Source organism: Mycobacterium sp. NPDC048908, assembly GCF_043197955.1.
Taxonomy (GTDB): Bacteria; Actinomycetota; Actinomycetes; order Mycobacteriales; family Mycobacteriaceae; genus Mycobacterium.
Genome location: NZ_JBICUE010000018.1, coordinates 1 through 98,271, shown reverse-complemented (window position 1 = coordinate 98,271; position 98,271 = coordinate 1). Strand labels below are relative to the sequence as shown.

The 98,271-nt window shown below is 65.4% G+C and carries 90 protein-coding genes and 5 pseudogenes; 51 read left to right on the top strand and 44 right to left on the bottom strand.

The genetic code is table 11. The features are described 5' to 3' along the window. From ACGFK1_RS29315 to ACGFK1_RS29305, 3 genes are all read left to right on the top strand, one after another. Positions 1–243 (top strand): hypothetical protein (locus ACGFK1_RS29315; protein ID WP_393438025.1); only part of this gene is annotated, 243 nt, incomplete at its 5' end. 209 nt (positions 244–452) lie between these two features. Next, positions 453–659, top strand: a complete 207-nt coding sequence (locus ACGFK1_RS29310) for a hypothetical protein (protein ID WP_393438023.1) — start codon at positions 453–455, stop codon at positions 657–659. 70 nt (positions 660–729) lie between these two features. Then, positions 730–2,313 carry a gamma-glutamyltransferase family protein gene (locus tag ACGFK1_RS29305; protein WP_393438020.1) on the top strand — a complete coding sequence of 528 codons (1,584 nt, stop codon included), beginning with the start codon at positions 730–732 and terminating at the stop codon, positions 2,311–2,313. Between the two features lie 132 nt (positions 2,314–2,445). Here ACGFK1_RS29305 and ACGFK1_RS29300 read toward each other — a convergent pair whose 3' ends face one another. Further along, positions 2,446–3,852: a DUF4185 domain-containing protein gene (locus ACGFK1_RS29300; protein WP_393438017.1), complete on the bottom strand. Its 1,407-nt coding sequence runs from the start codon at positions 3,850–3,852 to the stop codon at positions 2,446–2,448. 284 nt (positions 3,853–4,136) lie between these two features. Here ACGFK1_RS29300 and ACGFK1_RS29295 point away from each other — a divergent pair, with 284 nt between their 5' ends. Both ACGFK1_RS29295 and ACGFK1_RS29290 read left to right on the top strand, forming a co-directional pair. Then, complete coding sequence (locus ACGFK1_RS29295; RefSeq protein WP_393438015.1) at positions 4,137–5,372, top strand: septum formation family protein; 1,236 nt, start codon at positions 4,137–4,139, stop codon at positions 5,370–5,372. 60 nt (positions 5,373–5,432) lie between these two features. Beyond that, positions 5,433–5,831: a hypothetical protein gene (locus tag ACGFK1_RS29290; RefSeq protein ID WP_393438012.1), complete on the top strand. Its 399-nt coding sequence runs from the start codon at positions 5,433–5,435 to the stop codon at positions 5,829–5,831. Positions 5,832–6,234: 403 nt separating this feature from the next. Here ACGFK1_RS29290 and ACGFK1_RS29285 read toward each other — a convergent pair whose 3' ends face one another. Then, positions 6,235–7,332 carry a hypothetical protein gene (locus ACGFK1_RS29285; RefSeq protein ID WP_393438009.1) on the bottom strand — a complete coding sequence of 366 codons (1,098 nt, stop codon included), beginning with the start codon at positions 7,330–7,332 and terminating at the stop codon, positions 6,235–6,237. A 433-nt stretch (positions 7,333–7,765) separates the two neighbouring features. Beyond that, a complete protein-coding gene (locus ACGFK1_RS29280) occupies positions 7,766–8,269 on the bottom strand; it encodes a DUF5994 family protein (RefSeq protein ID WP_393438006.1) in 504 nt (167 codons plus the stop codon). Between the two features lie 122 nt (positions 8,270–8,391). Here ACGFK1_RS29280 and ACGFK1_RS29275 point away from each other — a divergent pair, with 122 nt between their 5' ends. Further along, the gene (locus tag ACGFK1_RS29275; RefSeq protein WP_393438036.1) at positions 8,392–8,652 is read left to right on the top strand and encodes a hypothetical protein; all 261 of its coding nucleotides are present in this window, start codon (positions 8,392–8,394) and stop codon (positions 8,650–8,652) included. Between the two features lie 52 nt (positions 8,653–8,704). Then, the gene (locus ACGFK1_RS29270; protein ID WP_393438003.1) at positions 8,705–9,187 is read left to right on the top strand and encodes a DUF5994 family protein; all 483 of its coding nucleotides are present in this window, start codon (positions 8,705–8,707) and stop codon (positions 9,185–9,187) included. Here the strand turns inward: ACGFK1_RS29270 and ACGFK1_RS29265 are convergent. Next, the gene (locus ACGFK1_RS29265; protein WP_393438001.1) at positions 9,148–10,536 is read right to left on the bottom strand and encodes a flavin monoamine oxidase family protein; all 1,389 of its coding nucleotides are present in this window, start codon (positions 10,534–10,536) and stop codon (positions 9,148–9,150) included. The two genes, ACGFK1_RS29270 and ACGFK1_RS29265, sit on opposite strands and share 40 nt — an antisense overlap. A gap of 117 nt (positions 10,537–10,653) precedes the next feature. On the opposite strand from ACGFK1_RS29265, the gene ACGFK1_RS29260 reads away from it, so the two are divergent. From ACGFK1_RS29260 to ACGFK1_RS29240, 5 genes are all read left to right on the top strand, one after another. Then, the gene (locus tag ACGFK1_RS29260; protein ID WP_393437998.1) at positions 10,654–10,953 is read left to right on the top strand and encodes a type VII secretion target; all 300 of its coding nucleotides are present in this window, start codon (positions 10,654–10,656) and stop codon (positions 10,951–10,953) included. A gap of 2 nt (positions 10,954–10,955) precedes the next feature. Continuing rightward, positions 10,956–12,602, top strand: coding sequence for an alpha/beta hydrolase (locus ACGFK1_RS29255; protein WP_393437995.1), 1,647 nt, complete (start codon positions 10,956–10,958; stop codon positions 12,600–12,602). After that, complete coding sequence (locus tag ACGFK1_RS29250) at positions 12,599–13,126, top strand: LppA family lipoprotein (RefSeq protein WP_393437992.1); 528 nt, start codon at positions 12,599–12,601, stop codon at positions 13,124–13,126. The genes ACGFK1_RS29255 and ACGFK1_RS29250 overlap by 4 nt, the downstream gene beginning before the upstream one ends. Positions 13,127–13,709: 583 nt before the next feature. Continuing rightward, a complete protein-coding gene (locus ACGFK1_RS29245) occupies positions 13,710–14,264 on the top strand; it encodes a hypothetical protein (RefSeq protein WP_393437989.1) in 555 nt (184 codons plus the stop codon). A 58-nt stretch (positions 14,265–14,322) separates the two neighbouring features. Next, positions 14,323–15,777 (top strand): serine hydrolase domain-containing protein, encoded by a 1,455-nt coding sequence (locus tag ACGFK1_RS29240; RefSeq protein ID WP_393438031.1) that lies wholly within the window; start codon positions 14,323–14,325, stop codon positions 15,775–15,777. On the opposite strand, the gene ACGFK1_RS29235 is transcribed toward ACGFK1_RS29240, so the two are convergent. Together ACGFK1_RS29235 and ACGFK1_RS29230 are read right to left on the bottom strand one after the other, a co-directional pair. Beyond that, the gene (locus tag ACGFK1_RS29235; RefSeq protein ID WP_393437986.1) at positions 15,778–16,425 is read right to left on the bottom strand and encodes a M15 family metallopeptidase; all 648 of its coding nucleotides are present in this window, start codon (positions 16,423–16,425) and stop codon (positions 15,778–15,780) included. A 72-nt stretch (positions 16,426–16,497) separates the two neighbouring features. Next, on the bottom strand, positions 16,498–16,935 hold the full coding sequence (locus ACGFK1_RS29230; RefSeq protein ID WP_393437984.1) for a hypothetical protein: 438 nt from the start codon (positions 16,933–16,935) through the stop codon (positions 16,498–16,500). Between the two features lie 94 nt (positions 16,936–17,029). Here ACGFK1_RS29230 and ACGFK1_RS29225 point away from each other — a divergent pair, with 94 nt between their 5' ends. Next, positions 17,030–18,328: a glycosyltransferase gene (locus ACGFK1_RS29225; protein ID WP_393437981.1), complete on the top strand. Its 1,299-nt coding sequence runs from the start codon at positions 17,030–17,032 to the stop codon at positions 18,326–18,328. Here ACGFK1_RS29225 and ACGFK1_RS29220 read toward each other — a convergent pair. Continuing rightward, the gene (locus tag ACGFK1_RS29220) at positions 18,288–19,298 is read right to left on the bottom strand and encodes a B12-binding domain-containing protein (protein ID WP_393437977.1); all 1,011 of its coding nucleotides are present in this window, start codon (positions 19,296–19,298) and stop codon (positions 18,288–18,290) included. The two genes, ACGFK1_RS29225 and ACGFK1_RS29220, sit on opposite strands and share 41 nt — an antisense overlap. Then, complete coding sequence (locus ACGFK1_RS29215) at positions 19,286–20,557, bottom strand: PP2C family protein-serine/threonine phosphatase (RefSeq protein ID WP_393437974.1); 1,272 nt, start codon at positions 20,555–20,557, stop codon at positions 19,286–19,288. Before ACGFK1_RS29215 ends, ACGFK1_RS29220 begins: the two co-directional genes overlap by 13 nt. Before the next feature lie 218 nt (positions 20,558–20,775). Here ACGFK1_RS29215 and ACGFK1_RS29210 point away from each other — a divergent pair, with 218 nt between their 5' ends. The 6 genes from ACGFK1_RS29210 to ACGFK1_RS29185 all read left to right on the top strand — a co-directional run bounded on the left by ACGFK1_RS29210 (position 20,776) and on the right by ACGFK1_RS29185 (position 27,824). Beyond that, positions 20,776–21,675 (top strand): hypothetical protein, encoded by a 900-nt coding sequence (locus tag ACGFK1_RS29210; protein ID WP_393437971.1) that lies wholly within the window; start codon positions 20,776–20,778, stop codon positions 21,673–21,675. Next, complete coding sequence (locus ACGFK1_RS29205; protein ID WP_393437968.1) at positions 21,672–23,336, top strand: MFS transporter; 1,665 nt, start codon at positions 21,672–21,674, stop codon at positions 23,334–23,336. Before ACGFK1_RS29210 ends, ACGFK1_RS29205 begins: the two co-directional genes overlap by 4 nt. Beyond that, the gene (locus tag ACGFK1_RS29200; protein ID WP_393437965.1) at positions 23,281–23,754 is read left to right on the top strand and encodes an SOUL family heme-binding protein; all 474 of its coding nucleotides are present in this window, start codon (positions 23,281–23,283) and stop codon (positions 23,752–23,754) included. The genes ACGFK1_RS29205 and ACGFK1_RS29200 overlap by 56 nt, the downstream gene beginning before the upstream one ends. 30 nt (positions 23,755–23,784) lie before the next feature. Next, positions 23,785–25,185, top strand: a complete 1,401-nt coding sequence (locus ACGFK1_RS29195) for a wax ester/triacylglycerol synthase family O-acyltransferase (protein ID WP_393437962.1) — start codon at positions 23,785–23,787, stop codon at positions 25,183–25,185. Positions 25,186–25,263: 78 nt separating this feature from the next. Further along, positions 25,264–25,725, top strand: a complete 462-nt coding sequence (locus tag ACGFK1_RS29190) for a cyclic nucleotide-binding domain-containing protein (protein ID WP_393437959.1) — start codon at positions 25,264–25,266, stop codon at positions 25,723–25,725. Positions 25,726–25,832: 107 nt separating this feature from the next. Beyond that, a complete protein-coding gene (locus tag ACGFK1_RS29185) occupies positions 25,833–27,824 on the top strand; it encodes an MFS transporter (protein WP_393437956.1) in 1,992 nt (663 codons plus the stop codon). A gap of 80 nt (positions 27,825–27,904) precedes the next feature. Here the strand turns inward: ACGFK1_RS29185 and ACGFK1_RS29180 are convergent, their stop codons facing one another. Together ACGFK1_RS29180 and ACGFK1_RS29175 are read right to left on the bottom strand one after the other, a co-directional pair. After that, on the bottom strand, positions 27,905–29,281 hold the full coding sequence (locus ACGFK1_RS29180; protein ID WP_393437953.1) for an aspartate aminotransferase family protein: 1,377 nt from the start codon (positions 29,279–29,281) through the stop codon (positions 27,905–27,907). 15 nt (positions 29,282–29,296) lie between these two features. Continuing rightward, positions 29,297–30,787, bottom strand: coding sequence for a CoA-acylating methylmalonate-semialdehyde dehydrogenase (locus ACGFK1_RS29175; protein ID WP_393437951.1), 1,491 nt, complete (start codon positions 30,785–30,787; stop codon positions 29,297–29,299). A 79-nt stretch (positions 30,788–30,866) separates the two neighbouring features. On the opposite strand from ACGFK1_RS29175, the gene ACGFK1_RS29170 reads away from it, so the two are divergent. Next, on the top strand, positions 30,867–32,450 hold the full coding sequence (locus ACGFK1_RS29170; RefSeq protein ID WP_393437948.1) for a PucR family transcriptional regulator: 1,584 nt from the start codon (positions 30,867–30,869) through the stop codon (positions 32,448–32,450). Between the two features lie 91 nt (positions 32,451–32,541). Here the strand turns inward: ACGFK1_RS29170 and ACGFK1_RS29165 are convergent, their stop codons facing one another. Continuing rightward, positions 32,542–35,199, bottom strand: coding sequence for an ATP-binding protein (locus ACGFK1_RS29165; protein WP_393437945.1), 2,658 nt, complete (start codon positions 35,197–35,199; stop codon positions 32,542–32,544). A 166-nt stretch (positions 35,200–35,365) separates the two neighbouring features. Between ACGFK1_RS29165 and ACGFK1_RS29160 the strand changes: the two genes are divergently transcribed. Further along, positions 35,366–35,569, top strand: coding sequence for a DUF3072 domain-containing protein (locus tag ACGFK1_RS29160; RefSeq protein WP_393437943.1), 204 nt, complete (start codon positions 35,366–35,368; stop codon positions 35,567–35,569). Positions 35,570–35,571: 2 nt separating this feature from the next. Here ACGFK1_RS29160 and ACGFK1_RS29155 read toward each other — a convergent pair whose 3' ends face one another. From ACGFK1_RS29155 to ACGFK1_RS29145, 3 genes are all read right to left on the bottom strand, one after another. Next, positions 35,572–35,970, bottom strand: a complete 399-nt coding sequence (locus tag ACGFK1_RS29155; RefSeq protein ID WP_393437940.1) for a hypothetical protein — start codon at positions 35,968–35,970, stop codon at positions 35,572–35,574. 27 nt (positions 35,971–35,997) lie between these two features. Then, complete coding sequence (locus tag ACGFK1_RS29150) at positions 35,998–36,690, bottom strand: DUF4352 domain-containing protein (RefSeq protein ID WP_393437937.1); 693 nt, start codon at positions 36,688–36,690, stop codon at positions 35,998–36,000. 280 nt (positions 36,691–36,970) lie between these two features. After that, the gene (locus ACGFK1_RS29145) at positions 36,971–38,605 is read right to left on the bottom strand and encodes a hypothetical protein (RefSeq protein WP_393437934.1); all 1,635 of its coding nucleotides are present in this window, start codon (positions 38,603–38,605) and stop codon (positions 36,971–36,973) included. Positions 38,606–38,715: 110 nt separating this feature from the next. Between ACGFK1_RS29145 and ACGFK1_RS29140 the strand changes: the two genes are divergently transcribed. Further along, entirely contained in the window at positions 38,716–40,497 is a 1,782-nt protein-coding gene (locus ACGFK1_RS29140) for a hypothetical protein (protein WP_393437932.1), read from the top strand. Between the two features lie 75 nt (positions 40,498–40,572). Further along, positions 40,573–41,775, top strand: coding sequence for an FAD-dependent oxidoreductase (locus ACGFK1_RS29135; protein WP_393437929.1), 1,203 nt, complete (start codon positions 40,573–40,575; stop codon positions 41,773–41,775). A 3-nt stretch (positions 41,776–41,778) separates the two neighbouring features. On the opposite strand, the gene ACGFK1_RS29130 is transcribed toward ACGFK1_RS29135, so the two are convergent. Together ACGFK1_RS29130 and ACGFK1_RS29125 are read right to left on the bottom strand one after the other, a co-directional pair. Beyond that, a complete protein-coding gene (locus ACGFK1_RS29130; protein WP_393437926.1) occupies positions 41,779–42,240 on the bottom strand; it encodes an SRPBCC family protein in 462 nt (153 codons plus the stop codon). Between the two features lie 70 nt (positions 42,241–42,310). Further along, positions 42,311–42,463: a hypothetical protein gene (locus ACGFK1_RS29125; RefSeq protein WP_393437924.1), complete on the bottom strand. Its 153-nt coding sequence runs from the start codon at positions 42,461–42,463 to the stop codon at positions 42,311–42,313. A gap of 238 nt (positions 42,464–42,701) precedes the next feature. Between ACGFK1_RS29125 and ACGFK1_RS29120 the strand changes: the two genes are divergently transcribed. Next, positions 42,702–43,226 (top strand): excalibur calcium-binding domain-containing protein, encoded by a 525-nt coding sequence (locus tag ACGFK1_RS29120; RefSeq protein ID WP_393437921.1) that lies wholly within the window; start codon positions 42,702–42,704, stop codon positions 43,224–43,226. 156 nt (positions 43,227–43,382) lie between these two features. Beyond that, a complete protein-coding gene (locus tag ACGFK1_RS29115; RefSeq protein WP_393437918.1) occupies positions 43,383–43,712 on the top strand; it encodes a hypothetical protein in 330 nt (109 codons plus the stop codon). A 216-nt stretch (positions 43,713–43,928) separates the two neighbouring features. Here ACGFK1_RS29115 and ACGFK1_RS29110 read toward each other — a convergent pair whose 3' ends face one another. From ACGFK1_RS29110 to ACGFK1_RS29100, 3 genes are all read right to left on the bottom strand, one after another. Beyond that, positions 43,929–45,860: a serine/threonine-protein kinase gene (locus tag ACGFK1_RS29110; RefSeq protein WP_393437916.1), complete on the bottom strand. Its 1,932-nt coding sequence runs from the start codon at positions 45,858–45,860 to the stop codon at positions 43,929–43,931. 804 nt (positions 45,861–46,664) lie between these two features. Continuing rightward, positions 46,665–47,411, bottom strand: coding sequence for a Mut7-C RNAse domain-containing protein (locus tag ACGFK1_RS29105; protein WP_393438028.1), 747 nt, complete (start codon positions 47,409–47,411; stop codon positions 46,665–46,667). A gap of 28 nt (positions 47,412–47,439) precedes the next feature. Further along, entirely contained in the window at positions 47,440–48,060 is a 621-nt protein-coding gene (locus tag ACGFK1_RS29100; RefSeq protein ID WP_393437913.1) for an antibiotic biosynthesis monooxygenase, read from the bottom strand. Positions 48,061–48,668: 608 nt separating this feature from the next. On the opposite strand from ACGFK1_RS29100, the gene ACGFK1_RS29095 reads away from it, so the two are divergent. Next, positions 48,669–48,962 (top strand): ANTAR domain-containing protein, encoded by a 294-nt coding sequence (locus tag ACGFK1_RS29095; RefSeq protein WP_393437910.1) that lies wholly within the window; start codon positions 48,669–48,671, stop codon positions 48,960–48,962. A 148-nt stretch (positions 48,963–49,110) separates the two neighbouring features. On the opposite strand, the gene ACGFK1_RS29090 is transcribed toward ACGFK1_RS29095, so the two are convergent. The 5 genes from ACGFK1_RS29090 to ACGFK1_RS29070 form a co-directional block, all read right to left on the bottom strand. After that, entirely contained in the window at positions 49,111–51,375 is a 2,265-nt protein-coding gene (locus tag ACGFK1_RS29090; RefSeq protein WP_393437907.1) for a prolyl oligopeptidase family serine peptidase, read from the bottom strand. Between the two features lie 296 nt (positions 51,376–51,671). Beyond that, complete coding sequence (locus tag ACGFK1_RS29085; RefSeq protein WP_393437905.1) at positions 51,672–51,851, bottom strand: hypothetical protein; 180 nt, start codon at positions 51,849–51,851, stop codon at positions 51,672–51,674. 12 nt (positions 51,852–51,863) lie between these two features. Beyond that, a complete protein-coding gene (locus tag ACGFK1_RS29080; protein WP_393437902.1) occupies positions 51,864–52,799 on the bottom strand; it encodes a hypothetical protein in 936 nt (311 codons plus the stop codon). A 1,057-nt stretch (positions 52,800–53,856) separates the two neighbouring features. Beyond that, positions 53,857–54,627: an SDR family NAD(P)-dependent oxidoreductase gene (locus tag ACGFK1_RS29075; protein ID WP_393437899.1), complete on the bottom strand. Its 771-nt coding sequence runs from the start codon at positions 54,625–54,627 to the stop codon at positions 53,857–53,859. Positions 54,628–54,663: 36 nt separating this feature from the next. Beyond that, positions 54,664–58,026 (bottom strand): ATP-binding protein, encoded by a 3,363-nt coding sequence (locus ACGFK1_RS29070; RefSeq protein WP_393437896.1) that lies wholly within the window; start codon positions 58,024–58,026, stop codon positions 54,664–54,666. A 546-nt stretch (positions 58,027–58,572) separates the two neighbouring features. Between ACGFK1_RS29070 and ACGFK1_RS29065 the strand changes: the two genes are divergently transcribed. Next, on the top strand, positions 58,573–58,710 hold the full coding sequence (locus tag ACGFK1_RS29065; protein WP_393437894.1) for a hypothetical protein: 138 nt from the start codon (positions 58,573–58,575) through the stop codon (positions 58,708–58,710). 5 nt (positions 58,711–58,715) lie between these two features. On the opposite strand, the gene ACGFK1_RS29060 is transcribed toward ACGFK1_RS29065, so the two are convergent. From ACGFK1_RS29060 to ACGFK1_RS29045, 4 genes are all read right to left on the bottom strand, one after another. Then, on the bottom strand, positions 58,716–59,918 hold the full coding sequence (locus ACGFK1_RS29060; protein ID WP_393437891.1) for an NAD(P)/FAD-dependent oxidoreductase: 1,203 nt from the start codon (positions 59,916–59,918) through the stop codon (positions 58,716–58,718). Between the two features lie 4 nt (positions 59,919–59,922). Further along, the gene (locus ACGFK1_RS29055; RefSeq protein WP_393437888.1) at positions 59,923–60,111 is read right to left on the bottom strand and encodes a ferredoxin; all 189 of its coding nucleotides are present in this window, start codon (positions 60,109–60,111) and stop codon (positions 59,923–59,925) included. Next, positions 60,108–61,073, bottom strand: coding sequence for a metal-dependent hydrolase (locus ACGFK1_RS29050; RefSeq protein ID WP_393437885.1), 966 nt, complete (start codon positions 61,071–61,073; stop codon positions 60,108–60,110). The genes ACGFK1_RS29055 and ACGFK1_RS29050 overlap by 4 nt, the downstream gene beginning before the upstream one ends. A gap of 149 nt (positions 61,074–61,222) precedes the next feature. Then, positions 61,223–61,927: a DUF4194 domain-containing protein gene (locus ACGFK1_RS29045; protein WP_393437882.1), complete on the bottom strand. Its 705-nt coding sequence runs from the start codon at positions 61,925–61,927 to the stop codon at positions 61,223–61,225. Positions 61,928–62,193: 266 nt separating this feature from the next. Here ACGFK1_RS29045 and ACGFK1_RS29040 point away from each other — a divergent pair, with 266 nt between their 5' ends. After that, a complete protein-coding gene (locus ACGFK1_RS29040) occupies positions 62,194–62,778 on the top strand; it encodes a hypothetical protein (RefSeq protein WP_393437879.1) in 585 nt (194 codons plus the stop codon). Then, on the top strand, positions 62,762–63,154 hold the full coding sequence (locus tag ACGFK1_RS29035) for an RDD family protein (protein WP_393437877.1): 393 nt from the start codon (positions 62,762–62,764) through the stop codon (positions 63,152–63,154). Before ACGFK1_RS29040 ends, ACGFK1_RS29035 begins: the two co-directional genes overlap by 17 nt. 14 nt (positions 63,155–63,168) lie before the next feature. Here the strand turns inward: ACGFK1_RS29035 and ACGFK1_RS29030 are convergent, their stop codons facing one another. Continuing rightward, positions 63,169–63,651, bottom strand: a complete 483-nt coding sequence (locus ACGFK1_RS29030) for a hypothetical protein (RefSeq protein WP_393437874.1) — start codon at positions 63,649–63,651, stop codon at positions 63,169–63,171. A 116-nt stretch (positions 63,652–63,767) separates the two neighbouring features. Here ACGFK1_RS29030 and ACGFK1_RS29025 point away from each other — a divergent pair, with 116 nt between their 5' ends. After that, the gene (locus ACGFK1_RS29025; RefSeq protein WP_393437872.1) at positions 63,768–64,559 is read left to right on the top strand and encodes a DUF4239 domain-containing protein; all 792 of its coding nucleotides are present in this window, start codon (positions 63,768–63,770) and stop codon (positions 64,557–64,559) included. A gap of 14 nt (positions 64,560–64,573) precedes the next feature. Here the strand turns inward: ACGFK1_RS29025 and ACGFK1_RS29020 are convergent, their stop codons facing one another. Further along, positions 64,574–64,975 (bottom strand): ester cyclase, encoded by a 402-nt coding sequence (locus ACGFK1_RS29020; RefSeq protein ID WP_393437869.1) that lies wholly within the window; start codon positions 64,973–64,975, stop codon positions 64,574–64,576. 169 nt (positions 64,976–65,144) lie between these two features. Here ACGFK1_RS29020 and ACGFK1_RS29015 point away from each other — a divergent pair, with 169 nt between their 5' ends. Beyond that, on the top strand, positions 65,145–66,179 hold the full coding sequence (locus ACGFK1_RS29015) for a PQQ-dependent sugar dehydrogenase (protein WP_393437867.1): 1,035 nt from the start codon (positions 65,145–65,147) through the stop codon (positions 66,177–66,179). An 80-nt stretch (positions 66,180–66,259) separates the two neighbouring features. Here ACGFK1_RS29015 and ACGFK1_RS29010 read toward each other — a convergent pair whose 3' ends face one another. Genes ACGFK1_RS29010 through ACGFK1_RS28990 form a run of 5 tightly spaced genes read right to left on the bottom strand, consistent with a single transcriptional unit; the run spans position 66,260 to position 70,889 of the window. Next, positions 66,260–67,546, bottom strand: coding sequence for an amino acid ABC transporter substrate-binding protein (locus ACGFK1_RS29010; RefSeq protein WP_393437864.1), 1,287 nt, complete (start codon positions 67,544–67,546; stop codon positions 66,260–66,262). 2 nt (positions 67,547–67,548) lie between these two features. Beyond that, positions 67,549–68,292: an ABC transporter ATP-binding protein gene (locus tag ACGFK1_RS29005; RefSeq protein ID WP_393437861.1), complete on the bottom strand. Its 744-nt coding sequence runs from the start codon at positions 68,290–68,292 to the stop codon at positions 67,549–67,551. After that, on the bottom strand, positions 68,285–69,001 hold the full coding sequence (locus ACGFK1_RS29000; RefSeq protein ID WP_393437859.1) for an ABC transporter ATP-binding protein: 717 nt from the start codon (positions 68,999–69,001) through the stop codon (positions 68,285–68,287). The genes ACGFK1_RS29005 and ACGFK1_RS29000 overlap by 8 nt, the downstream gene beginning before the upstream one ends. Further along, entirely contained in the window at positions 68,998–70,017 is a 1,020-nt protein-coding gene (locus ACGFK1_RS28995) for a branched-chain amino acid ABC transporter permease (RefSeq protein WP_393437856.1), read from the bottom strand. Before ACGFK1_RS28995 ends, ACGFK1_RS29000 begins: the two co-directional genes overlap by 4 nt. After that, entirely contained in the window at positions 70,014–70,889 is an 876-nt protein-coding gene (locus ACGFK1_RS28990; RefSeq protein WP_393437853.1) for a branched-chain amino acid ABC transporter permease, read from the bottom strand. Before ACGFK1_RS28990 ends, ACGFK1_RS28995 begins: the two co-directional genes overlap by 4 nt. 211 nt (positions 70,890–71,100) lie before the next feature. On the opposite strand from ACGFK1_RS28990, the gene ACGFK1_RS28985 reads away from it, so the two are divergent. Continuing rightward, positions 71,101–72,072: a patatin-like phospholipase family protein gene (locus tag ACGFK1_RS28985; RefSeq protein ID WP_393437850.1), complete on the top strand. Its 972-nt coding sequence runs from the start codon at positions 71,101–71,103 to the stop codon at positions 72,070–72,072. A gap of 87 nt (positions 72,073–72,159) precedes the next feature. On the opposite strand, the gene ACGFK1_RS28980 is transcribed toward ACGFK1_RS28985, so the two are convergent. Then, positions 72,160–73,596: a DUF3375 domain-containing protein gene (locus ACGFK1_RS28980; protein WP_393437847.1), complete on the bottom strand. Its 1,437-nt coding sequence runs from the start codon at positions 73,594–73,596 to the stop codon at positions 72,160–72,162. A 363-nt stretch (positions 73,597–73,959) separates the two neighbouring features. Between ACGFK1_RS28980 and ACGFK1_RS28975 the strand changes: the two genes are divergently transcribed. The 7 genes from ACGFK1_RS28975 to ACGFK1_RS28945 all read left to right on the top strand — a co-directional run bounded on the left by ACGFK1_RS28975 (position 73,960) and on the right by ACGFK1_RS28945 (position 79,308). After that, a complete protein-coding gene (locus ACGFK1_RS28975; protein ID WP_393437845.1) occupies positions 73,960–75,111 on the top strand; it encodes a glycosyltransferase in 1,152 nt (383 codons plus the stop codon). Between the two features lie 32 nt (positions 75,112–75,143). Continuing rightward, positions 75,144–76,121, top strand: a complete 978-nt coding sequence (locus ACGFK1_RS28970) for a glycosyltransferase (protein WP_393437842.1) — start codon at positions 75,144–75,146, stop codon at positions 76,119–76,121. After that, complete coding sequence (locus ACGFK1_RS28965) at positions 76,118–77,623, top strand: glycoside hydrolase family 130 protein (RefSeq protein ID WP_393437839.1); 1,506 nt, start codon at positions 76,118–76,120, stop codon at positions 77,621–77,623. The genes ACGFK1_RS28970 and ACGFK1_RS28965 overlap by 4 nt, the downstream gene beginning before the upstream one ends. Beyond that, positions 77,620–78,423: a transglutaminase family protein gene (locus ACGFK1_RS28960; protein ID WP_393437836.1), complete on the top strand. Its 804-nt coding sequence runs from the start codon at positions 77,620–77,622 to the stop codon at positions 78,421–78,423. The genes ACGFK1_RS28965 and ACGFK1_RS28960 overlap by 4 nt, the downstream gene beginning before the upstream one ends. A 103-nt stretch (positions 78,424–78,526) precedes the next feature. Then, positions 78,527–78,685 carry a DUF6307 family protein gene (locus ACGFK1_RS28955; RefSeq protein ID WP_393437833.1) on the top strand — a complete coding sequence of 53 codons (159 nt, stop codon included), beginning with the start codon at positions 78,527–78,529 and terminating at the stop codon, positions 78,683–78,685. A 2-nt stretch (positions 78,686–78,687) separates the two neighbouring features. After that, the gene (locus ACGFK1_RS28950; protein WP_393437830.1) at positions 78,688–78,921 is read left to right on the top strand and encodes a hypothetical protein; all 234 of its coding nucleotides are present in this window, start codon (positions 78,688–78,690) and stop codon (positions 78,919–78,921) included. Between the two features lie 6 nt (positions 78,922–78,927). After that, the gene (locus ACGFK1_RS28945; RefSeq protein WP_393437827.1) at positions 78,928–79,308 is read left to right on the top strand and encodes a hypothetical protein; all 381 of its coding nucleotides are present in this window, start codon (positions 78,928–78,930) and stop codon (positions 79,306–79,308) included. Between the two features lie 13 nt (positions 79,309–79,321). Here ACGFK1_RS28945 and ACGFK1_RS28940 read toward each other — a convergent pair whose 3' ends face one another. Both ACGFK1_RS28940 and ACGFK1_RS28935 read right to left on the bottom strand, forming a co-directional pair. After that, positions 79,322–80,503: a N(5)-(carboxyethyl)ornithine synthase gene (locus ACGFK1_RS28940; RefSeq protein ID WP_393437824.1), complete on the bottom strand. Its 1,182-nt coding sequence runs from the start codon at positions 80,501–80,503 to the stop codon at positions 79,322–79,324. Then, the gene (locus ACGFK1_RS28935) at positions 80,487–80,624 is read right to left on the bottom strand and encodes a hypothetical protein (protein WP_393437821.1); all 138 of its coding nucleotides are present in this window, start codon (positions 80,622–80,624) and stop codon (positions 80,487–80,489) included. Before ACGFK1_RS28935 ends, ACGFK1_RS28940 begins: the two co-directional genes overlap by 17 nt. A 232-nt stretch (positions 80,625–80,856) precedes the next feature. Here ACGFK1_RS28935 and ACGFK1_RS28930 point away from each other — a divergent pair, with 232 nt between their 5' ends. Beyond that, positions 80,857–82,065 (top strand): fatty acid desaturase family protein, encoded by a 1,209-nt coding sequence (locus ACGFK1_RS28930; RefSeq protein WP_393437818.1) that lies wholly within the window; start codon positions 80,857–80,859, stop codon positions 82,063–82,065. A 195-nt stretch (positions 82,066–82,260) separates the two neighbouring features. Here the strand turns inward: ACGFK1_RS28930 and ACGFK1_RS28925 are convergent, their stop codons facing one another. Then, positions 82,261–82,494, bottom strand: a complete 234-nt coding sequence (locus ACGFK1_RS28925; protein ID WP_393437815.1) for a hypothetical protein — start codon at positions 82,492–82,494, stop codon at positions 82,261–82,263. 3 nt (positions 82,495–82,497) lie between these two features. Continuing rightward, the gene (locus ACGFK1_RS28920) at positions 82,498–82,689 is read right to left on the bottom strand and encodes a hypothetical protein (RefSeq protein WP_393437812.1); all 192 of its coding nucleotides are present in this window, start codon (positions 82,687–82,689) and stop codon (positions 82,498–82,500) included. Between the two features lie 157 nt (positions 82,690–82,846). Here ACGFK1_RS28920 and ACGFK1_RS28915 point away from each other — a divergent pair, with 157 nt between their 5' ends. The 4 genes and pseudogenes from ACGFK1_RS28915 to ACGFK1_RS28900 all read left to right on the top strand — a co-directional run. Continuing rightward, entirely contained in the window at positions 82,847–83,590 is a 744-nt protein-coding gene (locus tag ACGFK1_RS28915) for a TetR/AcrR family transcriptional regulator (protein ID WP_393437809.1), read from the top strand. 161 nt (positions 83,591–83,751) lie between these two features. Beyond that, positions 83,752–84,210: a DUF5994 family protein gene (locus ACGFK1_RS28910; protein WP_393437806.1), complete on the top strand. Its 459-nt coding sequence runs from the start codon at positions 83,752–83,754 to the stop codon at positions 84,208–84,210. Positions 84,211–84,265: 55 nt separating this feature from the next. Then, positions 84,266–84,469, top strand: coding sequence for a cold-shock protein (locus tag ACGFK1_RS28905; RefSeq protein WP_393437803.1), 204 nt, complete (start codon positions 84,266–84,268; stop codon positions 84,467–84,469). A 215-nt stretch (positions 84,470–84,684) separates the two neighbouring features. Then, a pseudogene (locus ACGFK1_RS28900) lies at positions 84,685–85,142 on the top strand (acyl-CoA desaturase); the annotation flags it as partial. 59 nt (positions 85,143–85,201) lie between these two features. Here the strand turns inward: ACGFK1_RS28900 and ACGFK1_RS28895 are convergent. The 3 genes and pseudogenes from ACGFK1_RS28895 to ACGFK1_RS28885 form a co-directional block, all read right to left on the bottom strand. Beyond that, positions 85,202–85,723, bottom strand: a pseudogene (locus ACGFK1_RS28895) (TenA family transcriptional regulator); the annotation flags it as partial. A 106-nt stretch (positions 85,724–85,829) separates the two neighbouring features. Further along, positions 85,830–85,943: pseudogene (locus tag ACGFK1_RS28890) on the bottom strand (DUF4194 domain-containing protein); the annotation flags it as partial. Between the two features lie 22 nt (positions 85,944–85,965). After that, complete coding sequence (locus ACGFK1_RS28885) at positions 85,966–87,408, bottom strand: DUF3375 domain-containing protein (protein ID WP_393437800.1); 1,443 nt, start codon at positions 87,406–87,408, stop codon at positions 85,966–85,968. A gap of 215 nt (positions 87,409–87,623) precedes the next feature. Here ACGFK1_RS28885 and ACGFK1_RS28880 point away from each other — a divergent pair, with 215 nt between their 5' ends. From ACGFK1_RS28880 to ACGFK1_RS28865, 4 genes and pseudogenes are all read left to right on the top strand, one after another. Then, complete coding sequence (locus tag ACGFK1_RS28880; protein WP_393438033.1) at positions 87,624–87,773, top strand: hypothetical protein; 150 nt, start codon at positions 87,624–87,626, stop codon at positions 87,771–87,773. A gap of 34 nt (positions 87,774–87,807) precedes the next feature. Next, positions 87,808–88,143, top strand: a pseudogene (locus ACGFK1_RS28875) (lipoprotein LpqH); the annotation flags it as partial. Positions 88,144–88,437: 294 nt separating this feature from the next. Then, positions 88,438–89,091: a DsbA family protein gene (locus ACGFK1_RS28870; protein WP_393437798.1), complete on the top strand. Its 654-nt coding sequence runs from the start codon at positions 88,438–88,440 to the stop codon at positions 89,089–89,091. A 128-nt stretch (positions 89,092–89,219) separates the two neighbouring features. Then, positions 89,220–91,418: an MDR family MFS transporter gene (locus tag ACGFK1_RS28865; RefSeq protein WP_393437795.1), complete on the top strand. Its 2,199-nt coding sequence runs from the start codon at positions 89,220–89,222 to the stop codon at positions 91,416–91,418. 239 nt (positions 91,419–91,657) lie between these two features. Here the strand turns inward: ACGFK1_RS28865 and ACGFK1_RS28860 are convergent. Continuing rightward, positions 91,658–92,646: pseudogene (locus ACGFK1_RS28860) on the bottom strand (DUF3375 family protein); the annotation flags it as partial. Between the two features lie 502 nt (positions 92,647–93,148). Here ACGFK1_RS28860 and ACGFK1_RS28855 point away from each other — a divergent pair. The 3 genes from ACGFK1_RS28855 (at position 93,149) to ACGFK1_RS28845 (ending at position 98,180) form a co-directional block, all read left to right on the top strand. Further along, positions 93,149–95,302, top strand: coding sequence for an McrB family protein (locus ACGFK1_RS28855; RefSeq protein ID WP_393437792.1), 2,154 nt, complete (start codon positions 93,149–93,151; stop codon positions 95,300–95,302). 2 nt (positions 95,303–95,304) lie between these two features. Continuing rightward, on the top strand, positions 95,305–97,614 hold the full coding sequence (locus ACGFK1_RS28850; RefSeq protein ID WP_393437789.1) for a DUF2357 domain-containing protein: 2,310 nt from the start codon (positions 95,305–95,307) through the stop codon (positions 97,612–97,614). Between the two features lie 170 nt (positions 97,615–97,784). Beyond that, positions 97,785–98,180, top strand: a complete 396-nt coding sequence (locus ACGFK1_RS28845; protein WP_393437786.1) for a hypothetical protein — start codon at positions 97,785–97,787, stop codon at positions 98,178–98,180. Positions 98,181–98,271 lie beyond the last annotated feature (91 nt).

The window sequence follows — 98,271 nt, the reverse complement described above, 5'->3', positions numbered from 1 at the left end:
CCCGCCAGCTCCGCCAACTCGGCGAACAACACCTCAAGACGATCACTGGTACTGCTCACCACCGACGGCGCCGCGGTTGAAGACATGACCCCATCTTCACCACCCCGTGAGACACCGACCCGATTCACCTCACCAACGACAAACAACCTGTGGATGAATTCGCGTCTAAGGGTAACTGGCGCTCGTTGCAAAGTGGTCGTTGTCGCTCCCGCCGACTTTGTCGCCGAGAGCCGGGCAATTTGAAAAGTGAGATCTACGCAACAGCGAAATCTCCCCGGCCTCAACGTCCGACGCAGCCCCTCCTAGCAGGAGTTATGCGTCCCATTTCCGGCTAGCTGGTATGGCAGTTTTGACGTTCACCGTGACGACATTGAGTTAACAACGGCGCAACATCGACGCGTCAGCCCTTCTGATCTGCTCGTCGTACTAATCCGCCGCATGAGGAGAAGAAAATGAAACTTCGTTACGTCACATCGTTGGCCATCGCCGCCTCTGCGGCCGCAATCGGCTTGGCTCCGCTCGCCTCCGCGGACGCCACCGTGCATCAGAACAAAGGCAACGCCGAAATCACTGCAACCCCAGGCGCTGCCGCGCACGAGGCCGCCCAGCAACAACAGCCGTTCGGTGGTGACGAAGGCGCGCTGATCTTCCATCACTGAGAAGCCGCACAGTGCATCAGGTCGGACGGCGTCTCGTCCGACCCTAAGCGCTTGGTAGCGTTAGGGATTGATGACCGTTCCATTCTCGTGGGAGCTGCCGTACGCCTGGCCGCGCAAACCACTGCTCGCGCATAACATCGTGGCGACGTCGCAACCACTGGCCGCGCAGGCCGGCCTTGCGATGATCGCCGACGGCGGCAACGCAGTCGACGCCATTGTGGCGACAGCTATCGCGTTGACGCTCGTGGAGCCGGTGTCCAACGGCATCGGGTCGGATGCCTTCGCAATCGTCTGGGACGGACACCAACTGCACGGGCTCAACGCGTCGGGCCGTTCACCGGCCGCATGGACACCGGAGTACTTCACCGACGGGCCCGTGCCCGCGACGGGCTGGAACTCAGTGACGGTGCCGGGGGCGGTCTCGGCATGGGCAGCGCTGCACGCGAAATTCGGCCGGCTGCCGTTTGCCCGCCTATTCGAGCCGACAATCGGATACGGCCGCAATGGTTTTCTCGTTTCGCCGACGGTCGCGTCTCAGTGGGCGGAGCAGGTGCCGCTGTTCGCCGGGCAGCCAGGTTTCGCCGAAGCTTTCATGCGTGACGGGCGGGCGCCGAAACCGGGCGAGCTGTTCAGGCTGCCCGAGCATGCCGCCACGTTGGAGAAGATCGCCGACACCGACGGCGAGGCCTTCTACCGCGGCGAACTAGCCGACAAGATGGAAGCCCACGCGACGGCGAACGGGGGCGCTCTGCGCACGTCCGACTTGGCTGCTCACCGTGCGGACTGGGTCGGGACCATCACTGGGGAGTACCGCGGCTACACGGTGCACGAGATACCGCCCAACGGCCAGGGTATTGTCGCGCTGATCGCGCTTGGCATCCTTGAGCATTTCGATATGGCTTCGCTGCCAGTCGATTCGGCAGAAAGTGTGCATTTGCAGATCGAGGCGGTAAAGCTTGCCTTCGCCGATGCGCTCGAATATGTGTCGGACGGTGACCATATGACCGTCACCGCAATGCAGTTGCTCGACAAGGGCTATCTCGAGCAGCGGGCCGCGCTGATCGACAGAGATCGAGCGAAACCCGTTGCGGCGGGCCAACCGAGCGGCGGAACGGTGTACCTCACTGCCGCGGACGCCAGCGGGATGATGGTGTCGATGATTCAATCGAACTACATGGGTTTCGGTTCGGGTGTGGTGGTGCCCGGCACCGGCATCTCGCTACAGAACCGCGGTACGGGCTTCGTGACGACGCAGGGGCATCCGAATCAGGTTGGGCCCCAGAAGCGTCCGTATCACACGATCATCCCCGGATTCGTGACCAAGGCTGGGGCGCCAGTGATGAGTTTCGGAGTGATGGGCGGCACTATGCAACCGCAGGGCCACACTCAGGTGATGGTGCGGATCGCCGACTACGAGCAAAACCCCCAAGCGGCCTGTGACGGCCCGCGGTTCCGGTGGGTCGGCGGGCTCCAGGTCAGCGTAGAGGGCGGGTTCCCGCCTGCCACGCTAGACGGGTTGCGTGAGCGCGGACACGAACTCGTCACCGTCGACGACTACAACCAGTTCGGAAGCTGTCAGGCGATCTGGCGGCTCGACGACGGCTACGTCGCTGCCAGCGACCCGCGACGTGACGGACAAGCCGTCGGTATCTGAATTCCGATCGCGATCGGCAACATGTGCTGGCATGTGTGGCACTGGTTGCTTCCTCGCGGTTGATTGCGGTCAAGGCGGCGTTCGGTGTCGCCTCGGGAGCGCTCTGGCTGGTCGTGATCGACCCCGATCTGACTACGGCAGAACGGTTTTCATCAACATCACGTTGTAGGCTGTCCACTCCGACAGATTGAAGTAGAGCTCCCGACCGGTCGACCACGGATGCAGGAACGGTGCATAGATCCCACCGGGGAATTGCATGGACGGAACGATCATCTGCTCCGGCCCCCACGGTCCTTGCGGCGCAGGTGCTGTCCTGAACACCACATCGTTCATGCCGTTGCAGTACATCATCAGGTACTGCCCGAGGTAGGTGTTGAATTGGGCCGACATCTCGCCGACCGGTCCGGGAACCACCGGTGTCGCGGCGGCCGGATTGCCTGGCACCCAGGCATTCTGGTCGGAGTTCCAGTACTCGTACTTGCCGACGTCCGCGATGGCGCTGGGGGCAACCCGTGCCACGTACGCCGACCCGCCACGGCCCGCAGGCGTTCCATATGAGTAGATGTACGGGTCGCCCGGCCCAGGCTTGAGGAACGCTCCCTGCTGGAAGTTCTCATTGCCTGCGACGTGCCGGGCGCCGGGAATCGCGTCCGGCCTCGGTGTCCGGACCGAGCCGGGGTAGACACCCCATCGCTCGCCGTTGTCCGGTGACACCGCGATCGCCGAGTAGTTGGTTGTCCACGCGCCGTTGGCATCCCAGCTCTTGATCGACATGTAATTGATGTACTGGTTTCCGCCGACCGAGATGCCGGCCGTTGGGATGATGCCGGTCTCGTCGGGTGCCCATTTGGTGCTGTTGATGATCTGCTTCGAGATGCCGCGCGCCCACAACGGAGAGTTCGCCACACTGATTGTGTTCGACAACGCGCCGTCCTGGCTTCGCATCAGCACGTTGTATCGCCATTGATGACCGGGTGCGCTGCAGTAACCCGAGGTGTCACCGAACGCCATCAGCACCTGATGAGAACCGTTGTCCCACATGATGCCCAAGTCGGTCCCGGAGACTGCGAAGCGCGACAGCGTGTTGTTCGGGCTTTCCGGTCCGGTGACCCAGCCGACGAGCGACGTCCCAGGGGGCGAGGGTGGCCCAGGGGGAGGCGCGGGCGCGGCTTCCGGAACCGGTTGCGCGGCAACGGGTGGGGCCGGTTCGGTGGCCGCGGAGGGAGGTTCGGGCGGCGGCGCGACGGCCGCCTGCTGCTGCACGCGCCCGGAGCGCTGACCCATGAGGTTCATCACCGCCGACGTGATCGGACCCACCTTGGGCAGCGGCGCGGCAGTGTTCGCGTAGGCGGGGCGGTGACCGCGGGGCGGGCCGCCGTTCGTGGGCAACGGTTGGGAAGGCGCCTCGACCTGAGGCTGGGCCGCCGCGGCGGCATCTGTGCACGGCTCGGCAGCCGCAGGCGACGTGACGCCGATCGCGGTGCAGAGCACAATCGCGGACGCCACCGATACTGAGGCGATTCGCGGACGCGGCGACATGACACACCTTTCAGGGGAGGCATGACGTCGCTTTGACGTCAGGAGTCGACTGCTGTGACAGTAGTGATCACTGGGGTCTAAGTGATCATCGATGCGCGAAAAGGTATCCATCCGTGACCGTGTCGCTATACATCGATGTAATTTCGCGATCGGTTAGCAACCCGCGGCGAAGTTGCTGACGTGACCGTCAAATGTAGTAATCTTCCTGGCCAACAGGCTGAGCGTTCGATAACAGATCTTTGCTTTGTCGTGCGGCAGGGCAGTGGGTGTGTTCCCATCATTGGATGTCTGTGAGGCAGCGCTGGCCTGACGAGGTGTCCACCGAGTTGGTGCCGGTGCGCCCCGCGCGGGAACCTGTTGACGAGTCGCGGGTGGACATTCCGCTGTGGGCGATCAAGTTGCTGCTCGTCGTGGTCGCCATCGGCGTCGTCGTCGTGTCGGTCGCCGTCGTGCTGCAGATGATGGACCGGTCGGCAACCAGGCCGGCGGCCGCGCACAGCGGAGATTGCCTGAGCTGGCCGCCCGGCGAGCCGAAACGCGCCGTGCGGGTCAACTGTTCCGACGAGCACCTGTTCGAAGTGGTCGAATCCCAAGCGCTGCCAACGGACTCCGGCGATTCCGCGGCCGAGACTCGGCAGCAGCAAGCCTGCGTTCAGGCGGTCGAACACAACCTGGGCTCACGCTACGACCCGCATGGACGATTCGTCGTCGGCGCGGTGCGAACCTCCGACGAGTTGATGTGTGGTCTGCAGTTGCCGAGTAACGGCGTCGCGTCGGTTCCGTTCAGCGGCAGGGTCATCGACCAGGATCAGTCCAGTGTCTGGCCGACCAGCACGTGTCTTGGGATCCGAGACGGTGATACGACGAATGTCGCCGTCGAGTGCGGCCTGCCCCACGCGCTGGAAATCACAGGCACCGTTGACCTTTCCCCGATCTTCGGCCAATTGGCGCCGTCGATCGCTGCCCAGGATCCGGTGGTGCGCGACGCCTGCATCGCGGCGACGTCGGCGTACCTGGGCCCTGTGCCGCTGGAGACCACCGGACTGTCGGTGCGCTATCAGCCCATCGACGCGACGGGATGGGCGGCCGGCAGCCGCAAGATCGCGTGCGGCATCGGTGTACCCAAAGCCGGCGGTGGCTGGGCGACGTTGGTGCGCAGCGCGAGAGACGGCGTCGTGATCGATGGGCGCCGCGGCGCGGCCGTGCCGGGTTCAGCCCCGGAAGCGCCGGCCCCCGCCAGCGAGGCGCCGCAGCCGCCGGCGGTCGTCGAAGTGCCGGTCCCGGTGGACCGCGAGGCCGACAATCCCACCGACGTCGCAGAGCCCGTGCCGCACATGCCCGCCGCGGAGACACCCACGCCGGTACCGCATCTTGACGGGGCCCAAGCCCCCGGGCCGATACCTCATATGGCAGGCCCGACGGCGCCTGGACCGGTGCCACATATGGCAGGACCCACGGCGCCCGGACCGGCGCCGGGATCGCCACCAGCAGAACGACTTCCGAGCACCGTATCCCCCTAGCTAGGAACTATGTCTACGGATCGGTCGGTGCCGGTGCTGGTGAGTTGCTAGCGTGCGGCAATGGTTGAGTATTTGGCGTATTCCACGTCGACGTCCGGCGGAAGTTGGTGGTCGTGGATTCCCTGGGCGGCCGTGTTCGTCGGCGTACCGATTCTCGGACCCATCGTGGTGCGTCAGATGCGGAAAGTTCGCGGGCCGGTGGTTGCCGGTACGGCAGAGGTCTTGTCGCTCAAACGGTTCGGCTCGGTGGCGGTCAACGGCCCGCAGCGGATCGTGTGCCGGCTTCGACTCAACGTGAATGTCCCCAGCCGCGGGCCGTATTCGGTGGTGATCTGGCGAAACATCCTGCCCTGGGAGCTCGGTGCATACCAGACGGGCCGCACTGTTGCGGTTGAGGTGAGCGAGACGAACCCGCGCAAGGTTCGGCTGGGCCGCACCCTGCGGTGGCCCGCCTCCTAGTGCCCCGTCACACTTCTCTCATGTTCCTCGATGAGCCAGCGAGCCACAGACCGGGACCGTGGACACTTCGCCCTTGCATGTCCACGGCTAGATCACCGAGGAGGCGGGCCAACCGGTGGTGATTATCACCGGTCATGACAGAAGCGTAGGTCGGCGCCCTGGAAGGCGGACCAGATCGACACGTCAGGTTTGATTTCGCCCTGCGCGGTTATATACCTTCCACCGGGCGAAAGGGACGGCGGTGGCTATCAATATTCCTGCTGAGAGCAGCGTATTAACGATCTGTCCGGCATGCGGATACCCGACGTGGGGCAAGGGGCTGTGCGCGCCGTGCGCTCCGACGGTCGCGGACACGATCGAGGTGGCTGCTGACGTGTCGGACTTCAACCCCGCCGCCTAGCGCCTACTTGTTGTACGCAGTGCTGCCCTCAACGGCATGCGTGGTGCTGACCAATTTGGCGTAGCAGTGGTCGCGGTCGAAACCGTTTCCCTTGCACCAGGCCAGAGCCTGGTCGGCCGTCGGGAATCCGGTGCCGACGATGGTCACCCAGAAGTCCGACTCCGAGAACGTCGACCAGTTCCCTGACCACAGCAGTCGGACGCCCGCGTAGCTTCCGCGCAATTGTTGGTGGTCGGCCAAGATCATGTCGTTGGTCCAGGTGCTTCCTTCGGCGACCATGCCGAGACGTTTGGAACTCAACTGCGGCACCCAACGATCCTCGAGGACACTGGCGACCACCGGTTGGTCGCTGGCGGCGATCGAGCGTAACTGGGCGCCACTGACGTCGGTGTTGGGGAGGGTCGCGACAGAGGGAGTCAAGGTCCGCGGGGCCGAACTGAACCTGGTTGACTCGACGATGTTGGCCAAAAGCGATGGGACCGTGGTCTTTCCGCCGATCTGTGTGTCGTAGGTAACAGCGCCCTGGACTTCGACGTACATGGTCACCACGTCCTTTTCGACGAAGTTCGCGACCATGCGCGAGTCGTGCGCAGTGATGAGGGTGTTCTGCTCATAGTCGTACGGGTCCGTCATCGGCTCGGGGCCCGTGGCAGCGCGGAACGCCGTCGCTCCGGTCACCGCGTCGAACTGCGTGATGACCCCGTATACGACGATCTTCCGGCCGGTCCACGAGTCGGGGTTCTTGGCCATCAGCGCGAAGTCGCGCGCAGTCATCGGTGAGTAGGTCGATCGGTCCAGGCGTTCGGCGTCCCTGGCGCGCGTTCGCTCCGCTTCTCGAGTCGCGGGTTCGCTCGCCGTCGTCGGGGTGACGCTGGCCGCAGCGCTTGCGGCTGCTGTTGGCGACGGCCCCGACGGCGACACCGAATCGGGTCTGTTGAGCTGCACACCGAGCAGTACCCCGACCGCCAACACCAGAACCGCGACGATTCCGGCGATAGAGGCGGCAAGCACAGGACTTCGCCTCTCGCGCTCTTGATCGTCATAGCCCGTGGGCCACGGGACGACTTCCGGCTGGTGTTCGGGATACTGCGGGTAAACCATGATGTTTCTTTCTGCTATCGGAGCGCGCCCTATCCGCCAAGCAACCCTTGGGTGGAGCCGCTACCGAACTCGGTCCCGAAGTGGAGACCGTGATTTGCGCTCAGTAGGTGTTGATCGACGCCAAGGCGATCTGCTAAGCCGATCCTCGCGATCGTCATCATGCGGAGTCACGCCATGGGCTTACGCCGACAAGCACGTTGCCAAGCATTGATGTATCTCCCTATCCGGTGACAATGTCACGCAGTCCAAGAGAAGGCCGTTCTGATCTTGAAGGTGGGCTTACCTGGTGAAATCCACAGGACGGCCTACTGCAACCCAAGCTATTTGGATCTGCACGGAAAGGAATCGGGTGTTTCCCTACGTTTGCTGGAACGCTGCGCGGCCCACGCGTGTGCCGTGGCGTTCCGGTCGGCAGCAGCGCTGGCGGTTCAGTTCACACCTCGGTGGCGGGGGCGGTGAATGAGCGTTGAGCGCGTGCAGCGTTGACGATGACACCAGCGCTACGGAACGCAGCGGTGTGCTGGTGTTCGTACAAGACGGGAAGGTCAGCGGCCTGCCGCAGCAACATGGTAGCCAGGGCGGTGCTTGTTCCAGACGGCACGACCAGCAGATCTGCGCTGGCCAGGTTGCCGGTGACGGTGATGACGCGCAGGTGCCGGCCGCCTTCTCCGGGCACCGCTGCGACACCGCGGCGATCGATCAGGTCCAGATTCGAAACACCTTGCAATGGCGACCAGTTGACGTTGATGTCGACGACTTTGCCCAGCGGCTCGCGCAACGCAACGGTCAGGTCGGACAGTTCACGCGCGATCGAGGCCGTGTGCGGCCACCATGCTCCGTCGAGGCCACTGCCAAGAATGGAGGCCAACGTATATCGGACCGGACTGCGCAGGCGTCGCCCATCAGTCGAATTGGTGTTTTCGTTCGTGCGCTCCAACGAGGTCTTCCTTCGTTTCGAGGCCGATCAGTTCGTTGATCGACTTACGAATCGGATCGCACAGCTGTCGGCTACGAAACGGTTCGCTGTGAGCCTACACTTACGACCCCCAGACTCGACCGGTGCCTCCGATCAACGCGAATTTTGTTCGGGCACAACGAGAATCTCGTTCCATGCGCGGGGCGCCGCTGATCGGCGTACGCTCGGGTGATCGGGACCGTCCAGGCCCCCAATTGCTAGGGGCCTATATGGCTGACAAATCTCCCCGACAATCGATGAGCAAGAAGTCCGGCAAGACGCTGAAAGAGAAGCGGGCGGACAAACGCGCGAAGGCCGAACGTTCCTCGTCGACTACCAGCCTCACCGGCAATCAAAAGCATTGATAGACAATGGCTTTCGCTGGCAAAGCCAGCATTGTCAGGACGGGATCGTCACATGACGCGGCACAATGGACCAGAGCACACACCGAGGCTGCGATTGAATCCCAGAGCCCCCGTTTCCGGGCATGTGGACGGGGCATGGTGGCCACGAACCGACGATCTCACCGCAGAACTGCCGGATCTGCTCGCGGTGCTGTCGGTGCGCCTCGGCGCGGTTGATCGTGTGCTGCACAACCTTTCCGAATGGGCGCAGATGCCGAAGCGGTTGACGACCGGCGGTAGGGCGGTCCGCCTCGACGGCTACCGGCGTCAACCCGCCAATACCCTTCAGGTGCTGGGGCTTGGTCGCGAGAAGATCCTTCTGCTGGTCGTGCCTCCGCACACCGATGCCGACATCGCCCACGAGGCGATGATGACCGCGGCGTCGCCCAACGACGCGACGTCGGTCAGCGACCTGCTCTCGATCGGCGGGCATGACGGCGATGCGCCCGCCGAATATCACCGCTCGACATTACGTCGGCGGGTGAGAAGGGCCTGACCTTCGCGGTACAGCACCTCGGCGGCCACGCGCTCGCCGGAGCGCACCGCCCCGTCGATGAATCCGTACATGACAGCGGAGGTTTCGGTGCCCGCCCAATGGATACGGCCGCACGGCGCGCGCAACGCGGGGCCGAATTCGGTGAGCACGCCGGGCGGCGTGTGGCTGATCATCCCGCCGCCGGAGTACCGTTCCACGCTCCAGTTCTGCTCGACGTAGTCGACCGGTGTCCGAGCCTTGTCGCCGAACCGCTCGGCGACCGCATCGAGCACCGCCTGCCTGCGGTCGCCGTCGGTCATCCTGGTCATCTGCCGCGCAACGGGTCCCTCAGTGATGACGGTCAGCACGCCCGGCCTTCCAGTGTCGGTGCAGGAATCGATGGTGAGGTTGGCCATCGAGCCCGGCGCGAACGATTGACCCGACAGGCCGTCGGCCCGCCAGAACGGCTCGTCATAGATCAAGGCAATCTTGAACACCGCCCCAAGCGGCATCCTTTGATGCAGGAACGACCGATCCATCGAAAGCATTGGCTCATAGACGATTTGGCCCGCGATCGCGATCGGGACTGTTACGACGGCACGGCGTGCGCGCACCACCATGTCGTCTGAGCGGACGGTCACTCCAGTGACATCCTGGGTGATGCTGCGCACCGGCTGCGACAGATGTATCGCGTCGCCGAGTTCGGCCGCGACTGCCCGGTGGATGGCACCCATCCCGCCGACCGGCCTGGCGTCTTCGGCCGCATCCTTGACGCCCAGCACGAAACTCGGCCCGCCGGCCGACGCCATTTGGTACAGCACGAACAGCAGCGAGATCTCAGACGCGGCCGATGTGTACAGACCGGCGACGGCGTAGTCGAGCAGTTGGTGCGCGGCCTTGGACAAGGTGTGCTTGTCGAGCCATGCGCCCCAAGTGAGCCGATCCCATTTGCGCGCCTTGGGCGCATCCCACGGTGCTTCGATGGGAATCGACTTGCACATCTGCGTCAGTTCGAGGAACACCGCGCCGATATTGGCCACTGCCAACGGGCTCATCGAAAACGGAATCGTCCCTTTGTAGCGGTACTTCTTACCGTCGACGAACATCATCGCGTCGCCATCGACGTACTGCTTATAGCTCGGCACGCCGAACTCGCTCATCAAGCGGTAGACGGCGTCCTGGCCCGGACCGATCCACGCGCCGCCGCGGTCGATCCACAAGCCGTCGTCTCGCATCTCGGTGAAGGTGCGACCGCCGACCCGGTCGCGCGCCTCCAACAGCGCCACCGAGGGCCCCGCTCGTTTCAGCCGCAGGGCGGCGGTCAACCCCGCGAACCCGGCTCCCACCACGCAATAATCCACGTCGGCCACAGGGCCTCCTCGCAATTGGCGGATCTGTCAATAAGCCGTGAATTGGTGTCATTGTCATCCCTGAAACTCAGTTATGCTGGCGGGTGGCGCAATTTGCTCGGTACATGAGGAGAGGTCGTGCCTGACGAGGTCAGGGTTACTCCCGAGGACTTGCACGTAACCGCTGCCACTGTCGACGTCCACGCCGATACCATGAAAGCCCGGCATTTCGAGGCCGACGGCCGGATGGAATCTGCGCAGCTTGGTTTGCCAGCGGGCTCTGCGGCGGCTTTGACCGGCGCGGTCGCCAAATGGCAGGCCGACACGACGGCGATATTCGGCCGGATGGTCGACCATTCGGACGGGCTACGCACCGGCGCGGCGGCCTACGTGCATACCGACCACGACGCGGCGAGCGACCTCGATCTCGGGCTGTAGCGGTGACGGTCTCCGTCGCCGACATCGACCGTTGGAACCCCGGTGACGTCCGCGAGGTCTTCCACGCCACTCGCAGTCGCGCCGAAGCCGCCCGGGAAGCGGCCAACGGCATCGCGGAACTCCCGGCGTTCGGGACATGGGGCGGTGATGCGTCCAGAGCCGCCAAAGAGTCGATCGGCCAGACACGCAAGGATTTGGACGCGCACGGTAACGAAGCGCTGGCGGTGGCCCGGGCCGCCGACCGAGCGGCCGATGACATCGAGGTGCTCAAAGCCAAACTGGCCAATCTCCGCAATCGGGCGCACCAGCTGCGAATGGAACTCGACGTGCCATCCAATTCGTTTGTCCCCGTTCCTGGTTCGACAATGACGGAAGCCGACGTTGCGGTGGCCGAAGCCGAGTTGGCGCCACAGCTCATCACGCTGCTGGCCGAAGCGGCCGCGATCGATGACGAGCTGGCGCAGGCCATCAACATGGCCACCGGCAAGACGCCGATCCCGCAGACGGGTCCGCCGGTGGGCTCCGATGGGTTGACGCCGACACAGCTCGCCAGCGACGCGAACGAAGCGCGGCTGGACCACGAGCGGGCCGCGACACAGGCGCAGGTCGACTCGTTGCAGCGCCAGATCGACGAGCTGGCCAGGCAGACCTACACCACCGGTGACCACAGTGCGGCGACGTTCGACCGGCTCAACGAACTCAAAGGCCAACTGGCAAGCACCAAAACCCATCTCGGCGAACTGTACGCGGCGCGTGACGCGCTGGGGAAAGCGCCGGAGACCTACTTGACGGCATTCGACCCGAGGACCGGTACCGGCAAGCAAGTGCTGGCGGCGGTCGCTGTCGGCAATCCCGATACCGCGCGCAACGTCTCGGTCACGGTGCCCGGCATCGGCTCGACGACAAAGGACACGCTGCCCGGCATGGTCTCCGAGGCGCAGAACCTTCGGCTCGAAGCGGAACGCCAGATGAGGAACGCCGGGATGCCCGGGTCGGCGGCGACGGTCGCATGGATGGGCTACGACCCGCCGCCCAACCCGCTGAACACGCTCAGCCCGCGCGACGCCTTGGCGACGATGGGCGACGGGCAGGCCCGAGCAGGCGCCGACAGCTTGTCGTCGTACCTCGAACAGGTCCGCGCCGACAACCCCGGCGGGCACATCACGCTGCTCGGCCACTCGTACGGCTCGCTGACGTCGTCGTTGGCCCTGCAGGAACTCAATGCCCAAGGGCTGCATCCCGTCAACGACGTCGTGTTCTACGGTTCACCGGGCCTCGAGCTGACCAGTCCCGACCAATTGGGTCTCGGCGCAGGGCATGCTTATGTGATGCGCGGTGTGGATGATCCGATCGCAAATGCCGTCGCGGAATTGGCGCCGCTGCACGGGTGGGGCGTCAACCCGTACGACGGGATGCTCCCGCAATTGTCGGCTCAGCCCGGCCTCGACCCCGGCGGGGTGATGCGCGAGGGCGTCCAGAGTCATGCCGACTATGCCCGGCTCGGCAGCGACAATCAGTTGCGGATGTCCGGCTACAACCTCGCTGCGGTGATGGCAGGATTGCCCAACAACGTGGCGATGGCGCCGCCGCCGCCGGTCCCCGTACCAGCACCGCAGCCGCCGCTGATACCGCGGGTTCCCGGGCGATGACGCGACGAAAGTTGGCTGCTGGCTTCATGATAGCGGCGCTGTGCGTCGCGGCGTGTGGGCAATCGACGAGTACGGGAGAGACCAGCGTGACGTCAGCGGACCCGGCACAGCTCGAGCAGAAGCTGCAATCCAAGCCGCCTCTGGAGGCCGCGCAGGCGGAATACCAAGCGGCGGTGCAGAACATGGCCACCAGCATCGCGGCGCTGACACCCGGTACGACGTGGCACATCGAACAGAACACGTGGGTGGGATGCGGCGGCGACTACGCGCAGACGAAGGCCAAGCAGGCGTACGTGATGGCGGTGTTCAGCGGGCCGGTTCCGGACGACGTGTGGCCGCAGGCGCTGCAGATCGTCAAAGACGGTGCCGCCCAAAAAGGTGCGACGCAGTTCGGCACGTTCAAGGACAATCCGGGCGATCGCGACATCTACATCGCCGGGCCCGACGGTATCGAATTCCGGCTGGGCACGCAGAAGGCCTCGACGCTCACGGCCAAGTCCGACTGCCGACTGAGCCAGCAGTAGCCGAGCCGAGCGGATGAACCGAATCCCGGGCCCGAATTCCGATCTTCTAAACCAATCGGGTTGACGGACAAGGTGATCGAGAGGCCGACAGCATGGCGAGCGTGGCGACTGGACAATAACTGCGGATGGACCTGCATGACGGCCAACAGGAACGCCGTGCCGATGCCGAACAGCAGTACACGCACGCCTGACCGAACGTAACGACCGCGCTGAGCCACCAATAGGCCAAGGCCCACAGCATCCCCTCCGGACTGTGTAAGCAGATCTACCGACGTAGCGCCCACCGGACGCCTACTTGGGCATGCTGTCGGGTATCCAACTTCATTGCACGGTGCCGGATGTGCGGAGGACACACCATGAGCGACTACGGGTTAGCGGGTTTGTGGGTGTTTCTGGCGCTGTCGCTCGTTGCAGCCCTGGCGGTCGCGGCCGCCAGCATGTGGCTGGCTCCCGGAACCGGTGAGCGAAGGGCACAACGGGGCGCTATCGCCGTTCTTGACATGCGTTGGCCTGGTTCACGGCGCGCTGTTGGGCTTCGTGATCGTGGTCGCGTGGGAGCAGGTTCTCGTCTGCGGAGGCCAACGTGTCCAACGAGGCATCCACGCTCATCACGATGTACCGCCAGACCGTCGGCATGCCGGTGCCCGAACAGACCCAGATGCGGGTATTGCTGCGCAAGTACACCGATGCGGTAGCGGGTCCCGAATGGCGGAACGCGATACGTGCCCGCACGGGAACCGAAACGGCGCGAGACGCGCTCAACGAGATGTACAAACTGCTCGGCAGTGAGCAGTCCAGTGTCACGTCGAGCCCGATCAGCCAGAAGTTTCTCGATCAGCTGACCACTCTGGCGTCGCAGCGCAATCAGCGGATCTTGGACGCCAGGCCGCGGATCCCCGGCTTGCTGTGGACCGGGCTGCTGTTTGGCGGCGTCGTGCTGCTGGCGCTCGGCGGCTTCATGCGCCTTCGAAACGTACGGGCGCACTTCGGCCTGCTGAGTGCTGTTGCCGTCCTGCTCGGCTTGTTGCTGTTCATCGTGTTCTGGCTGGATCATCCGTTCGGGAATCAGTTGGGTGTCACGTCCGAGCCGTTCGAGCAATCGCTGACGGTGTTCGATTCGGTGGACCGGGGAACATGACAGAATTCGACACGTGCTCGGTACGCCTGCTGCGCGCATCGCCATCGCTGCCGTAGTCATGTTCGTCGCGGCGTGCTCCAGTGGCACCGCCGCGCAGACCGCCGTGACCACCACCGCCAAGCCGGCCCCGACCACGCGGCCCCCGGTCGCTGCGCCCCCACCTGCGCCCGCCACCCCGAGGCCGGCGTTTGACTTCGCACCGGTGTCCAAGGTGATCAACGATGCGCTCGCCGCACACAAGCTGCCTGGCGCCGTGGTCCTGATCGGGCACGGCGGCACGGTCGTCTTCCAGCAGGCGTACGGCGATCGCAAACTCGCGGGCGAGCCGGGCCTCGACGGGTCACCCGCGCCCGCCGAGCCGATGACCGACGACACCATCTTCGACATGGCGTCGTTGACGAAGCCCCTTGCCACCGCCACCGCCGTCATGCAGCTCTACGAGCAGGGCAAGGTGGCGTTCGACGATCCAGTGCAGCAGTACCTGCCGGAATTCAATCCGGCGAACGACCCGCAGCGCGCCGAGGTGACCGTACGCATGCTGCTGACGCACACCTCCGGCGAGACGGGTGACGTCGACCTCAGGGATTCGTGGGGCCTCGACCACGCCAACAGGGCAGAGGGCCTTCACCGGGCTCTAAGCACGCCGCTGGAGTCGGGACCCGGCGCGGGTTTCCGCTACTCCGACATCAACTTCATCGTGCTCGGCGCGCTGGTCGAGAAGCTCACGGGCCAAACCGAAGACACCTACGTCCAGCAGCACATCTTCGGGCCGTTGGGCATGACACAGACACGATATCTTCCTGCCGCGAAAGCATGTGGACCGCACACCGTCAGAGGAGCGGCGATCGCGTGGACTTCCGCACCAACTGAAAGCGTTGCGTGTTCCGAAGGAACCTGGAACATCGACCTTCTCGAGCGCATCGCGCCGACCGCTCGCGATGAGGAGGGCCGCGCCGATCCAGCGGCCAACCCCGACCTCGACTACCTGCTGCGCGGCACGGTGCACGACACCACCGCGCGGCGCATGGGTGGGGTGGCCGGGCACGCCGGGCTGTTCTCGACGGCGCGGGATGTCGGGACCTATGCGCAGGCCCTGCTTGACCGGCTGGCTGGCCGCCCGAGCGAATTCCCGCTACAGCAAGCCACTTTGGCATTGATGACCACTCCTCAGCAGCCGGGGCATACGCCGCAGCAGATCGACGCGGCGAACCAAGCTGCTCGACACGCCGGCAAGAATCCGCGCTATCCCGCGATCAGCGGACAGAACCTTCGCGGCTTGGGCTGGGACATCGATACCGGGCTGTCGATGCCGCGGGGCCTGGTCTTCCCGGTCGGCAGCTTCGGCCACACCGGCTTCACCGGAACCACGATATGGATAGACCCTGGCTCCGATACCTATGTGGTGCTGCTGTCGAATTCGATTCAGGTGCGCGGCAGCCCGCCGATCCAGCGGGTCCGCGCAGACGTGGCGACCGCAGCGGCGAAGGTGTTACATCTCTACGGCAGCGGCTGATCATCTTTCGAAGTGCTGATAGTCGACGGGATTTCGCCAATCACCGCCCCAGCGCCAGCCGTGATCGGTGAACGCGCGCACGGCAGCATCGCCGGCATGCAGGATGCCCGGGTCGGTGCGGTTGCGGTCCAGGTACGGCGCGGCATTCTTGGGTTGAACCTCGCCCGACCCATCGATCTCGGGGTTCAGCAATGGGTTCAGATCGATGGCGCGTCCGGACGCGTGCAGTGACCAGCGGCCGGTACCGGGAATGTCGCGGCAGTTGAATGCGGAGGTGTTGTTGTCTTCCATCGACAGTTCGTCGTCGGCGCCAGGATAGTTGTCGACGGTGCGGATCTTCGTGATCGGATAGCGCAGGTCGAGGAGTCGCTCGAAGGCGGCGGTGACGTCCGCGACGACGTCTTCGTTGACGATCAGCGCGCCGCGGTGTGTCCGTCCGTCGAAGCCGAGGTAGTCGACCTCGACCCGGCGTAGTTGTGCCGGGTCGATTGGACAGCCTGGCCGCCAACTCGATCCGAGATCGGCAACGGTGACCGGCCCGACGGTCGGCGTCGGTGACGTCTCGACGGACGGCGGTGCGGGCGTCGCCACGGGAGGAGAAGGAGCGACGCCGCACTGCGCAGCGACAACGCTGACGACTGCCAGCATCGAAAAGACCGCTACGAGAGGCGGTTTCGTGCGAACTACCCGGATACGGCCAACTCTACGCGCGAGCTTCGGCTACGGCGCGGGAACGCTGCCGCAACCCACACCGGGGACGCATCCGCTCGCGCCGCCGGGACCCGCTGCGCCACCGGGTCCGCCGGGAATGGCACCGGCCGCGCCTTCCGGCCCCGCGACGCCGCCGGGCCCGCCAGGAATTGCACCGGCCGCGCCCTCGGGTCCGGCGACGCCCGCCGGTCCGCCGGGAATGGTGCCCGCCGCGCCTTGCGGCCCCGCGACCCCGCCGGGACCACCAGGAACTGCTCCGGCCACGCCAGGCGCACCGGGTGCGGGGGCCGGTCCGGCGCAACCCGCGCCGCTGACGTCATAGCATCCCGGCGGACCGCCGGCCGGAAAGTCGATGGGTGAGGCAAAGCCTGCGGGAGCCATGGCAATCGCGGCGGCCGCCGCACCGGTGAAAAGCACAGGAGACAGTTTCTTCAGATCGACCAGCATGTCGGCGGAGGTACCACTCGGCGGGCACTTCGAAACTTCAGTTTTTGCCAGGCGCTCGACGGGGCAATGACAGTAGGTAGTCGAAGGAGGACGCGTGGCACGGTACTTGATAGCTGCCAGCCCGATACCGGGCCACGTCATGCCGCTTCTGCTCGTGGGCCGTGACCTTCGTCGGCGCGGACATGACGTCACCGTGCTGACGGGCGCAGAGCATCGGGAGGCCATCCGAGACGCCGGACTGCGATCGGTTGCGCTGCCCGCGGCCGCACATCCCCTGCGCTCACCGGTGGTGGATCGCCCGTATCCCGAGCTGATCAAGCGTTGGCTCGGCGGGCGCGCGGAGATCATGTCGGTGTTCATCGAGCCACTGGCCGCCCAATATCAGGCTGCGCGAGACATCCTGCGCGCCGAGTGTTTCGACGCGGTGTTGTCCGATATCGCCTTCACCGGCGTGCTGCCGTTGTTGTTGACCGACGAGCCACGACCTCGGGTGCTCGCGTGTGGAGTCGGTCCGCTGACGCTATCGAGTGTGAGCACTCCGCCGTTCGGGACAGCGTGGCGGCCGAAGCCGGACAGGGGCTATCGCGCGATGACCTGGGTGGTGCACAACGGGCTGATGGCCGACATTCAGCGTGGGCTCGACGAGACGCTCTGCAACGTGGGCGTACGCCGTTGCCCCGTGTTCCTGACGGATTGGCCTGCCCTGGCCGACCGTCTGCTGCAGTTCACCATCCCGGCCTTGGAATACCACCGACGGGATCTGCCGGCCAACGTCAGCTTCACCGGCCCGGTGATCGGCGCGACGCCACCACGGATAGCCCCCACACACGCGTCACGAACCCGCGCCGTCGTCCACGTCACGCAGGGCACGTGGGACAACCAGAGCCTGGATGACCTGCTGGTGCCGACCCTCAACGGCCTCGCGGATCGCGACGACCTGCGGGTGGTGGCCACCACCGGGCGGCCCGGCGACCACGGACTGGGACAACCAATTCCGGACAACGCATACGTCACCGACTTCCTGCCCTACAGCGAGTTGTTGCCGACGGTCGACGTCATGGTGACCAACGGCGGATACGGCGGTGTTCACCATGCGCTGCTGCACGGAGTTCCGTTGGTCGTCGCGGGCGGAACGGCCGACAAGCCAGAGATGGCCGCGCGGGTCGCCCACGCAGGTGTGGGTGTCGATCTCGGGGCGGCGCGTCCCACCGCCGCCGCCGTCGCGGACGCCGTGCAGCACGTTCTGTCCACGCCGCGGTACCGCGAAGCAGCTCGCTGTCTGGGGCGAGAAATGCTGCAGCACAACGCGTTCGACAATATCGTCGCTGCGCTCGGCGACCTGGGGTGCTCGGCTAGTTCGCCGAGAAATGGCTCCGGACAAGATCGACGCTGAGCGGATAGTCGATCAGTGCCGCGGCGAGCACACGGCTCAGTTCCTCGACGGCGGACCGTGCGTCTACTCCGCGATTGGCGAGCAGTTCGGCCAGCCACCCAGCCGTCTCCGACACCGTCCGCGGATCACCGGTGAGCAATGCGCCCATCACGGCGTGCAGCATGTGCGGCACGGCGTCACGCGCCACGGCGCGCACGGCCTCGTTCGCCTCGGCACCGGCTGTGACCGCCCAACCCCGGCTCACCTGGTCGACGAGGCGCAGGTGGTCCACCTCCATCGCGGCCAATTCCTGGACGGCCGCCTCCGGCAGCGGCTCGACTGCCGACACCACGACCGGCAACGCGGCGGCGGCCTCGACAGCTTCCCTGGCGTCGCGCGCCCACGCGGTCGCGCCGAGCGCCTGAGCGCGTAGCCCGTCATCGCCGAACGCCGCACCGCCGACCACCGCGGGCACCCCGGCCGCCGTGCTGGCCTCGATGAACCGCCGGGTGGTCGGCAACGCGCCGAGCACCGAACAGCTCACGGCAACGGCGTCCGGGCCAATGTCCTGGATGTACTGGCTGAACCGAAGCGGCGACGTGGCGGGTCCGAGTGGGACGGTCTGCCAACCGTCGGCGCGCAGCGCGCAGTCGATGATCGCCGCGGGCAGCCAGTGCCACTCCCGCTCCGCGCAGGTGACGATGATCTGCCCGCGGGTGACAGGTGTCTCGGCGATCCGTCGCGCGACGAGTTCGGTTGCGGCGATCCCCATTGCCGTGGCCGCGTGTTCCTGCGCGACCGACCATTCACCGCGCTGCCACCGCTGGCCGATATTGCGCTGGGCGGCGGCCACCACGTCGATGAGGATGTCGAGCGGTTCGGTGCCGCTGCCCAGCAGATCATCGACCAACGCAACGATTTTCGACCTGTCACCGTCAGTCAGTGCTTGGTCGTAGCGCTGCAGCGCCGAGGCTTGGTCTAGTTCGAGCATGTGACGGCGAGCAGGGCCATGTCGTCGTGGGGACGGCCGTCGAGGTATTCCATGACGTCACGTTCCACCGCCTCGCACACGACTTCGGGTGAGGCACCGGCATATGCGGGCAGCAGCGAATGCAGTCTGTCCATTCCGTATTGGCCGGTGTCACCGCGTGCTTCGTCGACCCCGTCGGTGAACATCAGCATCGTGTCGCCGTGCTCCAGACGCAGCGACGCGGCGCCGTAGCGCATGTCGGCGACCAGCCCGACCGCCATCCCGTACACGGCTATCTGGTCGACACGACCGTCGGCGCGTATCACCAGTGGCGGGGGATGGCCGGCGGTGGCCAGGTCGACGTGAGTGTGCGTGCCGTCGGGCCGCAGCCGTGCGCACAGCACCGTGACGAACTGGGCTGAATTCGATTGGTGCAGAACGGTGTTGAGTGCACTGAGGACTGTGGGCGGATGTCGGTCGAAGTGCGCCGCGGTGCGGATGCTCTGGCGGGCCTGGCCGGTCACGGCGGCAGCTTCCACACCCTTTCCGCAGACGTCGCCCAGTGCGACCAGCCAGTCGTCGTCCTGACCGGTGACGTCGTAGAAGTCACCGCCGACGTCGAGATGTTCAGCGGCCGGACGGTAGCGCGCGGCCAGCCGCAATCCCGCGATCTCGGGAAGTGCGGGCGGCCGCAGATGCCGCTGCAAAACCGAGGCGACTCTGGCCGTCTCCTCATACATTCGCGCCGAATCCACCGCGGTCGAAGCACGCGCCGCGATGCGTTGCGCGAACGCGACGTCGCCGGGGCAGAAGCCGGCGTTGGCGCGGCGCAGCATCACCAGTGCGCCGAATGTCGTGCCGCGGGCGGTCAACCCGAAACCAAGGGCCTCGGCGGGTGCCAAGGCCGCGGCCGACCGGCGAAACGGCTCGATCGGCACCAGCCCGGACAGCTCCCTGCCCTGGATCTGCTCGGTCTGTCCGGTCTGCAGAATGCGGCTCAGCGGTAGTCCCTCGAGCCTGGCCCGCGCGACGACGACACCACTCGGTTCGGCGTCGCCCACCATCACCAATTCACCGGTGCGGCTGTCGGGCACCACCACCATCGCCCAGTCCGCAAGCGCCGGTTGGATCAAGTCGATCAGCTTGAGCGCCGTGCGGCGCAGATTGAGGGAACCGCCCAGCCCAACGGCGATCTGTTCGGCGAGTTGTTCGCGATCGTGCGCAGGCGGACGCGCCTCGACCTGCGGCGCAGCGGTCACGTGAACGGGCGACAACGACACAAAAACCGACCTTCTCCCCGTCAGGGGTCCGATTGAAATGGCGGGCAGCGACGGCCCGCGGACATCGGTACAAGAAGGCTGGCAACTCAACCTTGTTGGCCACCCTACCTAGTCGCCCTCGGCACGTACAGCGGCGAGGAAAAGATTTGCATCGATTGTGCATCAAATTGGTGTTGGTGGGGTAAACACCATCGCCCCATCTCAGAAGGAGTCACGCAATGAACCACACCCTCCCTGTTCGCACCTATTTGTTGGCCGGTGTCTCGGTTGTCGGTGCGGGAATACTCGCAGCCAGCCCCGTCACCTCGCCTGCACCGCTGCAGGCGCCGGTCGCCCCGGCCGCCCTCGTCGCCGCGCCGAACCCCGTCGTACCGCCTGCGCCGGTCGTTCCCGCCGCGCAGCCACCCGCGGAGATCGCCCCGGTGGCCGCGGCCGTTGCGCCCGTCGAGATCGCCCCGGTGACCGCAGTCGTTGCGCCCGTCGCCGTCGAGGCCCCCAATCCGGGCATCCAACTGAGCCTGCTGACGGGGACGCCGAACCTCGGCGCCGGCAACGTCGGCAACTTCAACACCGGCCTGAACAACCGCGGCACCGCGAACACCGGCGCGTCGAACGTCGGCAACTTCAACATCGGCGCCACCAACACCGGCAACTTCAATATCGGCGTGGCCAACGACGGTGACTTCAACATCGGCATCCGCAACCGCGGTGATTACAACGTCGGCGCGTTCAACAACGGGGTGCGAAACTTCGGCATCGCCAACTCCGGCACGCTCAACTTCGGTGTCGGCAACACCGGGACGGGCAACATCGGCTTCTTCAACACCGGCAACTACACCATCGGCGCATTCAACATCGGGCTGCGCTATGCGAACTCGCCGTCCGCACCCGCCACCGCCACCACCTCCACCACGAAGGAGGCGACCTCCACCACGAAGGAGGCGACCTCCACCACGAAGGAGGCGACGACGACGCAGCGAGTCAGCACAACGACCGGGAACAAGGCGGCTCCCAGCACCACCGCGGGTGATGACGAGAAACCCGCCGCCAAGAAGTCGAACGAGCGCGTGCAGAAGAAGCAGTCCACCGCCAAAACCACTGACACCAAAGACAAATGAGCGCACAACGCCGCGCGGCCACGCTGGTGGCGGGCTGCGCAGGCGTGGCGTTGGTGGTCGGGTCGATGGTCGCCTTCAACACCGCGCTCGGCGACATCGCCCGCGCCACCTCAGCATCCCAAACCCAGCTGACGTGGATCGTCGACGGGTACACCGTCGCGTTGGCGTGCCTGCTGCTCCCGGCGGGCGCGATCGGCGACCGCCACGGCAGGCGCTCGGCGTTGTTGGCCGGGCTCATTGTGTTCGCGGTCGCGTCGGTGGCGCCGGCCTTCAGCAACAGTCCGGACGCGATCGTCGCGTGGCGAATCGCCGCCGGGGCGGGCGCCGCCTTCGTCATGCCCGCCACGCTGGCACTGATGGCGCAGGCCTATCCGGACAGCCAGCGTGTCAGGATCGTCGGGCTCTGGGCTGGGGTGGCAGGCTGCGCGGGAGTGGCCGGCATGCTGGGTTCCGCTGTGCTACTGCAGTTCTCGGACTGGCGGGCCATCTGCTGGGCGCTCGGAGGTGCGGCGGTTGTCGTCGCGCTGGCGGCGTGCGCGGTGCCGGCATCGGTGGCCGCTGACGCCCCCAAGGTTGATTGGGCCGGTGCGGTGCTGATCGCGGCGGCGATCGCGGTAGTGGTGCTGGTGCTGCTCGACGCGCCGCGGCGCGGCTGGGATCACCCGCTGACCCTCGCGGGTCTGGCCGGCGCCGCCGGCCTTGGCTGGTTGTTCATCGTCGTCGAGCGCAGGCGGCCCGCGCCGCTGCTGGACCTCGCGGTGTTCGCCGACGCCCGATTCGCTGCCGCGGTGGTGACCATCGTCGTGCTGTTCGCCTCGACGTTCGGATTCTTCTATCTCGCAATGCAATACGCGCAGCTGATCCTGGGCTACTCCGCGTTGGCGGCGGCGTTCGCGTTCGCGCCGTTCGCGCTTCCGGTGGTGGTGCTCTCGGCGCTGTCGTTCCGGTTCGCGCCCAGGCTGGGTCTGCGCACCGTGCTGGGCGCCGGACTGGGTCTGATCGGGATCGGGTTCGGGTGCATGGTTGTGCTGCAACCAGATTCGCCGTACCTGCTGCTGGCGGTGACCGTACTGGTGATCGGGTCGGGCATCGGGCTGTGCACCGCGTCGGCCACGTCGGCGATCATGGCGGCGGTGCGCGACGAGCGGCAGGGGCTGGGCTCGGCGATCAACGATGTGGCCCGCGAGATCGGCGCGGCGATCGGCATCGCGATTGCGGGTTCGATACTGGCCGAACGCTACACCGACACCGTCACGCCACGGCTGCAACCGCTGCCGGAGATGCTGCGGGCTCCGATCAGCGGGTCCCCCGGACAGGCGTTGCAGATGGCGGACGCCATGAGTGTCAGCGGTGAGTGGATCCGCGAGGCCGCCGTCGACGCTTTCACCACGGCCACGCACGCGGCGGCGCTGGTCTTGGCCCTCATCGCAGGTGGCACTGCGGCATTGGTCGCGCTGCGGGCGCCTGGACTTCGAACGAAAGGTATCTACAGTGTTGAACACGATCGCGAAAACGCTTGTCCAGCTGGTCGAGTCGACCGGATCGGTGGTGGGCATCCGTACCGTCGAGGAGCCGCCACACCAGTGCGAGCAGCTGACGAAGCACGTGCAGATCCGGCATTACGGTCCGCGGGTAGCGGCGGAGACCATCGTCGGCAGTGACGAGATGTCGGCGCGCAACGAAGGCTTCCGCCGACTGGCCGGCTACATCTTCGGTCGCAACCACGGAGGTGACCGGATCGCGATGACCGCGCCGGTGGGGACCACGTCGGCGGAGCCCGGCTGGGTGATCCGGTTCTACATGCCCGCCGGACGCACCCGTGAGTCGCTGCCAAGGCCCGACGACGACCGCGTTCGGCTGGTCCCTGTGCCCGCGGAATCGGTTGCGGTGCTGCGCTTCACCGGCACCGCGACCCCGGATGCGCTGACAGCCCGCACCGCCGAACTGCGCCAGGCGTTGCGAGAGTACGGCTTCGAGACGGTGGGCCCGCCGGTGACGTGGCTCTACGACCCGCCGTGGACGATCCCCTGGCGCCGCCGCAACGAGGTTGCTCTCGGCATAACTCCGGTTCGGGTTTGACGGATCTGTCAATCCGGGTACGGAGGGTGGATGGAGCGGCTGAGTGGGCTCGACGCGAGCTTCCTGTACGTCGAATCCCGCAATGTGCCTCTGCACGTGTGCTCCGTGGTCGAACTCGACACCTCTACGATTCCGGGCGGCTACCACTTCGACCGATTCGTCGACGACCTGTCGGCACGGATCCTGGCGCTGCCGGAACTGCGGGTGAAGCTCGCCGACAGTCAGTTGAACTTGGACCATCCGGTGTGGGTCGAGGACGACGACTTCGACCTATCGCGCCACGTGCACCGGATCGGTTTGCCGTCGCCCGGCGGGCGCTCGGAGTTGGCCGAGGTGTGTGGCCACATCGCATCGGTGCCGCTGGATCGCGGCAAGCCGGTGTGGGAGATGTGGGTGATCGAGGGCGTCGCCGGCGCGGATCCAGAGCAGGGCGGTCCGCTGGCCCTGATGATCAAGGTGCATCACGCGGCGGTGGACGGCGTATCGGCGGCGAACCTGCTGAAGCAACTGTGCACGCTGGAACCTGACGCGCCGCCGCCGGAGCCCGTAGAGGGACCAGGCGGGGCGTCGCTGGTGGAACTCGCCGCCGGGGGGTTGGTGAGGTTCCTGACGCGGCCGCTGCAGATGGCCAGGGCGGTTCCCGTCGCGGTGTCGACGGTCGCCGACTCGGTCAACCGGGCATTCAGCGGTGCGGCGATGGCGGCGCCGTTCAGCGCGCCGAGGACCGTGTTCAACGCGGAAGTGACAGCTGACCGCTGTATTGCCTTGGCGCAGTTGAACTTTGACGACATCAACCGGGTGAAGACACGGTACGGAGTCAAAGTCAACGACGTCGTGCTGGCATTGTGCGCCGGTGCCCTCCGCGATTTCCTGAGCGATCGCGGCGAGCTGCCGAAGAAGCCGTTGGTGGCGGTGGTGCCGATGTCCGTGCACGACAAGTCGGATCGGCCCGGCCGCAACCATGTATCGGGCATGTTCTGCAACCTGCACACCGATATCGACGATCCGGGGGAGCGGCTGCAGGCCATCGCCGAAGCGAACAGCCGCGCCAAGGAGCACAGCTCGGCGATCGGCCCGACGCTGGTGCACGACGTGACGCAGGTGGTGGCGCGGGGAATGTTCAACCTGGTGCTGGGTGTGATGGCGCGGACACCGCTGCGCAGCGCGCCGATTCACAACATGGTGATCTCGAATGTCGCCGGGCCGCCGACGAAGCTGTATGGCATGGGCGCCGAGATCAAGGGGCTGTATCCGCTCGGCCCGATCTTTCACGGTTCGGGGTTGAACATCACGGTGATGTCGCTGGATGGCCAGCTCAATGTGGGGATCATCTCGTGCCCGAAGTTGGTGGACGACCTGTGGCCCCTGGCGGACCGATTCGAGGCTCAGCTGGACGACCTGCTGGGCTGCCGGTCGCAACCGCTGGTCTGAGTGTGCGTTTTGCCCTGCTGACAACGGCTCGTCGCTAGGCTCCTGTTGTCAGGGTCATCACAGGATCGGGGGATCGGCATGTACAGGCGCGAGACCAGTGAGGCCAGGCAAGCCCGTGAGCAACAACATGCCGAGGACGCCCGACGGCTGAAAGAGCTACCTGCTTTTTCGAAGTTCTCCGAGGAACACCTGAAGCGGATTGCCCGTGCCACCCATCGCACCTCGACGTCCGGGCCATGGCCGCTGATCCGTGAGCAAACGGTGTCGGACGCCTGTTACATCCTGCTCAGCGGGGAGGCAGGCGTGTACGTCGGCCAGGAGCGCATCGCCGTGGTGGGTCCCGGCGAGGTGATCGGCGAGTCGGCGCTGCGGCACGGAAAGCTGCGCAACGCGACGGTCACGACGACGGGGCGCGCCGAGGTGCTCCACATCGCCCGCGATGACCTGAGCCGGCTCCTCGACGAGATACCGGCGCTTCGCCAGATGATGGACGACACGGTTTCGCGTCACGTGCCGAAAGCGGCAACCGCCGAGGGCTGATCGGCAAACAGCGACCTTGGAAGTTGCTGTGAAGGAATAATTTTCGTCGCGACCGGGTTACCTACCCGCGTGCCTGCCTGCGTCTGTGACATCTCCGAGCCCATCTGATGCGCCAGGGACCCCTCGCCGGACGCTATCCGGCCGTGGCCGCCATGGTCACCCTCGCATTGATTCCCTATTTAGCTCTGTCGGCGGCGGTCGACCCGCTGGTGCCGATCATCTCTGAGCAACTCCACATGTCGGCCCAGGCGATGAGCCTGAGTTCGGGGCTTGGCAACGCGGCGTACGCGGTGGGCACGGTGCTCGCGGTGCAATTCGCCCAGCACCTGCCGCAGCGCAGAATGCTGTTGGCCTACGCCGTCGTGCTGGCGGTCGGCTCGGTGCTCGCCGCGGCCGCCCAGAACTCATCCATGTTCATCGGCGGCCACGTGCTGCAGGGCCTGGCGACCAGCATGCTGCTGATCGCGGCCGCGCCGCCGCTGACCATCGGCTTCCCCCGAGAAAAGCTGCGCAACACCGCGGTGATCATGAACATGTGCGTGTTCGGCGCCGTCGCGCTCGGCCCGTTCATCGGTGGTGTGCAGGCCGCAGCGAATGAATGGCGGCCGCTGTTCTGGATCGTGGCAGGCGTCGCGGTGCTGGCGTTGATCATGGCGGCGCTGACCTTCGAGGACGCACCGCCTGCCGATCTCGACGCGCCGCGCGATCTGAAAGCGATCGCATTGGCCGCGGTCGGCTGCACGGCCGCGTTCGTCGGCGCGGCGCAATTGACCACGCATGGATTCACCGACCTGGCGGCCAGCGTGCCGATGTTCGGCGGCCTGGCGCTGATCGTCGTGTTGATCGTGTACCAGTTCAGGGCCGCGCATCCGCTGCTGACGGTCCGCACCATGATGACGAGCGCGATTCCCGTCGCGGGGGTCGGTGTCGCGTTGTTCGCCGCGGCCGCGTCGGTGGCGGCCACCGCGTTGACGGCGAACGTGTTGATGCAGAACTTCAGCCCCGTTCAGGTCGGGCTGCTGTATCTGCCCGAGGTCGGCGGCGCGATCGTGATGGCGGTGGTGTTCGGCCACGTCATCACCCGGCGGGCCATGCATTACCTGCCGCTGGTCGGCATGGCGCTGCTGGCGGCCGGCATCGTGGTGTTCCGGTTCGCGCTGCCCAGCAACGTGCCGTTGGTGTTGATCGGCTCGCTGTTGACGGGTCTGGCGTTGGGCGCCACCGTCGCGCCCGCGTTGTTCGTGGCGGGATTCTCGCTGCAGTCGGCGAGCCTGCAGCGGGTGTTCGCGATCATCGAACTGCTGCGAGCGGTGGCGGCGTTCATGGTGGCGCCGATCCTCGCGCACGTCGCGGCCGCCGTGTCCGGCGATCTCAATGCGGGCACGGGCGTCACGCTGTGGATCGGTCTCGGCTTGGCGATCGGCGGCGCGCTGTTCGGGGTGGCGATCTATGCGCTTTCCGGGGCGCAGCCGCAGCACCCCGACCTGGACGAGTTCCTCGACGGCGACTCGCCCGCGTGGTATTCGCCGCCGTTGTTGGCGCGGTTGCGCGGTGTACCGGTCGCGGCGCCCGAACGCGCCGAGCGGGTGACGGTGCAGGCGCAGTGGCACGAGTCGCAGCCGGTGGTGTTCGGCTACGACGGAACACGCTTGGCGGACAACGCAATCCGCTACGCGGCGGGCCAACTCGAGCCGGGCCGTTGCGCGTTGGTCGTGTGCGTGTGGCAACCCGCGGACGTGGGTTTCACGCCGACGGACATGCAGCACTTCGACGCCGACCAAGCGGGCGAGGTGCGGCGGGCTGCCGAGCGGACCGCCGCGCACGGGGCGTCGTTGGCAGAGGCCGCAGGGTTCCACGCCACGAGCGTCGCGGTCGAGGCCGCGCCGACGTGGAAGGGCATCGTGCGGGCCGCGAACGAGCACGGCGCCAGCCTGATCGTGCTCGCCCCGCACCGCCGCAGCGGGTTGTTGGGCCTGGTGCAGGGCAGCGTCACGGGCGCGGTGATCGCGCACTCGGACATCCCGGTGATGGTGGTGCCGGAGAGCGCGGTCGCGTATGTCGCCGACCCAGCGCCGCAGCAAGCCGCCGCGCGGAGTTAGTTTTTTGCCGAAACTGTATTCCAGCAGGCCTCTTCTCGAACTTTGGCTGCTGGAATACCGTTTCGGCGGGGGAGAGGCGCCTAGAGGCGGCGGCCGGCTTCGTCGAGCACCACCCGCAGGGCTTCGTAGATGGCGTCGAATTCCCTTTGTCCGCTGATCAGCGGCGGCGCCACCTGCACGACTGGGTCGCCGCGGTTGTCGGCGCGGCAGTACAGCCCGGCGTCGAGCAGCGCGGTGGTGATCTGTGGCAGCAGCTTTCCGCACTCCTCGTTGGTGAAGGTCTCCTTGGTGGCCTGATCCTTGACCAGTTCGATGCCGTAGAAGAAGCCCTCACCGCGAACATCGCCGACGATCGGCAGGCTCAACAGTTGCTCGAGAGTCGCGCGGAACGCGGGCGCGGTCTCCTTGACGTGGTCGGTGATGCCCTCACGGTCGAAGATGTCGAGGTTGGCCAACGCCACCGCTGAGGACACCGGATGCCCGCCGAACGTGTAGCCGTGGGCGAACGTGGTCTTGCCGTCGTTGAACGGCTCGAACAGCCGGTCGGAAGCGATCATCGCGCCGATCGGCGAGTAGCCCGACGTCAAACCCTTTGCGCACGTGATCATGTCGGGCACATAGCCGAAGTCGTCGCAGGCGAACATCGACCCGATGCGGCCGTAGGCGCAGATGACTTCGTCGGAGACCAGCAGCACGTCGTACTCGTCGCAGATCTCGCGGACCCGTTCGAAGTATCCCGGTGGCGGCGGGATGGACCCGCCTGCGTTCTGCACGGGTTCGAGGAACACCGCGGCCACGGTGTCGGGGCCCTCGAACTCGATGGCCTCGGCGATGCGGTCCGCGCAGTATTGCCCAAACGCCTTGATGTCGTGGGCGTATGGCTCGGGCGCGCGGTAGAAGTTGGTGTTCGGCGCGCGGAACCCGCCGGGCGTCAGCGGCTCGAATTGTTGTTTGAACTGGGGCAGGCCGGTGATCGCCAGCGCGCCCTGCGGCGTGCCGTGGTAGGCGATGGACCGGGAAATCACCTTGTGCTTACCGGGTTTGCCGGTCAGCTTGAAGTAGTTCTTGGCCAGCTTCCATGCCGATTCAACGGCCTCGCCGCCGCCGGTGGTGAAGAACACCCGGTTCAGATCACCGGGCGCATAGCCGGCCACCCGCTCGGACAGTTCGATCGCGCTCGGTGTGCCGTAGGACCACAGCGGGAAGAACGCCAGTGTCTCGGCCTGTTTGGCCGCGGCCTCGGCGAGTTCCTTACGGCCGTGGCCGACCTGAACGACGAAAAGCCCCGACAGCCCGTCGAGGATCTTTCTGCCCTTGTCGTCCCAGACGTAGACGCCCTCACCGCGAGTGATGATCGGCGGCGTGATGCCTTCACCATGCTTGGCGAAGTGGCCCCACAGATGCCGATTGGCCTTCGCGGCAAGGTCGGTCGATTCGTGGATAGCGGTCTGTGTCATCGGATACCAATCTATCTATTTGTTCTGGGGGAAGCCGAGTTCGATGCCGCCGTGGCTGGGGTCGAGCCAGCGACTGGTGACGGCCTTCTGGCGGGTGAAGAACTGCACACCGTCCATGCCGTGGGCGTGGGTGTCGCCGAACAGCGAGGCCTTCCAGCCGCCGAAGCTGTAGTAGGCCATCGGCACCGGGATGGGCACGTTGACGCCGACCATGCCGACCTCGACCTCGTTCTGGAAACGTCGGGCCGCGCCGCCGTCGTTGGTGAAGATCGCGGTGCCGTTGCCGTACGGGTTGTCGTTGATCAGTTGCAGCGCTTCGTCGTAGGACTCGACGCGCACCACCGAGAGCACGGGGCCGAAGATCTCGTCGGTGTAGACGCTCATCTCGGGCTTGACGTGGTCGATCAGGGTGGGGCCGAGCCAGAATCCGTTGGCGCCCCCGTCCGCCTTCACATTGCGGCCGTCGACGACGATCTTGGCGCCGTCGGCCTCGCCTGCGTCGATGTAGGACGCCACCTTGTCGCGGTGGGCCTTGGTGACCAGCGGCCCCATGTCGGCATCTTTGGTGCCGTCGCCGGTCTTGAGGTCGGTGGCGCGCTGGGCGATCTTGGCCACCAGATCATCGGCGATCGGCCCGACCGCCACACACGCGGAAATCGCCATGCAGCGTTCGCCGGCCGAGCCGAAGCCGGCGTTGACCATGGCGTCGGCGGCCAGGTCCAGGTCGGCGTCGGGCAGGATCACCGCGTGGTTCTTGGCGCCGCCGAGGGCTTGCACGCGTTTACCGGCCGCGGTGCCGGTTTCATACACGTACCGGGCGATCGGCGTGGAGCCAACGAAGCTGACCGACTTGATCTTCTTGTTGGTCAAGAGTTCGTCGACGGCTGTCTTGTCGCCCTGCAGCACGTTGAACACCCCGGGCGGCAGTCCGGCGTCCTTCCACAACTGGGCCAGCCACAGTGAGGCGGACGGGTCTTTCTCCGACGGTTTGAGGACCACGGTGTTGCCTGCGGCGATCGCGATGGGGAAGAACCACATCGGGACCATGGCGGGGAAGTTGAACGGGCTGATGATGGCGACCGGGCCAAGCGGCTGGCGGATGGAGTAGACGTCGACCTTGGTGGACGCGTTCTCGGTGAAGCCGCCTTTGAGCAGATGCGGAATGCCGCAGGCGAATTCGACCACCTCCTGCCCGCGGGATACTTCACCCAACGCGTCGGAGACGACCTTGCCGTGCTCGGAGGTGATGATCTTGGCCAGTTCGTCTTTGCGGGCGTTGAGCAACTCGCGGAAGTTGAACAGGATCTGGGTACGTTTGGCCAGCGAGGTGTCGCGCCACGCGGGGAACGCCGCGGCGGCGGCGTCGATCACGGTTTGGGCGTCCTCGACGGTGGCCAGTGCGAGCTGACCGGTGACGTCACCGGTCGCGGGGTTGGTCACCGGCAGCGAGCCACCGCTGCCTGCGAACGCATCGTTGTTGAGCCAGTGGGAGATGGTGTTGTGCACGCTTCTAGCGTGCACCATCAACTTGTGAATGGCGCGAGCAGAGTGTCAACAAACGCCGCTCGGTGTTTACACTCTGTAAATGCCGCTGACGGTCGCCGAAGTCGTTGATTTGCCGGTCATCCAGGCCGGCCAGCCTGAGGTGCTGAGCACGTGTCGCTGGGACGACCAGATCCGTTGGGTGCACGTCAGCGATGTCGCGGACTTGTCGGCGCTGTTGCAGGGTGGCGAACTGGTGCTGACCACCGGCACCGCGCTGCGCAGATCCCCGGCGCGGTACTTGCGCCGCATTGCTGATGCGGGCGCGCTCGGGGTCATCGCGGAAGTCGAGACTCCTCTGCCGAAGACGGCGGCGGCAGCGGCGGCCAATGCCAACGTCGCGTTGGTGGTGCTGCACCGCGAGATCAAGTTCGTCGAGGTGACCGAGGCGGTGCACCGACGGATCGTGTCGGAGCAGTTCGACGCGGTCGCGTTCGATCGTCGAGTGCATGCGACATTCACCGACCTGAGCATGAAACGAGTGTCGACGCCAGGCATCGTGACCGCCGCAGCACGCATCCTCGACGAGCCGGTGGTGCTCGAAGACCTTGCGCACCAAGCACTTGCGGTAGCGCCTGGGCCGGAGACCACGGCCGCGTTGCTCGATGACTGGGAGTACCGGTCGCGGCGGGCGTCGGCTGAGCGCGACGGCTGGGCGATGAGTCCGGTCGGCCCGCGCGGCGAAGAGTGGGGCAGGTTGGTGGTGCCGCGGCCGCCCGCGGACGAATCGCGCGCGAAGATGGTGCTCGAGCGCGCCGCGGCGGCGCTCGCCCTGAACCGGATGATCGAGCGCGACCGGTCCGGGTTGCATCAGCAGGCGCAGAGCGGACTGATCGACGACGTGGTCCGCGGTCGGGTCACCGACGAACGCGAAATCTCCGCCAGGGCATACGCGTTGGGGCTGCGGCGGACGTCTCGGTATCACCCGGTGGTGGTGCGTACCGAAGATGCGTCGACCGGCTCCGACCCGGTCGCGGGCCAGCGCCGCAACGTCAGGCTGCTGGACGCGGTGGCGCATACCGTGAAGGCATCGGGCCACACCGGGCTGTTCACTATTCGCGGCGACGGCGAGATCGGCGCCGTGGTGGCGTTGAGCGCGAGCCGGGACAAGGCGTGGAATGCGGTGGGCTCCGGTGTAGCGCGTGAAGTGGCGCGGGTGGACGGCGGTACGCGTTCGGTGCTCGCGGTGGGGGAGCCGTCGGGGTCGATCGCGGACGCCATCGCGGGGATTGCCGACGCGGCGCACGTCGCGGAGGCGGCGTTGGCGATGGGCGGCGAGCCGCGGCCGTTTTACCGCACCTCCGATGTGCGGTTGCGCGGGCTCATCTCGCTGCTGCAAGACGACCCGCGGGTGCAGGCGTACGCCGAAACGGAACTCAAGGCGCTGCTGACAGCCGATAATGTCAGCAGCTCAACGGATTTCAGGGTGTTGCGGGAGTATCTGCGGTTGAGCGGAAACAAGGTCGCGCTGGCGACCCGGCTCGGGATCAGCAGGCCGGCGTTGTATAAGCGGCTGTCCGCCATCGAGGAGAAACTCGGCGTCGACCTCACCGATGCGGAATCGATGGCGTCGCTGCATGTGGCCATGCTGGTGCTGGAGGTGCGCCGAGGAGTGACACCGCCGTAGCAGTGTCGCGCTCTCCGCAACGCTGGCCGTGGTGCCGTTCCTCGGCCTGCTAGTCGGATTCTTGACCGGGGCAACCGAACCGCGCGGATGTTCAAGGACGCGGTAGAAGTGCGCGGGCCTGCTCGATCTGCTCGAACGCGTAAGCCGCCATGGCCGCGTCGGTCATGCGCTCGCCGGACTGGGCAAGTGACTCGTAGGCCTGCTCTCCGAGCGTGGCACGCAAATGCCGGATCGCGGTGGTGATCTCCGGATACGCCGTCTGAGTGAGCGGCGTTGCGGCGGATTTGCTGATGACCGCCGCTGGTTGTGCGTGTCCAAGCCGGTCCAGCAACGATGCGAGGACACCCAGCGGGCTGCGCATCAAGGAGAAGTTACCGGAGTCATAGCGGTTTCGGATGGCCACCGTGACGTAGTCGAACGCGTCGGCCGGATCGCCGTGAAGCGCCGCAAGCCTCGAAAGTGTCAATGCGAGCTGAGATTCCAGCAGTTGGTTGCCGCTGCTTTGCGCGATCTCGAGCCCGCGACGACCGACTTCATTCGCAGTCACTGGATCGGCGTCGCGATTGGCCATGGACCACGCCAGCCGCGCCATGGCCTGAATGGCGGGGTTGTCGACGGCATCTGCAGAAGTCAGCAAGCCGTCGGCGTTGGCGACGGCCTCGTCATGTAAGCCGGCCATGGTCAATGCGATTACCAGGCATGACTGCGTGAACGGCTGCGGGCCAGACTGCTGGGTCATGAGTTTGCGGCACCATTCGACATACCCATCGGGCTTGCCCCTCGACAGGTATGCTCCGCCGAGCCACGCTTCCAAGTCGTAGGGAACGGGATCGTAGCCTCCGGTGTCCATCGCCAACCGCCCCGATTCGGTGTAACCGAGCGCCTCGTCGGCAACGTAGCGGCCGGCCATCAGGTACAGCTGCGCCAATCGTCGGTGTTGGACGGCACGCGCGGGGCCGATGAGTTTTTCGGCCCACCGGATCGGTTCGTGCTGCTCGATCCAGAACCCCAAAAAGGTGGCGTAAACGGCGATGGCGGAGGCGGTGTCGAGGTCGTGCCGATCGGCCGACCAGCGGAACGCGACGCGCAGATTGGCCAACTCTTCGGTGAGCCACGAATACGCTTCACGCTGGCGCTGCCCGTTCCACATCGCCAGCACCGCCTGCGCGCGCTCGGCGAAGTAGCGTGCGTGCGCGGTGCGTGCTGCCGCCGCGGCGCCGGCGGAAGCCAGTTGCTCTTCGGCGAACTGACGGATTGTCTCCAACATCGAGAACCGGGTCTGACCCGAAGAATGGCCGGCCCCGAGCAGCGACTTCCGCACTAGCGCGTCGAGCAGGTCGAGAGCGGCGAAGTCGTCGTCGCAGCCTGTGACGGCGCACGCCCCAGCCAGGTCAAATCCGCCCGCGAATACTGAACATGTTGTGAGAACATGCTTTTCGGCCTCATCCAGCAGATCGTAGGACCACTGCACCGCGTGGCGCAGGGTTTGGTGGTGGCCCGCACCGCGCCGAGATCCCACCAGAAGCCGGAACCGGTGATCGAGGCGATCGCGCAACTCAGCCACCGTCATGGACTGCAACCGCGACGCTGCCAACTCGATCGCCAGTGGCAGTCCGTCCAGGCGCCGACAGATCTCAACCACATCGCTATCGGATCCACTCAACGCCAGGTTGGGCGCCACGGCTCGGGAACGCTCGACGAATAGCGTCGTGGCGCTCGACTCCGCTGATGGGCGGACCTCGAGGGCGCGGATGGGCCAGAGCTGCTCGTCGGCGACTCCCAGCCCCTGCCGGCTGGTGGCAAGGATTTTCACCGTCGGGCAACCTTCGAAGATCGCCTCGACCGTGCTGGCTGCTGCATCGAGCACGTGCTCGCAATTGTCGAAAACCAGCAGACGCAAGCGACCTTCCAAAGCCGCCGCCAGACTCTCGGTCAAACTCACAGACGGCTGTCTGTTCACGCCCATCGTTGCCGCAACCACTTCCGGGACGGCGATGGGATCGTTGATGGTTGCCAGCTCGATCAACCACACTCCGTCGGGGAACACGTGCATCACCCGGATCGCCAACTCCAGCGCCAGCCGTGTCTTACCAACGCCGCCAACCCCTGTCAGAGTGACCAACCGGTGCTCCTTGAGCACCGTCTCCAAGTCGGCCAACTCCGGTTCACGACCGATAAGGCGTGTTGCGGGCGGCCGGATGTTGCCGGGGGTCGGGTCGAGCGTCCGCAATGGCGGAAAATCGGTGTGCAGACCCGGAGCGCCGACCTGGAATATCTCGACAGGTTTCGCGATATCCCGCAATCGCTTGGGGCCTAGCGCAGTCAGCTCGACACCAGAAGCGGTCAGGCTTGCCGTCGCGCCGTCGACCAAGATCTGACCGCCGTGCCCAGCCGCCATCACCCTGGCGGTGCGGTTGAGAACGGTGCCGAAGTAGTCGTCTCCCCGCTGTTCTGCTTCTCCGGTGGCGATGCCCATGCGGACGGGAAGATCAAGCGCGCGTTGGGCGGCGATCGCGGCGCCGATGGCACGCAGTGGTGAGTGAAATACCGCGCACACGCCGTCGCCGGTGTAGTTGAACAGATCGCCGCCCTGCGCCTCGATCGCGTCACGCAGGGTTAGGTTGTGCGCTTGGAGAGCAGTGCGCATCGCTTCGGCGTCTGCCTCCCACCGCCTCGTCGACCCCTCGATATCGGTGAAGAGAAACGTCAGCACCCCTGTCGACGGGCGGCGCGCATCGTGAACAGACACGGCCCCACCCCCGATCTCCGCTGCCGTCATGTTAAGTCCCGAAAGAGCCGATCTGCCATGGTGTTTGACTGTGCAATCGGCACCCACAGGTGATGCACAGCCGACATCCAGGGTTTGGTGTCAGGATCAGGTTTCGAACAGACGTGCGATGGGAAATAGGACCCGTATGACTGATGACACACAGCTGCAGAATCCGGAGAAGGACACGTCGGAGTGGGTGACCGGCGACGAGCCGATGACCGGTCCGCAGCGCAGCTACTTGCAAACCCTCGCGCAGGAGGCGAGGCAAGAGGTGCCCGACGACATGACCAAAGCGGAGGCCTCAGAGGCCATCGACCGGTTGCAGAAGGAGACCGGCCGCGGCAGGTAAGGTCAGTGCGCCGCCGGGGGCGGTGGTGGCGGAGGAGGCGCATAGGGGCCCTGCGGGCCCGCGCCGTAGCCCTGGGCTCGAGCCGCCACCGCAAAGTCGAACGCGCAGGACGGGCACGTGAGAAGTCCCTTCTTGACGTTTCGACCGCAGGCAGGACAGGTCCGCTTGCCCTTATTCGTCACGAGCCAGATGACGCCCAAGATGACGTCGACGAGCGCCCACAGGAAAATGATCAGCCCGATACCGATCGCCGTACCGACTGCGGCGCCGGCTCGGCATGCGTCGGAGTACTCGCTCGTCGAGCAGTTGTCGGACGCCGAGTTGGTGCCGGCGACTATCCAGATGACGAATAAAACCTGCACGGCGAGGATGACCCAGGTGAGCGGGCGCCATGACGGCATTGTGAATCTCCTTTGTCAGGGATGTTGTCAGAGTTGAACTTTCGCGCCGCCCGAGAACATCGAGTCGTGGACCTCCAACTCGACCGGCTGCGTGCCAGGCGGCACGTCGAAGGCTGCTTTGACCTGAATTGAATTACCGGGGTTGATGTTGCTCATGATCGCGTCATCGTTCATCCACATGTCGGCCTCCGAGTTGGCCTCATACTCGCGGCCCGAGGCGTCGATCAGCTTTTGATTCGAGCCGAAGTACGACTGCGCCTTGTCGCCGATGTTCTGCACGGACAACGTCAGAATGATGAACTCGCCTTGGGGTTTCACGATCATGTACGGATTGCTCGGGTCACCTGCCTGCGCAGCACGGGTAATGCTCAGCACGCGGAACTCGAACTTCCCATCGCGCACAGGCGATCCCGCCGGCGCGGCCGTGGGAGTCACGGGGGATGCCGGTGCGGGCGCGGCGGCACGGCTCGTGGCGGCTCGGCTCGAACTCGACGATGAGCTCGACGAGCCCGAGGACTTGTCGTCGCTCCCTGCACACTTGCCGATTGCGAAGAGCAGTACGAGGATGCCGACGACAATCAACGCGACTCTTCCGCCGTTGGAGGGCTTCTTCGTCGCGACTGGCGCCTGAGGCGCCGCCCAGCCATGACCGTCCCAATACATCTGACGACCTGAGCCCGATGGATCGGGATACCACCCGGGTGGCGTTGGCGTAGTCACGATTCCTCCCCCTGTTAGAGATGCTTGCCGTGCGGCAGATTAGCCAAGCCCACCGACAAGCCGCAGCTGTTTCACTAAGGAACTATCCAGCAAATGGGACGCTATGCCCACTAGCCGGGGTTACTGGTGTTCCCCGCGCCAGATGCATTGATCGTCACGGCCTCACGTGTGCACCGCCATGCTGTGGACCATCTAGCGGCAGCTGGGTGCAAACATGTCAATCGTATGTTTACACGTCAAACGGTCGAAACCGTGTGCCGGACGAACCCCATAGCCGGTCCTACCTGGGTGGCCGCACAGCCGTTGTGGGCGGCTCGGTGTCATCGTCAGGTTTGCGCCGCAGGATGCGCAGCGTAGAGAACTCCTCCGTCGCAGGAGCGGACAGCACCGTCGTCGAATCCTCTTTCAGCCGAACGATTTTCGGTATCGCCGTGGTGGGCACGGGCTGGCCGAGCGTCGGCGCGGCGGTGGTCTGCGGCTCAGGCTCGGGCTCACGTGCTGGCGGCGGCGCAGCGGGCGTGCGGGTCTCGCGGCGGCGCACCAAGTAGGCCGCCAGCGGTCCGGTGAACAGCATGGCGATCAGCACTGCCAGGCTCAACAGGCAGACAGCGACGTCGAACGTGCTGGTGATCTGCTGGGCCAGATTGTTGCCGTAGATGGCGTCCGGCGATGGTTCGGCATACCGCGGCGCAAGCGCGACGCCGATGGCCAGGTTCGCGACCGTGAAGACGAACAGCACGCCGCTGAAGGCGGCGATGACGGTCGCGGTGGTCTCCCCGCGGCCGAGTCGGCCATGCAACCAGCGGGCGATGACCCCGGTGATCAGGTCGAAGACCGTCATCGCCACGGTGTCGTAGGCAGCGCGGGGTAGATCCAGCGACAGTGCGATCAGAAAGTCGACGATGCGGCACACGGCCGCGGCGAACGCCCAGAACGCGATCAGCGTCAGGCACTTCTGCGCGGCCGAGCGGTAGGCGCCCAGGGTGGGCGGTTTGATCAGGAAGACGGCGTAGAGCGTGGTCGGGGCGACGATCGCCGCGGCGGCCGCCCAGAACAGATAGCCCTCGTAGCCAACCGCGGCAGTCGAGGTGTTCTGGGCGATGCCGTGAAAGGCGTCGATGTCGCGGCCGACAGGAAGGACCCAGACCAGCATGCCGGCCAGCGCCGCGGAGGCGCCCAGTGCGGTGGTGGCCAGGCGGGCGGCCGCCGACCTCTCGAGTAGCCAGCGCGAGGCGACCACCAATGCGATCATCGCGACCGCGCCGTAGAGCAGCGTCGTGACGATGACCGCGACGTCGCGGCCGCCGAACTCGCCGTTGGTGACGAACAGGTAGCGCAGCCGCCAGTACAAGTTGAAGGCCACTGACAGCGTCGCGAGCGCAATCGACACCGCGCCCAGCACCCGCGCGGCGGCGTACCAACGGCGAAAGCCGTTGTCTTCGATGGTGGTACTGCTGACCGGCGGTTGCGCCGCGAGCAAGGCGCCGCCGAGGCCGAGGATCAGCCCGGGGCCGACGCCGGGCGGCGTCAAGCCGGTTCCGCCGTCGCGCACGGTCTGCAGCACGTGGAAGCCGACGAAGCCGATCGCAAGCACCAGGTAGGGAGCCGTGAGGACCAGGCGGATCAGGCCGGTGCGCCAGACATCGGCCTGGGGCGCCGCGAGCCGCAACGGTCCTTGGTGGGGGGCGAGTGCCGCGGCCAGCGCGAGCAGCGTGACGAAGATGACAAGGACGAAGAACAGGCCGTTGCTGCCGGGGACGCCGAGGCCGAAATCGAGGTTCCAGGGCAGCAGCAACGCGATGACCAGCAGGGCGACCGCGGCGCCGTCGCGGACGAGGTTGGTGCGGACCGGCACGTATCCCACGCGGGGCGACCGGCCGGCGGTGGCGGGCGCGTCGTAACGCTGGTCGCTCACGGGACGATTTCCTCTCTGGAGTGACGCGAGGGGTCGGCACTCAGGGTGCTGACTCTTGCTCTCTTATACAACCAATGCATCGGGTCGCCGGGCTGTGAAAGGGTGAATCGGTGGACGTAGCGGTCGGGGTGGCGGTCACCGGACGGGTGGCGCGCCTGGCGATGGTCGGCGCGGGCGGGCAGGTGCTCGACGAGTACGCGTTGGAGTTGCCGGACGCTGCGATGACCGATCTGGCCGAGACCATCGTCGGCACGTATCGCGCGGTGGCCGACTCCGGCAACGTGATGGCCGCGACGCGGTTGGTGCTGCCGGACGAGTCGCAGGCTGAGACGCTGCGCCAGACGGTCACGAGCGCGGGCGTGCAGAACGTCGAAGTGGTGTCGGAAGCCGAGGCGGCCGCGGCCCTGGCGCGCAGCGCGGGTGCGGACGCGGCGCTGTTGCTGGCCGACGACAACACGGTGTCGCTGACGGCGGTCGGCGAGGACGAGGAATCGACGTCGGTGTTGGCGTCGGCGCCGATCGGGGTGGCCGGCGCGGCGGTCGCGTGTGCGGTGGTGCTGCAGAAGGTGCCAAGCGCACCGACGCGGATCATGCTGGTCGGCCAGCGGTTGGACTTGGATTCCATTGCGGCAGAACTGCATTCGACGGCGCCGGTCGAGGTGCCTGCGGACGCGGGCTTCGCAATCGCGCGCGGTGCGGCCCAGACGGCCGAGATGTCCGGCTACTCGGCGGGCGCGGCGACGATGATGGCGCCGGCTGCTGCGGACGCGACGTTGATGGCGTCGGCGGTCAGTGAGGCGACGTTGATGGCGCCCGCGGCGAGTGAGGCGACGCAGATGGCGCCCGCGGTGGGTGACGCGACGCAGGTGGCGCCCACGGCTGGTGACGCGGTGGTGGGGCCGCAGTTGGCGTACTCGGAAGAGGAGCCGGCGGAGTACGAGCTGCCCTACGACTCGCTCGAGGAATTCGTTCCGGAAATCGAGGACGAAGAGGCGTATACGGCGCTCATCGAGCCGCCGGCGCGCAAGTCGATGTTGATGGGCAGCGCGCTGGCGTTCGTGGTCGCGAGCTTCGCGACGTTGGCGGTGACCGTGGCGGTCAACATCCGGCCGGTGGCCGACGTGTCGGCGCAGCAGGCGGTTCCGGCGACCCAGCAGGCGGAGACGGTGCCGGGACGGTTCCTGCCGCAGGTGCCACATGAGCCGGATCCGGTGGCGTTGCCGGTGGCCGCGGTGTCGCCGGCGCCGGCCGCGCCTCCGGTGCGCAATGTGCCGATCAACCGGGGACCCAACAGTGTGGCGCCGCAAGCGCCTGCTCCCGCGCCTCAGGCTCCGCCGGTTGGTCCCGCGCCTGCGCCGGTGCCGGGAGCGCCCGTGATTCCGATCCCGCCGGTGATTCCCTTCCCGCCGCCGTTCTTCCCGTTCCCGCCGCCGCCGACGTTCACCACGACGGTGACGTCGCCGCCGCCGACGACAACGACCACTCAGCCGACGACGCCGACAACCACGACCACTGAGCCGACGACGCCGACGACATCGACGGAGACGTCGACATCAACGCCCACCACCATTCCGACGTCGACCTCGGTGTCGCCGCCTCCGGTGATCGAGAAGCCGGCTCCGCCGGTGACGCAGGAACCGGCGTCGCAGGCGCCCGCGTTCACAGCCCCACCGGCAGCGCCCGCCTACACGCCGCCGGCCGTCGCGCCCGAACCCGTAGCGCCGGTAGCGCCCGTTGCACCCGTTGCGCCGGCCCCCGCACCGGCGCCTGTGATCGAGGCGCCATCGGGCGGTAGCGGGTCGTCTAGCGGCGGTGGGTCGTCGAGCAGCGGTGGATCGTCAAGCGGCAGCGGGGGTTCGGCACCGGTGACGACGGTGCCCGCGTCGCCCTAGGGTCCTCAACCCTCCGGCATCCGTTCCGCCAGGCCAGTTGAGGTTGACAGGCGTCGGAGCGGGTAACTCCCAAACATGGGAGGGATAGCCGAACCCAGCCAGGACGCCTTCGACGTCCTGATCGTGGGTGGGGGCAACGCCGGTCTCAGCGTGGCGGGACGCCTGCTGCGGCGCGGCGTCGAGCGTGTGGCGGTCATCGAACCGCTGGCGGTGCACACCTATCGTCCGCTGTTGTCGTACGTGGGAGGCGGCCAGGCGACGCAGAGCGACGCCGAACGGATGCAGGGGTCGGTCACACCGGACGGATGTGAGTGGTTGCAAGACTCCGTCGTCGCGGTGGGCGCCGACACGCAGACCGTGCGGTGCGAGAGCGGCCGCACCTGCCTGTACAACGACCTCGTGATGGCACCCGGCCTTGTGCCGGATGAGACCGCGCTGCCCGATGTGTATGCCGCGCTCGACACGGCAGCGGTTGCGAGCAATTATCTCGATCACGCCGAGAAGACCTGGCAGCTGGTGGAATCGATGATGGCAGGGCGCGCCGTGTTCACGGTGCCGCGGCCGCCGGTCAGCTGCACTGGCACCACGCTGAAGCCGTTGTTCTTGGCTGCTGCGTATTGGCGCCGAATGGGACGGCTGGGCGACATCGAGATCACGTTGATCGTCGACCGGCCGAACCTGCTGGGCGTCGATGCGATCGATGAGCGGTTGCGGGGCTACCTCGGCGAGATCGGCGTCGAGGTGCTCAACGGCACGGTCACCGAGTTGCATCCCGCAGAGCAGAAGGTCTCGGTGAAGACGCGTGAGGGCGCCGATCAGAAGGTGGCATACGACCTTCTGCACTTGGTGCCGCCGTTTCGCGGGCCGACATGGATCGAGTCGTCAGGGCTGGCGGCCGCCGAACACGGCCTTGCCGACATCGACCCGAAGTCGTTCAGACATCGCCGGCATCCCAAGGTGTGGGCGTTGGGTGACGCGGCTAGCGTCGCGACGGACCCGTCGGGCGGAGCCATCCGGAAGCAGTCGGCGATCTTGGTCAACAATCTGTTGGCGGCGCGCAACGGCGGTCGGTTCGCGGAATACGACGGATACACGGTGGCGCCGATCGCGACCGACAGCCATAAATTGATGTTCGGCGAGTTCGATCGCACCGGAGCGCTGAGTACCTCGCTTCCTTCGTTCGTGGATCCGCTGAAGCCGCGACGGACGGCGTGGGCCTTCGACCGCTACGGCTTGCCGCAGATGTACTGGAACCTGATCCTCAAGGGACGGCTCTGAGGCTTACGCGTCAGGACGGGGGACGTCGCCGCGCCAGGCGCCGGCCTCAGACGACTTGCTCTCGATGAACTTCTTGAACCGTTCGAGATCGCCGTTGATGCGGGCCTTGAGGATGCCGAGTTTGTCTGCGACGTTCTCGACGAAGCCCTCCGGATCAACGTCCATTTGCGTTGTCACTCGCGTCTTTTCGTCGTCGAGGCGGTGGAACGTGACGACACCGGCGTGGTCGGGTCCGCTGTCGGACTTCCAGGCGACCCGCTCTTCGGGGTGCTGCTCGGTGACGGTGGCATCGAACTCACGCTCGACGCCGCCGACCTTGATCACCCAGTGCAGGTGCGTGTCGTCGCGTTGCTCGATGCGCTCGACGCCTTCCATGAACTCGGGGAAGGACTCGAATTGGGTCCATTGGTCGTAGACCATCCGGATGGGGCGGTTGACGTCGACCGACGCAGTATGCGTGCTCATGATCACTCCTTTTCATTAGGCCTGCGCATCCGGTACCCACACCACGGCCGCCCAATCCTGTGGCGGCGCGTCAGTCGGAGGAGGCGTTTCGGGCGAGTCCGGTCGTGTCGCTCGGCCCGCCGTGTTCGTCGTGAAGTGTGTCTTTGTCGTGTACCGAACTCTCGCCGGTCTGCGGCCCGGGAACCTGCTCGGACGAGTCGTCGGCCATGCTGCGATTGGTCATGAACCGGGGCTACCCGATACGAGGACGGAGCCCATCCACTCGGGTCGGTGCGAGCACTGGGTCCTTCGTTCGCGGTTCGCTGTGTCGGCATCCGAGTTGCGAGGCTTCAGTCCGAGATTTGCTGTGACACAAGCTAATTGACGATTTAGCGTATCAGAACACACCGTCTAGTATATTTGCCCGGTGGTCAATAACCGTTGGCCATGCAACTCAACACAAGAACTACAGGGAGTCGTTCGTGACCAATTATTCCGCTCCGCTGCCGCCAGCGGGATGGTACCCCGACCCGCGGGGCACGGGAGGGCGGTCGTACTGGAACGGCCATGAGTGGGGGTCGCCGCCATCGCGTGCCATGGCGAACCGACGCGGACTGGTCATCGGCGGAAGCGTTGTGGGACTTCTTGTCTTGCTGTTGTTGATCGGAAATCTCCGGAGTGGTGATGACAACAAGTCCGTCGCGACGACGGTCACCCAAACGGTCACCGTCACCGCGGCGCCGCCGCAGCCGTTCGTGGCGCCCCCCGCGACGGTCACGGTGACGGCGCAGGCAGCCCCGCCGGCTCCCGCGCCACTCGCTCCGCCGCCGGAAGCCACTGCCGAGGCGCCGCTGCCTGCGGCGCCTGTCGACACGCCGCCACCGTCGTCGGCCTACTACAGCAATTGCTCCCAGGCGCGCGCAGCGGGCGCCGCACCGCTGTATGCGGGCGAACCCGGATACCGGTCCGGCCTCGACAGGGATGGTGACGGGGTCGCTTGCGAGTAGATGTCCGTCAGAGATTAGGTCCACGCTGACTCTGTTCTCCGGATAGCTGAGCCCGCCCATACCGGCGTGCTGACCAAGGTGTTAACAAATTCTCAACTTGCCGCGGAATGACTGAACGGGCCGTATTCTTTCTATTTCAACGAAGGAGACTTTGCTGTGATCCTGAGAGTGTCAGCGCCGGTAATGATCTGCGCGGGGTTAGTCATTGCCGGGTTCGGTACTGCATCACCAGCGGGGGCCGACTCGTGGACGATGCCGAACCTGATCGGAAAAGACCTTCAAGGCGCACAGGATACGATCCAGTCGTTGACCTCTGATGCGATCTGGTACAGCTCGTCGACCGATCTCACCGGCAAAGGGCGTATGCAAATCGACGATCGCAACTGGGTGGTGTGCACCTCAACGCCAGCGCCCGGAGCCGCGATCACGCAGAGCACGAAGATTGACTTCGGCGTCGTCAAGAAGGACACCGAGTCCTGTCCGTGATCGCTTCTCCATTGTCGGCCCAGTTGGCCATGTGCCTGGGTCCGCCGGTGGCCGAATCGCAATGGTCCCGAGCAGCTGGAGAGCACTCTCACGGACTACCTGTCCAAGACAGACGTCGGACGGCACACCTAGACCACGGGTTTCGGAGAACGCCTCGTCGAGCTTCAACTGCCCGAAAACCAGTCTGTTGCCGTCGCTTCCGGCGCCGTCGAGTGGCTAGCCGCCGGTGCGCTCGAACCTGTCGTCGAATTCTCCGCCGCCGGTGCACGCGCCCCCAGCCGCAACCGCTTGGTTGCCGCGTCCCGTGAGCACCGCGATCGGGTCCCCCATCTCCGCGGGCAGCGGGTATTCGGCGTCGATCGTGACCTGTGCGGTGCCGCCGGCGCCGCAGGTGGTGGTGCCCTGCTCGGTGCGGGTCCACTTGTCATCGGCGAACATCAGCGTGACGGCGCCGTCCGTCCCGTGAAACAGGCTCATGCACCGATCGCCGGTCCGCAGACAGTAGGTGTTGGCGGTGAGCGTCTTCGGCGGAACGGTAGTGCCGTTGGTGAAGGTGGTCGTCTCGCGGTATCGGCCGCGTAGCGCGTCGGCGGGCGATGCCATCCGCGGAGGCAGCACCGCGGGATCGGCAACCTTGTTGGGGTCGGCGTCCCCGGTGCGGGTGTATTTCACGGTTCGCTTTGCGGCGCAGGCGCTGTTGGTGGAGGCACGGACGGTCTCGCCGGTGAGGGTGCCGTCGGGTTGCGGTTTCAACGAGTAGACCACCCAGATCTCGTCGGGCGTGGGCCCACCGCATTGCGCCGAAGCGAGGCCGACGGCAACCCAGGTTCCGCCTAATTGATCGAACGACAGGTTGGAGACCAGGGCGATGCCGCCTTCGTTGATGTTGGCGGCCGTCGCGACGCATCCACTGGCGCCGCATGTCGAGCGGACCGCCCAGGTGGCCGTCGTGGCGGGCGCATTGGCAACCGGCTTGTCTTCGAGATCCATGCCCGGCCCGAGGTCAGCGCGGTAGGTGCCGTTGAAGGTTTCGGGAACGGCGGCCGTCGCGGGTGGGGCCGCTGGCTTGTCATCCCGGGTGAGTTGGAAGGCCGCGAAGACGCCGCCGGCGATCAGCACGATGACGCAGACGAGCGCGCCGGCCAGGATGACCGGCGTGCGGGACGAGCGCTTGGGGGGCGGTGGCGCTGACCATGGCTGAGCGGGGGGCCACGGCGGCGGCATGCCGGCGGGCGGAGAGGTTGGTGGGTAGTTGAGCACAGGCGTTGACGGCTGGGCCCAGTTGCTGTGGACCAGCGGCGCGGCTTGCGTCGGCGCAGCGTGTGATTGATCGGTCGGCTCGGTGATGGCTTGCCGTGCGGCAGCTGCCATTTCGATGGCGGTGGGGTAGCGGTCGGTGGTCTGTTTGGCCAGGCCCGTTTCGATGACCCGGTCCAAGCCGGGCGGAACGGTGTTCGACGTTTGGGATGGTCGAGGTGGCGGGGCGACCATGTGGCCGACGGCGACCTGCTCGAGAGTGGAGCCAGGGAACGGTGTTTCGCCGGTGAGGCATTGATAGAGCACGCAGGCCAGCGCGTAGATGTCGGAGCTGGGTTCGATGTCGCCGGTGCGGAAGCGTTCGGGGGCCATATAGGCCCAGGTGCCGATGGTCGACCCCTCGGAGGTCAGCTTGGTGTCGTCGGCGGCCCGGGCGATACCGAAATCGATGAGGTAAGCAAAATCGTTGTCGGCCAACAGAATATTGGACGGTTTGACGTCGCGGTGTACCAGGCCGGCGCGGTGGGCGCTGTGCAGTGCGCCGGCGATCTGCTCGATGATGTAGACCGCGCGGGCAGGCGGGAGCGGGCCGGACTTGAGCAGCGTGTCGAGGTCGGCGCCGTCGATGAGCCGCATGGTGACGTAAAGGCGACCGTCGATCTCGCCGACATCGTGGATTGGAACGACGTGGGGATCATCGAGACGTGCCGCGGTGCGCGCCTCGCGGCGAAAGCGACGGTCGAAGTCGGGATCCTTGGCGAAGTGGGGGAGCAGCATCTTCAGCGCCACGACGCGGTCGATGGTGGTGTCGTAGGCCCTCCACACCTCGCCCATGCCGCCCTGGCCAAGCAGCTCGATCAGCTGATAACGGCCGAAAGGCGTCCCCTCCACCGGCTCACGATAACGGCCGACTATGGCGTCTGTGGGCGTGATCGGCTACCAGAGTTTGGGTTGAGCTGCGCCGCAAGGATCCACCAAGGGGTTCGTCGCAACCTTCGGTAATCGGCTGCGGGTCGGGCACGGAAGGACGAACGATGAAGCGACTGCTTGTGGGCTTCGCGGCGGCGGTCATCACCGTCGTCGCGCTGGGCACGCTGTTGTTCGTGTGGGATCCATGGGGGGCGAGTCGAACTGCTACCTCGCCGGCCAGTTCGGCTGCACCGATATCTCCGGTCGCACTTCCCAGCGAGCCGCCGTCGAACTCGGGCTGCCAAGGCAACGTTGTTGGCCACAGTGACCTGAAGCATCCGGCGCTCGGCACGGTACGGGTCTTCCTCCTGCGTGACGCCTCGGCGGGCACCGGGTGTGTTCTGCCGGTTACTGAATCTGGACGAGTCCTACCGGCGATTCCGATCGACGACCGAGGAAAGCTTGGCTTCGCCAATCCCGCCGTCGACGCCACAGGGAACGTGTTCATCACGTATAACCCGGGCCGGTATGACGGAGTGCTCGTGCTGATTCCCGACGCCCAAGGTTTCGAGGACATCGGCTGGGCCCCGGATATGTCGGGGACGCACTACATCGGCAAGCACGCTTACTACTACGCAGAGCTGCTCGCTCCCAACGACAAAGGCGAATACGCGATCCACCAGTCACAGAACGACTGCGAACCCAGGTTGCGCCGCCGGCACCATCACGACGTCGGATTTGCACTGGAATGGCAGCGATTACGTCCCCTGAGTCACACTCCTTTATTCAGAGTTGATCGCGGAGTCTGTCGACGAGGTGCACCAAGCTGTCACGGTGTGAGCCGGCCCAGTAGATCTGTCCGCACCCCGTGCAACGGCTGAAGTCCTCGAAGTACTTACGGGTCAACGGTTGAAGACGGTCGATCACCTCGCCCTTGGTAACGGTGGCCAGCGTGTTGTTGCACTTCATGCAACGGGTGAACGGCGCTAGCCGTTGGCTTAGGTGCAGGCGCTGCAAGACCTCGAGTGTCTGCTCCTCGGCGTCCTGAGAGTGGACGAAGAGCCCGTGGGTGATTGCGCGACGCTTCAGCAGGGGACGATCTCGGGTCAGCAGGATCCGCTGCTCGGCCAGGCCGACGTCGACCAATGTCTGGTCCTCGGCGTCACTGGACCACCACACGTCAAAGCCGAGCAGGCGAAGCAGACGCGCCAGCCGACCCAAGTTCACGTCGACGACGAAGCGCGGATTGCGCAGCGGCGCGGGGCGCAGCCGGGCCGTCGACCCGATCTCGAAGGCCTCGAACACCGGGTAAGCGGCGATGCGATCGCGGGACGCTGGACGGTGTCCAAAATCCTTGACATCACCGTTGACCAGGATGAGGTCGACTTCGGTGTGCGGAATTCCCGTCGCTTCCAGAACGTCTTTGACTGTCTGGTGTGCGCGGAAGGGTCGGCGCAGGGTGAGGCCGCGCGCTTCGGGTGCCAGGAAGTCGTTGAGTTCGGCGTATGCCCGGACTGTCACGTAACCGGCCATGGAAGGCAACGACGTCATTGACCGCCGGTCAGGCCATCTCAGGCACACGCAGGTGTGCGACGGCCAAGTCGAAGTCGCACTGGTCGAGAATCTCTGCGTTGGCTTCCTTGCTGCCCATGGATCTGATCGTGTCCAACGCGTCCTTGTTCCGCTCGAGCGCTTCGGCGTTGTCGAAGGTCGCCGCGGTCACGCCACGACCGGACGCTCGGTCGACGAGCAGGCTGGCACTGCAGAATCCCCCGAGCTCCTCGATCTTGGGCAGGATCGTCGTTTTGAAGAACTCGATCCCTCGGTCGATTTGATCTGGATCGACCTTGACCCAGGTGGCTCGGACACAGCAGCCGTCACCCGCGCGGTGCTCGCGGTGCATGGCGGCAACCTCCCATTCTTCGATCTCCGCGCTGCCCCCGAAGAGTTGCGCGGCCTCGTCACGAATCGGCCCAACGGTCTCTGCGCTCGCCCGCATCGCGTCCTCGGAGTCCCAGGAGCTGGTGGCAATGCAGCGACCCGACGTGCGGTCGACCATCAAGGACATGCCGACGCACCCGGGGATACCCTCGAGCGCGGGCATCACGCTATCGCGCATGTGCGCAATACCGGCGTCGATGGATGAGGGCTGCGCCTGGATTGTGGTGCTTCGTGCGTACATGGTCTGCCTCCGTTGTATGTGGGGCAGCGTCTCGACGGCGCCGCCGGACCACTTCATCGTCCTCTCACCGGCAAGGCATGGCAATGGGTTGAAACCCGCTGCACGCCGGAATAATACGTACTTCAGGGTCGAGGTCGTGCGGTGGCCGACGAGTTGCGTTGCGTGTCTCTGCTTTGTGGGCGTGCGGTACCGGCTATGGGAATACATCGATCACGTCGGGGCCGGTCGACTTCGACTTGTTCGACGGTCGATTCATCGTGCTCGGGTCAATCGGAGGGTGCGCGATCGTCGGCGGAGTGGACGTCGCGGCGCTGCGCGCCGTCGGTCGAGTACCAGCTTTGCGTCGAGCCGCTGCTGCCGCATTCGCGCGAGCCGTGGCTGCACGACGCAGGTTCGGTCGCCTTGGTAACCCGCAACGGAATGAATGCGGATTCGTACCGAGGCAATCACGGGTTGGTACCAATGCCTTTCGTGGTCTAGCCCTGTGGACGGTGGAGCGCAAATCATTGCCAAACGTGCTAGGAGAGCACCGCGCTGCCTGTGCCCGAATGGTGGGGTCAAAAGGGTGACGATGCGCCCTCGGCGTGGCTCTTGAGAAGGGACATCACGTGAAGCCAGACTGGGTTCCGGCCCACAACTCGTTTGATCCGCAGGCCAGGCGCATCGTCGATACGGCCGAGGGCATTCTTATGGGCCTTCGTCGATGTTCAACTGGTGCCGCGTTCGACGAGCTGCTCAGCGCCGCGCAGCGCCACGGCATCCCCGTCTTCACGGTTGCATGGGCGCTCGTCGAGCTGGCCAACGGTGAAACAAGACCGCGGCAAGGCTCTCACACGGCTCAGTGTGCCGCCCGCCGCGAGTGGGGTGACCTTTTCAGCCTCTCTCCCGTGCGTGGCCGCTGAAGACCACGTGATGGACTGAACCAGCGCGTTGGTCCACAGCGGTTCCCTCCCCTTACTTCGTCTCGGGCGGCAATGCGCACCGCAGCACTAGTCCCGACTTCCTACGGTCGCGCCCCGCCCCCTCTGCCGTCGACCGTCGTTCTCTCGCTCACATGAACCACCGCGGTTGCTCGCCTTCGGCAGCGAGCGTGATCCTGTGCCTGCCCGGAGGCACGGACACTGTGGAATCCGTCGGGTTGTCGTCCAGCCGCACCGTGATCCCGGGCGGCAACGCCGCGAGCTCGATCTCCACGGCCGTGTCGGTCGCCACGGCGATCGTCGACCGGGGCAGCGCAGCCAGGCCCGCTCGCGCGACGTCAACCGTGAATCCCGCGACTCCAACGAGCTTCAGCGTCAGGCTCGGAAGGGTGTCGGGGGGCCCACCCAGCAGCCATATGAGCTCTCTGAACAGCCCCGGCGACGGGTCCAGATCCAGGATGACGCCCCCACGGCGCCGGATCGTCCGGTTCCGGTCCGGCCGTGCGTAGGACCGTGCGTCGACCTCGGCGACGGCCCCGCGGGTTGCCGTGACACGCGCAGCGGCCCTCAGATCCGATATCCACCAGGCCCGGTGCGGGCCGATACCCAGATCCGGTCGAACGAGCTGCGGGTACCACGCGAACGTGATGTGGCCCGGATCGCCTTGGCGCAGACCGGTGCCCATGTGCGACACGGGATCGTCGAATTTGTCCTTCAGCGCGAACGACAAGTGGTTCTCGCTCGGGTAGACGGTGAACCGATAGCGGTAGCCCAGCCGGTCGATATCGAGCACCTGCTGGAGCACGCCCAAGAACGGGACGAGCGCATCCAACAACCCGTGCGCGATCACGAACGGAAGCCACCGGGCGTTGACGAGTAGCCGCAACGTGTCACCCTCGCGGGCACAATGTGAATCGGGATCGGGGTCGGCCGGGATTTCGATGTCGGGCAGTAGCCGAACGCCACACACCGGCGGTCCCGCCAGCACGACCGCCTGCGAAAAAACCTCTGGATAGGTCAGGCTCAACTTGTACGTTCCGTAGCCACCCATCGAATATCCGGCAATCACAGTGCGATTCGGGTCGGTGCCGATCTGCTCCGTCACCCGTGCCCAGACTTCCCAGACGTCGAGCTCACCCTCGTCGAAGTACCAACACGCTGGTCCGCGGGCCAGCGGCGTCACCACCACCGAGTTGCGCCCATCGCAAACCTGGTGCAGCAGCCGCGGGTCGATCGCTGCAAACTGATTCTGCCCCAACGCAAGTGAGTGCAGCAGTAGGGTCAGCGGCAGCTTGCGCCCGGACGCGTACGTCGCCGGCAGGCACACCGAGTACGGCTGTACCCGGCCGAGGAACTGCGGCTTGGTGCTCAGGACGTTCGTCTTCTCGACGCCCTGGCCCAACTCGACTGAGGACACATACCAACGCGTCGACGTGCCGGTGATGATCGGCTCGGCGGTGGTTTTGCGCTCAGCAAGCTCGTCCCACGGCACGGCCAGCGAGAACTGCGACACGTCGCCGTCGGTGAGCGCGGCCGCCTGGGCATTGTCCGCCCAGAAGTTCAGCCGCTCCGGCTCCTGCTCGTCGGTGCGGAAAGCCACGTTGTAAACGTTGGGTTGCCCCGGCTTCGCGCCGTGGGTGGCCGGGACGTCGGCGAACCCGTCCCCGGCGGCGTTGGCCAGTCCAGCGGCCAGCCGTACCGTCCACGTGCCGGTCGGTTCGAACAGAGAACGCGGAATCCGGGCCATGAAGGACCGCGCAGCCATGTCGACGGTGTGCTCGACGGGAGTCGTTGCCTGGGCCGCGAGGTCGATCAGCTTCGCGCCGGCCCCGGAGACGAGCAGCGCCAAGTCGATTCCTGCGGAGCGGACTCCGGCCCCCGCTGGCCAATCGCCGGTGCCGGCTCGGTCAGGGCCGGTGTCGAATGTGAACAGCCCGACAGGCACCGAAGCGTCAATCAGGGTGTTCCAGTCGATCCGCCACCAGGTGTGGGACTCGGTGAGCCCGATTCCGACCCGGAAGATGTCGGCGCCGTTATGGGCCGCGGCTCCGTCCGGATAGATGTACGTGCCGCGCGACAGCTCCAGCCCAGCGATCACGGCGTCGACGGGGAAACCCGTTGCGCCGTGGTCGTCGTAGAGGAAGTCGGTCCAGAACACAGCGCCCCCGGCGAAGCGGCCGGTGCCGCATGTGCGCGGGAACTCCTCACCGAACGGCCATCCGGCAGGCGCGGGAAGCTTTGGTTCGGGCCGCAGCGCCGCAGGAGGCACCCCCTCGGGCATACCGCCGACCACGACAGGCTCGGGACTCGGTGGTGTCGTGACGGCATCCAGCATTGCATCGGCGACTCGGCGCGCGACATGAACCGGAAGAAGCGCAAGGTTCAACAGTGACACGACCCAACGTACGCGCACGGCCCGACCCGGTCGGTGTTTGGTGCTGAAAGAGCCAGCGGCACATTGCGTTTGCAAGCAACGATCCTGGATCAATAGCGACGCCGTTGCGCTGTCGATGACAAGCACCGACCGTCATCGTCGCGACGCAGGCTGCTCACCCCGTTTCGCGACTACGTGCTCGCCACGAAGTGATGCGGCGAGCCACAATACATTCGGTGCAACTATTTGAGAGCGCCGACCGTGCCATTACGCGAGGGGGACAGAGACGCCGCCCGACAACACCGCGTCGTGCAACTTCAGCTCGGCCGGACTCGTCGCCTGCAGTACGTCGGACGCCAGCTTTGAATCCAGTTTCCGGGGTTGTGGTCGCCCATCGGGTTGCCGCCGGCGTTCATCCACATGGCCGCCTCGCTTGACGCGCCGTACTCGCGGCCAGGCGCGATGACGATGAACTCACCCTGGGCCGTGGCGGTCACCTACGGGTTGCACTAGGCCAGGAAGCGGTCAACGCCTTGGGGTCGCAGCAGTTGACCCGCCATGGCCTGGCGGTAGCCAAGGCAGACGCCGCCGGCGGTCATGATCAGCATGCCGACGACGCCCGGCAGCGCACCTACGGCCAAATCTGACAGCCGAGGGCTGCGCAGGTACTCGCTGGGATAGCCGGCCTCTTTGGACGTTTGTCCGCGGGCGGTCAAGCCGACGTTTGTGGGTAGCGGCTCACTCGTCGATGCTTGACGTATCGGTGACGCCGGTTCACCGGACCACCGCGACGATGACGTGAATGCCGGACCACCGAATGTCGCCGGCGGTGCGATCGGCGCGCCGAGGATGGGTCCGGGCATAGCCGGTACAGGCGCGACCATGACCGGGGCGGTCAGTACTGGCGGTGCGTTCCCGCGGGGAAGGGCGGCACTGGCTCCGACCGTCGTCGAGTCCACCGGTCCGGGCACATCGGGCACGCCGGGGGGTTGGTCGATGGGAGGTGGCAGGGGCGCTAGGGGAGGCGGGGGTACCTCTTCGGGGCGGGGGGCGAGGTCGACGGGAGGCGGAGCTTCGGGAAGCAGCGTCGGCGCCCTGGTAATGGTCCGGCCGCCTGGACCGTTGTCTGTGCCGGAATTGTCGTCGACAGGTTTCTTTTTGCCGCCTTTCACACCGCCGGACCCTGCCGCGTCGCCGGTCCCTTCCTGGGCGGTGCTGCCGGGTTGATCGGCGGCGGTGTTCGCATTCGCACCGCCGGAGTAAGTACCGCGGGAATGAGTGCGGGCCTTAGTGTGGTCGGCGGATTCGCCGGTGCCGGGCGCCGAATCGCTGCTTTTGGTACTTCCGCTTCCTGTCGAGTCGCCGGTATCGGCGGCGGACACCGCGCTGCTGGCACCTGTCAACAACGCAACGGCGATCGCGCACGCTGCGAGATGTGTATCCACCCGCCCCATAGCGCCTCACCCCACGCCGGTGTGTAATTGGCCCCTCGGTCCCCGGCTTCGTATCAGTATCGCATCCCATCCACCGCGGGTCCGGCGCATTGCGAGATCGCTTCGTCGTTGCCGTGTCAAACGAAGTGCGTTGTGTCGCAAGGCTTTGGCAGACGGATGAAGTGCGATTTGCCGAAGACCGATCCTGCAGCGGCGCGGATGCAATCACCCGCGGCGGATGAGGATCCATGTTGCGATGCCGCAGATTACCGCGGACGCAACGCCATCGAACCGCGGGTGCAATAGCCGCGGCAATGGCACTGACCGGCATATTATTAGGACGACTTTTCATCGTATCGAGCCGTTCACCGTTCATAAGTTCCGCCGCCGATTTATCGGACATGCCCTGGTTGGAGCACCACTGGCGGGTAGCCCACCCTCGCAGTGAGCGGCGGTGCGAGCAGATGTATTCCTGTTGCGCGGCACCAAAGAAGTGATGTCGAGCGGGGGCTCGGTAGCGACGACAACAACGAATTAGATTGAGAGACAATGACTTCTGCTGGAAGTGTTTGCGGTCATCGGCACTGAATCCATCGGTAACTTGCCGTTGTAGTGGGCTTCGCACGGGTAACCGTCTTTGGGACTCACCCGAATGCTTGGAGTTTCATGCGCTGCATCGTAGGCGTCGGCCGGCTCGGTGGCGGAGAATGCGGTTCGTCGTCCCAGGTTCTTCACGTGTGGTTGCCACCAACTGCCACCGCAAACTGCGACAAGGAGAGCGTCAATAACACAGCAATCTCTTTAGTGAAGCAAAACGTATGCGATTGCGTGTAATGAATGCGCCCCGCGGCGTGCACCGCAATTTGGAGGAACAGGCCTCCATCGTGTTCAAGAAGGCTTCCATTCTGCCCCGAACGGAGCCATGGGCTCAGTGCTGGCCGGAGCCGCTGCGGCCACCACCGTCAGACGAGGGGGAGACCATCCGGTCACTTGCCGCGAGCGCGCGGCACCCAACGCGTCGTGCCGACCAGCGCTCGCTTGAGCGCGTGCGCGGAATCGCGTGGGACCATCAGGGCCGTGGCCAAGTCTCCGGCAGACCATGGCCGCCGTCGGCGACGACCACCGTTCCGGTGACGAACGAGGCTGTCTCGTGGGCGAGAAAGAGCACGCAGGCGGCGATCTCCGCCGGCGTGCCACTACGCCCGATCGGTCCCGCAGTCGCGGCGGCGGCTTCGAACGGTAACTGTGAATCGGTGGCAATGTAGCCGGGCGCAACGACGTTCACGGTGACTCCGTCGCCGACAACCTCCAGGGCCAGCGCCCGCGACAAGCCCACCAGGCCGGCTTTCGCCGCGGTGTAGGTCGACTGCCCCGGCATCGCGTTGACCGTGCCCGTGGTCGACCCGATGGAGACGATTCGCCCGTACCCGGCCGCTGTCATCAGGGGCACCACCGCCCGGCACATGAGAAACGCCGTCGTCAGGTTGCGGGACAGCGCCGCATCCCACGCTGCCAGCGACATTTCCGCGACATCGTCGTTGGTGTCCCAACCCGATGACACCGAGGTCATGCCGGCGATGTTCACGAGCACGTCAACACGACCCCACCGGTCCAGCGCGGCGCGCACCAGAGAGTCGGCGGCCCCGTCGACGCTGAGGTCGGCGATCACCCCGACGGCGGCGTCGCCGAGTTCTGCGGCCCGCTGATGCACGCGCTCGGAGGTGGCGCCCAGCACCACCCGGGCGCCCTCCGCGACGAGCGCACGTGCCACCGCCGCACCGATGCCGCCGGGCGCTCCGGCGCCGGTCACGATCGCCACCCGGTCCCCGAAGCGCGCCACGCGTCTAAACCTATCCCGGATGGGTGACCTCGTACCTCACACCCCGGCCGGGACCCGGCCCTCCGTTGCGCGTATCTCCTGGCGCAGCGATGAAAACTCCGAAATCGTTCGCGTTGCCACCGACGCCACCGGCCGCGCGTTGCGGCCCGTCGGTTCGGTCTTGGACACCATCACCACGCTGTCGATGTAGGGCTGGATCGTGGTCGCGTTCTGCACCGTCGCGACGATCACCAACTGGAAGCCGAACTTACGGAACGCCTGCAGCGCCTGCTGCGCGAACTGCGGGTCGGACTTACTGAACGCCTCGTCGAGCATCAACTGCGCGAAAACCGGTCTGTTGTCGTCACTTTCGGGGCTAGCCAGGTTGAAGCTCAGCGCGCCCGCGAGGCAGAACGCCATCAGCTTCTCCTGCTCGCCACCGGAATTATCGCCGGCGTTGCTGTGCGTGCGGATCAGCTCCTCGGTCGCGACGTCCCACTCCGCGCAGTCGAACGTGAACCGGTTGCGCACGTCCAACGCATCGCGCGTCCACGCCTTGTCCTCCGGCGCCGTCGACGCGAGCCGATTGCGCAGCCGCAGAATGTCGGCGTACTGGTCGAGGATCGCCTGCTTGTCGCCCAACCCCACCTCGGCGATGCGCCGCGAAATCGAGCGGACGATCTCGGTCAACTCGCTCACCGCCGTCAACTGCCGCGGCATCGCCCGCAGCGTCAGCCGGGTGCCACGGTTGAATTCGACTGCACCCAAGCCTGTATTGACGCGGTCGATTTGGTCGCTGATCCGCCGCGCCTCCTGCTCGGCGACGCGGTGCAGCGTCAGGATCGCGTCCGGCGCTTGCTCGGTGACCAGCCGCATCATCCGCTCGTACGCCTCGGGCAGTTCGCGTTCGTCGATGTGCTTGCACAGCGCGACGTAGTCGTGCACCCTCTCGTCGAAATCGTCAGAGTCGTTGGGGATCGCGTCGGGGAAGGACGTGTCGAATGTGTTGAGGATGCGGGCCAACTCGTCGTACGAGCGGCGCCGGCTCTCCCGCAGTTGCTCGCGTTCCTTCTTGATCGTGGAGAACAACGCATCCCGGTGCGGTTCGGGATCGAGCAACTCCAGCGACACCGGCAGCACAGCGGCGTATCGGTTCAGCAGCTCGGTCAGCGGCTCGGAGACGAACGCCGGCGACAGCCGCTCCTCGAGGTCCATCAGCCGGGTGCGGCGCTCGTCGAGGCTGTCCCGACGCGTCTGGATCGCGCCGCGGCGCGTCATCAATTTCTGGATCTGCGACCAACATTCGTCCGCGCGTGCATTGAGCGCCTCGATGTCCGGGTGATCCGCCATCAGCAGTTCGTATTGCTCGCGCAGCCGTTCGGCGTGCCCGTCGGCGGTCTCGGTGTCGATCTGGCTCCACTGCGGAAACTGCTCGCAGATCGCTTTGCACGCCGCGGCCCGGTCGCGCCACTGCTGTCGCTGGGCCGCGATGTCGTCGGCGACGCGGCGGGCTTTCTGGTAGGCCTCCTCGGCGTCGGCCAGCTCGACGGTCAGCGCGTTGATCTTCGCGGTGACGTCGCCCTGGTAGAGGTACTCCGACTGCTTGACCGGGCGACGGTCGTCCTTCACGGCCAGCCGGTCGGAGTCCTTGTACAGCCCGGTGTCGGTGACGGCGCGGCGGAACCGGTCGAACACATCGGGCGTGTCGACGCATATGTGATCGCCGGCAGCAGTGATGACATCGACAGCCTCGGCGGCGCACGGATGCTTCCGGTCGACGGCGAACAGCTTGCCCGCCAACGTATTCGGGTCGGGATCGGCGGGTTCGGCGCCGAGGAACTTCGCCCGCACGTGGTGCAGCTGCAGCCGGCCGCGCATATCGGTCTCGTTGACGAACCGCAGCACCTTTTCCCAGTGCTGGTCGGGCACCAGCAGCCGCAGGCCTGCGCCGCGCAGCACCTTCTCGACCGCGAGGCGCCAGCGCGTCTGGTCGGGCTTCAGGTCGAGCAGTTCGGCGATGTAGGGCAGCTCGGTGGCGTCGGCGCCGACGGCGGCGCAGATGTGATCGCGCATCGCGAGCGCGAACTCCGGCAGCGCCGAGCCGACATGTTCGACGCGCTTGAGTTCTTTGGCGGCGGAGTCGCGGGCGATTCGGGCGGACTTCTGGGCGTACTCGGCGTCGGTGGACGCCTCGCGGTTGCGTTCGACCTTGGCGAGCATCTCGGTGGCCTGCGCGAGCAGTTCCTCACGCAGGTTCCAGAACTCGTCGGCGGTGTCGGGAATCTCGATGTCTTGCGCGGTGAGCATGTCTTCGTAGGCGGCGCGGCGGCGCTCGACCTGCTCCGCCTCGGCTTCGGCCGCGGTTACCTGCGACTGCAACGGGGCAATGTTCGCACTTGAACCGCTGATCTGCGCGTTGAGCGAATCCGCTTCCGCCTTGGCCAGATTCAAGCTGCGAGTGACGTCTTCATACTCGTTCTCGAGCTGGTCGATGGTGCCGTCCAGTGTGGCGATCTGCGTAGGGCACTGCGCGAGCCGGAGGTGGTCGGTGTAGGCGCGCACCATCGGGGAGTCGACGAGGTCGATGATGCCGAGGTCCGAAGACTCGGAGGCGTAACGCTGCTGAATGGTCTCGATGTCGCCGAGAATCTTGCGCTTCTTCTGCGCGACGGCGAGCAGTTCGCGGGCCTCGACCAGCGGGTCGATCTGCTTGAGCGCCTCGGGCAGCCGGGCCACGCTGTCGGGTTCGTCGAGCATGAACTCACGGACGAACTGTTCCAGTCCACCAACGCTTTTCAGCGACTTGGCCTTGCCGAGCAGCTGCTGGGCGGCGTCGGAGGCGCGGATGCCGATGGTGGCGTACAGCTGCGCGAGGTACTGCGATTCCACCTTGGTGGAGAACCGCCAGTCCTCTTTGAACACTCCGGCGTCGAAGCGGCCGGCGGCCCAGCGGTTGCAGACGTCCTCGATGTGGAGGTCGCCGTCGCCGAGCACGAACCGGCTGGACGAGTCGTTGCGGGACTCACCCGTAAGCCACTTGAGTACCAGGCCGGTGACGGTGCGCCCGGTGTCGCTGGTGTAGGTGACGGCGACGGCCGACCAGGCGGTGCCGTCGCCGCGCAGGTACATGACCCGGCTGGTGTTGCCGTCGCTGCGCTGGCCCCATGCGCCGCGGACGTATTTGTCGACGGTGCGGCGGCCTGCGCTGGAACCGGCGGCGGTGTTGTCGCCGGAGGCGTTGAAGTTACGACGGTTGAACGGAAGGAAGCCGAGCGAAATCGCGTCCAGCAGTGAGGATTTGCCGCTGCCGGAGGCGCCGGCGATCAGGGCGCCGCCCGGGCTGAACGGGATGGAGTGGTAGCCGTCGAAGACTCCCCAGTTGATGACCTGCAGCCGGGACAAATGGAACTGCTCAGTCATCGACCTGCATCCTCCGTGCTGTCATCCACCTAGCGTTCCTCGATCTGTCATTTGTCGGACGCCTCAACATAGGCGACCGGGCCGACATGGTCCGCGTCGGACCGGGTCGTGTCGGCCGAGAAATCGGTCACCGTCCCGTTTGCCGACGTCAGCGGGATGCGCACGTCCGCCGAGCATAAAGCGCCCCGCCAAGCGCATGGTGCCAGTGCGAACGAAGTGACTTATGATGCTGGGACCGCAACGCTCGCGGAAAGCGGCTGACACGATCAACGCTCCATTCGTAGTGACAACGTTCGTCGGCGTGCTCCTGCCGACGTTTGCTCCTCATAAGAACCCCACGGTGGGACGGCGGATGGGCGGGCATTCTCATCGAGACGGTGTCCGCGTTCTTCATAGCGTTCGCGCCGGACTGGGAATCCGGGATCCTGTTGTCGCCGTTGGTCGCCGTGCTGATGCTGATGACGGCGTACTTCACCAGCCCGTATCTGAGATTCGGCGACAAGGTCGTCGCGTTCTCCACAGTGGATGCCGGAGCTGGCCCCAAGGATGCGGCCTTCACGTTCGGTTGCGCGACGGCAACTTCCGCAGTTCATCATCGTGTCGATCATCACGCTGGGCGTGTTCACGGTGCTGTACCTCGGCGGCTACGCGGTGGGAGCAGCGCGCGTAGCGATACACCGTTGAGTGCTCTAAGCGGCCGTTGACCGAGGAGGGAACTCCGCACCGGCACTGATCGCGTCACGGTAGGCAAGCACGCGGCCGGGAATCGTGGACAACACCGCGATGGTGCGACCATCACGGCCGTAGGCTGCAGTGAACTCCCACTCGTCCGGGCGCCCCTCGACTACGGTGAAGGCATCGTAGTCGGTTGTCACACCGAGCATCTGGAGCTTGACGTCGTACTGGTCGGACCAGAAGTACGGCAATTCGTCGTAGGTGTCGGCGTTCCCCGGCCCGGCCAGCAACGTCCGCGCGGCGGCCTCGCCCTGGCGACCGGCGTGGTCCCAGTGCTCGATGCGTAGATACCGCTCATAGCGCGGATGCCACCAGCGCGCGACGTCACCGGCGGCGACGATGCCGCTGCCGCCCTCGACGGCTCCAGTCGCGTCGCACACGACGCCGTCGTCGATCCGCAGTCCGGAGCCGTCGAGCCACTCGGTCGCAGGGGTGACGCCCAGGCCGACGATGACTAAATCGGCCGCAAGCTGTGAGCCGTCGCTGAGCCGCACGCCTTCGACGCGTCCATTACCTATGAAGGCCTCGACGTTCACGCTAATCCTGACATCGACGCCGTGCTGCTTGTTCAATTGCGCCCAGCATGAGGCCATTTCGGCGCCTAGCGCCGACAGGAGAAGGCCGTCGCTGCGTTCGATCAGAGTGACGTCGAGCGCGAGCATCCGGCATGTCGCCGCGACCTCGGCGCCGATGAACCCGCCGCCGACCACCACCACGCGGGGACGGTCGGCAAGTCGTTCGCGGATCGCGAGGCAGTCGTCGACCGTGCGCAACAGCATGACCCCGTCGGGCACCTCGCCCGGCCACGAGCGCGGGGTGGCGCCGGTGGCGATGACGAGGCCATCGTAATGCAGCGACAGTGGCGTGCCGTCGTCGTCGAAGTCGACCGTGTGCGACGACGGATCCAGGCTGCGTGCCGACGCACCGCGCAGGACGCGAGCGTCAAGATCGAACTGCGGAGCCAAGTCGATTCCGGCGCGCTGGATCTGGCCGCTGAGCAGCTTCTTCGACAGCGGTGGACGGTGGTACGGGGCGTGCCATTCGTCGCCGACAATCGTCAGAGCGCCGTCATAGCCCTCCTTTCGGAGCGTTTCCGCGGCGCGCATCCCCGCGATCCCCGCCCCGACGACAACGACGTCGCGAAGGTCGGTAGGCATGCAGCTAGTCCTCCACCGTGATGGCCTGCGTGGGACACGACACTTGCGCACCCTTGATCTGTTGACGCAGGTCGTCGCTCGGATGGTCGTCAAGCACGTGCAGGCCGTCTTCCCGGACGTCGAACACTTCGTGGCAGATGCTCATGCAGACGCCGTTTCCGTCGCAGGTGTCAAGGTCGACTGCTACTTTCATTGGGCTGCAGCCCCTTCCGTGTCGGCGATCTGCTGGCCGCTGGTCATCTCGGCGCCTTGCGGTCGTTGTCGAGCGCCTGCGCGTTCGCGCGCCGCCTTAGCGGCCGGCGAGTACTCGAGGTAGTCGATGGCCATCTGGGTGTCGGCTTCCTGGTTGGGATGATGGCTGGGCCGCAGGTAACGCAGCGGCGCGGCCAACAGCAAGCTCCACGGTCCGGGTAGCAGACCCTTGCGTGCGGACCGCGTCCAGTCACGCCAGCGCCATTTCTGGTCGATGGTTGTGTCGGCGGCCATCAGGTAGCGCGCTCCGGCGATCCACCAGCCGACGAACAGTGGTGTTGTCATCAGCATCGAGAAGGCTCGGATGACGTAGTTGCCGCTGACGTGCTGGTAGACGTCGTAGACCAGCGAGCGGTGCTCGACTTCCTCAGCGCCGTGCCAACGCAACAGGTCGAGCATCATCGGATCGGCACCGACTTCCTCGAGAGTGCGGTTCCTCAAAACCCACTGGCCCAGCATCGCGGTGAAGTGCTCGAGGGCGGCCACGTCGGCCAGCCGGCGATAGAGCCACCACCGTCGTAGCGGTGGCGGGAAGAACTTCGGCGGGTCGCCGAGCATGACCGACAGGTGGCGTCCGAGGCGGTCGGTGTAGGGCTTGGTGTCGATGCCCTGGTCGGCGAGATGGTCCAGCACTACTTGGTGTGCCCAGGCGTGCCAGGACTCCTGCTGGATGAACGGTTTGATGGCCGCCTCCAGCTCGGGGTCGTCGACCAGTGACGACGCTTCTAGAACGGCTTTGATGAAGTGGCGTTCGCCCTCCGGTAGTAAGAGGTGCAAAACGTTGATCATGTGGGTGGTGAACGGGTCGTCGGGCACCCAGTGCAGCGGTGTCTCCGACCAGTCGAAGCGGACCATGCGGCGGTACATGGGATGTCCGTCGTGATGCAGCTGGACTTCTGGCATGAACTCTCCCCGGATATGACGGCTGTCTGTCCGTCGGCTACCCGAGTTGAATGACGGTTATGCGTACCGGCGGTACTGGATTTTGAAGAGCGGGAAACAGGCCTCTTTCACAGCTTTTCGTCAGTCAGCTGCCAGGTGGTCGGGGCGGCTCAGTCCTCCGCGGAGTCTTCGTCTTCTGCCCGCGCTCCGCCGTTGAGCAGTTGTTCGAACTGCTGCTGCAACTCGGTGATGACCGAGGCGGTCATGATCGCGGTGATGACCGGGGAAATGGTGTAGCTGTCCTCGTCGTCGCGGGTCTTGCGGAGGATCTCCAGGCCGGTCAGTCGGGCTATGGCGCCGTCGATGCGCGCGGCGAACGTGACGGCGTCGCGGTCGGTGTCGTTGAGCACGCCGGAGAACAGGCCGTGCATCTCTTCGCGGCTGATCAGCACGGTCTGACCGCCGGAGGCGCGCATCATCTGCGCGAGGTGCAGAGCAAGGATCGAGTCGTAGGTGCCGAGCGGTTCGCGGCGTAGAAGCTTGATGCCCCTTGCGGATTCGTAGCGGGCTTGCTCGACGAACGCGACGTCGGTGCCGTCCACGATGCGCAGCAGCAGGTCGAGTTCCGACAGCCGGACGGACAGTGCCTTGCGGTATTCGAGGACCCAGCTGTAGACGTCGGCGTCGGCTTCGGCGCTGATGTAGCGGCGGGTGAGCAGGTGCTGCAGGGCCCAGCAGGCCCGGTCGGGCAGTTCGGAGACGTCGCCGTCGAAGCGCGGCCGCCGCTGAACCGGAGGGCGGGTGGACTGGTCGACCTGCGGGAGTTCGGAAAAAGCAGCGAAGTCGGCCTCTTGGTCGGCGGTGGTCACCTGCATTCCTCACTCTGAATTTGATCGGACGCCCCAACATAGGCCACGGTCCGGACATGCTCGGCACGCGGCGGCGCCGTGTCGACGGAGAAATCACAGGCATCGCCGGTTTGCCGACGTCAGCGGAAAGTCCGCGCTCCCAAGGCATTGCGCCAACACGGCAACGGGCTGGTGCCGCTGTGAAACCTGGGACGGGTGGTGTTGCTGGATGAGGTTTCTCCGGTGAGTGTCGTTGCGCCAGATTTGTGTACCGCGAGAACTACCATGCGGTGATGGGCACCGACGTCGACCTGCTAAAACACCCGGTGGTATCCGCCGCCGTCGGTGCGGCGGCGATGGCGGTCGGGGCCGCGGAGGCCGCTTATCGAGTGGCGGAGAAGGTGCCGGTGTTCGGGCCGTTGATGCGGCGCGGCGTCGGCGGCCTGTCCGAGCGGGGCGACCAGTGGGTGACCCAGACCGCCGACCAATTCAAGGCGCTGGTGGCCGCGGTCGCGGTCAGTCTGGTGGACCTGGTTCTCGACGAGATGGATCTGAACGCCGTCGTGCGCGAGCGAGTGGACATCGACGTGCTGGCCGCCGATCTCGACGTCGACGCGGTGATCAACCGGATTGATCTGATTGCCCTGGCCGACAAGGTGATTGAGGGCGTAGATCTGTCGGCGATCATCCGCGAATCGACCAATTCGATGACCGCCGAGGTGATGACCGACGTGCGCACGCAGGGAGCGCCGACGACGCCGTGGCGGGAATCGTCAATCGCATGCTGGGGCGTGACCGGGACAACCGGTGACCTCATCGGAACCCGACGATGGTCGGGCGGCCGGGATCATCACCCGGGGATTGGCGGCGGTCATTGACCTGGTGGTGGTGCTCCTCATCATGGGCGCGATGTACGCAGGCCTGGTTCTACTGAGGCTGGTCTACTCGCCGACGGCGTTCAGCCTGCCGTCGCTGAACGCCGTGTTCTCGACGGTGGTGACATTTGCCGTCGCGGTGTTGTATCTGACGGGATGCTGGACGGTCTCCGGATCGACCGCGGGCGCAGTGACGATGGGCCTGCGGGTGGCCGGGTTGCGGTCGCCGCGACTGAACCTGTTCGTTGCTGTACTTCGCGCGATCTGCTGTGTGCTCCTCCCGATCGGCCTGCTGTGGGTCGCGGTCGACCGTCAGCGAAGGTCGTTGCAGGACATCGTCTTCCGGACGCGGGTGATCTACTCGAAGAGAGCACGGTGACGACAGCCGACGGCTCAATTGGTCTGGGTGCGGTCGTCCACCGTTTCATGTCGGTGGGAGAACAGCCGCCATTGGACCTGTATCGCAGCGAAGAGGAACGCCGTGCTGATGCCGAACAGCAATACACCGTTCACCGCTTGAAGCGCGCTCAACATCTGAAACCGGGCGGGCACCGTCAATCCCGGTACATCGAACGTGGTCATGGTGGCCAACGCGTACACGGAGGCGTCCCTCACCGAGTCGAGGGCCCCGACGCCCCAATATGCCAGTGCCCACAGGAAGCCCTCCAGCCCGTGCAGGGCGGCCAAGATCAGCGCGACGGCGCCGATGTGGCCGATCATGGTCGGGACCGCCCGCAGCCGCCCGGCCGTGTGCTTGTCGACACGGCGCCGAATTCTGGTTTCCAGACCGAAGGCCATCACCACCACGGCGGTGGTGTGGATCGCGATGGTCAGGACGATCAGCGCAAGGCCCACGCTCCAACTCGCAAGATCCACCCATCTTCCCTACCACCGCCCAGCTGAGCGGACGGCCGATTCGGCAGCCTCGGGGCGACTATGGGCGTGTACTGGCGGGTATCCGGCCGGAGGTTTCGACGTAGGGAGGATAAGACGTGGGCGACTTTGGGATAGCGGGTCTCTGGGTGCTTCTGGCCCTGTCCCTTGTCGCGGCGGTAGTGATCGCGGTCGGCGCCATATGGCTGGCGCATTGCACGCTGCCCGACCCGGTGAGTGAAGGGCACAACGGAGCGTTGTCGCCGTTTCTGACCTGCGTCGGCCTGGTGTATGGCGCGCTGCTGGGATTCGTCATCGTGGTCGCGTGGGAGCAGTTCTCCTCCGCGGAGGCCAATGTGTCCAACGAGGCGTCGACGTTGATCACGATGTACCGGCAGACCGTCGGCATGCCGGTGCCGGAACAGAACGACATGCGGTTGCTGCTGCGCAAGTACACCGACGCGGTCGCGGGCCCGGAATGGCAGAGCGCGATACGCGCCCGCACCGGAACCGAAGGCGCGCGAGACGCACTCAACGACATGTACCGACTGCTCGGCAGCGAGAAGTCCAGTGTCTCGACGAGCCCGATCAGTCAGAAGTTCTTAGACCAGTTGGGCACGTTGGCATCGCAGCGCAATCAGCGAATCCTCGACGCCAAGCCGCGGATACCGGGCTTGCTGTGGACGGGACTGCTCTTCGGCGGTGTCGTGCTGCTGGGGCTCGGCGGCTTCATGCGGCTGGGCAGTACACGGGCGCACGTCGGGCTGCTGAGCGCAGTCGCCGTGCTGCTCGGCCTGCTGCTGTTCGTGGTGTTCTGGCTCGATCATCCGTTCGGCAACTATTTGGGTGTCACGTCCGAACCGTTCGAGCAGTCGCTGGTTGTCTTCGACTCCATCGATCGCGGGACATGACCCTGTGCTGGCCGCTACTTCGCGAGGAGGTAGTGGTACAGCTCGAACGACGCCTGCTCGACCCAGCCGCGCTGCAGCTTTCCGCCGTCTACGGTCCAGACGGCGGTGCCGGTGAGCGCGATCGGCTTGCCGTTGGGTTCGGTGCCGAGGATGCCGTTGTTGCTCCCGGTCAGGACCCATCGGGAAGTGACGCGGGTGCCGTCCTCGTCTTGAAAGGTCTCGATGGTCTCGACGTGCAGGTCGTCGACGTGGTCGAGGAACTGCTTGACCCAGTTCTTGGTGTTGTCCTTGCCAGCGATTTCCTGGCCGCCTGCCTCGATGACGACGTCATCGGCGACGAACTTGTCGACGGCATCGGGGTCGTGCGCGTTCCAGACCTCATCCCAGAAGGCGTCGACAATCATGGTTGACCGCATGGTCCAACGATCCCCCTGTCCTACGGCCGCCGTGGGGGATTCGCCACATGCGGTCGTGAAACGGCCTGAAAACAACTCTGTACGAGGTGGTTTCGCACAGCCTGCCCTTGCATGAAATGCATCCGCCAATCTCGGGTAATCGTGCTGGGTGGATGGCACCCTAAGTCCTATGAAGCGAGTGGCGATCGCGCTTGCCTCGGCGGTTCTCTTGGTCGTCGCGTGCGCAAACGGGCCCGAATCCATCGGTCAGCCGTCCAGCGGCGGACCCGAGGACATCGCGACCAACCTCGATGTGCCTTGGGGAATCGCGTTCCTGCCCGACGGCAGCACACTGATCGCCGAACGCGACAGCGGCGCGATTCAGCGCATGACGCGACCTGGTGCCGTCACGACCGTCGGGGCGGTGCCGGGCGTCGCGGCCCGCGGCGAAGGTGGCCTGCTCGGCTTGGCCACAGCGGGTCAAACGGTGTTCGCCTACCTCACCACCGGGCAGGACAACCGCGTCGTGGCGATGCGTTTCGACGGGGGCGCCCTGAGCGAGCCGTCGCCGATCCTGACCGGCATCCCGGCGAGTTCGGTCCATGACGGCGGGCGCATCGCGTTCGGCCCGGACGGCAAGCTGTACGTGACGACCGGCGAAAGCGGCGATCCCGGCATCGCCCAGGACCGTTCATCGCTGGGCGGCAAGATTCTTCGGATCAACCCCGACGGCTCGATCCCACCCGACAATCCGGACCCCGCCTCGCCGGTGTGGTCGTTCGGGCACCGCAATATCCAAGGGCTGGCGTGGGATTCGGCCGGGCGCCTGTGGGTGACGGAGTATGGTGCGGACCGGGTGGACGAACTCAACTTGATCCAGCGCGGCGGCAATTATGGATGGCCGATGGCCGAAGGCCGCGCGGACACCCCGGGGCTGATCGACCCGGCGATCGAGTGGGGCACCGGCGAGGCGTCACCGTCGGGACTTGCCTACTTCGGTGGTTCCCTGTGGGTGGCGTGTCTGCGTGGTCAGCGGTTGTACCGGGTACCGGTGGGTGCCGACGGCTCGGTGGCCGATCCGACACCGTTGTTCGTCGGACAGTACGGGCGACTGCGCACTGTCGTCGCCGCACCGGACGGCGCGCTGTGGTTCACCACCAGCAACCGCGACGGTCGTGGAAGCGCTCGCGACGGCGATGACCGGATCCTGCGGTTCCAGCCCTGAGTCAATATGCGAAGTGCCCAAGTCTGAGCGACAGAGTCGCCGGCAGCGACACTGTCGCTCCAAGCTGGGCACCCAAGCACTTACCCCAGCGGCGCCAGCGGATAGATGATCTTCGCCTCCGCCGACTCGGGCGGCGCAATCGCCTTGACCTGTCCGCCCTGGATCTGCACCAGCATCGGGTTCAGCGCGGTGTTGTTGTGGAAGTGGTCACCCTCGGTGGCGAATTTGATTGGCCCGTAGAAGGTTTGAATGTCCGTCCCGGCGATCAGGTCGTTCAGCTTGCCCCGCGCATCCTCGGACAGCGACGGCGGCTGACCCAACTTCTCTACCGCGGCCTGCAGCACCAGCCCCGCGGCACTGCACCCGGCGGCGGTGTAATCCGGGGGTGACCCGTGCTGCGCCTCGAACGCCTTCGCGTAGTCGCCCGCCGAGCCGAACAGGTCGTCCTTGAACTTCGCGGACGGCAACCAGACCGAGATTCCCATCACCCCGTCGGCTTGCCTGCCAAGCGCTTTCGCGAACGAGGCGTCGGTGATTCCGTAGTGCTCGATGATCGCCTTCGGGGTGTAGCCGGTCGCGGCCATCGCCTTCACGAAGTCGACCAGCAGGACGTCGTGCCCGCCGACCGCCACGATGTCGGGTTTCTGCGCCGCCACCACTTGGGCGACCGGGGCCAGGTCGGCGTTGGGCGGGAACAGCGAGAAGTGCAGCACGTTGAGCTTGGCCGCCTCGGCGCCCGACCGGAAGCCCTGCGCGGTGTCGTCGGAGAACGGTTCGTTGGCGCCGACCACGGCCGCCGAGACCGGCTTGGGATTCGCGGTGTCCACAATCGACTGGATCGAGCGGGCCGCGGTGGTGTCGACCGCGGGAATGACGCCAAAGGTGAACGCCGGCTGCTTTTTCCAAACCCCGGGCGACTCCGCCGACCCAGCGATGCACGGCACCCGGTACTTCGCGCAGATCGGGTCCATGGCCAGCTGCACACCACTGGTGTACGCGCCGAACATGGCGTTCACACCCTCCTGCGTGGCCAGCCGCGACGCCGCGTCGGCGCCGGTGGCGGGATCGCTCTTGCAGTCCTGCACTACCAGGTCGACTTGGTACTTCTTGTCGCCGATCGCCAGTCCACCGGCCTTGTTCACCGCGTCGGCCCACATCTGGTATCCGCGCTGGGCGATCTGCCCACCGGTCGCCGACTCACCGGACAGTTCGAGCACGGCGCCGACCTTGAACTTGTCGGTCGCCCCGCCGCCTCCGCCCTGCTGCTCGCCACCGCACGCGGCGAGCAGGCTCGGGCCTGCCACCACGCCGCCCGCCACCAGCCCGGCTCGGGTCAGAAAGCGTCGACGATTGATGTTGTGGGACATAATCATTCCTTTCCGGTTGCCCGACCTCCGAGATAGAGATGCATCAGCTCGCGGTCGTCTTCCACGTCGGCGGGCGTGCCGTCGAACCGGTTCTGCCCGCCCACCAGGACGTACAACCGGTCGGCCACCCGCAACGCCTCGCGGATGTTCTGCTCGATCATGATCACGCCCACCCCGCGGCGGGCCAGTTCGGCCGCACGGACCAGGACGTCGCCGACGAGCTTGGGCGACAGCCCGGCCGACGGCTCATCGAACAGCAGAAACCGCGGATTCAGCACCAGCGCACGGGCAATCGACAGGATCATCTGCTCACCGCCGGACAGCTGGCCGGCCTGCACGTCATTGCGCTCGCGCAGGCGCGGAAACGCTTCCAGCAGCTCATCGATGCGCCGATCCAGTTGCTTGCGGTCGCGGATCGTGTAGCCGCCGATGCGCAGGTTGTCACGCACCGAGAGTCGCGGGAACACGCCGCCGCCCTGCGGCATCATCGCCAGCCCGCGGCCCAGCGTGCGGTGCGACGGCAGATGGGTGAGGTCGTCGCCGTCCAGCGTGACCCGGCCCGCCCACGGGTCGATCACGCCCACCATCGCCTTGAGCAGGGTGCTCTTCCCGCAGCCGTTCGGCCCGAAAATACAGGTGACCTCGCCGGTGCGGGCCGTCATCGACACCTGGTGCAGCACCTGCACACCGTCATATCCGGCGTCGAGGTCCTCGACGGTCACGACGCTGTCCGGGCGGTCACTCATCCGCGGACACCCCCAGATAGGCCTCCATCACATGCGGGTCGTGCGAGATCTCGTCAAAGCTGCCCTGCGCCACGATCTTTCCGGCGTCCATCACGATGATCCGGTCGCAGATGTCCTGCGCGAGCTCCATGTCGTGCTCGATCACCAGGAACGTGGTGCCCGCATCGCGCAGGGTGCGGATGGCGCCCAGCATGATCTGACGCAGGCGCGGATGCACGCCGGCGGCGACCTCGTCGAGCAGCGCGACCTTCGGCTTCTGCATCAGCACCCGGCCCATCTCGAGTAGCCGCTGCTGGCCGCCGGACAGGCTTCGCGCGAGGTCGTCGGCGACGTGGGTGAGTTCCAGTTGCTCCAAGACCGCGTCGGCGTCGTCGCGGGCGTTGGTCCAGTCGAACTGCACGGCGGCGGTCCAAAGGTTCTCCCGCACAGTCATATTGACGAACAGGGCGGGAATCTGGAAGGTGCGGCCAAGGCCGGTGCGGGCGATCTTGTAGGGGGCGAGCCGGGTGACGTCGCGGCCGAACAGCGTGATGCGGCCGGCGTCAGGTTTCAGCGCGCCGGTGAGCAGATTGAACAGCGTGCTCTTGCCGCTGCCGTTGGGGCCGATGACGCCGACGATCTCGGACTGCTCGACATCGAACGAGACACCGTCGACGGCGTGGATGCCGCCGAACGAGCGCGACAGGTTCTGCACCGCCAGCACCGTCATGGGCTGGTCTCCTGCGGGGCTTTCTGGCGGGGCGCGAGGTCGTCGCGGGCACGGCCAAGCAGTTGACGTACCAGGCGCATTCGTCGGGCGCGCCGCGCAAGGCTGACCAGCCCGTCGGGCAGGAACAGCACGACCGCCATCACCAACGCTCCGACAATCATGATGTAGGCGGTCGTCGAGCCGTAGCTGACGCGCATCTGTTCCTCGAGCAGGAACATGGCGGTGGCGCCGAGCGCAGGCCCCCAGATGTGGCCGAGGCCGCCGACGAGCACCATCACGACCAGTTGGTCGGTGATCAGGGTGTTCAGCACGCTGGCCGGGTTGATGAAGGTGATCCAGTAGGCATTGATGCCGCCCAGCACGGCGGGGATGACGGCGCTCAGTACGAACGCGAAGATCTTGACCATCGTGGTGTTGATGCCCTGCGCGCGGGCGGCGATCTCGTTGTCGCGCACCGCCTTTACCTGGAAGCCGAACCGGGACCGTTCCAGCAGCAGGTAGCACACGGCGTAGGCGACGGCTGCGGCGCCGAGCATCGTGTAGAAGAAGAAGTTGTCGTTGGAGCGGATCGGCGTGGTCAGTCCGCGGGAGCCGCCGGTGAAGTCGACGACGGTGGTGAGCTGTCGGATCGCCTCGGCCAGCGCCCACGTCGCGATGGCGAAGTAGGCGCCCTTCAGCCGAAGCGTTGGCCAACCGACCAGCGCGGCGACAGCGCCTGCGATGACGGCGGCGACCGGAAGTGTCGCCCAGAAGTTCCAGTCGTAGTCGGGTTGCATCAGGATCGCCGTGGTGTAGGCGCCGATGCCGAAGAACGCGACATGGCCGAAGCTGATGTAGCCGGCGTACCCGCAGATCACGTTCCAGGACAGGGCGATTCCGGCCCACAGCGCGACGCCGGTGGCGATGCGGACGTAGTAGGGCGACGTCATCATGGGAAGCAGAGCCATCACCGCGACGACGACGGCGAGCACGCCGAGGTTGAGGAACGGATTGCCTCCGGAGGCGGGCTTGCTCATCCCAGCCCCCGTCGTGAGATGCCTTGTGGGAACAGCAGTAGCGCGACGAACAGCACGCCGAAGACCACCAGCAGGGTGTAGTCGGCGCCCACATAGGTGGTGACCAACGACTGCAGTACGCCGAGGAACACGCCGGCGGCCATCACGCCGAGCGCCGAGCCGAGCCCGGCCAGCACCACGACGAAGAACGCGAAGAGGGTGTAGCGCAGGCCGACCTCTGGGGTCATCGCGTAGATGGCGCCGAGCAGTGCGCCGGCCATCGCGGTGAGGCCGACGTAGAGGGCGTACACCAGGCTGCTGATCCGCTTGACATCGATGCCCATCAGCCCGGCGTTGTCTTTGCTCTGCGCGGTGGCGCGGATCGCGAGACCGGTGCGGGTGTAGAACAGGAACGCCAGAAACAGGCCGGTGGCAATGACGGCGAAGGCGAACCCGGCGACCCGGATCGCGGGTGCGGTGATGCCGAATAGCTCGACGTTGCCGGGGAAGAATGCGGTGTGCACGGTGCGCGGCGTGTAGCCGAACGCGGTGAGCAGGCCGCCGCGGATCAGGGTGGCCAGGCCGAAGGTGAAGGCCAGGCCCATCAGCGCGGGCAGCGCGTACTTGCTGGTGCGGACCCGGTAGATCAGCGGCGCGATGAGCCAGCCGACGATCCCGAACACGATGAAGATGACCGGGAGCAGCAGGAACGCGTCAACGCCCAGCTTGTCGCTGGCCACGACCGCGGCGAACGCGCCGATGACCACCCACATGCCGACGGCGAGGTCGACGACGTCGAGGACGCCGAACGACAACGAAAAGCCGATGCTGATGGCGACGTACAGACCGCCGATGAGAATTCCGCCGACAAGCGCTTGCGCGAGTTCGGTCACTGCATCCTCTCGGCTGAGCGGTCAGACTGCTCGGAGCGTGTCCGGGCCGTGAGATTGTCAACCATAAAACAATCGAATTGGGCGCGGGTGGCTTTCGAGATCACGGTTCCGCATCCAGCGTCGGGGAATTGCTGCCCGGGACCCGGATGATTTGCGGGCAGCTCTGTTGAAAACGCGTGTCGAGTAACGACATTGGGTAGAGGGTTGAAGGATGAAAGTGACGGCGCAGGCAGATCTGGTGTGCGAGGGCGGCGGCGTGCGAGGCATCGGCTTGGTCGGGGCGGTGCATGCGCTGGTGGCCGCTGGATATGGGTTTCCGCGGGTCGCAGGATCCAGTGCGGGTGCGGTTGTCGCCTCCATGGTGGCGGCGCTTCAGGCGGCTGGGGAACCGTTGTCGCGACTCGACGAGCTGGCGCAGAGTATCGACTATTCGAAGTTCGCCGACCCGACTCTGCTCGCGCGGATACCGATCGTGGGCCCGGCGCTGTCGCTCGTGGCGAGGGATGGGCTGTACAAGGGCGACTACCTGGAGAACTTGCTGACCGGGCTGCTCGGCGATCTCGGGGTGCACACGTTCGGTGACTTGCGCACCGGCGAGCAGGCGCAGCAGTACGCGTGGTCGCTGGTGGTCACCGCCAGCGACCTGTCGCGGCGCAGATTGGTCCGCATTCCGTGGGATCTGCCGAATTACGGCGTGGATCCCGATGAGTTCTCGGTGGCGAAGGCGGTGCGCGCCTCGTCGGCGGTGCCGTTCGTGTTCGAACCGGTGCGGGTCAGCGGTGCGACGTGGGTGGACGGGGGACTGCTGTCGAATTTTCCTGTGCAGTTGTTCGACACCGGCAACGCGCCGCGATGGCCGACGTTCGGTATTCGACTGTCCGCGCCGCCGGGAAGGCCGCCGACGCATCAGATCCGGGGTCCGCTGTCGCTGGCGTTCGGGGCGTTGGAAACGCTGATCAGCGATCAGGACGCGGCCTATGTCGATGACCCGTGCACGGTTCGACGCACCATCTTCGTTCCCGCCGAGTCGGTCGGCTCGCTGGATTTCGACATCAGCGCGCAGGAGCGCGACGCGCTGTACAACCGCGGGGTGCACGCCGCCGAAGACTTCTTGGCGTCCTGGGACTACGCCGAATACCTGCGGGCGTGCCGCGGCGGTTCAGCGCCTGCGACGGAGGTGTGACGGTCTCGGAATAGATTGCGGCTCAATAGGCTCTGGACGCTGCAGCTGCCGGCGTGCTCGCATAGTCCCTCTTCATCTGTTGGAGGGTTACGTGCTGGCTCCGGCGAGGGTGGTGATGGGTTCGGTGAATGTCAAACGGGGCACGGCGATTTCGCGGTCGCGGCCGTCGAGTGAGCGGAAGCGCACGGTGGCCGACTCGGCCGTGTCGGCGTTGGGCTGTTTGAGCGCCCAGGACCAGAGCACGATGACGTGGCCGAGGTAGGCGGTGTCGAGCATGGCGACGGCGTCGGGCAGCGTGACGGGGCCGCGTGTGATGGTGTGGTTGAGCATGTCGGACATGGCGGGGGCGTCGACCTGGGTGGTGAGGGCGGCGAAGCTGGTGAGGTCGACGTCGGTGTTGCCGGGTTTGGCGGGTTTGGGGTTGGACAGGTCGCCGATGCGGAAGCCGAGGGCGCCAATGGAACTGATGTTGTGACGGGCCAAGGGGACGTCGATGTCGAGGCGGGAGTCGGTGAAGCTCGACTTGAGCAGGGCGCGGGCGGCGGCGATGGCGTCGTTGAGTTGGCGGGCCACGCCGCGGCTTTGTTCCATGGTGCCGAAGGCGGTGAAGCGTTTGACGCGTTGGGCGCAGCGCTGCTGGATGCGTTCGACTTCGTCGATCTGGTGGCCGACGAGTTCGAAGAAGCCGGCCATGACTTTGCGCAGGGCTGGGTCGAGGCCGGGTAGGGCTTGGGCGACGGCGGCGACGTCGGTTTCGAATTCGGCGCGTTGGTCGGGGTCGTTGATCATGCGCAGGAAGGCGCGGTGGGAGTTGCGGCCTTTCGAGTTCCAGGCGGCTTGGTAGTCGGTGTACATCTGGCGCTGGCGGTCGCGGTAGGCGGTGTTGGTGTCGATGGGTTCGTCGAGGGCGGCGGTGGCTTGTTCGATCATGGTGCCGTATTGGCCGATGTCGGTGATGAGGCGTTCCATGTGCAGGGCGATGGCGCGGGCTTCGTCGTAGCAGTCGGTGACGTCGGGTGCCGGGCGTTGGCCGGCGTCGAGGGCGTCGAGTTCTTCGTGGAGGGCGGCGATTTCGGCTTCGATGTGTTTGCGGATGCGGGCGGGGTCGTTGTCGACTTTGACGGCGACGTGCTTGAGGCGCGCGGCGATGCCGGTGATGGAGCCGCCGGTGGCGATGGTGTCCTGGCGGCGCATGCCGCGCAGGAAGTCGAGTGCCCGGCGGGCGTCTTGGGTGAGGTAGCAGACATTTTGATCGTGGCGTTCGTCGACGATGCGGTGCAGCCAGCCCTGGGCGGCCCAGGACTTGATGAGCGCGAGGCCGGACTGGGCGTCGCCGAGGTCCTGCAGGTCGCGCTCGAGGCGGACGACGAGCTCGGTCTCGGGAATCTGCCCGTCGCTGAGGTGACGCTCCATGAGCGTGGCGTAGAGGCTGAGGTTCGTGGTGGCGAGCAGGCGGATCGCGCGGGAGCCCTGCAGGTCGCGATTCAGCTCGAGCAGGTCAGCCGCTGCTGAGTTGTCGTTCACCTACGTCCCCTATTCAGTGCGTCATCCGGAGGACCCAACATAGGCGACGGCCGCGACATCGTCGGCGGCGTTAGGTTCGTGTCGGCCGGGATTTCGTCATCGCCGGCCGCCGGTGTGAGCGCTGTGGCCCATGGTGCGTTCGGCGCCAGAGATCCCTGCCCCCAGCATGCTGCCGGATCGACGGGAAACGCTCCACGGAAAGGTGCAGGTGTATCGTTCAAGTAGTTGGGAACCCAGCTAGTCCGGGATGAGTCTGCCGCGCCTTTGTCGCTGCTGACCGCACCGAGCATCCGCTCACGCTGGACACGCAGGTAGCAACCTCCAGTTGGGATCACAGTGAGCACCCAGTCCACCCTTCCATCGTTGGCGTATCCCTCTGTGCGCCAACACTTCTCCACGGCGCCGCGGTTCGGCATTCTCAGCACGTATCCTCCGACGCCGTGTGGGCTGGCCACATTCACCGCGGCCCTGGCCAAGGGATTGACCGCCAACGGCAGCGGCGTCAGCATCGTGCGCCTCTCCGACGGCACGCCGTCGGAGAGCACCTGCGTGGTCGGGGAAATGGTCAACGGTTCACCGGCATCGGTGGGCGAATGCGTCGAGTTGCTGAATCAGAGTCACGTCGCGGTGATCCAGCACGAGTACGGCATCTACGGAGGTGTCGACGGAGACGAAATCGTCGACGTCATCGACGGGCTGCGCGTCCCGTCGATCGTGATCGCCCATACCGTTCTGGAAAACCCGACGCCACACCAGCGTTCGGTGCTGGAGGAAGTGGTCGCGCGGGCAGATCAGACAATCGTGATGTCGGAAGCGGCCAGCAGGCGGCTCCGGTCCGGTTTCGACGTCGATTACCGCAAGGTCACCACCATCCCGCACGGGGCAACCATCCCAGCCAACTTCGCCTGCGTCCGAAGCGGTCGGCCGACGCTGTTGACCTTGGGCCTGCTGGGCCCTGGCAAAGGCGTCGAGCGGGTCATCGACGCGATGGCGTCGCTAGACGGCCTGCCAGGTCGACCGCGGTACCTGATCGCCGGTCGAACGCACCCCAAGGTGCTTGCCGCAGACGGTGAGGCCTACCGCGATGCACTGAGGGAACGGGCGCGCCGCCGCGGCGTCGCCGATTCGGTGCACTTCGACAGTGGTTACCGCAGCGTTGCGATGCTGACCTCGCTGATTCAGTCGGCGGCGGTCGTGGTGCTGCCCTATGACTCGACCGATCAGGTCACCTCGGGTGTTCTGGTCGACGCCGTCGCGAGCGGCAGGCCGGTGGTGGCAACCGCATTCCCGCACGCCGTTGAGTTGCTCGGTAGCGGAGCAGGCATCGTCGTCGGGCATGACGACCCGGATGGCCTGGTATCGGCCCTGCGCCGGGTACTGACACAACCGCGCCTCGCCGGGGCGATGGCGGCCGAGGCCCGGCGACTGGCACCTGAGATGGCATGGTCGGTTGTCGCGCGCGCCTATCAAGGGCTCGCGCACGAAGCTCTCGGCCGGCGACGGGCTGGGATATGACCGCGGCCCCGGTTTTCGACCATTTGCTGCGGATGACCGACCACCGCGGCACCTTTGAGCACGCCTGTCTCAGCGAACCTCGGCTCGAGCACGGCTACTGCACCGACGACATGGCCCGTGTGCTTGTGGTCGCCACCCGACAACCCGATGCCGATGGCCTCGTCAACGGCCTCGCCGGGGTTGCGGTGCGGTTCTTGAACGACGCGCAGGCGTTCACCGGCGCCTGCCGCAACCGGATGGACAGAGCGGGACGGTGGATCGACGAGCCGTCAACCGGGGATCACTGGGGCAGATGCGTCTGGGGGCTCGGAACGGCCGCTGTGCACAGTGACGTCAGCCTGGTTGGCAGGTTGGCCGTCATTCAGTTGGAGCGGGCCGCGCAGGCACGGTCGACGTCGCGGCGGGCCATGGCCTACGCGGCAATTGGCGCTGCCGAGCTTCTTGCCGTCACACCCGACCACCGCATGGCGCGCGAGCTCATCACCGACTGCGCGGCAGTTCTGCCGGCGCCGAACGCCGACGCTGCGTGGCCGTGGCCCGAGGATCGCCTCGCCTACGCCAACGCCGTTCTGCCTGAGGCGATGATCGCGGCCGGCGTCACCCTCGACGACCCCGCGTTGACTCAGCGGGGTCTGGACTTGTTGGGCTGGCTGGTGGAACACGAAACATCGGACGGACATCTGTCCGTCACCCCGGTGGGTGGCAGAGCAGTCGACGACGCCCGACCCGGTTTCGACCAGCAACCGATCGAGGTGGCCACTCTGGCCGATGCGTGCGCGCGTTCTTCCGTCGTCGACGCCGGTGCGCTCTGGCCGGACACCATCCGCGCCGCAGCCGCCTGGTTCATGGGCGACAACGACGCTGGGCAACCCATGTGGGATCCGGCAACGGGCGCCGGCTACGACGGACTGCATGCCGACGGCGTCAACAGCAATCAGGGCGCGGAGTCGACCCTGGCGGTGATCTCGACGCTGCAGCACGCGCGTAGGTTATCGACTGTGCCGCAATGACTTCCATGCGGTCCGACCTGGTCACCCGCAGCCCGCAGCGGCTGGTGGCCGATCGGTCCAGAGTCATCACGAAGCTGTTCGTGCCGGGACAAGAAGGTTTCGAGAAGCAGGATTCCCGCGCCGGTGCAGTGCTGGCGCGTATCCTGGCCCTCGACGAGGACGAGGCACGAGCGTCGTTGGATGATGTCGTCACACGCTTCGACGCGCGGCACCGCGATCTGGTCGGCACCTTCCGACGGCACGCCCGTGAGATCGCCGATCGGCTCGATCCCGCCAGCTATCTGTCCGACGTGCGAATGTTGTTGCTGGGGGCGGTATTCACCAACGAGTACGCGATCGAGGGTGCCGCATTGTGCAACCCCAGCATGGTGACTCACCCAGACCAAACGGCCGTAGCGCCGGGCAGCCTGAGATTCGTGATGAGTGTGCGCGGCATCGGCGAGGGGCACATTTCGTCCATCGGCTTTCGGACCGGCGTCGTCGACGGCGGCGGAGGGATCACGCTCGAGGATCCGGGTCCCTACGCCGTAGTCGGGTCGGTCGTGCCGACCCTGCTGGACGGTGCGGTGATGCGTAGCGAACTGCGCCGGCTGCACGGGGCGGGGGAGTCCGCCGACTTCGTGCTCGACGCGCTCGGTGACCAATTCACCCGGTCCGACCTCGACGAGCAACTCGACAACCTCCAGACTCACCGAAGGACACGCGGCCATGCGGCCGAAACGATTTCACTGATCCGAAGCATCGCCGAACGGATCTACGGCGTCCAATTCGGGGACAGCGTCTCGATGTCCGAGCGCGTGCTGTGGCCGGCGATGAGCGCGGAGGCCGCGGGCATGGAGGATGCGCGGTTCGTTCGATTCGTCGATGACGACGGCTCGGTTACGTTCTATGCCAGCTACACCGCCTACAGCGGATCCCACATCAGCCAACAACTGCTGGCGACCGAGGATTTCCGGGCGTTCACCTCGACGCCGATGGTGGGCCGTGCCGCGGCCAACAAGGGCCTCGCGCTGTTTCCGCGCCGCATTGGCGGTCAGTTTGCGGCCATGTCCAGATCGGATCGCGAATCGAATTCGATTGCGTTTTCGGATCACCCGTTCGAGTGGACCGACTCGACCCCCTGCCAGCAGCCGACGCGCGCGTGGGAGGCAGTGCAACTGGGGAACTGCGGCCCGCCCATCGAAACCGAAGCCGGATGGCTGGTGCTCACCCACGGCGTCGGTCCGATGCGCACCTACCGCATCGGTGCGATCCTGCTCGATCTCGATGACCCGACGCGGATCGTCGGTCACCTTCGCGAACCGCTGCTCAGCCCCGCTGCCGATGAACAGGACGGCTACGTCCCCAATGTCGTGTATTCCTGCGGAGCGCTGGTGCACGGGGGGACGTTGGTGGTGCCGTACGGAATCGGCGATGCCGCTATCGGTGTCGCGACGGTGCCGTTGGCCGAACTGCTCGCCGCGTTCGAGTCTTGGCCCGGGATTGGCGGGAGAGTCACATGAGACGAGAGGTCGCCGCCGAACTCGAGGTCGAGATCACTGCGCCGACGACACTGGAATTTCAGATCGCGGTCGCACCCCATCCTCACGCTGCGGTGTCCGAGGAGTTGTGCTTCGTTCTGGACGGGGCGAGCGTGCAGCCGTTGGAGATCAGCGGCACACACGGAAACCGGATCCACAAGCTAGACCTTCCGGTCGGTAATCTCGTGGTGGATTACAACGCTACGATCGTCGGGCGCACCGACCCGGCGCCGGTGACCGAGTATGACCTGTCGATGTACCTGCGTCCGAGTCGCTACGCGGAAGCGGACAAGTTCTATGGCTTCGCCTCAACGGAATTCGGAAACTACGCCGATTCGGCGACCCTGTTGGAAAAGGTGTCGTCCTGGGTGGGCACCCGGCTGAACTACGTGCCGGGGTCCAGCGATCCGATCGACGGCGCAGTGGACACCCTTCTAGCCGGTGCAGGGGTGTGTAGGGATTACGCGCATCTGGTGGTGGCGTTGTTGCGTGCCGTGAATGTGCCGGCGCGGGTCGTCTCCGTATACGCACCGGGATTGTTGCCCATGGATTTCCATGCGGTGGCTGAGGCGTTCGTCGACGGGCAGTGGCGAGTGGTCGACGGGACTCTGCTGGCACCACGACAGTCGCTGGTGCGTATCGCGACAGGCCGCGACGCCGCAGACACCGCGTTCCTGGACAACCACAAGGGTGCGATCACGCTCAACAAAATGGGGGTGATGGCGGTCGTCGATGGCGAGCTCCCCGTGGATTCGATCGACCAACTGGTGTCGATCGGCTGACTCCATCGTCGTAGTCAAACGCGTTGGCGGAAAAGGGCGTACCGTCGGAAGTATCGGGCAGCCCGGCTTACGGGCGAACATGCTCGACTGATGAGGAAATCTGATGGCTGCGCCCACATCTTTACGCACCCCCTACGTCGAACGTCTTGAACTGGTCAGCGACACCCTTAGGGCTCACTCCCAGCTTGACGACGAGTCTGCTAACGAACTGGCCGTGCACGTACTGCACGCGCTGAACTCAATTCCCGAGAAGATGCGCTGACGATGACCGTTACCGTGACGCTCACCGGCGGCGGGACGGTCAAGTACATGCGGTCCGAAGACGCGTACGTCAAGTGCAGCGACGGCACACTCGACATCTTCAGTAGAGGTGCCAAACGATCGCAGAACTACGCGGCTGGGCAATGGGCCGACGTCGACGGTAGCGAAAAGACTTGGAAGAAGGTCCTTTTCTGGGCCAATGCGGCCCGTTCTGCCCGGCCGGGTATTCGAGAGTGAGGCGCGATGAACAAGCAGCAGAGCAAACAGCGAAGTGACTTTCGCGACACCGCGATCCGGGTGGGAGCGGGCTTCGTAGCCAAAGAGCGTCCGTTCGTGTTGGATTCGTTGTCGACGCTGGCACCGTATCTGGGCAAGTGGGATCCCGGCGACATCGATATCGATGTCAGCCTGCAAGACCGCGGTGGTGCAGAACAGCGCATCACATTGCGCATGCGGCCGCCCGGCCTCTCGCCGCTCGTGGCCGTGGCCGATAACCCGGATATCGCCCACGCGCTCGCCGAGGCCAAGCGCGAGCTGATCCGACAGCTCGAGCACCAAAAGTCTGCGCGCGAACCGATGAACAACCGCCGGCTCAGGCGCGCCACCATCCGGCACCCGGCGTGAGGAGACCGACAGCCTATTGCGCGTAGCTGTCGGTCCGAATGCGGTGCGGGTAGGCATCGTCGCGGCGCTGAAACGACAAAATGCTGGAGTTGAGGACGACACCGTCTCGGATCTCGATGGCCCGGCGGATCGTCGGGGTCGAATCCCACGCCGCCGGCCCGGAAAGCAGCGTTTCGATGTGCGGCAACAATGCCTCGCTGATCTCCCAGGTCGCCGAGTTCCACAAGTACGACGGACTGTGATCCACGGCATAGTAAAGCAAGCCGTGGGCCAATTCGATGACCGGCTCGGTGAACGAGGTCGGGTGCGCCCAGCTGAAACCCATGCCCACGTCGCAGGAGACGTCAATGATCAGACTGCCCGGTGTGAAAAGCCGAAGATCGTTCTCTATCAAGAAGATCAGTGGGGAGGCGGGATCCTGTAGGACGCAGTTGACAACGATGTCGTTGTCGGCGAGGAAACGGGCTACCGGCATGACGCCGTGGGCGGGCGTATCCGCCCAGGTCTCTTCGGGCGACTCCGGGTACTGCCCCATTTGAATGATCTCGGTGGAGTGGATCGGTGACCCAACGGCGGCGACGTCGCGGTTGGTCAACACGCGGACATCGTCAACGCCGTGGGCGTTCAGCGCGGTGACGGCACCACGCGCGGTGGCGCCGAAGCCAATGACCGAGGCGCGCAGCCGCCGTCCGTAGCTGCCGGTGATCCCGGCCAATTGCATGGCGTGCAACACCGAGCAGTAGCCGGCGAGCTCGTTGTTCTTGTGAAAGACGTGCAGCCCGAAGCCGCCGTCGGCCTGCCAGTGGTTCATCCCCTCGAAAGCGATCAAGGTCAGCCGCCGGTCGATGGCTGCCTGTGTCAGCGTCGTGTCCTGCACGCAATGTGGCCAGCCCCAAATGACCTGTCCCGCATTTAGTTCGGTGAGGTCTCCGGCTTGCACTTTGGGCAGTAGAATGACGTCGCACTCGGCGACGAGCTGGTCCCGACTTCTGACTCCACCGACAAGTTCGCCCAGCGCGTCATCTGTGGCCCCAAACCCCGCACCGTAGCCGTGCTCGAGGTAGATCCGCTGCCGTATCTCAGGGTGGATCCTGCTCAAATGCGCCGGATGAATGGGCAATCTGCGCTCGTTCGGTTTGCGCGAGCGCGCTAGAACTCCCAGTGAAAGCTGCGGTGTGTCAGCGCTTGTTGCCATGGAGCAGAGCCTCGGTGGACGAGACCTTGCTCGCGGCCTTGGCGCGCTTGGCGGCGCGCTTCTCCTTCAGGGATTTTCCGGACTTCTTGGTCATCGTGTGTCGAGGAGATTTGTCAGACATCGCTGACCCCTTGATTGCGCGGGCCTGGATGGTCCCGATGCCCTGACCTTACTCTCGTCAGCAGCCGTGACGCTCTCATATTACGGCGGCGCGTGGCCTCGGTGACGCGTAGACTCAAGGTACGCCGACGCGCTTCTGTCGTTTCAAATGATTCTGGCCGGTCGTCCGCACTCTCGGGTTCACTCAGTAGCTCAGACCATTGCCCACCCGGGCCGTTCGACCAGGAAATCACATGGCAATAACGGATATCGCCGCATACGCCCATCTCAATGAGGCGGACATCGAGGCGCTCGGGTTCGAACTGGACACCATTCGCCGCGACATCGAGGACTCCCGTGGGGCCAGCGACGCGGCCTATATTCAGCGCACGATCAAGATCCAACGGGTACTCGACGTCGCAGGGCGCCTGATCATCGGCTGCAGCCGGTCGCGCGCCGGGTGGGTGCTGGGGACCGCGACGCTGGCGTACGCGAAGAGCGTCGAAAACATGGAGATCAGCCATAACGTGTCCCATGGTCAATGGGATTGGATGAACGACCCGGAGATTCACTCGAGCACGTGGGAGTGGGACATGGCCGGGTTGTCCTCGCAGTGGAGGCATGCGCACAACTACCGCCACCACGTGTTCAGCAACGTGCTTGGCATGGACGACGATCTCGGCTTCGGCGTGATGCGGGTGACCCGCGATCAGCCGTGGCAGCCACAGTATCTGCTGCAACCGCTTCAGAATCTGTTCCTGGCGGCCACATTCGAGTGGGGCATCGCGCTGCACGACATCGATCTGGAGGCAAATCGCGCGGCCAGAGCCCTCGACCGGGGCACCGAGACAAGAGCGCTGATCGGAAAGATCGGCCGCCAAGCTGCCAAGGACTACGTGGTCTTTCCGGCGCTGAGCCGATCTCGCTGGCGCAGGACGTTGGCTGCGAACGTGACGGCCAACCTGCTGCGAAACCTATGGGCGTATGTGGTGATCTTCTGTGGGCACTTCCCCGACGGCGCCGAGAAATTCACCGCTGACGTGCTGGAGCATGAGACTCGGGCCGGGTGGTATCTGCGGCAGATGCTCGGTTCGGCGAACTTCAAAGCGGGCCGATTGCTGGCGTTTTCGAGCGGCAATTTGTGCTATCAGATTGAGCATCACTTGTTTCCCGATCTGCCGAGTAACCGCTACGCGGAGATCGCGGTGCGCGTTCGGGCGCTCTGCGACAAATTCGATCTGCCCTACACGTCGGGTTCGCTTGCGCGCCAATATCTTTTGTCCTTGCGAACCATTAACAAGCTGGCGCTCCCCGATGGATTCCTGACGGCTACGTCCGACGACGCGCCAGAGACTGCATCGGAACGCAAATTCGGTGGCCGCGCAATGTCAATCGCCCGGTTGGGCGGCCCGATCGTAGGGCTGCGAAGCGCGTTGCGCGACCGTGTACGTCGCATTCACTGACGCACAGCGGTCAGCGCTGATCCCGCATACCTGCCAGTGCCGCGTCGACCGTGTCGACGATCGGTCGCGAACCGTTGGGGGTCGCAGATCCGCAACAGCCAGGAGACCGCCGCACACCAGGTACGGCCTGTCATCTAGTGTCGAATCGCGGCACATGACGGTTCGGGCGTTGAGTGGACGGAGCGAACGTGCGTGTCACGATTGTCCCGCCAGAGGTGATTTGTCCGCACGGGTCCCGGTGGCCGGGGCTGTGTTGATTTCGATGTCGACTCGGGCCGCTTGTGCTTTCGCATAGTCCTCTACCTGATCGCGGACGGCCTCTTTCACCTTCTGGCCGCGGGTCTTGTACACCACGCCCGCGAGCACGCTGGTGAGTACAAGTATTGCCACGGCGACGACGATCAACAGGAGTGTGGTGTTGGTGCCCACGGGTCAGTCCTTGGCCCGGGCGAATCGTGTCGCTGCGCTGTCGGCGCGCTGTTGGTGTTCGAGTCGAGTGTCGCGACCTTCGTCGCGAAACGTTGCTTCGCGGTGGATGCGGGCGTCTGCGCGGCGGGTGTCGGCTGCGCGGCTGGCAGCGGGCCGCGGGAGCGCCGACAGAAGCCGGAGGCCGAGGGACGTCATCGCGGTGACCGCGGTTCGTTGACTGGCATTAGATGCCCCATATCTGCTGGTGGGTCTTCAGTACACGCCTACATCAGCGTAATGTCAACAGTGTTGACGGCCGCCGTTGACACCCGCTGGACTGGATTGACTCAACCGGAAGGGAAGTGCTGCTGCGATGGCGAAACCGCGGTCGGCGTCAGGTCCTCGCGCCAACGGGACGGATCCGAACACCCCGCCGCCTGGGAAGAATGACGGCCAGGTGAGCAGGTCAGTGATCTTGCAGTCGGCTTTGCAGATCGTCGACCGCGACGGCGTCGACGGGTTGTCGATGCGCCGCCTCAGCGAGCAGGTGGGTCGTGATCCCACGGTGATCTATCGGCACGTGCCGAACAAGGCGGCAGTGCTCGACGGCGTCGCCGAGATCGTTTTCGGTCAGCTGCGGGTGGATACCACGGACAAGGATTGGACCGCCCAGCTGCGTGCAGTAGCGCATGATTTCCGACAGCTCGCACTCGCACACCCAAATGTCGTGCCGCTGTTGGTGACTCGACCTATTGCCACACCGTTGGGCCGACGGCCGCCGGGGATGTTGCGGCCGCTGGAGGACGTGCTCACGCTGCTGACCTCCGCCGGCTTCAGCGGGGCGGACGCCCTGCACATCTACCGGGTGCTGTTCGGGTACCTGCATGGCCACATCCTCACCGAGTTGCAGGAAGTCATCGAACGACCCGAGGAGACCGACGACGTCTTGCGATTGGGGCTGCACCGACTGACCGTGACCGAGTTCCCCCGGGTGCGAGCGGTGGCGTCGGCGCTGGCCAACTATGACGGCGCCGCTGAACTCGACCGAGGTCTCGATCTTCTGCTGGTGGGCCTGACCGCCACGCTGACACCGTCGAGCGGGACGCGCCGAGGCTGAAAAAGTTTGTGCGCCAAGGGTTGAAGGCCGCGCGACGTTGAGCTGGACAGCCGGGGTAGACTAGACGTATATCGGCGGTACTTCGTCACACGATCGTTCAAGGTCGTGTCATTGCCGATTCGAAGGATCTGGCCGATTCGCGGCCAAGGCAGGAGCGTCACATGACGCAGGTAGAAGCTCGCACGAAAGTCGGGCAACGAGATTTCACCCCAGAGCAGACCCCGCGATTGCGCTTGAAGCCCAAGGCGCCTCAGAGCGGGTATGTCGACGGGGCGTGGTGGCCGCACAGTGACGACCTCGCCGCGGAGTTGCCAGATCTACTGGCGGTGCTGTCCGTTCGGCTCGGGCCGATCAGTCGCGTGATCTTCAAGCTCAACGAGTGGTCGACACCGTTGGCTAAGTTCTCGACCGGCGGGCGCCGGGTGCGACTCGACGGATACCGGCTTCAGCCGGCCAACACTGTCGAAGTTCTGGGGCTCAACCGCGGGAGGATCGTGTTGCTGGTCGTGCCATCGGACACCGATCCGGACAAGGCACATGCCACGCTGATGGCTGCCGCGGCTCCGAAAAACGACTCGACGGTTGACAACCTGCTCGTCGGCCGCGCGTCGGCTCAGTAGCCGAAACGATTCATGGGTGCGCGATTGCATCCAGTGTGAAAGAAGAGAGAAGTAAATGACAGAGGGAACCGTGAAATGGTTCAACAGCGATAAGGGCTTCGGCTTTATCACCCCCGATGGCGGCACAGAGGATGTGTTCGTTCACCATTCGGAGATCCAATCGGGCGGCTATCGCTCGCTTGAAGACAGCCAACGAGTCAAGTTCGAGATCACGCAGGGACCCAGAGGCTTGCAAGCAGTCGGAGTAACGGGCATCTAGTTCGCCGACTCCTCAAACCCTCTGAGTCGATGGGGCAGGTTCGACCTGCCGTGTCACTCAGGGGGTTTTCCTCTGCGTAGACGGTTTAGGTTGCGTCGCGGTGGCTACATTGGCAGTACGCCGACGCGCGGCCGTCGTTTCTATCAATCCCGACCGGTCGTCCGCGTCTATTTCGGGTTCACGCAAGAGCCAGACACTCGCCTACACGGCCGGACCAGATCGGTGGCCAAACCGTCAAGGACTATGTGCTGTTCCCAGCGCTGAGCATGTTTCGTTGGCGCAGAACGATAGCCGCCAACGTCACAGCCCAACGTTTTCGACGGGAAATCTTTGTTACCAGATCGAGCCCTACCTGTTTCGCGATCTGCCGAGTAACCGGTATGCCGAGATTGCTGTACGGGTTCGGGCGCTGTGCGACAAGTACGATCTGCCGTACACCAGCGGTTCGCTTGTGCGCCAATATCTTCTGACGCTGTGTACGATTCACAAGCTGGCGTTTCCCGACCGCTGGTTGCGGGCCATGTGTGACGACGCGCCGGAGACCGCGTCGGAACGGAGGTCCGGGATCGGCGGTGCTCGGGTTGTGCGAGCAGGTGGTCGGATCGTGGGGCTCCGGACGGCGCTGCAGACGCGTGCGCGCCGCCGCCGAGGTGGACGGCGTTCGCCTGCATAAAGGCGACCAGATTCGGGAACACCGGAATAGCGCGAGTTAGCACAGGTAGGAGCCGCGCCTCATGCGAGCGCCATGTCCCAGAACGCCACCTCGTGTGTCAGTACGTCGGCGACTAGCTTGTCGTGTCGGTCCGGGACGGCCAGGACGCCGAGCGCGTCGACGTAATCCGCGAAGGCAGGCGCGGACCAGTGCGCTACGAACTCACCGAACGGTGAGGCGTCCGATGCGGCGGACGACCATGCGAGCAGGTACACGCGTTCGAGCACCCACAGCGCTGTCAACGCCGCCTCATACGGCGCGGCGTCCAGTCGCCCCAGAAGTTCGCGGTAGGCGAGCGTCGCTGGCATCGGTGGCTGCTCCAAGGTCATCCCTCGCCGCGTCGCCTGGTCCTCGAACCAGTCCAGCTCCGCGACCAGCGCCACGCATCCGCCGGCGAGCACCGCCTGAGCTGCTCGCGGGGCGCGTGCCAGCAGCCGAGCCTGGAAGGTCAGCAGGTCGCTGACGAACAGCGCGTCCTGCACCAGCCACCGGTCAAACGCGGCGTCGGTGACGGCGCCGTCGCGCACCGCTTCGAGAAAAGGATGCCGCGTAGCGGCGGCTCACAGCGAATCAAGCACGCCCCGAAGGATAGTCACGACGACCGGCGGACCCACGCCGGGGCGCAATGCGATCTGCCCGCGTACTGAGCAGGGCCCAGCAGGCTCGGTCGGGGAGTTCGCAGACGTCGCCGTCGAAGCGCGGTCGCCCTTGAACGGGTGCGCGGGCGGTCTGGTCGACCTGAGGCAGTGAGGAGAAGTCGATGTCGGCTTCATCTGTTGGAGGGTTACGTGCTGGCTCCGGCGAGGGTGGTGATGGGTTCGGTGAAACTCAAACGCGGCACGGCGATTTCGCGGTCGCGGCCGTCGAGTGAGCGGAAGCGCACGGTGGCCGACTCGGCCGTGTCGGCGTTGGGCTGTTTGAGGGCCCACGACCACAGCACGATGACGTGGCCGAGGTAGGCGGTGTCGAGCATGGCGACGGCGTCGGGCAGCGTGACGGGCCCGCCGGTGATGGCGTGGTTGAGCATGTCGGACATGGCGGGGGCGTCGACCTGGGTGGTGAGGGCGGCGAAGCTGGTGAGGTCGACGTCGGTGTCGCCGGGTTTGGCGGGTTTGGGGTTGGACAGGTCGCCGATGCGGAAGCCGAGGGCGCCAACGGAGCTGATGTTGTGGCGGGCCAGCGGGACGTCGATGTCGAGGCGGGAATCGGTGAAGCTCGACTTGAGCAGGGCGCGGGCGGCGGCGATGGCGTCGTTGAGTTGGCGGGCCACCCCGCGGCTCTGTTCCATGGTGCCGAAGGCGGTGAAGCGTTTGACGCGCTGCGCGCAGCGCTGCTGGATGCGTTCGACTTCGTCGATCTGGTGGCCGACGAGTTCGAAGAACCCGGCCATCACCTTGCGCAGGGCCGGGTCCAGCGCGGGCAGGGCGTCGGCGACGGCGGCGACGTCGGCTTCGAATTCGGCGCGTTGGTCGGGGTCGTTGATCATGCGCAGGAAGGCGCGATGCGAGTCGCGGCCTTTCGAGTCCCAGGCGGCTTGGTAGTCGGTGTACATCTGGCGCTGGCGGTCGCGGTAGGCGGTGTTGGTGTCGATGGGTTCGTCGAGGGCGGCGGTGGCTTGTTCGATCATGGTGCCGTATTGGCCGATGTCGGTGATGAGGCGTTCCATCTGCAGGGCGATGGCGCGGGCTTCGTCGTAGCAGTCGGTGACATCGGGTGCCGGGCGTTGGCCGGCGTCGAGAGCGTCGAGTTCCTCATGCAGAGAAGCGATTTCGGCTTCGATGTGCTTGCGGATGCGGGCGGGGTCGTTATCGACTTTGACGGCGACCTGCTTGAGGCGCGCGGCGATGCCGGTGATGGAGCCGCCGGTGGCGATGGTGTCCTGGCGGCGCATGCCTCTTAAGAAATCCAGGGCGCGGCGGGCGTCCTGGGTGAGATAGCAGACGTTGGTGTCGTGGCGTTCGTCGACGATGCGATGCAGCCAACCCTGGGCGGCCCAGGACTTGATCAGCGCGAGGCCGGACTGGGCGTCGTCGAGCGTGTGCAGGTCGCGTTCGAGGCGGACGACGAGCTCAGTCTCAGGCACCGCGCCGTCGGAGAGGTGGCGCTCCATCAGCGTGGCGTAGAGGCTCAGGTTGGTCGTGGCGAGCAGGCGAATGGCGCGCGAGCCTTGCAGGTCGCGGTTGAGCTCGAGCAGGTCGACCGCTGATACCGCGCTGTTCTCGTCCACCTATTCCTCTATCGAGTTGAGTACTCGGAGGCCCCAACATAGGGCACCGGGCCGACAGACCTGGCGCGCCACGAGGCCGTGTCGAGGGGTGAGTTGGCCCGTTCTGGGAGGCATGGCGACCAGTGTGAAACACGAGGTGAATGAAGCGTATGGATAGGAGTGGGCGCGGGTCGAGCGATGCTCGCGGATTACTGTGAGTCGGCTGAAGCGGATCGGTGACGACGAAGTTGGAGCGACGGTATGCGGCACGGATGTCGGGCAGTGATGGCGACGGCGGTGATGGCACTGGCGGCGTGTTCGTCGCAGTCCGCAACGAACTCGCCGCAATCCGCATCGAGCTCGCCGTCTTCGGCGTCGAGCAGTAGCGCAGCGCCAGGTTCCCCGACGTGGGGCAGCGCACAGGTCACGGTCGACGGCCGCGCGCATGACATCACGGGCGTCAGGTGTAAGTACATGGGCCCGTCGGTGATCATCGACATTGGCGACGACAACCTCTCCACCGGCGCCAAGGTGACCTCAGGCGCTGCGCCGCGGGTGCTAGTCGTGTCGATCGACAAGTCCATCGCGGGCGGGAAATCGACCCTTTACTTGGTTTCCAAGTTGGATGAAGCCACGGCGCAGAAGAACGGAAACAACTACACCATCCGCGGCCAGGTGGATGACTTGGACGCTGCTGCGGACTCCACGAAACCGGTGACGAGGCCATTCGAGATGAAGTTCAGTTGCCCTGAGTAGGTCAGCGAGTCAACTGAGCCACGGCGTTGTACCCCTCGCGCGCTTCCGGAAAACGGTGCTCAGAGAACAGCTTCGTGGCGGTGCGCAAGATCGCATCCCGACGGTTTTCGTCCTTATGTGTCACGGGTCGAGGGGTGGACGCGCGCGAAGTCTTGGCGTCACCAGCTTCCACAACGCTTCCTTCCGCTACCCGGGCCGATCACGTTACGCGGATTCTTGAACTCGGGGCTTCAGTGTGCGCGTCCCGACGCCCCCGTGGGCCCTCCCACAGGACGGCACGCCATGATGGATGTGATGAACCGGATCATGCTTGCCCTCGCGGCGGCCTTGGGCGTGATCGTGGCACTGCTGATGTGCGGCCCGGCCGCTGGAGAGGCGCACGCGGCGGCTGCGGCGCCAGCGGGGGATGTCATCTCCCTCGGCGACCCGGACGCCCTCGGACAGGTCGATCTCTACGTGGACCCGATGTGCCCGTTCAGCGGGAAGATGGTCCGCGCGCAGGGCGAGGCCATCGGTCAACGCATCGAGGCAGGCACGCTGCACGTCAATCTGCGATTCGTGGACTACCTCGACAAGTACTCGGCCAGCGGCACTTACGACAGCCGGGCGATCTACGCGGCGTTCGTGGTTGCCGATCAGGCGCGGTCGAGCGACATCGCGTGGCGCTTCGTCCGACAGATCTTCTCGGCCGAGCACCAACCGAAAGAGGGCGGGCCGACGGATCTGGACAACAACCAGCTCGCCGGGCTGGCCAACGACGTCGGCGCACCCCAGCTGGCCCAGGACCTCATCAGGGTCGGCCTGCCGATCGGGTTTGATCCTGGTGCCGCCGCCGCAAACAATCTCGCGCTCCTTCGCCAGTTCCCCGACCCCGGTATCCCGACCGTGGTGATCAAGGGTCAGCCCGTCGACGGGCAGTCGAAGTGGCTCGACGAGCTGCCGGGCTGAAAACGCGCCACCGCGTGTAACGCAATTAGGTAGCCTAATGATCTCACCGTCGAGACGCGTTACCGGTCCCAAGAGTGGCTATATGGGACCGGACGGCCATTCGACATCGAGCGAGGACACACCAAGCTATGACGGCGACGACGACCGGCGGGCCACCACCCACTAGCGCGGAGGTGGCGGCGCCGAAGCGCAACTTGATCTTCTCGGCCGTGGTGCTGGGCATGCTGCTGGCTGCGCTGGATCAGACAATCGTCGCGACGGCGCTGCCGACGGTCGTGGCCGACCTCGGCGGTGCGGGCCACCAGGCGTGGGTGGTGACGAGCTATCTACTGGCGTCGACGGTCGTGACGGCGATCGTCGGCAAGCTCGGCGATCTGCTCGGCCGCAAGACCGTCTTTCTGGCTGCGGTGTCGTTCTTCCTACTCGGATCGGTGTTGTGCGGGCTGGCCGGCTCGCTGGAGATGCTGGTCGCGGCGCGTGCCCTGCAGGGAGTCGGTGGCGGCGCGATCATGGTCACCGCGACCGCGGTCATCGGCGAGGTCATTCCGCTGCGCGAACGCGGCCGCTACCAAGGCGCGCTGGGTGCGGTGTTCGGCGTGACCACCGTCATCGGCCCGCTGCTCGGCGGGTTCTTCACCGATCACTTGAGTTGGCGCTGGGCGTTCTGGATCAACGTGCCCGTCGCGATCATCGTGATTCTCGTTGCGATTGTTGCCATTCCGAACCTTGGCAGGGTCGCGCGTCCGGTCGTCGACTATGCGGGCATCGTGCTGGTCGGTTTGGGCGCGACGGGCCTGACGTTGGCGACGAGTTGGGGCGGCGGTGAGTACGCCTGGGGTTCGCCGACGATCATCGGGCTGTTCGTCGGGTCGGTGGTGGTGCTCGTGGCGTTCGTCTTCGTCGAATTGCGTGCGAAGGAACCGATTCTGCCAATGCGGCTGTTCCGCGAGCCGGTCTTCGCGGTGTGCTGTGCGCTGTCGTTCGTGGTGGGTTTCGCGATGCTCGGGGCGTTGACGTTCCTACCGACGTTCATGCAGTTCGTCGACGGCGTCTCGGCGACGACATCGGGTCTGCACACGCTGCCGATGGTGGTCGGGATGCTGACGATGTCGCTGAGCAGCGGCACGATCGTCGGCCGCACAGGTAAGTACAAGATCTTCCCGGTCGCCGGAACCGCTGTGATGGCAATCGGTTTCGTGCTGCTATCGCGGATGGGGCCGGACACGTCGACTGTGGTGCAGTCGGTGTATCTGGTGGTGCTCGGCGCGGGGATCGGCATGAGTATGCAGGTGCTGGTGCTGATCGTGCAGAACACCGTCGACTTCGCCGATCTGGGCGTGGCGACGTCTGGGGTGACGTTCTTCCGCACCATTGGCAGCTCGTTCGGTGCGGCGGTGTTCGGGTCGTTGTTCAACAACTTCCTGGGCAGTCGGCTCGCGGGCGCGTTGGCGAGCAGCGGCGCGCCGCCCGAGGCCGCGCAGTCTCCCGACGCGCTGCACAAGCTCGCGCCGGAGATGGCTGCGCCAATCGCGGCCGCGTACGCCGATGCGCTCGACAAGGTCTTCCTGTATGCGACGCCGGTGGCGGTGGTCGGGTTCATTTTGGCGTTGACGCTGAAGCAGGTTCCGTTGCGCGACAACGCCGTTAGCACCGCCATCGACCTGGGTGAGGGTTTCGCGATGCCGACGACGGACTCGCCGGACCAGGTCCTGGAGAACGCGGTCGGCAGGCTGATTCGTCAGGGGTCCGGGATGCAGTTGCGTGCGCTGGCCGAACGCCCGGGAAGCAAGCTCGACATCTCGCGGTTGTGGGCGCTGATGCAGGTGTATCGCTTTGGACAAGCTGCCGGGCGGGCGCGGGTGGGTGATGTCGCCGAACATGTCCGCGTGCCGCGCGAGATTCTGCAGCCCGCGTTCGATCGGCTTGTGGCTACGGGCTACGCCGAGCGTAATGGCGACGACTTCTGGCTGACGCCGATCGGTGCACGCGAGATTGAGGTGGTACGCGCAAAGACGATGGAGTGGCTGACGCAGCGACTGGCCCAGACGTCCGGTCTGCAGGACCGACCCGATCGTCACGAAGTCAGGCAAGCGTTGGACCGGGTGACACAAAACGTTCTGGTGCAAAGGGATTGGACAGACGACGAGACCCAGGCGATGCGGTTGCGGCCGCCGCGCCGGGCACTGCCACCGAGACCGGCTCCGCCACGGCGGCCGGATCAGAGGTCCTACGTACGGCCACCGCAGGCACCCGCTGAGCCCCCCACGACACGGTTGCGCCCACCGCCAGGTCCGCCACCGAGAGGCTCGCGGCGTCCGTACCGCTAAATCTCCGGTGGTCTGCCACCGAAGCGACCAAGCGAGGCGGGCTATCTCTGAAAGAACGCGTCGTCGGGCATGGGTTCCGCGAAACCGCTCTGCTGTCAGTGCTCGTGGCACATCAGGTTGAAGCTAAGCGCACGTGCGGAGGTAGAACACAATAAGCTTCTCCTGCTCGCCCCCGGCGTGGCTGTGCGTGTGGACCAGCTCCCCGTTGCGGTTTCCCACCTGGCACCTCGAACATGAACCCGTTGCGCACGTCTCGGGCGTCGAGCATCGCGGGCCACCCCGCGGCTTTGTTCCATGGTGCCGAAGGCGGTGAAGCGTTTGACGCGTTGGGCGCAGCGCTGCTGGATGCGTTCGACTTCGTCGATCTGGTGGCCGACGAGTTCGAAGAAGCCGGCCATGACCTTGCGCAGGGCTGGGTCGAGGCCGGGTAGGGCTTCGGCGACGGCGGCGACGTCGGTTTCGAATTCGGCGCGTTGGTCGGGGTCGTTGATCATGCGCAGGAAGGCGCGGTGGGAGTTGCGGCCCTTCGAGTTCCAGGCGGCCTGGTAGTCGGAGTACATCTGGCGCTGGCGGTCGCGGTAGGCGGTGTTGGAGTCGATGGGCTCGTCGAGGGCGGCGGTGGCTTGTTCGATCATGGTGCCGTATTGGCCGATGTCGGTGATGAGACGTTCCATGTGCAGGGCGATGGCGGGCCTCGTCGTAGCAGTCGGTGACGTCGGGTGCCGGGCGTTGGCCGGCGTCGAGGGCGTCGAGTTCCTCATGGAGAGCGGCGATTTCGGCTTCGATGTGCTTGCGGATGTGGGCGGGGTCGTTGTCGACTTTGACGGTCGACGTGCTTGAGGCGCGCGGCGATGCCGGTGATGGAGCCGCCGGTGGCGATGGTGTCCTGGCGGCGCATGCCTCTTAAGAAATCCAGGGCGCGGCGGGCGTCCTGGGTGAGGTAACAGACGTTGGTGTCGTGGCGTTCGTCGACGATGCGGTGCAGCCAGCCCTGGGCGGCCCAGGACTTGATGAGCGCGAGCCCGGACTGGGGATCGTCGAGGTCTTGCAGGTCGCGTTCGAGGTGGACGACAAGCTCGGTCTCGGGAAGTTGGCCGTCGGCGAGGTGGCGCTCCATCAATGTGGCGTAGAGGCTGAGGTTGGTTGTCGCCAGCAGGCGGATGGCTCGGGAGCCTTGCAGGTCGCGGTTGAGCTCCAGCAGGTCGCCTACTCCCGCGTCGTCGTTCACCTGCGGTCCTCGGTGTGTCGTAGGTCTGGACACTTCAACATAGGCGACGGGAGGGACAGCTCGGGAGCGCGAAGGACCGTGTCGGTAAGATTCTGGCCAGAATCGGCCATTGGCAACTCCGGCGGAATGCGGTCTGGCTCAAGGGTTTGCACTCAGTGGATGGTGTTCTGATGCAGCTGTGAAATCGGTTGCTAGTGGTGCTCGAGCGTTGCGGCGCTGCCAGGGGCCAGGCGGGGCCGGACTCGCGTCTGCCGCAAACATGAACAGGTCGAAGCGAGCACGCCCTCGCGACGCCGGTCGAGGGTGTTGAGAATGGACGGTCGAGGTCACCAAGATTGGTGGGCATACAAACTCGAACGCAGCGCCACCTGGCAGGCCCGTTGATCGTTATCACCGAACTAGTCTCGAAGATCCCTGTTGCTGGGAACACGAGGATCGGCTGGAGCATGCAGATTAAATCTCGGATGCTGCGCGCCGCTGGCGTGCCAACTAGCCTGAGACCGTGCTGGCGATTCCAACGCTCAAGTTTAGCTACGGCAATCTGCTACTCGCCCGTCTTCGAGACCTCGGCTCGGCCAATATCAATGAACTCCTTGGCGAGGATCCAGCACACCTGTTCAAGTCCGGGGGTCGGTTCGAGAACCCGGAAAGGCGGGCGCGTGATTGTCTCCGATTCGCGCAGATGCTCGATCTCGTGGTGGAGGACAAGCGTGGGTGGATGCTCACCGAATCTGGTAACACTTACGCCGACAATGTTGATCCGAGGAATCCTTGGGTCGTTAATGACACTCAGGCTGGCGTTCTTCGAGACCGCCTATCTGGTGATAGCACTCCGCTCGCTTCGGACGTTCGTATTGCTCTTCAGGCTGTTCGAGACTTGGCCCCCGGCTTTTCCACCGACGATCTAGGGCGTGCACTAGAAGCGCATGCGGATACTGGTCAGTGGCAAGCAGATCGGACCTTCGAATCCCAGGGTGCTCGCTACCGAGAACTCCTCATAGAGAGTGGGCTCATCGATAGAAACGGTGGAATAACTGACCAAGGCGTCACCTTCCTTGGACGACAGGCTTCGGTCTGGTGGGTAAATCAAGGCGCCACTTACACGAAGGAGCGCGATGGCGGCTTCCTTTGGGCGCCGATGCTTAATAAGGCAGGCCGTCCGCAATACCACTGGGACACCATGGATGAGGTCCGCGAAGGTGACGTTGTTCTGCACTACAGCAATGGCTCGCTGCGGGCCGCGAGCCATGTAAGTGCAGCGGCGAGGCCGGCGCCGAATCCGCTCGACGACCAGTCCTGGGATAACGAGGGCCGACTGGTCGAGTCGCAGTATCAGGAACTGAATGAACCCGTCGCGCTTGGCGCTATCGACGAGGGTGCCCGAATCAGACAGGGTTCGCCGTTCACAGTCACCGGATCGGTCCAGCAGGTCTATCTCGTTCGGCTCCAGGGACACTTCGTAAAGGAACTGGCCGGGCGCTTTCCCGAGCTCGCGGCGCACCTACCTTCGGCCCCAGCCGGTCCAGGTTCAACGCCGACATTAGAGAAGGCGGCGATGCCGGCCGAACTGTTTAGTGACTTCGCCGTCGCGGTGGAAGTTTCTGGACTCCGCTTCCCAGCAGGCTCAAATCTCGTTCGATCGTTCTTGGCCGGCCTGCTGGCCAAACCCTTCGCGATCCTGACGGGACTCGCCGGTTCGGGCAAGACTCAGCTCGCGATGAGGCTCGGTGAATGGTTCGGGACAGATGAACACGGACGTCATCGTCACATCGTCGTACCTGTGCGGCCAGACTGGACGGGCCCGGAATCCATCTTTGGGTACGAGGATGCACTCCGTACGTCAGCGTCTGGCGCGCCGGTTTGGTTCGTTCCCGAAGCGTTCGAGTTTGTTCTTCGCGCCGCGAGCGATCCTGAGCACCCATACTTGCTAATCCTCGACGAGATGAACTTGGCCCATGTCGAGCGGTATTTCTCGGACTTCCTCTCCGGGGTCGAATCGCGACGTCCGGTATTACCGGATCTGGTCTTCGAACAACCAACTCGTCAATGGGTACTGCGTGACGTAGAAGCACAGCGGCTGTCATTGCCACGAAACCTTTTCGTTGTCGGCACGGTCAACGTTGACGAAACGACCTATATGTTCTCGCCGAAGGTTCTCGACAGGGCCTTCACCTATGAGTTTCGGGTGACCGCCGATGAGCTCGACGCCGACCTTCGGCGACCCACTGCAGCGCAGGCGGGGGAGGACCGGCGAGTGCGCGCCTTCGCCTCGCTGGCGGAAAGCGATGACTGGCAGCGAGAGCATCCTCATCCGGCTCGCGATGAAATTGTCTTGACCCTCCGAGAGGTTCACGCAATCTTGGCTCGCGCCAATCAGGAGTTCGGGCACCGAACGCTTTATGAAATCCTGCGGTTCTGCGCGTTCTACGCAGCGACGGGACACACCGACGGTCACATCGCGCTCGACCTCGCGATGATGCAGAAGGTTCTGCCGAAGGTACATGGATCGCGACGGCAAGTGGAGCCGGTTCTCACTGCGTTGGACGCGCTAGCCCAGGGGGCGGGTCCTGCCCCGCAGCTGCCAGTCACGCATCAAAAGATCGTCCGCATGATCGAGTCCGTCCGCGCGAATCAGTTCGTCAGCTTCGCTGAGTAGCCATGCTCCGGAAGTCGATCCAGTTAGCACTTCGAGATGGCGAGGGCCATGTCATAGGTGAGCTGCTGATCGCCAAGCTTCCCGGTAAGCAGGACACGACGTTCTCTGCCCGCGCTGATGTCGCGCTGCGTGAGGCCGGGACCTACCGCTACGAGATATTAACCGATGCAACGCATGTAGAAGTTGAGCCACGCGAGTTGTTCGATCCCGACGATGCGACTTGGAAGCGAGGTCGGCTAAGTCCCGGTCAAGCCGTTGGACTTCTTCGGATCAGAGTTGGTGATCGCACGACAGGGCTATCAGGGACGACCGATGTGGACGTTCTGGCCGTCAAGCTCGACCACGAGACTGAGTATCGCCAGATGCTGACTGACATTTCTTCGTTCGCTGCAGAGGCGGTGTTGCAGGGTTTCGCCCCAAGCATGTTGGACCTTGCGCCAAGTAAACTACCTGCCGAACTGCTGTACCTGCGCTTCGCGATGATCGCCGCGTATCTGCAGGATCGGGCGTTCGAGGCTGCAATTGCGCGTATCACCTCGCAGCCGAACCGCACATGGGTGTCTGAGCAAGAGATGCGCCCGATTGGATCACCGTTTCCAGCCGGCGCCGCTTTTCGTCGCGCAGTTTGCGTGCCCGGCCGGCGGGTACCGTGGTCGGGTGGTTCGAACCAACTTGCGTCGTTGCCTGTTGCTCTAACCCGTGATCGCGCTGAAGCGAGCGTCGACAACTCACCTAACCAGTTCGTCAAGTTTGCCTTGGAGCGGTGGCGAGCCGTCGCGTTGGAATTGTCCGACGTGCTATTTCTGGCCTCGCAAAAGGTGGACTCAGGACCGCTGCGCCGCGGTCAGCAGATCGTCGCTGACGTCGGTGCCCAACTCGACGAATACCTTGCCCACCCGCTCTTCCGGGAGGTCAGCTCACTACGGAGGATGCCAACGTCGGACCAGGTGTTACTCAAGCGCGGGGGTTACCGCGAAATCTTCCGAACGTTCGCGATGACTGAGTCAGGCCCTATCGTACGCATTGACCGCGGGGACATGGACGACGTTTTCGCAGCATCGCAACGCAACATCGCAACGCTTTATGAGTTCTGGTGCTTTCTTGCGGTGGTGGATTCACTCGGGCGAGTGTGCGGTGAAGATCGAACGGCGCGCGCCTTCAGCGTCGCTGGAGATGGCATCTCCATGACTATGCGCCGAGGCCGCGCGTCGAGGTTGCGGTGGTCTATCAAATGCGGAGGCCGGCCGCTTCTTGTCGAGGTCTTCTTCAATCGAACTTTCGCCGGGGCGAACGATCGAGGGGGGTCATGGAGTCAAGCGATGCGCCCGGACTGCTCCGTGCGCATTCGACCAGAAGGCAGCACGCCTTCGCGCGTCCCCACGCAAGAGCTCGAGGTTTGGCTGCACTTCGACGCGAAGTACCGCGTCGACAATCTCCTCGCACAGCTGACCCCAGTCCCCGATTCGGATGAGTTGCTGGAGGAACCGGCCTCTGGCGGCGCTAAGCGCGAAGATCTTCTCAAGATGCATGCTTACCGAGACGCGATCTCGCGAACGGCGGGGGCGTACGTGCTATATCCGGGATCTGAGGTCAAGGACATTCGACGACATCCAGGCTTCAAAGAAGTGCTGCCCGGCCTCGGCGCCTTCCCGCTCAGGCCGAGCAGCGACGGCCTGCCATCTTCGTCTCAAGCCCTCGACCAATTCTTCAGTGACGTGCTCGCACATGTCGCGAGTCAGGTGACGCGTGATGAGCGGCATCGCTTCTGGACCGCGACCGTCCACCGACCTGGTGGGCCCATCCTGGAGTCATCTTTGACAACGGACTTCTTGGAGGAACCTCCTGCCGATACGGATGTGCTTCTCGGTTTCGTTCGAGGCATCGATCAGCGCCAGTGGGTAGAACGGGTGAGGCGGTACAACATTCGTGCTGGAGATCGGGCTGGTGCCGTGGAGATCGGCGGACGAGAACTCGGCGCCAAGTTGCTTCTCTTGTACGAGGACAAGAACGACACCTTGCGCGTGGCCCGCATGGCAAAGGTAGTGCGTTGGCGGCCGGCAACGGCAGCCGACCTATTGGCGACTGGGTATCCGAACCCCCGCGGTCATATCTATTTCGTTGCCGACCTCGAGTTCGTCGAGCAACTGCCCTTGTGGGCCGACTCCATCGACGTGGCGCTTCTAACGGCCAACGTCCCGAACGGGGCGCCGCTTGTCGTAACCTGGTGGGACGTTATCCGTGCAGCCTCGGCCATCGCCCCCCAAGGCGATGGGGGGACGCCAAGCCCCGGCGGGTTACACCCACGGCCTTAATGATCAGCGATTAGCTTGCTGGGCCTCTTAGTGCTACGTGGACGAGTCCATTTGCCGGTGCCAATGCTGCTGTCCAACTGGTACTTACTTCATGTCCCGACCACGTCGGGACGCCCGGCGGTTGCCCGCGGAGATTCCGCCCGGCGCGGCGAGGACCGGGTTGCGTTCTGTTGGTCAATGGATTCGGTTGGGATCTTTTCGAGAGCGTCAACGTCGCGATTCAGGACGCGATTGACGAGGGTCACTGCCGGCAGGATGTGCCGTTTTCGGCATTGCACGGAACAAGCAAGAACGAGATTGGCCAGCCCCTCGATGCCGACGAGAGCGCAGGGGAGTACATGATCGACACGTTTGTTCGTCGGGAGGCGTTGGCAGCAATAGAAACAGTGGGCTCCGAACACCTCCTTGAACGCTTCACGCACAGCAGCCAGTGCGACGCGGTACCGGCCGAACAAACGTCCTGCGATATCGGGCACGTCGACGTCGGGAACTTGTCTCATCCGGCGGACATCGTCGATCCACATGATCTCCAGAGCTGGTTTGAGCAAATCGACCAGCCGGGCTAGTTGTGATGTCCAGGGAGGTTGGTCAGTCGTGTGATCGGCGGCTGGCCTCCGATGGCGGAGTGGGCTCGGTGGTGATTGTAGAAGTGGAGCC

Coding starts and splice junctions, on each gene's coding strand:
- ACGFK1_RS29310 (WP_393438023.1), top strand. CDS start 453: ATGAAACTTCGTTACGTCACATCGTTGGCCATCGCCGCCTCTGCGGCC.
- ACGFK1_RS29305 (WP_393438020.1), top strand. CDS start 730: ATGACCGTTCCATTCTCGTGGGAGCTGCCGTACGCCTGGCCGCGCAAA.
- ACGFK1_RS29300 (WP_393438017.1), bottom strand. CDS start 3,852: ATGTCGCCGCGTCCGCGAATCGCCTCAGTATCGGTGGCGTCCGCGATT.
- ACGFK1_RS29295 (WP_393438015.1), top strand. CDS start 4,137: ATGTCTGTGAGGCAGCGCTGGCCTGACGAGGTGTCCACCGAGTTGGTG.
- ACGFK1_RS29290 (WP_393438012.1), top strand. CDS start 5,433: ATGGTTGAGTATTTGGCGTATTCCACGTCGACGTCCGGCGGAAGTTGG.
- ACGFK1_RS29285 (WP_393438009.1), bottom strand. CDS start 7,332: ATGGTTTACCCGCAGTATCCCGAACACCAGCCGGAAGTCGTCCCGTGG.
- ACGFK1_RS29270 (WP_393438003.1), top strand. CDS start 8,705: ATGACGCGGCACAATGGACCAGAGCACACACCGAGGCTGCGATTGAAT.
- ACGFK1_RS29250 (WP_393437992.1), top strand. CDS start 12,599: ATGACGCGACGAAAGTTGGCTGCTGGCTTCATGATAGCGGCGCTGTGC.
- ACGFK1_RS29240 (WP_393438031.1), top strand. CDS start 14,323: ATGTTCGTCGCGGCGTGCTCCAGTGGCACCGCCGCGCAGACCGCCGTG.
- ACGFK1_RS29235 (WP_393437986.1), bottom strand. CDS start 16,425: ATGCTGGCAGTCGTCAGCGTTGTCGCTGCGCAGTGCGGCGTCGCTCCT.
- ACGFK1_RS29230 (WP_393437984.1), bottom strand. CDS start 16,935: ATGCTGGTCGATCTGAAGAAACTGTCTCCTGTGCTTTTCACCGGTGCG.
- ACGFK1_RS29220 (WP_393437977.1), bottom strand. CDS start 19,298: ATGCTCGAACTAGACCAAGCCTCGGCGCTGCAGCGCTACGACCAAGCA.
- ACGFK1_RS29210 (WP_393437971.1), top strand. CDS start 20,776: ATGAACCACACCCTCCCTGTTCGCACCTATTTGTTGGCCGGTGTCTCG.
- ACGFK1_RS29205 (WP_393437968.1), top strand. CDS start 21,672: ATGAGCGCACAACGCCGCGCGGCCACGCTGGTGGCGGGCTGCGCAGGC.
- ACGFK1_RS29195 (WP_393437962.1), top strand. CDS start 23,785: ATGGAGCGGCTGAGTGGGCTCGACGCGAGCTTCCTGTACGTCGAATCC.
- ACGFK1_RS29190 (WP_393437959.1), top strand. CDS start 25,264: ATGTACAGGCGCGAGACCAGTGAGGCCAGGCAAGCCCGTGAGCAACAA.
- ACGFK1_RS29185 (WP_393437956.1), top strand. CDS start 25,833: ATGCGCCAGGGACCCCTCGCCGGACGCTATCCGGCCGTGGCCGCCATG.
- ACGFK1_RS29180 (WP_393437953.1), bottom strand. CDS start 29,281: ATGACACAGACCGCTATCCACGAATCGACCGACCTTGCCGCGAAGGCC.
- ACGFK1_RS29170 (WP_393437948.1), top strand. CDS start 30,867: ATGCCGCTGACGGTCGCCGAAGTCGTTGATTTGCCGGTCATCCAGGCC.
- ACGFK1_RS29160 (WP_393437943.1), top strand. CDS start 35,366: ATGACTGATGACACACAGCTGCAGAATCCGGAGAAGGACACGTCGGAG.
- ACGFK1_RS29155 (WP_393437940.1), bottom strand. CDS start 35,970: ATGCCGTCATGGCGCCCGCTCACCTGGGTCATCCTCGCCGTGCAGGTT.
- ACGFK1_RS29135 (WP_393437929.1), top strand. CDS start 40,573: ATGGGAGGGATAGCCGAACCCAGCCAGGACGCCTTCGACGTCCTGATC.
- ACGFK1_RS29130 (WP_393437926.1), bottom strand. CDS start 42,240: ATGAGCACGCATACTGCGTCGGTCGACGTCAACCGCCCCATCCGGATG.
- ACGFK1_RS29125 (WP_393437924.1), bottom strand. CDS start 42,463: ATGACCAATCGCAGCATGGCCGACGACTCGTCCGAGCAGGTTCCCGGG.
- ACGFK1_RS29105 (WP_393438028.1), bottom strand. CDS start 47,411: ATGGCCGGTTACGTGACAGTCCGGGCATACGCCGAACTCAACGACTTC.
- ACGFK1_RS29100 (WP_393437913.1), bottom strand. CDS start 48,060: ATGTACGCACGAAGCACCACAATCCAGGCGCAGCCCTCATCCATCGAC.
- ACGFK1_RS29070 (WP_393437896.1), bottom strand. CDS start 58,026: ATGACTGAGCAGTTCCATTTGTCCCGGCTGCAGGTCATCAACTGGGGA.
- ACGFK1_RS29065 (WP_393437894.1), top strand. CDS start 58,573: ATGCGGCCTTCACGTTCGGTTGCGCGACGGCAACTTCCGCAGTTCATC.
- ACGFK1_RS29060 (WP_393437891.1), bottom strand. CDS start 59,918: ATGCCTACCGACCTTCGCGACGTCGTTGTCGTCGGGGCGGGGATCGCG.
- ACGFK1_RS29055 (WP_393437888.1), bottom strand. CDS start 60,111: ATGAAAGTAGCAGTCGACCTTGACACCTGCGACGGAAACGGCGTCTGC.
- ACGFK1_RS29050 (WP_393437885.1), bottom strand. CDS start 61,073: ATGCCAGAAGTCCAGCTGCATCACGACGGACATCCCATGTACCGCCGC.
- ACGFK1_RS29045 (WP_393437882.1), bottom strand. CDS start 61,927: ATGCAGGTGACCACCGCCGACCAAGAGGCCGACTTCGCTGCTTTTTCC.
- ACGFK1_RS29040 (WP_393437879.1), top strand. CDS start 62,194: ATGGGCACCGACGTCGACCTGCTAAAACACCCGGTGGTATCCGCCGCC.
- ACGFK1_RS29020 (WP_393437869.1), bottom strand. CDS start 64,975: ATGCGGTCAACCATGATTGTCGACGCCTTCTGGGATGAGGTCTGGAAC.
- ACGFK1_RS29015 (WP_393437867.1), top strand. CDS start 65,145: ATGAAGCGAGTGGCGATCGCGCTTGCCTCGGCGGTTCTCTTGGTCGTC.
- ACGFK1_RS29010 (WP_393437864.1), bottom strand. CDS start 67,546: ATGTCCCACAACATCAATCGTCGACGCTTTCTGACCCGAGCCGGGCTG.
- ACGFK1_RS29005 (WP_393437861.1), bottom strand. CDS start 68,292: ATGAGTGACCGCCCGGACAGCGTCGTGACCGTCGAGGACCTCGACGCC.
- ACGFK1_RS29000 (WP_393437859.1), bottom strand. CDS start 69,001: ATGACGGTGCTGGCGGTGCAGAACCTGTCGCGCTCGTTCGGCGGCATC.
- ACGFK1_RS28995 (WP_393437856.1), bottom strand. CDS start 70,017: ATGAGCAAGCCCGCCTCCGGAGGCAATCCGTTCCTCAACCTCGGCGTG.
- ACGFK1_RS28985 (WP_393437850.1), top strand. CDS start 71,101: ATGAAAGTGACGGCGCAGGCAGATCTGGTGTGCGAGGGCGGCGGCGTG.
- ACGFK1_RS28970 (WP_393437842.1), top strand. CDS start 75,144: ATGACCGACCACCGCGGCACCTTTGAGCACGCCTGTCTCAGCGAACCT.
- ACGFK1_RS28965 (WP_393437839.1), top strand. CDS start 76,118: ATGACTTCCATGCGGTCCGACCTGGTCACCCGCAGCCCGCAGCGGCTG.
- ACGFK1_RS28960 (WP_393437836.1), top strand. CDS start 77,620: ATGAGACGAGAGGTCGCCGCCGAACTCGAGGTCGAGATCACTGCGCCG.
- ACGFK1_RS28955 (WP_393437833.1), top strand. CDS start 78,527: ATGGCTGCGCCCACATCTTTACGCACCCCCTACGTCGAACGTCTTGAA.
- ACGFK1_RS28950 (WP_393437830.1), top strand. CDS start 78,688: ATGACCGTTACCGTGACGCTCACCGGCGGCGGGACGGTCAAGTACATG.
- ACGFK1_RS28945 (WP_393437827.1), top strand. CDS start 78,928: ATGAACAAGCAGCAGAGCAAACAGCGAAGTGACTTTCGCGACACCGCG.
- ACGFK1_RS28940 (WP_393437824.1), bottom strand. CDS start 80,503: ATGGCAACAAGCGCTGACACACCGCAGCTTTCACTGGGAGTTCTAGCG.
- ACGFK1_RS28935 (WP_393437821.1), bottom strand. CDS start 80,624: ATGTCTGACAAATCTCCTCGACACACGATGACCAAGAAGTCCGGAAAA.
- ACGFK1_RS28930 (WP_393437818.1), top strand. CDS start 80,857: ATGGCAATAACGGATATCGCCGCATACGCCCATCTCAATGAGGCGGAC.
- ACGFK1_RS28920 (WP_393437812.1), bottom strand. CDS start 82,689: ATGACGTCCCTCGGCCTCCGGCTTCTGTCGGCGCTCCCGCGGCCCGCT.
- ACGFK1_RS28915 (WP_393437809.1), top strand. CDS start 82,847: ATGGCGAAACCGCGGTCGGCGTCAGGTCCTCGCGCCAACGGGACGGAT.
- ACGFK1_RS28910 (WP_393437806.1), top strand. CDS start 83,752: ATGACGCAGGTAGAAGCTCGCACGAAAGTCGGGCAACGAGATTTCACC.
- ACGFK1_RS28905 (WP_393437803.1), top strand. CDS start 84,266: ATGACAGAGGGAACCGTGAAATGGTTCAACAGCGATAAGGGCTTCGGC.
- ACGFK1_RS28870 (WP_393437798.1), top strand. CDS start 88,438: ATGAACCGGATCATGCTTGCCCTCGCGGCGGCCTTGGGCGTGATCGTG.
- ACGFK1_RS28865 (WP_393437795.1), top strand. CDS start 89,220: ATGACGGCGACGACGACCGGCGGGCCACCACCCACTAGCGCGGAGGTG.
- ACGFK1_RS28850 (WP_393437789.1), top strand. CDS start 95,305: ATGCTCCGGAAGTCGATCCAGTTAGCACTTCGAGATGGCGAGGGCCAT.